The following is a 115,343-nucleotide window of genomic DNA, read 5'->3' as shown; positions in this document are numbered from 1 at the left end:
TCGCTTTACCACACTGGGCGCGCGGCATCTCACGTGTGCCACAACTCACCTTTGGTACGGTCCCGGACCTGGGAAGACCTTCCCCGCACCCCCCGCCGGGGAGGTAAAGGCAGCGTAATGGCCATGTTGATCATATTGACATGTGATCTTTCCGTGACACTTCAGTTGCGGAACCTCCACTGAATTCGCAGTTCTGGTTGAGCAGGAACCACGGGTGCACTAATCTCCGTGCTCGATGTCAGAGACGTAAAAGCCTGACCCGCCGAATCCCTCACCACGGGGAACCGGGGACCCACCACGTCCTTGGGGGTGAATCCGAGTGCCACCGGCGCACTCGGTAGGGCTGCCTCCGGCCCGAACCCGTCAGCTAACCCGGTAGGCGGCCGAGGAGAGGAGCCCGTTGGTGAAGCGCGAGCGCGACCGCGGAGGAAAGAACGCGGGCGACGACGCCCGCCGTCGAGAACGCGCGCCGCGCGGGCTGCGCCGCCGCATGGCGGTGATCGGCCTGGCATTCGCCACCCTCACTCTCGGCACACCGACGGTCGCGGCCACCGCCGACCCCGAACCCAGCCTCCAGCAGCTGGCCAAGCAGGCCGAGAAACTGCACGAGGAGATCGGCGTCCTCGCCGAGCGGTACAACGGCGAGCGGGTCAAGCTCAGGCAGGCCCAGCGGGCCGCGGAGAGCGCCGAGAAGATCCTCGCGTCGAGCGAGTCGGAGCTGGCCTCCCGTCGCACCAAGGCCACCCTCCTGGCGCAGAGCACCTACATGTCGGGCGGCCTGAACTCCGGACTCGCCTTCACACAGGCGACGGACCCCGACACCTTCCTCGATCAGGCCACCACCAACTACGCGCTCCAGCAGCAGCAGAGCGAGGAGGTCGCCCAGGTCGCCCGGGCGATCGAGGCCGCCGAGCGGGCGAAGGCCGGCGCCAAGGCGAGGACGTCGGAGGTCAAGAAGCTCCTGGCGGAGATCGACGGCAACCGGACCAAGATCGAGCGTCTGGTCGCGCGGGTCGAGAGCGACCTGTTCAGCGAGGTGCGTGCCAGGGCCGTCGGCAACAGGGGCGCCCGGGTGAAGACCAACGTGCCCATCGTGGGCAGCGGCAAGGCCGCGGAGGCGACCCGCTGGGCGCTCACCCAGCAGCTCAAGCCGTACGTCTGGGGCGCCGAGGGTCCCAACTCCTTCGACTGCTCCGGGCTGGTCATGTGGGCCTACCAGAAGGTCGGCATCAGCCTGCCGCACTACACCGGCGACCAGTGGACCGCCGGCACCCACGTCTCCAGGAAAGAGCTACGCCCCGGAGACCTGGTCTTCTTCTACAGCGACCTGCACCATGTCGGGATCTACATCGGCGCGGGCCTGATGGTCCACGCGCCCCGGACGGGTGACGTCGTCCACATCACCACGATCGACAACCGGCCCTTTGTCGGAGGCGTCCGCATCGCCGCCTGAGCGTGCCCCACCCCGCCCCCCTGCCCTGTCCGCACGCGTGCCCGGCCCGACCTGCCGGGCACGCGTGCGGTGCCGTGTCAGATCAGGCGACGGCGTGCGGCCCAGGCGACGGCCTCGATCGCCGTGGCGACACCGATGCGGTCGCAGATGCCTCTCAGCCTGCGCCTGACGGTCCGCCCGCTGATGTCGAGGCGACGCCCCACCCGATCGACCGTGACACCCTTGGCGAGCTCAGCCAGCAGCACGAGATCGTCATCGCTGAGACCGATATCGCTCATGCCCAGGGGGCTGTCGCCATGGCGTGAATCCACTTCTGGATATGCCATCAAGAGTCACTCCCCCCACTCTGGAAACCGGGTGCGAGACGCCGGAAATGAATACCGTCCGCCAGGAACGGTAAACGCCTTGTTCAAAGGTCGTCAAGTTCCGCTCTTCATAGCGCGCGTCCAGTATTGACATAGTAGGCGCTACATGAAGTACTCATGATATGTCAGTGCCTTTGCGGCTATGTCATGACCCATCCCGAGCACGAGCCGGCAGGTACCCCTGGCTGCGGTGATCGAAGTCCTGGCAGAACAAGGTTTCGCGGGAGCCCTCGCCCCGCCGGGCGCGCCGGAGCGGGTCCTCCGGAGATCCGGACTGCCCGCATTTCTCGGTAAAAACCGATCTCTTCCCGATAGTCTTCGGCGGCCATCACCATCCGCCACCTTGACGACACGCCGCGAAAAAGACGGAAATATAGGGGTCGAGGAAGCGGCTTCGCGGCATTCGTGAAGTATCACGCGGTGACGATGGGACGCGAAAGCGATATTGGACGTGCTGGAAATGGATTTCTGATCCGCACGGAAAGGCGTCCGGCATTATGGGGGACCATGGGCGCGACGACCGTTTCCAGCCCTCAGCTCTCGTCCCGTCCGTCCCGTCCGTCTCGTCGACGGCCCCGCGGCACTCACGGCGGTCTCACCGCGCCACCACATGAAAACGGCGCCGGCCCCGGGCGGTGCCCGGGGCCGACGCCACCGCAAGATCCCTGCGTGCCGCCCTTCGCCGTGCTCAGGCGGTCGGCTTGACCAGCGGGAACAGGATGGTCTCGCGAATGTTCTTGCCGGTGAAGGCCATGATGAGACGGTCGATCCCGAGCCCCATGCCACCGGTGGGCGGCATCGCATATTCCAGGGCGGTGAGGAAATCCTCGTCAAGCTGCATGGCCTCCGCGTCGCCGCCCGCGGCGAGCAGGGACTGCTCGGTGAGGCGGCGGCGCTGCTCGACCGGGTCGTTCAGCTCCGAGTAACCGGTGCCCAGCTCGGTACCGAAGCCGATCAGGTCCCACTTCTCGGTGAGGAGGGGGTTGTCCCGGTGGTTGCGTGCCAGCGGGGAGGTCTCCAGCGGATAGTCCATGACGAACGTGGGCTGGATGAGCGTGTGCTCGACGAGGGCCTCGAAGATCTCCTGGACCAGCTTGCCCTGACCCCACTTGGCGTCCCAGTGGATCTCCCGCGCGTCCGCGAGCTTGCGGACGTGCTCCAGGGGCGTCTCGGTGGTGACCTCCTCGCCCAGCGCCTCGGAGACCGATCCGTACAGGGTGATCCGCGGCCACTTCGCCAGCCCGAGATCGACCTCCTGGCCCTGGTGGACGACGACGGAGTGGCCGAGGGCCGCCATCACGGCCTTCTGGATCATCCGCTGGGTCAGGTCGGCGATGTCGTTGTAGTCGAGATACGTGCCGTACGCCTCCAGCATCGTGAACTCGGGGTTGTGGGTGGAGTCGGCGCCCTCGTTGCGGAAGTTGCGGTTGATCTCGAAGACCTTCTCCAGGCCGCCGACCACCAGCCGCTTGAGGTAGAGCTCGATCGCGATCCGGAGGTAGAGCTCCATGTCGTACGCGTTGATGTGGGTCCTGAAGGGCCTGGCCGTGGCTCCGCCGTGGATCGGCTGAAGCATCGGCGTCTCGACCTCCAGGTAGCCCTCCTCGTGCCAGAAGTCGCGGACGGCCCGGACCACGGCGCTGCGGGTGTGGGCCATCTTCCTGGCCTCGTCGTTGACGATGAGGTCGACGTAGCGCTGACGGACCCGCGCCTCGGGGTCGGTGAGCCCGGCGTGCTTCTCCGGCATCGGGCGCAGGCACTTCGAGGTGATCGCCCAGCGGTCGGCGAGGATGGACAGCTCGCCCCTGCGGGAGGTGATGACCTCGCCCTCGATGCCCACGTGGTCACCGAGGTCGACGTCGCGCTTCCACGCGGCGAGGGACTCCTCGCCCACCCTGTCCAGGGAGACCATGATCTGGAGATCGCCTGAGCCGTCGCGGATGGTGGCGAAGCAGAGCTTGCCTCCGGTCCTGGACAGCATCACGCGGCCGGTGACACCCACTTTGTCGCCCGTCGCGGTGTCAGCGGAGAGATCGGCGTATTTCTGGCGGATCTCGGCGTTGGTCGCGGTGCGCGGGAAGTTCACCGGATAGGGGTCGACGTCCTCGGAACGGAGGCGGTCGAGCTTCTCCCGGCGTACGCGCATCTGCTCGGGCAGATCCTCGGCGGGGGTGGTCACGTCATCGGTCACAGTTCCAAAGGGTACCGATGCGGCGAACCCCGTGAGTTCCCCCCGTCCGGCACCGGGAGGGACTCTCCCGGTGCCCCGGCGTCCTCAGGGCGTGTTGCGGTGGTAGATCAGGCGCAGGCCGATCAGCGTGAGCCAGGGCTCGTGCATGTCGATCGAGCGGGCCTCGCTCACCACGAGCGGCGCCGCGCCGCCGGTGGCGACCACGGTGACGTCGTCGGGGTCGTCGGCGAGCTCCGCCGCCATCCGCTCGACGATCCCGTCGACCTGACCGGCGAAGCCGTAGATGATGCCGGCCTGAAGCGCCTCGACGGTGTTCTTCGCGATCACGGAGCGAGGACGGATCAGCTCCACCTTGTGGAGTTGCGCCCCCGCCGTGGCGAGCGCGTCCACCGAGATCTCGATGCCGGGGGCGGTCACCGCGCCGACGTACTCCCCCTTGGCGGAGACGGCGTCGAAGGAGGTCGCGGTGCCGAAGTCGACGATGACGCACGGCCCGCCGTACAGCTGGATCGCCGCCAGCGCGTTGACGATGCGGTCGCTGCCGACCTCCTTCGGGTTGTCCATCCGCACCGGCACCCCGGTGCGGACGCCCGGCTCGACGATCACCGCGTTCACGTCGCCGTAGTAGCGGCGGCACATCTCACGCATCTCGTTGAGCACCGAGGGGACGGTGGAACAGATCACGATGCCGTTGACGTCGGCGCCCTTGAGCAGCGGCGACTGCCCGAGCAGCCCCTGGAGCACGACGGCGATCTCGTCAGCCGTCCGCCGGGCGTCCGTGGCGATCCGCCAGTGCTCGATGACGTCCTCACCCTCGAAGAGTCCGAGAACGGTGTGAGTGTTGCCGACGTCGATGGCAAGCAGCATCAATTCCCCCGAAGGTCCAAGGCGATGTCCAGCGCCGGCGCCGAATGCGTGAGCGCGCCCACGGCAAGGTAGTCAACACCCGTTTCCGCCACGGCACGAGCGGCCTGGAGGGTCAGTCCCCCGCTGGACTCCAGCCGCGCCCTGCCGTCCACCAGCCGTACGGCCCGCGCCAGCTCCTCGACGGTGAAATTGTCCAACAGGATCTCCTCCGCTCCCTCGGCCAGCACCGGCTCGATCTGGTCGATCCGATCGACCTCGACCTCGATCGGCAGGCCGGGAAAGGCGTCACGGACCGCCCGGAACGCCTCGGCGACCCCACCCGAGGCCACCACGTGATTGTCCTTGATCAGCGCGGCGTCCGAAAGTGACATGCGGTGATTGGTTCCGCCGCCGCACCGGACGGCGTACTTCTCCAGGGCCCGCAGTCCCGGCAGCGTCTTGCGGCTGTCCCTGATCCTGGCCCCGGTCCCCTCGACGGCCCGGACCCAGCGGCCGGTCAGGGTCGCGATGCCGGACAGGTGGGTGAGCAGGTTGAGCGCGGTGCGCTCGGCGGTCAGCAGGTCCCTGGTGGGACCGGTGACGGTCATCAGCACGTCGCCGACGGCGACGCGCTCGCCGTCCTTGACCCTGCGCTCGGTCACCAGGCGGCCCTGGCTGAGGTGGGAGAACGCGCCCTCGGCGACGGCCAGCCCCGCGACCACGCCGTCGGCGCGGGCCACCACGTCGGCGGTGGCGGTCTGGTCGGCGGGGATGGTGGCGACACTGGTGACGTCGCCCCCCTCCTGCAGGTCCTCGGCCGCGGCGGCCTCCAGGACCGCGGTCACCGCCCTCGGGTCCAGGCCCGCCTCGACCAGGTCGTTCTCCACCTGGGGCGGCAGCGCGCTCGCGCGCTGCCCGTGCGGTGCGTATGTCATGGCCAGCCCCTCCGCTGTCAGGGTGATGTCGAGGTGGCCCAGCCACCGGTCGTCGTTCCGCTCGGGAAAGTCCTCACGCCAGTGTGACCCCCGGGTCTCCTCGCGTTCGCGGGCGGCCGCCACGAGCGCGGAGGCGACCGTCAGCAGGTTGGTGGTCTCCCAGGACTCGGTGCACGGCTCGACCACCACCGGGGTCCACCTGAGGTTCAGCAGGGCCCTGGCGACCTCTCCCAGGGACTCCTGGCCGCGCAGCACGCTCGCTCCCCGGCTCATGTGCCCCTGGATCCTGCTCCGGGCCCTGGGGTCGATCAGGCCGGTGGGCCGGTCATCGGCGACCGGCCCACCCGTCACCGACTCGCCCACGACCGACCCACTCGCGGCCGGCTCGTCTTCGACCGGCCGCGTCGCGCTCCCGGCGCTCCCGGCGCTCCCGGCGCTCCCGGCGAGGACGGTACGCGCCTCGTGGATGTCGGCGGCGATGCGCCCGGCGAAGACCAGACCTTCCAGCAGGGAGTTGGAGGCGAGCCGGTTGGCGCCGTGCACACCGGTGCACGCGACCTCGCCGCACGCGTACAGGCCGGGCACACTGGTACGGCCGCGCAGGTCGGCGCGGACACCACCGCTGGCGTAGTGGGCGGCGGGCGCGACGGGGATCAGCTGGGTGACCGGGTCGATGCCGTGTTCCAGGCAGACCGCGTGGATCGTCGGGAAGCGGGTGCGCCACTTCTCCTCGCCGAAGTGGCGGGCGTCGAGATAGACGTGGTCGGCGCCGGTGGCGCGCATCCGCCGCATGATCGCCTTCGCCACGACGTCGCGGGGGGCGAGGTCCGCGAGCTCGTGAACGTCGCGCATGAAGCGGGTGCCGTCCGCGTCGACCAGTACGGCCCCCTCGCCCCTCACCGCCTCGGAGATCAGCGGCTGCTGGCCGGTGGAGTGCTCGCCGAGCCAGAGGACGGTCGGGTGGAACTGGACGAACTCCAGGTCCCTGACGACGGCGCCCGCGCGCAGCGCGAGCGCCACTCCGTCGCCGGTGGAGACGAGGGGGTTGGTGGTGGCCGAGTAGACCTGCCCCATGCCTCCCGTGGCCAGCACCACGGCCCCCGCCGTGACCGCGCCCACCCCGTCGCGCTCACCCTCGCCCATGACGTGCAGGGTCACCCCCGCGGTGCGGCCCTCGGCGTCTTTGAGGAGGTCGAGGACGAGCGCGTGCTCGATCACCTCGATCCCCGACTCCCTCACGGCCTGGACGAGCGCCCTCTGCACCTCGGCCCCGGTGGCGTCGCCTCCCGCGTGCACGATGCGGTCGCGCCGGTGGCCGCCCTCCCTGGTGAGCTGGAGTGCCCCCGAGGCGTCGGTGTCGAACCGGGCGCCCATCGCGATCAGGCCGCGCAGCGCGTCGGGTCCCTCGGTCACCAGGGTGCGGACGGCCTCCTCGTCGCAGAGGCCCACTCCGGCGACGAGCGTGTCGGAGAGGTGTTCCTCGGGGGTGTCCCGCGGGTCGAGCACGGCGGCGATGCCGCCCTGTGCCCAGCGGGTCGATCCCGAGGACAGGACGTCCTTGGTGACGACGAGGACCTTCGCCCCGGGGTCGAGGGCGGCGGACCGCAGTGCCAGGGTGAGGCCGGCGATGCCGGAGCCCACCACGACCACGTCCGCCCGTACCGTCCAGCCCGGAGCGGGAGCGGTCAACCTCTGGGGAATGGCCGGGATGCTCATAGCCGCCTCCTCGCGGGGCTCGTTAGAGGCCGTTCATTTCGTCAGTGTGACGATAACGCCCCCCGCGAATCGGCTGTTCCCCGGGGTAGGACATTTCGCCCGAACGCCGAAATCATGGCAGCTCGGGACCGTACACCCCGACGGAGGTCGAAACGGGAGCCCTCCTCCGCGACTCACGGGCCCCACCGCCGAACGGCCGCGGATCAGCGAATGTCGAGCGTGACGTTGTCGATCAACCTGGTGGACCCCACCCTCGCGGCCACCGCGAGGATCGCCTCACCCGTGTGGTCGTCGCCGACCTCCGCGAAGGTCGCCGGGTCGACCAGGACGAGGTAGTCGACCGCGAGCGACGGCTCGGCCTCCAGGACGGCGAGCGCGGCCCGGCGGATCTCCGCGGGCGCGCGCCGCCCGGCTCCCACCCCAAGGGTGCGGGTCGCGCCGTCACCGCGGTCGAGAGCCTGCCCGGCCCCGGCCTCAAGGGCGCGGGACAGGGCGAGGGCCGCCACCCGGTCGTCCCGCGACAGGTAGCGGTTGCGGCTGGACAGCGCCAGACCGTCCGGCTCGCGGACCGTGGGCCCCCCGACGATCGAGACCGGCAGGTTCAGGTCGGCGACCATCCTGCGGATCATCGCGAGCTGCTGGGCGTCCTTCTGCCCGAACACCGCCACGTCCGGCTGGACCAGGTTGAACAGCTTCAGCACCACGGTCAGCACGCCGTCGAGGTGGCCCGGCCTGAACTCCCCCTCGACGACCGAGCCCATCTCGCCCGCGGACACGCCGACCTGCCTGTCCGGCAGGTACATGTCCTCGGCCGAGGGGGCGAACACCACGCCCACCCCCTCGGCCGCGCAGGCTTCGAGGTCGGCGTCGAACGTACGGGGATAGCGGGAGTAGTCCTCGGTGGGCCCGAACTGGAGCGGGTTCACGAAGATGCTCACCGCCACGTGCGCGGCTCTCTCGCGGGCCAGCCGGATGAGCGAGCGGTGTCCCTCGTGCAGCGCGCCCATCGTCGGTACGAGTGCCAGCGCGCTTCCCCCGGGAAAGGCGCCCGCGCCGATCCCCAGGGTCTCGCGGGCCTTGAGCAGCCCCGCACGGTCGTCCGCCACGATCATTGGAACCTCCCGGGGGTTCAGGTCCATTTGTTGCCGCCGAGGGCGTCCAGAAGGCGCTCGGCGGCCTCGGGCTTGAGCAACCCGGCCGCCAGCGCCCGGTCGGCGGTGAGTCTGGCCAGCGCCACGTAGGCGTCCGCCGCCTCGGGGGCGGCGAGGATGAGCGCGTCCACGTGTCTGCGGACGGTCCCCGCGTCGCCGCGCACCACCGGGCCGGTCAGCCCCGCGATGCCGAGCCGCAGCACGTTCTCCAGGGCCGCGCCGAGCAGCGGGCCGAGCATCCTGCCCGGCTGCTCCACACCGATCCTCTCCAGCAGTTCCGAGGACTCCGCGACGAGCGTCACCATGTGGTTGGCCGCCCCCGCCAGGGCCGCGTGGTAGAGCGGCCGGTCCTCGTCGGCGATCCAGACCGGCTCGCCCTCCATCTCGATGACGAGGGCCTCGGCCACCGGGCGAAGCGCGTCGGGAGCGGTCACCCCGTACGAGATCCCGGTGAGGCGGCGCAGGTCGTCGTCGCGGCCGGTGAAGGTCATCACGGGGTGCAGCGCGAGCGGTAGCGCCCCGGCCTTGATCGCCGGGTTCAGCACGGCGAGGCCGTACGCGCCGCTGGTGTGCGCCACCAGCTTGCCGCGCAGGTCGGCGCCGGTCTCCACCAGGCCGGAGACCAGGTCCGGCAGTACGTCGTCGGGGACGGTGAGCAGGACGAGATCCGCGCCCGCCACCACGTCCTCGGGTCTCGCGGGGACGAGCCCGAGCCGCTCGACCGCCCGCTCCCTGGAGGCGTCGGAGACGCCGCTCGTCGCGACCACCCGGTGCCCCGCCCTGACGAGCGCGGCGCCGAGCGCCGAACCGACCTTGCCCGCTCCAACCACTCCGACGGCCAGCCGTGCCGGGCGATCGACTGCGTCCATGACGTCCCGTCCTTCGACCATGTGGGTTCCGTGCCCGATTGACCAGAGTAACGGGCCGTGCTGTCGCGACCGCGTCAAGACGCGTGTTCGGCAACGGAGGCGAGGTCTCCTCCCGGTATGCCCGGATCGGGCACACCGGGAGCGTACGTGACCCACGAAAGAGCCCGGAAACCCGGCCCATACGGTGATTCGGACGGCGACGCGCCGACGTGGCGTCAACAACGATCGTGCAAACCGATGACAGAATGCGGTCATGCACTCACTCGAAGCGTCGGCGCGCGTCGATCTCGTTCCCTCGCCCCGGCGGGTAGCGTCTGAGAGCGTGTGGCTCACCTGGCGTGCCGCGATGGAGCACGCCCTCTACGGCGAGAGCGGCTTCTATCTCCGGGAGCGTCCCTCCAGCCATTTCCGGACCTCGGTCGGCGCCTCCCCCGTCTTCGCCGAGGCCGTGCTGCGCGAGCTGGCCGCGATCGACGAGGCTCTGGGCGGCCCCGAGGTGCTCGACCTGGTCGACATCGGCGCCGGTGAGGGCAGGCTGGCGGCCGGTGTGCTCGCCGCGGCGCCGTCCGCGCTCCGGTCGAGACTGCGGGTCACCGCGGTCGACCTGGCGCCCCGGCCTTCGGCGCTGCCCGAGGAGATCGTCTGGGCGAAGGCCGCGCCGGACGGGATCCACGGGCTGGTGATCGCCAACGAGTGGCTCGACAACGTCCCCGTCGACATCGTGGAGCAGACGGCCGACGGCCCCCGGCTGGTCCTGGTCAACATCACGAACGGTGAGGAGCGGCTCGGTGACAGCCCCTCCGAGGCGGATCTCGCGTGGCTGGCCCGCTGGTGGCGGATGCGGGCCCCCGGCGAGCGTGCCGAGATCGGCAGGCCCCGCGACAGGGCGTGGGCCTCGGTGATCGTACGGCTGGCGCGCGGCCGGGCGATCGCGATCGACTACTCCCACGCTCTGGACGACCGGCCGCCGTACGGCACGCTCGCCGGATACCGGGACGGAGCGACGGTCGCGCCCGTGCCCGACGGGTCGTGCGACATCACCGCCCACGTGGCGCTCGACGCCTGCGCGGCCTCCGGCGAGAGCGCCGGAGCCGTCACGACGGCGCTGACCACGCAGCGCGAGGCGTTGCGCGCCCTGGGCGTCACCGGGAGCCGTCCGCCGGTCGAGCAGGCGGGAAACGACCCGCGCGGCTACCTGCGGGCCCTCACCAGGGCCTCCGAGGAGGCCGAGCTCATCGCCCCCGGCGGCCTCGGCGGCTTCGGCTGGCTCTCTCAGAGCCGCCACTGAGAGCGCCGCTCCGGACCGGTTCAGACCCGCACATCGAGGGCGGTGAGGCCCCGGATGACGTAGCCGGGACCCCAGGTGGGTTCGGTGACGAGTTCCATCTTCGGCGCCTTGCGCAGGAGGGCGCCGAAGGATTCGATCAGCTCCACCCTGGCCAGCGGTGCCCCGAGGCAGAAGTGGATGCCGGCGCCGAAGGAGATGTGCGGGTTGTCGGCCCGGCCCACGTCCAGGCGGGCGGGGTCGGCGAAGACCTCGGGATCGCGGTTGGCCGAGCCGAACAGCAGCGCCACCTCGGAGCCGCGCGGGATGTCGATCCCGCCCACCGAGACGTCCTCCAGCACCCAGCGTTCGAACATCTGCAGCGGGGTGTCCCAGCGCATCAGCTCCTCGATCGCCGTGGGCAGCAGGGTGTGATCGGCGCGGAGCCGGTCGAGTTCCGCCTGGTTGCGGAAGAGCGACCACCAGCCGTTGCCGGTGACGTTCACGGTGGCCTCGTGTCCGGCGTTGAGCAGCAGCACGCAGGTGCCGACCAGCTCCTCCTCGGTGAGCCGGTCGCCCTCGTCGGCCACCAGGGCGAGCGCGCTGATCAGGTCGTCACCGGGGTCGGCCCTGCGGGCGCGGGCCAGCTCGACGAGATAGGCGGAGAACTCCTCGGCCGCCCGTACGGCGGTGTGCTGGGCCTCGACCGACGGCTGGAGCTCGTACATGCCGCAGATGTCGGCCGACCAGGGGCGCAGCAGGTGCCGGTCGGCCTCGGGGATGCCGAGCATCTCGGCGATCACGGTGACCGGGAGCGGCTCGGCGACCTCGGCGATCAGGTCGCCTCCGCCGCGCTCGACGAAGACGTCCACGAGCTCCTCGGCCATGCGGGCGATCTTGGGGCGGAGGGCCTGGACCATGCGGGGGGTGAACGCCTTCGAGACCAGCCGCCGGAGCCTGGTGTGCACCGGCGGCTCGACGTCGAGCATCCCTGCCCTGATCACCCGCCAGAACGGGTCCTGGAACTCGGGGTCGTCCGGCCTGCCGAACTCCTGGTGCGAGGCCACGTGCAGGTAGGACCGGCCGAGCCTGCGGTCTCGCAGCAGCGCGTTGACGTCGGCGTGCCTCGCCACCAGCCATTGGCCGGTCGGCTCGAAGAAGCCGACCGGCCGCTCCCGCCTCAGCTCGTCGTAGACGTCGTAGGGGTGGGCGACGAATTCCGGATTCCAGGGATCAAAGCGCACGTAAACATCGTAATCCTGGTCAGGAGTCGGGCCGCTTGTCCGAATTTCCCTTTTCGGGTGATTCATCCACTTCGCCCGCAGGACCGGTCCGGCTCGCCGGAACCCCCTGAGGCACCGCGGCCGCCGACGCCTCCGAACCGGCCCGATGCGTAGGATCCACCGAGTCCTTCGGGTCCTTCCGGTCCGTGCCGTCCATGCCGTCCGTGCCGTCCGTGCCGTCCGTGCCGTCCACCGAGTCCGTACGACCCGACTGGTCCTCGGCACCGTAGCGAGAACGCAGCTCGACCGGCTTACGCCTGCCCGCCTTGCCGCGCATCCGGATGTTCAGCAGCTCCACCAGCAGCGAGAACGCCATCGCGAAGTAGATGTAGCCCTTGGGGATGTGCTGCTCGAACCCCTCGGCGATGAGCACGACGCCGATCAGCACCAGGAAGGACAGGGCGAGCATCTTGATGCTCGGGTGCCGGTCCACGAAGCGGCTGATCGGCCCGGAGGCGATCAGCATCACGATGACCGAGACGATGACGGCCGCGATCATGACGCCCAGCTCGTCGACCATGCCGACCGCGGTGATCACCGAGTCGAGCGAGAAGACGACGTCGAGGATCATGATCTGGATGATCACCGAGGTGAAGGACGCCGACACCTTGCCCTCGGAGTGGTGGGAGTCCCCCTCCAGGCTGCTGTGCATCTCGTGGACGCTCTTGCCCAGCAGGAACAGGCCTCCGAGTATCAGGATCAGGTCGCGCCCCGATATCCCCTGCCCGAAGACCTCGAACATCGGCGTCGTGAGCCTCACCACCCACGACAGCGCGAACAACAGGAGCAGACGGCTGAGCAGGGCGACGGAAATACCGATCTTGCGTGCCCTGTCACGCTGCGCGGGCGGGAGCTTGCCCACCAGGATCGAGATGAAGATGATGTTGTCGATCCCCAGGACGATCTCCAGGGCGACAAGGGTGAAAAAACCTATCCATATCTCGGGGTTGGTCACCCAATCCATGGCCTTCTCCTTCTTCGGCCGATTTCTTCGGCCAACGCTCGAACGCGCGATCATCCAGCCGGCTGAACCTTCTTCGGCTGACTCCAGGACGACCGGGAAAGGCCCCGAGTTCCTTCCTTTCATCACAACTCGCCGTCAATTCGCCGGACGCGCCCAGGCGCCCGCTCCTGCCCCGGATACCGGGACGATCACCTTTCGGACTTGCGGGCCACCGCGGGACGTCGGTTATAGTGCCTCCGTAGGTCATGAGTGCCAGTGACAAGCCCCGGCTCGCTGGCCGGCAACCCTCGCGTCCGCGGCGGGGTGCCCCGGGTGAGGACCTGGTCCGGCACGAGGTGTGCCGGGCAAGCGCGGGCTCCAGGCACCTATGCCATGGGTTGGGGTCCGATGACCTCGAAGGAGCCATGGCGTGTCCACCCTCACGATCAGCACCCCCGCCACCCCCGCCACCCCGGCCACCACCGCCGTCCCCGAGACCCGCGCGTCCGGTGACCGGCCGATCCCGGCCGTGCTCGGCTCGGACCTGGAGGTCCCGGTCAGGGGCGGCAGGCTCGTCCGCTACGCCAACCTCGACTACGCCGCGAGCGCCCCCTGTCTGGAGCCGGTGAGCGCCGCCGTCGCCGCCGCGCTCCCGGCCTACTCCAGCGTCCACCGCGGCGCCGGGTACGCGTCCCAGCTGACCACGGCCCGCTACGAGCAGGCCAGGCACACGGTGCGGGCCTTCGTCGGCGCCCGCCCCGACGACTCGGTGATCTTCACCCGCAACACCACGGACGCGACCAACCTGCTGGCCCGTAGCCTGCCCGAGGGCACCACCACCGTGGTCTTCGACACCGAGCACCACGCCTCGCTGCTCCCCTGGGAGCGGGTCGTGCGGCTCGCGGCCCCCGCCTTCCCCGGCGAGGCCGTCCGCGCCGTCGACGACGCCCTCGCCTCGATCGACGGCCCCAAGCTGCTCGTCGTGACCGCCGCCTCCAACGTCACCGGGGAGCTGTGGCCGATCGCGGCGCTCGCCCACATCGCCCACCGCCACGGTGCCCGCGTCCTCGTCGACGCCGCGCAGCTCGTCCCGCACCGCCGCCTCAACCTGACGGCCCTCGATCTGGACTACGTGGTCTTCTCCGGCCACAAGCTCTACGCGCCGTTCGGCACGGGCGCGCTGATCGGCCGTTCCGACTGGCTCGCCGACGCCGAGCCGTACCTGCGGGGCGGCGGGGCGGTGAAGGCCGTGAACGACGACGACACCGAGTGGCACGACGACCCCGAGGCGCGGCACGAGGCCGGAACCCCGAACGTGCTGGGCGCCATCGCGCTCGCCGCGGCCTGCGACGCGCTGTCCGCCACCGGCTGGACCCCACTGGTCCGCGAGGAGGAGCACCTCCTCCGGCGCCTGAGGGCGGGCCTCGCAGGTATCCCCGGCGTCCACGAGCTGTCCCTGTGGGGCCCGGACCACCCGCGCGTCGGCATCGTCTCCTTCGTGGTGGACGGCTTCACCGCCCGCGAGGTCGCCGAGGCCCTGTCCGGCGACTACGGCATCGGGGTCCGCGACGGCAAGTTCTGCGCCCACCCCTTCGTACGGCACCTGCTGGGCGCCAAGGACGGCGGCTGCGACGACGTCACCGCCTCCGCCGTCCGCGCTTCCATCGGCATCGGGACCACCTCCGAGCACGTCGACCGACTGATCGGCGCCCTGCGGGATCTTGCCTCGCGCGGCTGACGTGACAGCATGGCCCTATGACTGAAGGCGCGCGCCGTGAGCTGAGCGTGGGGATGGGGGCTGGAGCCGAGGCCGTACGGGGGGCGGACGGCAAGGACCTCGCGACCGAGGACATGGTCCTCAACATCGGGCCGCAGCACCCGTCCACGCACGGTGTGCTGCGGCTGCGGCTCACGCTGGACGGGGAGCGGATCAGCTCCGCCGAGCCGATCGTGGGCTACATGCACCGGGGCGCCGAGAAGCTCTTCGAGGTGCGCGACTACCGGCAGATCATCGTGCTGGCGAACCGGCACGACTGGCTGTCGGCGTTCGCCAACGAGCTGGGCGTCGTGCTCGCGGTGGAGCGGATGCTCGGCATGGAGGTGCCGGCGAGGGCGGTCTGGACGCGCACGCTGATGGCCGAGCTCAACCGGGTGCTCAGCCACCTGATGTTCCTCGGCTCCTACCCGCTGGAGCTCGGCGCGATCACCCCGGTCTTCTACGCGTTCCGGGAGCGCGAGACCCTCCAGGCCGTGATGGAGGAGATCTCCGGCGGGCGCATGCACTACATGTTCAACCGGGTCGGCGGCCTCAAGGAGGAGATCCCCGCGGGGTGGACGGGCCGGGTCGCCCAGGCCGTGGCCGACGTGCGGCGGCGACTGCCCGACATCGAGAACCTCATCGCCGACAACGAGATCTTCCTCGCCCGCACGCGCGGGGTGGGCGTCCTCGACCGCGAGACGATCATGCAGTACGGCGTGAGCGGCCCGATCGCCCGCGCCTCCGGCGTCGACCTCGACCTGCGCAGGGACGAGCCGTACCTCGCCTACGGCGAGGTGCCGGTGAAGGTCGTCACCCGGTCGGCGGGAGACTGCCACGCCCGGTTCGAGGTGCTGCTCGAACAGGTGAAGGTCTCCCTCGACCTGGCCGACGCCTGCGTGGAGCGGCTCGTCGACCTGCCCCCGGGGCCGGTCAACCAGCGTCTGCCCAAGGTGTTGAAGGTGCCCGAGGGCCACACCTACGCCTGGACGGAGAGCCCGCTGGGCCTCAACGGCTACTACCTGGTCTCGCGCGGGGAGAAGACGCCGTGGCGGATGAAGCTCCGCTCGGCCTCCTTCAACAACGTCCAGGTGCTGCGCGAGATGCTCCCCGGCCACCTGGTCTCGGACATGGTCGCCATTTTGGGCTCGATGTTCTTCGTCGTCGGCGACATCGACAAGTAAGGCACGGTTGCAACCGCATGATCGAATCCGGCGGAGACCAGGAGAGGGCGACCCCTGTACCCTCCACACCTCTTCCCGCGCCCTCCGCCCCGAAATCCCGGGAAACCCCCGGAACACCAGGGACACCAGGAACCTCTGGGACTTCGGAAACCACCGAGAGCCGCTCCGGAAGCACCGCGACCTCGGATTCCGTACCGGCCGAGGTGCCTCCCGCCACGGACGGGCCGCGGCGGGACCGCTACGTCGACTGGCTGCGCGCGCTCAGCCTGATCGTCGTGGTCGTCTGGCACTGGGCGTTCACGATCCTGCAGTGGGGGCCCGACGGCCCCTCGCCGACGAGCCCGCTGGGCTTCACCTCGGGGCTGTGGATCCTCACCTGGCTGCTGCAGGTGCTGCCGCTCTTCTTCTACGTGGGCGGATACGTCCACCTCCTGTCGTGGAACCGGGCCTGCGAGCGCGGGGTCGGCATCGGCACCTTCGTGTGGCGGCGCATCCGGAGTCTCGCGATCCCCGCGCTCGCGCTCGCCGGGACCTGGATCGTGTTCGGTGTGATCGTGACGTGGGCGTTCGGGATCGAGTGGATGGGCCGCGTGGTCCTGCTCGTCATCAGCCCGCTCTGGTTCATCGGCGTCTACCTCGTGCTGATCGCCCTGCTGCCGATCTCGCTCTGGCTGCACCGGCACTACGACGTGCTCGCCCTGATCTGGCTGGCGGGGGCGGCGCTCGTCGTCGACGTGCTGCGGCTGCGCTACGGGTACGAGGCCGTGGGCTGGCTCAACATGATCATCGTCTGGGGGCTCGCCCACCAGGCCGGATTCTTCTACGACCGGGTGGTGGCGCTTCCCCGCCGCTTCGACGTCGCCATCCTGTGGACCGGGCTGTTCGCCCTCTTCGGCCTGGTCTACTCGGGCATCTACCCCGGGTCGATGGTGGGCGTTCCCGGCGACAAGCTGTCCAACATGGCGCCGCCCACCTTCGTCATCGTGGCCCTGCTGATCTTCCAGATCGGCCTGGTGGAGGTGCTGAGGCCGTCCATGGAACGCCTGCTCGTACGGCCCAGGTGGCAGCGCGTGAACGAGACGGTGAACCGGTTCGCGCTCCCGCTGTTCCTGTTCCACACGACCGGCATGGCGATCTGGGTGGCGCTCACCTGGTGGCTGGTGGGCAGCGGACCCGGCGAGAGGGTACGGCTGGACCTGTTCTGGTGGCTGGAGCGTCCCCTCGCCATCGCCGGAGCGCTGATCTGCACGCTTCCGGTCATCATGCTCTTCGGACGCCAGTGGACGGCGAGGCGCCGCTAGCGGCGTCTCAGCACGCGGGGTCTCAGCGCTCGTCGCCCGCGGAGTCCTTGGGAACCCGGCAGCAGTGCTCCAGGTACAGGGCCGCGCAGACCAGCAGCACGCACGCCAGCAGCGACCCGCCGGTGATGAAGAAGTCCCTGCGGGGGACCTCCTGCTCCAGCATCTCCACCGTGTAGACGGTGAACCCGGCGAAGATCCCGCCGAAGACCGCGCCACCGAACGCGGAGGCCTTGGCGAGGGCGGCCAGACGGGCCACGGCGAGGGGCTCGACCGGCTCGGTGTCGGGCTTGCGCTCGATCCTGGCCTTCGTCATCCACCCGGTGTAGAACTCGCCGATCGCGAGCAGCAGCACCGTCGGGATCGCCGTCCACGGCACGGTCGGCAGGGACGAGTAGAGCGGCCTGAGCAGCGCCCAGGTGAGGATCGCGAACACGATGAGAAGCCCGACGAGAACGCCGGGGCGGGTCGGCCTCACGCGGGCCCCCGCAGGATCAGGTCGGGACGCGGCCGTACGTAACCCTGGTCGAGACCGGCGAGCAGGTCGGCCACCCGGCGCCCGGACAGGACCGCCCCGGGATCGGCCCGCACCCAGGGGACCAGCACGAACGCGCGCTCGTGCGCTCTGGGGTGCGGCAGGGTGAGGTCGGGATCGTCCATCACGACGTCCCCCACGGTGATCAGGTCGATGTCCAGCGTGCGCGCTCCCCAGCGCTCCACCCGGACCCTGCCGAAGGTGTTCTCCACACTGTGAGCACGATCGAGGAGCGCCCGAGGTTCCAGCGCGCTCTCGGCGATCACCACCGCGTTGAGATAGGCGCCCTGCTCGGGACCGCCGACCGGGTCGGTCTCGTAGACCGGTGACACCGCGACGAACGTGAGATCCGGCTTCTCGAAGAGGGCGTCGAGCGCGCCCCTCAGGGTCTCGAACCGGTCGCCCAGGTTGCCGCCGAGCGCCAGGACCACCCTCATGCCCGGCCCCGGGTGATCGTCACGATCACGTCGTCGAACGGCAGCGGGATCGGCGCGGCGGGTTTGTGCACGCTCACCTCCGCCACCTGGACGAGCTCGCGGGCGAGACAGACGTCGGCGAGGCGCTGGGCGAGGGTCTCGATCAGGTCGACCGGCTCGCCCCGCACGACCTCCGCGAGGTCCTCGGCGAGCTCGCCGTAGTGGACGGTCCTGGTCAGATCGTCCCCGGCCGCCGCCGGCGCCGTGTCGAGGAAGAGGGTGACGTCGACGACGAACTCCTGGCCGAGCTCCCGCTCCGCGGCCAGCACGCCGTGCCGGCCGCGCACCCGCAGCCCCTTCAGGCTGATCCGGTCGGCCGCACCCGGCGGCAGGCCGTGCGCCGAGTCCCCGTACGCGCCGGGGGCCGGACCTTCCAGCGGGTCTCGAAGCGAACCCTCGGCCGGGCCGCCGACCGGCTCGTCGGCCGGATCCCCGATCAGGTCGCTGACGGCGTCGTCGATCCGCAGGGGCGTCTCGGGGGACGAGGGGGTCTCGGCGTCGATCACGCGGCCTCCTCGTCCTCGTCCTCGTCGTCCCCCTGCAGCACGGGCGAGCCGTGGTGCAGCCAGAGCCGCCACCCCGCCGACGTCCGCACGAAGGTGTTGCTCGCGACCACCTTGCCCGCCGCGAAGCTGGCGTCACCTTCGTCGCCGGCGGTGAGGATGTTCTCCTCGCAGGTGAGGATGGCGACGTCGCCCAGGACCATGACCCGGACGTCGGTCAGCACGAACTGGATGTAGGGCGTGTTGGCCATGATGAGCGCCCACGAGCGCAGCACCTCCTGCCGGCCGTTCACGATCGGCCAGCCGGGGTGGACGCAGCTCACCTGCTCACCCTCGATGTCCTCGGCCCAGATCTCGGTCATCCTGTCGAGGTCGGCGTCCTCGATGGCGGTGTAGAACGCCTGGTTGACCGTTTCGACGGCGGTGGTGTCGACGCTCATGATCTCGCTCCCTGAACTGCGGCAGCCACACGGACGGCGTCCGCGTTCGGGCGGACGTCGTGCACGCGTACACACCAGGCCCCCGCCTGCGCGGCGAGCGCGGTCACGGCGAGCGTGGCATCGTCACTACGACTGAAAGGGCGCGGCGCGCCGTCCCGGTCGGCCAGGAGGCGACCCAGGAAGCGTTTCCGCGAGGCTCCGATGATCAGCGGGTATCCCAGCTCTCCGAGCCTGTCGATGCCCGCGATCAGAGCCCAGTTGTGTTCGGGGTTCTTGGAGAAGCCCAGCCCCGGATCGAGCACGATCTGCTCCTCGGCCACGCCTTCGGCCAGCACGGAGGCGACCCGCTTGGCGAGCTCCTCGCGCACCTCGGTCACCACGTCGCCGTACACGGCCCTGCGGTCCATGGCGTGGCTGTGCCCCCGCCAGTGCATCACCACGTACGGCACGCCCGAGGCGGCCACGACCCTCGGCATCGCCGGGTCGGCGAGCCCTCCGCTCACGTCGTTGACCAGTTTCGCCCCGGCCTCCACGGCCATCTGGGCGACCTCGGCCCGCATGGTGTCGACGCTCACGGTGACGCCCTCGCGGCTCAGTTCCCTGATCACCGGCTCGACCCTGGCCAGCTCCTCCTCCAGGGGCACCCGCGCGGCGCCGGGCCTGGTGGACTCGCCGCCCACATCGACGATGTCGGCGCCCTGCTCGACCAGCTCCAGGCCGTGACGCACGGCCACCGCCGGGTCGAACCACCTGCCGCCGTCGGAGAAGGAGTCGGGAGTGACGTTGACCACGCCCATAACGAGGCACCGGCCCGCGTCCGGCAGCCCGGGCACACTCCACGTCGTCATGGCGACCAGCCTAGGCGTTGCGCACCATACGCCCGTCTCGTGGGTCCGGCTTGTGCCATAACGAATCCGCACACCCGTCACAGGGCGGACGGTCCTCGGGGACGTCTGGCCGGCATGCGTTCTCCTCCAGCTCCTGTGGACGCGGGCGGCGTACGCCCGGCGGCGTCCGACGCGAGCAACGTACCAGGCACCGGTCGGCCGTGGCGGAGAATCAGGGCTTCCGGCCACAACCCTCCACAACGCGGAAACCCCGCCGGGGCCGCCGATCGGCGGTCCTGACGGGGTGTGTCTCGAATGCACGCGTGAAGGTGATCAGCGGATGATGAGGGCCATCGCCTCGGCGCGGGTCTTGTCACTGTCGCGGAAGCTTCCGCGTACGGCCGAGGTGATCGTCTTGGCACCGGGCTTGCGCACGCCCCGCATGGTCATGCAGAGGTGCTCACACTCGATCACCACGATCACCCCCCGCGGCTCCAGCACGTTCATGAGCGCGTCGGCGATCTGGGAGGTCATCCTCTCCTGCACCTGGGGACGCCTGGCGTACACGTCGACGAGGCGGGCGAGCTTGGACAGGCCGGTGACCTGCCCTTTCTCGTTGGGGATGTAGCCGACGTGGGCGACGCCGTGGAACGGCACGAGGTGGTGCTCGCAGGTCGAGTAGACCTCGATGTCGCGGACGAGCACCATCTCGTCGTGGTCGACGTCGAAGACCGTGGTCAGGACGTCTTCCGGGGTCTGCCCCAGCCCGGCGAACTGCTCGGCGTAGGCGCGGGCGACCCTGGCGGGGGTCGCCTGGAGCCCGTCGCGGTCGGGATCCTCACCGATGGCGATGAGGATCTCACGAACGGCGTTTTCCAGCCGGACCGTGTCGACCTGGAGCGGCCTGGCACCCGCCACGCTCAGTTCACGTCCTTGGGCGCGGTGTCGGGGTGGCCCGTCCCCGCCGGAAGGGCGCCGTTGCCGTCGGCCTGCTCGCCCGGGGGGAGCGTGCCGTTGCCCGACTGCTCCTTGCGGGAGAGGATCGGCGGACGGTTGGAGGGCAGCCGCTTGCCGTAACCGGAGTAGGAGGGCCTCTTCTCCCTGACGACGACCGGGGCGAAGATCTGCAGGACCTGGTCGCGGGAGAGGGTCTCCTTCTCCATCAGCTCAAGCACCAGGTTGTCGAGCACGTCGCGGTATTCGACGAGGATCTCCCATGCCTGGTCGTGGCCGGACTCGATGAGGCGGCGGACCTCCTCGTCGATCGTGGAGGCGATCTTCTCGGAGTAGTCGCGCTCGTGACCCATCTCGCGGCCGAGGAAGACCTCGCCGTTGCCGCTGCCGAACTTACGGGCGCCGAGCTGCTCGCTCATGCCGTACTCGGTGACCATGCGGCGGGCGATGGAGGTGGCCTTCTCGATGTCGTTGGAGGCGCCGGTGGTGGGCTCGTGGAAGACGAGCTCTTCGGCCGTACGGCCACCGAGGAGCATCGCGAGCTGGTCCAGCATCTCCGAGCGGGTCGCGAGGAACTTGTCCTCCATCGGCAGCGTCATCGTGTAGCCGAGGGCGCGTCCGCGGGACAGGATCGTGATCTTGTGGACCGGGTCGGAGTTGGGCAGCGCGTGCGCGACCAGGGCGTGTCCGCCCTCGTGGTACGCGATGATCTTCTTTTCCTGGTCCGACATGAGGCGCGACTTGCGCTCGGGACCGGCCATCACCCGATCGATGGACTCCTCGAGCAGCTCCATCGTGATCAGCTTCTGGTCGGCCCGCGCGGTGAGCAGCGCGGCCTCGTTGATCACGTTGGCCAGGTCGGCACCGGTGAAACCGGGCGTCCTGCGGGCGATGATGTCGAGGTCGACGCCCTCGGCGAAGGGCTTGCCGCGGCCGTGCACCTTGAGGATGCCCTTACGGCCCTCCAGGTCGGGGCGGTCGACGGTGACCTGGCGGTCGAAACGACCGGGGCGCAGCAGCGCCGGGTCGAGGATGTCGGGGCGGTTCGTCGCGGCGATCAGGATCACGCCGCCCTTGACGTCGAAGCCGTCCATCTCGACGAGGAGCTGGTTCAGCGTCTGCTCGCGCTCGTCGTGGCCGCCGCCGAGACCGGCACCGCGGTGGCGGCCCACCGCGTCGATCTCGTCGATGAAGATGATCGCCGGAGCGTTCGCCTTCGCCTGCTCGAACAGGTCGCGGACCCGGGAGGCGCCGACGCCGACGAACATCTCGACGAAGTCGGAACCGGAGATGGAGTAGAACGGCACCCCGGCCTCACCGGCGACGGCCCTGGCGAGCAGGGTCTTACCGGTTCCCGGCGGGCCGTAGAGCAGGACGCCCTTGGGGATCTTGGCGCCGATCGCCTGGAACTTCGTCGGGGCCTGCAGGAACTCCTTGATCTCCTGGAGCTCCTCGATCGCCTCGTCGGCACCCGCGACGTCGGCGAAGGTGGTCTTGGGGGTGTCCTTGGTGATGAGTTTCGCCTTCGACTTGCCGAAGTTCATCACCCGCGAGCCGCCGCCCTGCATCTGGTTCATGATGAACAGGAAGATCAGCACGATGATGACGATCGGCAGGAAGCTCACCAGGAGCCCGAGAAGGAAGTTCTCCCTGGGCACCTCGACGTTGTATCCACCGGGCAGCTTGTTGGCCGACTCCGCCGCCTGCAGCTTGTCGGCGAGCTGTATGCCCTGGCCGGTCACCCACATGGAGTAGTAGCGCTTCTTGTCGGTCAGAGTGACCTCGATGCGCTGGTCCTTGTCGATGATCTTGGCGTTGGAGACCTTGCCCTCGTCGATCCAGCTGACGATCTGTGAGGTGTCTCGCCTCTCGAAGTCGCCCTCACCGCCCCACATCGTGGTGACGAGAAGGAGCAGAACGACGATGCCCAGGATCCACAGCAGTGGCCCACGTGTAAATCGCTTGAGATCCATCCGATGCGGAACCCCGGCGGGCCCGTCCCTTCCTGACCAGAGCCTGGCAACCCCGGGCGAACCCGGGGCTCGCGGTATCCCTAACCGCTCCAACTGACTACCCAGAGACGGCGGGAGGCCACCTCTTCGGTTGTCCGAAGGTACACCGGCATGGCGTGCGGGGTCACCGCGCGGACAGACCGGCTTTGCCCTACCAACGTACGTCAGGTAGGTCCGTGTTCCCCGCCGCTATGGGCAATGTCGCGTTTGTGAATGACACACTTCGCGCAGGGCGTACTTTTCAGCCCGCTCCGTATACGTGAGGGGCGAGAGTTCCGATGAAGGGAAGGTTGCGATAGCGCTCGGCGTAGTCGAGGCCGTAACCGATCACGAACTCGTTGGGAATGTCGAAACCGATGTACTTCACGTCGATCGGCACCTTGATCGCGTCGGGCTTGCGCAGCGCGGCGCAGATCTCCACCGAGGCGGGGTTGCGCGACTTCAGGTTGTGGACCAGCCACGACAGGGTGAGACCGGAGTCGATGATGTCCTCGACGACCAGCACGTGGCGTCCCGCGATGTCGGTGTCGAGGTCCTTGAGCACCCGCACGACACCCGACGACCTGGTGCCCGCCCCGTAGGACGAGACGGCCATCCAGTCCATCTGCACGGGCAGGCGCAAGGCCCTGGCCAGGTCCGCCATCACCATGACCGCGCCCTTGAGCACGCCCACGATCAGCAGGTCCTGCCCCGCGTAGTCCTCGTCTATCCGGCTCGCGAGCTCCTTGATCTTGGCCTGGAGCTCATCCTCGGGAATGAGGACCTTCGAGAGGTCCCGGCCCATGTCAGCTGCGTCCACCTGGGATTTTCCTTACGAAACGGGGCTGGCTGGCTGTCTGGCGAGTATCAGGGTGTCATACCGGCGAACCACCCTCACCCCCCCGGGCACCTCCACGCACCGCTGCCCCCGCCACGCGGTGATCAGACGGTCGACCTGGAGGACGTGCGAGGCGGCGAGCGTGCCCGGTGGCGCTCCCGCGTCGATCGCCGCCCTGCGCAACACCCTCCGCCGCACCGCGACGGGAAGATCCTCCAGGTCCCGTACGGCCACCGTCACCGTCGCGATATCGCTAAGAGCGCAATCTTTCACGGCGACGCGGGCGTAGGACTCCCCGGCCCAGGCGTCGAGCGCGTCGGCGTCGTCGCGGCACAGGGACGCGGTCCTGGCGAGCGCCTCGGCGACACCGGGGCCGAGCTCGTCCTCCAGGGCGGGCAGCAACCGCTCCCGGACCCGGACCCGGGTGTAGCGCGGGTCGAGGTTGTGCGGGTCTCCCCACGGGGACAGGCCGAGCGCCGCGCAGGCCGCGACGGTGGTCGCGCGGCCGAGTTCCAGCAGCGGACGCCGATAGATCCCGGTCCGCGCGGGCATCCCGGCCAGCGACCGGGTGCCGCTCCCCCTGGCCAGCCCGAGCAGTACGGTCTCCGCCTGGTCGTCCCTGGTGTGCCCGAGCAGCACGGCCGCCGCCCCGAGGCGTTCCGCGGCCTCGGAAAGGGCCGCGTACCTCGCCTGCCTCGCCGCCGCCTCGGGTCCGCCCGAGGTGCCGACGGAGACGGGAAGCGCCTCGGCGAGATCGAGTCCCAGCCCTGGCGCGAGCCGCACGACGTCGCCCGCACGCTCGCCCGAGCCCTCCTGCAGGCCGTGGTCGACGCTGAGCAGACCGGCACGGAGCCCCGCGCGGGGCGCGACGAAGCCCAGCGCGGCGGCCAGGGCGAGGGAGTCGGCGCCGCCGCTGCACGCGGCCAGTACGAGAGCACCGGGCTCCAGATCGTCCAGTGCGAGCCGTACGGCGCGTCGGACGTCGGCGACGGCGGGATGCGGACCCATGCCCGCCATTGTCCGCCCTGCCGGTCAGCCGACCGCACCCCCGGCGGGGATGGCCGGAGTGCCGTTCACCCTGGCGATCCAGCGCGCGGGATTGGAGATCTCGTCCTGGGTGGGGAGCGTCTCCGGCGAGGTCCAGACCTTGTTGAAGCCGTCGATGCCCACCTGTCCCGCGACCGTGCGGACGAAGGCGGAGCCCTCGGCGTACTGCTTCATCTTGAGGTCGAGGCCGAGCAGCCTTCGGACCGTGCGGTCGAGACGGGACCCGCCCTCGCGACGGTGGTGGAACTTGGCGCGGATGTCGGCGACCGAGGGCACCACCGAGGGGCCGACCGCGTCCATCACGTAGTCGCCGTGCCCCTCGACCAGGGTCATCACCGCGGTGAGCCGGTCGAGGATCACCTTCTGCTCGGGCGTCTGGATCGCGTCGATCAGGTTGCCCTCACCGCCCCTGACGACGTCCGTGAACGTGCCGGCGGCCGAACGCAGCCGCTCGAGCAGCGCGGGCAGGTCGATGTCGGAGGCGAGCAGGAAGTCGGTCGTCTGCGATCTGACGTACTCACGCAGCCAGGGGACACCGGTGAACTGCACCCGATGGGTCTCCTCGTGCAGGCAGACCCAGAGGCGGAAGTCACGCGGGTTGACGTTGAGTTCCTGCTCGGCGTGGACGATGTTGGGCGCGACCAGCGTGAGACGTCCCGTGGGCGCCTGGCCCGTCGGGTCGGGCGGCAGGAACAGCTCGTACTGCCCCAGGACGCGGGAGGCGAGGAAGGCCAGCACCGCGCCCACCTCGACCCCGGTGATGCGTGAACCCACGGCGCCCACGATCGCCGGCGTCTGGCTCCCCCTCGCCGCCATCCGCTCGGTGAGCGGCTCCAGCACCACCCGGAACCCGTCGATGTTGGCCTTGATCCAACCCGGCCTGTCGACGACGGTCGCGGTCTGCGGCGCGGTCTCGGTGTCGATTCGGGTGAACTCGCGGACATGCCCCTCGGCCTCGCGCGAGAGCCGCCGTAAGTCGGCGACGGCCTGCCGGGCCTCCTCTCGGCTCACTTGCGGCCCGGGGCGCACCAGGCGCGTTCCGGTCGCTACGGCAAGATCCCAGTCGATCACCTGCATACCGTCCACCGTACGTGCTCTCCCCCCGAGTCGCGCACCCGGAACCCGTGATCAACCGGCGGCGACCGCGGCGGCGAGCCTGTCGAGGGCCGCCTCCGCCTTGCCCCAGCCGGGCGGGACCTTGTCCGCCATGAAAGCGAAGGTCACCATACGTCCGCTCCGCGTGGTGGTCATGCCCGCCAGCGTGTTGACCCCGTCGAGGGTGCCCGTCTTGGCGCGGATCAGCCCGTAGGCGGAGTGGAGCTTGTCGAACCGGTGCCCAAGGGTGCCGCTGAAGCCGGCGACCGGCATACCGCTGATGATCGGGTGCAGGCCGGGATTGGCCGGGGAGGCCGCCGCCGCGACCAGCCGGGCGAGCGCCTCCGGGGCGATGCGGTTCTTCGGCGACAGCCCGCTGCCGTCGAACACCAGCACCCCCTTCGCCGCGCCGAGCCTGGCCAGCACCTTGCCGACGGCCGCGGCGCCGCCGTCGAACGAGGCCGGCTCCCCCTCCTTGATCGCCACATGCCTGGCCAGCGCCTCCGACAGGTCGTTGTCGCTGAGCGTGAGTGCCCGCTCGACCAGGGCGTAGACCGGCGCGGAGTCGACCCTCGCGATCTCCTGCGCGCCCGCCGGGGCCTTGGACCGCCTGGCGGACTTGGAGACCGTGATCCCGTACTTCGACAGCAGCGACACGAACGCGCCGTGCGCCGTACGGGAGGGGTCGGAGACCCGCCGGTCACTTCCCCGCGCGGCCCTGCCCTCGTCGACCATGAGCGCCGTGACGGGGGCGACGCTCCCCTCGGGCACGTAGCCGGGCTTCCACGTGGCGGCGGTGCGCGGCCCCGTGTAGAGGAAGTCGTCGTAGGCGACCGTCACCTTGGACACCCCGGCCTGCTTGAGCGCCCTGGCGGTGCGTGCGGCGAGGACGGCGAGCGAGGCGGGCCGGGGATAGACCGGGCTCGCCGCCGTTCTGGGACTCGCCAGGGTGGGGTCGCCGCCCCCGACGAGGATGATCGAGCCCGGCGAGGCCCCCCGCACCACGCGGGTGCTCAGCCTGGCGTCGGGTCCCAGTGAGGCCATCGACGCGACCGCGGTGACGACCTTGGTGGTGGAGGCGGGGGTGATGCCCGTGGCGGCCCCGCTGTCGAAGAGCAGGGCGCCCGTCTCCGCGTCGAGAACCGCGGCGCCGACACTTCGTCCCAGCGCGGGGTCACCCAGCGCCTCGGTCAGCCGCCCCGCCAAAGTACCCTTGGCGGGGAGAGGGCCGCTCCCCCCCGCAGCCAGCACCGGACCCGCGGTGATGACCGGGATGGGAGGCGGCTCGGCCGACACGACGACCGTCTCAGGCTCACCCGCGACCAGCACACCGCTGGCGAGCAGGTGCGCCCCGGCCGCGACGACGAAAACCTGCAGCAGGACGAGAGTGACCAAGGCCACCCACCGCTCACGCCGCATTACCGTCGCCGTCCTCTCATCATCCGTATCCAAAAGGCATAAAACGCCTACGAGACATTAACGCCCAACCGGGGGTGCCCGGGGGGTTGAGTGGAGGAAACGCGGTGGAGTTCGACGTTCTCGTTGAGATTCCCAAGGGGCAACGGAACAAGTACGAGGTGGACCACGAGTCAGGCCGCATCAGGCTCGACCGCATGCTCTTCACCTCCACGCAGTATCCCGCCGACTACGGCTTCATCGAAGACACCCTCGGCGAGGACGGTGATCCTCTCGACGCCCTGGTGCTGCTCCAGGAGCCGACCTTTCCCGGCTGCCTGATCAAGTGCCGGGCGGTCGGCATGTTCCGGATGACCGACGAGAAGGGCGGCGACGACAAGGTCCTGTGCGTCCCCGCCACCGACCCCCGGATGGAACACATTCGCGACATCCACCACGTTCCCGAGTTCGACCGCCTGGAGATCCAGCACTTCTTCGAGGTCTACAAGGACCTGGAGCCCGGCAAGTCGGTCGAGGGCGCCAACTGGGTCGGCAGGGTGGAGGCGGAAGAGGAGATCGTCCGCTCCATCAAGCGCGCCAAGGACGACACCCACGGAAAGCACTGATCCTTGACCGGATTATTACCCGGTCCTCAGCCCGCTCCCCAACCGTTCGCCCCCTGACCGATCATCCTCTGACCGACTCACACTCCCCGACGGTTCGCCCCCCGAACAGTCACTCCCCGACCGGTCGCCCTCCGACCGGTCACCGCTCAGCCGGTCGTCCTCTGGCCGGTCGTCACGTGGGACGGGTCGCGCCGACAAGATCGCTACGCCACATCGGCGCGACCCTCACCACGTCCCCCGTCTGCGGGGCGTGCACCATCAGCCCTCGGCCGACGTAGATCCCCACATGGTGGATGTCTCCGGGATCGCCGGTGATCTGCCCGTAGAAGAGCAGATCACCTCGCTGGAGCTCACTGAGCCGCACGTGCGGGCCCGCGGTCCACTGGGTGCCGGTCCAGTGGTCCAGGGCGACCCCCACCCGCTCCCAGGCCCGCATGGTCAGCCCCGAGCAGTCGTAGGCGGACGGCCCGGCCGCCGCCCACACGTACGGCTTGTCGAGCTGGGTGAGCGCCCAGTCGGCGGCGATGTCGCCCCTGGCGGAACCGGCCGTCACATTGAGCGCCCAGCGCGAAGCGGCCTCTCCAGAGGCCACCGCCATCCGCGCCGCCTCCCGGCGCACCGCGGCGGCCTGTTGTCGAGCGCGCTCGGCGCTCTCCCTCGCGATCCTGGCCTGCTCCAGGGCCGCCTCGCGCCTCCTGGCGAGCAGGTCGGCGGCGTCGCGCGCCTCGTCGGCCAGCTTCTCCAGCCGAGCCTGCTCCTCCTTGATCCGCCGGGTCTCCTCGACCTGCTCGGCGACGGCCTCCTCGGCGGCGAGCTTCGCCTCCTCCGCCCTCGCCTGCGCCTCCTGTCGCTCGGTGTAGGCGTCGTCCGCCTGCGCCTTCAGGATCGCGAAGACCTCCTGGGCGTCCCGCAGCTGCTTGAGCGTCTCCGCCTGCCCTCCGCCCATGTGGGCCAGGATGCTGGCCCGGCGCAGATAGCCGTCGTCCATGGGGCCGCCGCTGTCGGTCATCATCGCCATCATCGGCTGGGTGATGTCCAGACCGCCGTAGCTCTGAGCGGTGATCGCGGCCACCGCCTCACGGGCCTCCCCGACCTCCACGCCCGCCGTCCTCGCCCGCTCCGCCGCCTGCTCCGCGAGCTCCTTGGCGCGAGCCGTCTTGACCAGCTCCCCGTTGTACGACTCGACGAGGCGCTCCGCCTCGGCGACCAGCTCCTCCAGCCTGGCCTGCGCCTCGGCGACCTGGACCGTGGTCGCGCCGAGCCTCTCACCGCGCTCGCGGGCGACGGCCCACGCTTCGGCGACCTCACCCGCCGACGGAGCCGGTACGCCGCCCCGTACGGCGTCGTCGGCCGGTCCCGGCCGGCCGGGAACAGCGCCGGCGGGGAGCCCCGGCCCGGCGATCAGGCAACAGGCGAGGCCCGCCACCGCGGCGGCATGACGGCGCCGTCTGACTGAATGCATGCGTCTCCCCCCGGAGTCCCCCTTGTCACCGCCTCTTCGCGGTCCGGCCACGCGTCGCGGTCTTGTCCGCGCGACGCGGCACGACGCGACGCGACGCGTCACCGCGCGCCAGGCGGCCTACCTCAGCATTCCCGTTCGTCACTCTGCACACACATGTCACTTACTCACCGTAGTCATCGCCCGCCACACTATCCTCGCCGACAGGGGTCTGCCCGCGATCCGCGCTGGTCGCGATCCGTTCCGGACCCGCCCCCTCCCCGGTCCGTCCAGGACCGGTGGACGCGGGCCGGAAATCGTCAGAGGCCTGCCCCCGGCCGGACGTCAGGTGGTCGGGGTTGGCACGCGAACGTCGCGGGTGGGTGAACGTGGCTCGCGAAGGTCCGGGCTCGGCACGCGGAGGTCTCGCGTCGGCTCGCGGGGGCCTCAAGTCGGTCCGCCGAGGTGTCGGGGCCATGCGCGGAGGCCGGTGCTCTCCCCTCGGGCCTGTCACGTCGCCCGGTGGCCTTGGATTCGCCCGCGGAGGTGCCGAGTCCTCCCGAGGAGAGCCTGGTGCCGTCCACGGGGGCGCCGGGGTCGCCGGCCGATGAGGAGTCCGGCAGCGGCGGGAGGAGTGTCCATGGTGATCACGGGATGGGTGGTGCCTGTCCGGCGCGCCGATCCCGGGGGCCCCCGGCGGCACCGGCGACGGGGGCGGCACCAGGCTCTCCTCGGGAGCGGCCGGACGGTCGGCCGCTCCATCACCCGGCGACCCGTCATCGGATGCCCCTTCGTCGGCAGGCCCTTCGCCGGACGACCCGTCACCGACCGGACCGGGTGGCCCTTCGCCCGGAGGTTCGTCACCCGGCTGCCGAGACCGGCTCTCCCCCCGGTGACCGACCGGGCCCGGCACTCCCGGCCGCCGGTCGCTCCGCAGGTCGGGTCCGGTGGCACTGACCGGCTCCGTCACCCCGAGCGAACCGATCCGCTCGACGGTCGCCCCCTCCCCGACGGGTTCCGACGTCACGGGCGCGCCCTCTCGCCGGGATTCTCCTGGTCTCCAGGAGTCCGAAGGCTCCACCACCGCCGGGAACGCGTCCGAGGCGGCATCGGAACCCGTGCCCTGCGACCCGATCCCCGCCTGGACCAGGACCAGGGCCAGCGCCGTCACCGCGGCGACCGCGGCCGCCGCGCCGGCGAGCGCGTAGGGCCTGCGACGGCTCCCGCGAATCCTGCCGACGGGGAACCCGGCACCGTCGAGAGGACCGGCTCGATCGGCGACGTCGCGCCGGTAGGAGACCCGCTCGGGGTCGGTGAAGTGACTCATCACCCACGCGCGCAGCGTGGGCGGCAACGCGGCGAGGGGGAGCAGGTCGTAGACCTTCGCCGCGGAGACCTGCCTGACCCGGTGCGGGGCGCAGGTGTCGCAGCGGTTCACGTGGCGGATGACCCGCTCACGCGCCTCCGGTGTGAGCTCGCCGCCGAGGCCGGTCAGCATGCGGGCCCGGCTCGCGCAGTCGTAGGGCCCCTTTCGGACGAGGACCTCCGTGGTGACGACGTCGCGCAGGCGCTCCCTCGCCGACTCGTACAGCGCGCCCGCGGCCTTGGGGGTGACGCCCAGCACCGCGGCGAGGTCGATGGGGCCGAAGCCGTGGCGGCAGCTCAGGTCGAGGATCTCCCGGTCGTCGGGCGACAGGCTCCGCGTGGCGTTCCAGGCCATCACCCGCAGGTCCGCGTCGTCTCCGGCGGCGACCGCCGGAGCGGGGTCCTGCGGGCCGTTCCCCTCGTCGGGATCACGCCGTACGCACTCCCCCCGAGCGAGTGCGTACAGCCACGCCTCCAGCCGACGGGCGTCGGTGAGCGCGTGAATATGGGCCTCGGCGGCGATGAGGGTGTCGAGGAGCGCCGACTCGGCGGCGCCGGAGGTGGCGAGCATCGAACGGCAGTATCGGTAGATGCTTTCCGCGTATGAGTCGTAGAGATCGGCGAGGGCTCCGGGACTCCTCGCGCACAGCGCTGCGACCAGGGCACCGTCAGTCATGTAATCGAAGGTAAGCGCTGAGTAACCACGAGTGCAGCACTTCACGGACGGCAACTTCGATTGTCTTTGAAATGTCATCGAATCAAGTAAGAATCTGACGTGAATGACAATTATAAATACCAGAGAATGACCATATAGCCCGAATTGAGCGTGCATATCGGAGCACTGTGGAAGGTCTCCCGACCGCGGGCGTCCGGCCCCGCGGCCAAGGACGGACGACCACGGGCGGACGGCCGGAACGTCCAACGATCACGGGCGAACGATGACCAATCTCCCGCGACCACGGACGGACGACCACGGGCGGACGGTGCCGAACACCCGGCTGATCACGGACGAGCGACCACGGGCCGTCAGGGCGTTCGGCGATCACTCACGGGTGGCCGGCACCCGCGAGGGGCGCCTGCCTGCCCCGGTCCTTGGCGAACGGGGGCATCTTCGGCTTGACCGTGTTCAGCGGCAGGGAACCGCCGAGGGCGAGCTGCTCGAAGGGACGGCTGCTCGATCCCCAGGTGCGTGCGCTCACCTCGGCGGAGGCGATGTCGCGAGTGTTCTGGACACTCTTGATCTGCATGATGAACCGGCGCTTCTGCCCCGCCTGGACGTTGTCCACGAACGTGCTCCCGCCGCCGAGCAGCTTGCCCCGCTTGTCGCGCAGGAGCGCGGTGACGGCCAGGCTGCGGGCCGGTATCACGTACGGGGTGCCGACGTAGCCGGTGACGAGGTAGTCGCCGTCGGCGGTGCGGTCGGTCAGCACCTCGCGGATCGGGAAGGGCTGGAACGCCGAGACGATCCGGCCCGCCTGGTGCCAGTGCGCCGGACGGTACGTGATGCTCACGGTGGCCGGTTTGTCCTGGGTCACCGCCTGGCCGGTGAAGGGGAGCGTCCCCGCGGGGGGTACGGCGTCCAGCGGCTGTTCGAGCCGGACGACCTCCTTGCCCTGGGAGTTCTTGGCCACCACGGTGGCCACGACGTGCTCGCCGAAGTGCCACGGGTTGGTGTTGGCCAGCACTCCTGCCCAATTCACCACATACCCATCGTCACCCTTGACGATGGAGGAGGCCTGCTCCCTGACCGCGAGCGGTTGGAGCGCGGCGGCCTGCTTCGTCTGCTCGTCTTCGGTGCATCCGGCGCATCCGATGAGGAGGAGGGCGAGGGCGCCGACGATTCGGGTGCTGTGCGTCACCTAGCCGTGATAACCGGCCCGCGGTCCCCGGCCCACCTGGACACGCCGGAAACGGCCGGAGTCTTTACCTCTGCCGGACCACTCTGGCCTCGTCCCATACCGGTTCGGATGATTCGTAGACCTTTCCGTCGGCGCCGAAGACCAGGTACCGGTCGAAGTCATCGGCGAACCAGCGGTCGTGGGTGACGGCGACCACGGTCCCGTCGAAGGCGTCCAGCCCTTCCTGAAGAGCCTCGGCGCTGGCCAGATCGAGGTTGTCGGTCGGCTCGTCCAGCAGCAGCAGGGTGGTGCCCGACAGTTCGAGCAGCAGGATCTGCAGCCTCGCCTGCTGGCCGCCGGAGAGCGTCTCGAAGCGCTGCTCGGCGATGGTCCCGGCCAGCTCGTAACGGGACAGCACCTTCATCGCCTCGTTCTTGAGCCGGGCGTGCTCGGTCATGACGATCTCGCAGGGCGTCCGGCCGATGAGCTCGGGGCGTGCGTGCGTCTGGGCGAAATGGCCGGGGACGACCCGTGCGCCGAGCCTGGCCACACCGGTGTGCCTGACCTCCTCCCCGGCGATCAGACGCAGGAAGTGCGACTTGCCCGAGCCGTTGGAACCCAGCACCGCGACCCGCTCGCCGTACCAGATCTCCAGGTCGAACGGCTTCATCAGGCCGGTGAGCTCCAGCTTCTCGCAGATCACCGCCCGCTTCGCGGTCCGGCCGCCCTTGAGCCGCATGCTGATGAACTGCTCCTTGGGCGCCGCCTCCGGCGGCCCGGCCTCCTCGAACCTGCGCAGCCTCGTCTGGGCCGAGTGGTACGCGGCGGCCATGGTGTCCATGTACTTGGCCTTCTGCTTCAGCATGAGGACCAGACGCTTGATCTTGGCGTGCTCCTCGTCCCAGCGCTTCTTCAGCTCGTCGAGGCGCTCGTTGCGCTCCCTGCGCGCCTGGGCGTACGTGCGAAACCCTCCGCCGTGCACCCAGATGTTGCCGGACTCGACGGTGATGATCCGGTCGGCCGCGTTGGCCAGGAGCTCCCTGTCGTGGCTGACCAGCAACACCGTCTTGGCCGTCTCGCGCAGCGCCCGCTCCAGCCAGAGCTTGCCCGGCACGTCCAGGTAGTTGTCCGGCTCGTCGAGCAGCAGCGTCTGGTCGGGTCCTCGCAGCAGCGCCTCCAGCACCAGCCGCTTCTGCTCACCGCCCGACAGCGTGTTGACCTCGCGATACTTGCAGTCGTCGTACGGCATGCCGAGGGCGGCCATCGTGCAGGTGTCCCAGAGCACCTCGATGTCGTAGCCGCCCGCGTCGGTGTAGTCGGTGATGGCCTGCGCGTAGCGCATCTGCGCCTTCTCGTCCTCGCGCTCCATCATCACGAGCTCGGCGGCCTCAAGCTGCTCGGCCGCCTGCCGCACCCGCTGCGGGGCGACGCTGACCAGCAGGTCGTGCACGGACCTGCCGTCGCGGATGCTGCCGATGAACTGCCGCATGATGCCCAGGCCACCGGAACTGGCGACGCTCCCGTCGACCGGCTGCAGGTCGCCCGCGATCAGCCGCATCAGCGTCGTCTTGCCCGCCCCGTTGGGTCCGACGAGCGCCGCCTTGACCCCCTCGCCGACCCGGAAGGACACGTCGTCCAGCAACGGCCGCCCATCCGGCAGAACGTATGTCAGATGACCAACCTCTACGTGTGCCACCAGCGATTCCCTTCCTCGGTCCTCGCGCAGGGTACCCGCCCGCCCATCTTTTGGACATTTCGTTTTCCGTGTCGCGACGCCGTACGTGCATATCGGAGCGGAGTCCGTGGCCGGGGAGGCGCCGACTTCACGATCTGTTCGGCCCGCCCTCGATCACCGACCTCCGCCCGCGGGGGATAAGGGGCGGACGGAAGCCGTGGGCGACCTCGTGCGGACAACGCGTTCTCTCCCGTCATGGGGGTTGAGGTGCGGCGAGGTGAACGCCACCGTGTCCGTTCAAGGGATCGCCGCCCAACCCCGTGATGACCAAAATCGAATGACCCATAGGACAGAGTGACATTCTGGTGCCGTTTTTTCTGGAAACTCGCCCGCTTCAATGCACCATGAGGTAATTGAGAAGTAACAGGCGGCGATATCCGGGGGCAAGAAAAGCAGAGAGGTGGGAGGCGGATGCTGAACGAGGCGTTGGCGGCACTGGCGGCCGCTGCCGGCACAGGCCTGGTGACGGCGATGACCACCGACGCGTGGACCGAGGTGAAGACGCGCTTCGGCAAGCTGCTGGGCAGGGGGGACGCCGAGCGGGAGGCCCGGCAGGAGCTCCGGCTGGAGCGCAGTCGCCAAGAGCTGACCTCGGCCGCCGCCGATCAGATGGAGCAAGCAAAGGCCGCCCAGGAAGCGGCATGGCGGACCCGATTCGCCGACCTCCTGGAGGAAGAACCGGAACGCGAGGCACAGTTTCGGGAGGTGCTGGACTTTCTCGCCGAGAAGGTGCCCGTGGCGGCCTCCGGCGCGGTGCAGGTCAACGCCCAGGCGTTCGATCACGCCCAGCAGGCGGTGCAGGGCCAGGGGGTGCAGACCAACACCTTCGGCTCCCCCCGGTGACCGCCACCCCATCGCCCGAGCCGGACCCGCCGGCGAAGCCGGACGCGGAGCCGTCGGTCCACGCCCGCGCCCGCGCCTACGACCGCTCGCAGATGCCCGTCCAGGGCAGCGGCGTGCAGTACAACAATTTCTACGACCGGCAGGCCTCGGCTGCGGCGATCTCGCTGGAGCCTCCCGCAGGACGCCGCGACACCCGGTTTCCGCTGCGGGGCCGCCATAAGGTCCTGCTCGCCTTGGAGCAAGCCCTGGCCGACCCGGCCGCGCACGGATCGGTGCACGTCCTGCATGGGCTGGGCGGGTGCGGCAAGAGCAGCATCGCCCTGGAGACCGCCATGCAGGCTAGGGCGCAGGGCGTCGAGGTCTGGTGGGTGAGCGCCAACGACACGGCCCGGCTGACCGCGGCCATGCACGCTCTCGCCCGCCGCCTCGGGGTGCCCGCCGAGGCCATCGCCGCCGGAGACGGAGCCGACCTGCTGTGGACGCGCCTGGCCCGGCGGGACCGGCCGTGGCTGCTGGTCGTCGACAACGCCGACGAGCACGGCGTGCTCGACATCGACCGGCACACCGTCGCCGAGGGCACGGGCTGGGTCAGGCCGGTCACCGAAACGCCCGGCCTGACAGTGATCACCAGCCGCGACGGTCATCCCCGCCGATGGGGGCCCTCAGCCCGGCTGCATGCGGTCCCCCGGCTGACGGTCGAGGACGCGGCGCAGGTTCTGCGCGACTACGCCGGAGCCGAGGCCGGCAGTTCCCAGGACGCGGCGGAACTGGTGCGCCTGCTGGGGTGCCTGCCCTTGGGGCTGCGCCTGGTGGGCGCCTATCTGGCCGCCGTCCGTATGGTGCCGGAGGCCTTCTTGGACAGCGACGAGGACGATGTCCTGCCGCCGCGTTCCTTCACCGACTACCACCGGGCGCTCATAACGCACCGGCCCCGCCTGTGGAAGGTCACGGCAGGACATCTGACCCAGGACGACGCCCGCACGATCATCGAATGGCCGTGGGAGCACACTCTCAACCAGCTGACCCAGACTGGGCGCCACCACGCTCGCCCGCTGCTGCGGCTGCTGGCGCACCTGGCCGACGCCCCCGTTCCCTATGAACTTCTGCTCTCCCCCGCCGAGCTGAACACCTCACCGCTCCTGGAGGGCATTACCGGAGGGGAACTCTGGGAGACCCTGAACGATCTGGCCCGCTTCGGCCTCGTCGACCTCGACCAACAGGCGCGCCCGCCCACAGTGACCCTGCATCCACTGGTGCGTGACACCGGCCTGCACAACCTCTCCAACCACGGCCACGGCCCCGCAGGTTCCGACTTCTACACCCTGGCCACTCGACTGCTCAAGGCGGCGGCCGACAGCGAACAGACCGACCTTCCCGAAAATCCCTCAGCATGGCCGCTCTGGCAGGCCCTCACCCCACACGCCGTACACCTTTTCCAGGTGACCGGCACCGACGCTCACACTCCAACAGATGTCCTCACCTCCAGCGCGTACACCACCTACATGGTGATGCGATCCATAGCCGCCCAGGGCCGGTATGTCGAGGCCGAGCAGGCCTACTGCGAGGTACTGGCCCTCTATGAGCGGGTGCTGGGCACCGAACACCCCTCCACATTGACCACCCGGTACGCGATAGCGCAGACGGCCGGGAATCAGGGCCGGTATGCCGAGGCCGAACAGGCCTACCGCGAGATCCTCACGATCGAGGAGCGGGTGCTGGGCACCGAACACCCCTCCACATTGACCACCCGAAGGCAGCTAGAGAATGTGCTCCAAAATATGGACAAAACGGAGAGGGTGACAGCTTCGATCAGAGCTGACGAGAACCTGAGACCGTGACCGACGATCGCTTACTTCGGTACTCGCCATGCATGTCCAGGACGATCGACTGCCGCGGCCCTCAAAGTGGGGGATGGATGGTCGGCGACAACCTCGTCACCGAGATCGGCGGGGGCAGACGGCCGAGCTGCGTACGACATGGATCGACCAAGGCACTTGGGACGGCCACGGTCACAACGCGGATCACGTCACCACCGACGTACTTCAGGCCAAGGTCAGCCAAGAGAAGCAGCGGCTACTCAGAAGGCAGGACAAGTTCGTGCGAGTCCGCGCCAACACCCTGAGCACCGCCGAGTACGCCAACCGCCGGCGTCAGCGCGAGGAGGCCGAGGACGAGGAGGCGGCCTCCTGGGAAAGCGCTCACGACCTGGAGAGGTTCAACTCCGAGAACTGGTAATCAAACTCTCGAATTCATGGGGGTCATAGGTTGCATGTGGGCTGCCCGACCTCAACGTGCCCCACGACGATTTCCTTTCAAAAGGCCCTCGCGCAGGGTACCCGCCGGTTTCGCCTATGGGCATCTGGATTCCGCTGGTACGACACGGCATCGCGATCGGTGCCACTACGGGGCAGTCCTCCACTTCCAAAAACAGGAGTGATTTGAAATCAAACGGCTACCCAGAGTAGCAAGTATGCTATAGATGCATAGTACTATTCATCTATGAGGGACATTCCGCCGTTGCTGCTTCCCGTGTTCCGGTCCAACGCCGTGGGCGAACTGCTCGCCTGGCTGTACCTTCACCCGGAGAAGGAGTACTCGACGACCGATCTCGCCAAACGGACAGGCGTATCCCAGCCGACCGTAAGCCGCGAGATGGACCGCTTCGCCGCCGCCGGGCTGACCCGGGAGAGACGGTACGGCAACCTCCGCCTCATCCGCGCCGACACCGACACGATCGTCGCCAGGCCGCTCACCGACCTGCTGGCGGTGACCTTCGGCCCGGCAGCCGTCCTGCCGCGCCTCCTCCGGCCGATCCAGAACATCGACGAGGCGTACATCTACGGCTCCTGGGCCGCCCGGCACGCGAACCAGGCCGGGCCGCCCCCGCGTGACATCGACGTCCTCGTGGTGGGCTCCCCGGACGAGGACGAACTGTACGACGCGGCACGAGCGGCGGAACACCTCCTCGGCCGCGAGGTGAACATCAGCCGGATCTCCCCGGCGTCGTGGAACGCCGACCAGGGCGATCCGTTCGTGACGTCCCTGCGGAGCAAGCCCCTCCACCCCCTGATTCGGAACCGGAGAACATCGTGAGATGGATGCAAGGACGCGACCGAATCGACGCGATGCTGTCCGCCGGCCAGTTGGAGCGGGTGCCACCGAGTCGAGAGCACGCCGATGCCATGCTCACCCAGGCCGAACGGCACATCGCTCTCGCCCGTAGCGGTGTCAGGACGGACCCTACCGGAGCCTACCAACTCGTCTACGACGCCTCACGGAAAGCTCTCGCGTCGATCCTGGAGAATCAGGGCTTGCGTGCCACGAGCCGGGGCGGGCACCTCACGGTGCTGGACGCGGTGACGGCTCAACTGGATCCCCCGCTCGGGCAGGCACTCCGCTCCTTCGACCGGATGCGCCGCCGTCGCAACAGCGCCGAATATCCGCGTCCGGACACACCGGAGATCACTCCCGACGACGTCATGCGGGACGTGGAGAAAGCCGAGCAGTTCATAGCCCTCGCCGCCAAAGTGTTGGACCAGATGAACCCGTACTGAGACACCCCAAAGGGGTCATGGCTTGTAAGTGGGCTGCCCGACCTCAACGTGCCCCACGACGATTTCCTTTCAAAAGGTCCTCGCGCAGGGTACCCGCGAACCGGTCCGGTGGACATTCCGATTTCCACCGGACCGGCATCGCCCGTTCGTACCGAGCCGCACAGACGATGAGGTGCGGGAAACTCCCGACGGTTCTCTCGCTTCGGCTCCTGGCGGCCATGATCGGCCTCGATGACCACGGACGAGGTCAGACCTCTCTCATACCTTTGAGCAGTTCGGTCTTCACCACGCCCTCGACCGCGTGACAGAGCTTGGCGTCCGTCGTGAGCAGAGGGACTCCACGATCAAGCGCCAGCTGAGCGAAGACGGCGTCGTACATGCGCAGTGTCAGCCGTACGGCTAGGCCGGCAGCCCGTTCCAGGTGGTCGGCACCGATCGGGTGCACCATCACACCGAGATCGTCGATGACACGCACGGCCGCTGCGAACTCCTCCGCCGTCAGGCGACCCGCCAGAAGTCCCTTCTTCCGCAGCACTCCGGCCACCTCGATCCGGGCGAAGTCCGCTGTCTCCAGTCCGACGAGATCGTCCAGGAATGCCTCCTGGACTTCGCGGGCGTGCTCGAATCCTGGCTGATCGACGAACCAGCGAAGGAAGACACCGGTGTCGACGATGTAGGCATCAGCCACGCGGCTCGTCCCGGAGCCGGTCCAACTCCTCGTCCACCCCGGTCACCCCGCGCATCCGGTCACGGATGGCTTCCAGAGCCACCGCGGCCTTCTCCCTCCGACGGGAGGACGACACGTTCTCCCTGACGAGCGCGAGCACCGGCAACACCCGGTTCTCCGGCAACTCGTCCACCAGCAGGTGGAGTTCCTCACGCATCGCGCTCATAACCGCAGTGTACGGCCCTGTTCTGGCCGAACACAGGATTACCGGCAGCTCTATGTCTTCCAGCAGGGGTCATAACGTACAGGTGGGCTCCCCGGACGAGGACGGGCTGTACGACGCGGCACGAGCGGCGGAACACCTTCTCGGCCGCGAGGTGAACATCAGCCGGATCTCCCCGGCGTCGTGGAACGCCGACCAGGGCGATCCGTTCGTGACGTCCCTGCGGAGCAAGCCCCTCCACCCCCTGATTCAGAGCCGGAGAACATCGTGAGATGGATGCAAGGACGCGACCGGATCGACGCGATGCCGGCCGGTTGCCGGTCCGTCGACTCCGTCATATGGTACAAAATTCACAAATCATCCTTTTTCTTGACATGAGTAATTAAATCCATTTAAGGTGCTTTGTCGGGATTTTTGTCAGAAAAAGATGATCAACCGAAACCGTTATCGGTATTGCACTTTCGGTTACGGCCCCTCCGATACCAGGGCAAGACTGCACGTTTATTCATAAGTCTGAAAATGTTTGCAATGAGGTATTTGTTTCGTCCGTGGCGCTGATTACTCTCCCGATCATGGGTTCTCAACGGGAGGGGCACCTTTGTCACTGAAACTGCGTCGCATCATGTCGGCGATCGCCGCGGGGGGACTCGTCGTTCTGACAATGGCGAGTCCGGTGGCCGCATTCGCACCGCCGTACATCAACGAACCCACCGGTCCGTACACACTGCCGGTGGATGCCAACGTGCCCAAGCGTGGCTGCACCACAACGCTGTCCGACCCCAAGGACGCGAGCGGGAGCACCCCGGCCATCCAGGTGATCTACGCCTGGCACGACGGCGGAGGGAACAACTACGAGACCCACGTCGAGCAGATCGCCAAGCTGGTCGACCGGATGGACCTGGAACTGGACGAGTCCACCGACTACGACCAGCACCTGAAACTGAGCTGCCGCACCGGCTACGACACCAGCACCTACTCCGGTTACGCCCGCGCGCTGGTGATACCGGAGAAGATCGAGGCCGGCGTGATCGGCGGCGAGACCTCGGTGGACAAGATCACCGATGATCTCGGCGCGGCGGGATACGACAACGCCAACCGCAAGTACGTGGTGTTCGAGGACTTCAACGGGACCGCGACCGCCTGGTGCACGACGACGTGCGCGGCGACCGCCGACGAATGGTCCAGCGCCACCATGCTGCACGAACTGATCCACCTCGGCGCGGACAGTTTCTACGTGGACCATCCCAAGGTCACCGAGACCATCGACTACCTCAGCTATCCCGACGTCATGTCCAGCCAGGTCTACGACTGGCAGCTGGACCATGACTTCAACAACTACTACGACCCGAGCGAGACCACGGCGACCTTCTACACCGGCAACGAGGCCGGTGACACCCGCAAGGTGAACGTCGCGGCCTGGCCCTACTTCACCACCCCCACCTGCTGCGACATCGGCTACAGCAACGACCTGCTGACCGCGCAGGAACGCACCGTCGAAGCCGACGCGCCGTACTCCACCCCGACCGGGTTCAGCGTCTCGGGCGGCGGCTGGATCCAGGTGACCCCGCCCGGCCCGACGTCACAGATCTCGGCCAAGCACTACGACGGCCGCCGGTCGCTCACCATGAACGTGCAGTCGCACGCCGACGGCGTCGTATCGGTCACCCGCAAACCCGCGGTGACCGCCGGCCAGACCTACAAGTTCTTCGCCAAGATGACCACCGCCACCTCCGGCAACGTGAAACTGCGCCTGTCGTGGTACAACTCGTCCAACACCCTGATCTCCAGCAGTGACGGTCCGAGCACCGCGCTGACCAGCACCTGGACGGAATACCGGCACAGGGCGACCGCCCCGACCGGAGCGGCCAGCGTCCAGATCTCGGTGGTCAGCCCCGCCGGCCAGACCTTCGCCTACCAGCTCGACGCCCTCCAGCTCAACCACTGCAACAACGGCAAGACCACCGACGGCTGCCGCCTGGACAGCTGGCAGTGACCTCCGGGTGACGAATCGACCCAGCGCCTCCCGGCGGTGACCCGGTACACCGGAGCCCGCCGGGAGGCGCTGGGTCGCCCCTTGTCGCGGCCAACGAAATTTCTCCGTCACCCGGTTCTCAGCCGCCCCCTCCAGGTGGGTCCGCGTGGTTCGCGATCATGGGTTGGGACGGGCCGTCGCTACCAGGCCGCCGACATCTCCTGCGGGGCCCCGAGGGAGTCCAGGGGCTCCTGACGAACGAGGACGGTCACCTGTCCGTTCTCGTCCAGCCTGCTCAGCGGGTAGAAGTTTCCCGTGAAGAGCAGGTGGCGTCCGGTGGCGTCGTACTGGAACAGCTTCCACCGGGGAATGCTCCTGCCGGCGTGTTCCGCGCCGAACAGCGTGCGGATCTTCCGGCCGTCCACGACGGAGTACTCCTCGATCGTGTAGCGGTGCGGTCCCCGGCCGTCGGACAGATGCCTGCGGCCGACCAGCATCCTGTGACCGTCCGGGCTGATCGTCGCGGCATCCGGGGCGTCCACCCCCTGAAACACCGTCCGACCGGCTTTGAGCGTGTCACCGGCGGCGGCCGTGTCAAGGACCCGGGCCTGCGACATGGTCACGAAGCCCAGCGTGCGGCGGTCGGCCGCCCACGACAGGCTCCAAAGGTCGCCGGTGGCGTTCGTCGTCCAGGTACGTGTCTTCCCGGTGGGCAGATCGACGACCGTGAGCCGTGCTCCGGGGCAGAAGCGCAGCGTCGCGTCCTTGCCGCACACCTCACCGTCGACGCTGTAGGCCAGTCGGGTGCCGTCGTCGGTGACAGCGAGAGAGGACGCGGCCGTACCGGTCACCGGGGAGATCACGTCGCGTGCCAACTCCGTGACCTTTCCCCGCTCGTCGATCCGTATCCGGTGGAACCACGTGGTGCCCACCGCCGTCTGACGGGACAGCACACTCTGGGCGACGTAGAACGTTCTGCCCTCTCCGGTTCCGGCGAGCAGATATCCGCCGCGCACACCCCGGGTGCTCCCTTCCGGGGATCGAGGCATCACAACCCGGTCGGTGACCTTACCGCTGTGGGCGTCGCGGACCGTCAACCCGTCGTTCCCCGCGACCAGGAGGAAGGCGGGGCCGGGCGGAGCTTCCGTCACGGGTTGTACCGCCCCCGAACCGCGCAACCCGGCCCCGACGGCGACGCTCACCACCACGACCGCCAGTGCGGCCAGCAGCGGAGCCATACGGAGGGAACCACGAAGGCGACGAGCGGCCCTCGGTCGTAGCACCTGGTCGGCGGGTCGCAGAGTCTCGGCGCCCACCAGTTCGGCACCGGCGGCGAAGGCGTCACGGAGCCGGTCTTCGGTCTGCGGGGTCATCGGTCCTCCTCCAGTTTCGCGGCGAGCGTCCTGAGGGCTCGGGACGTGGACGACTTCACCGTTCCGCGGCTGACCCCCATCACCTCGGCGATCTCCCCCTCCGACAGGTCGAGGTAGTAGCGCAGCACCACCGCCTCACGCTGACGGCGCGGCAGTGCTCGAACGGCGAGGAACACCTCTCGCCTGGTCTCCCCGAGCAACACCTCGGCCTCCGCGGACCAGAACGGCGCTTTCCGGTCACCACCAAAACGCCGAGTGATCACTCGGCGCCGGTGGACCATGCGGCACCCGTTGAGCACCGCCGTCCGCAGATAGGGGAGCATCTGGTCGTGGTCGGTCAACCGGCTCCACCGGCGGTGAATCGCCGCGAAGGCGTCCTGCACGACATCCTCGGCCGTCTCCCGGTCCCCCACCAGCAGAAAGGCGAAGCGGACGAGGCCGAGACGGTGGGTCATGAACAAATCGGTGACGACGGCGTCGGCCGGAGCGGTCGCCGCGTGAGGCTCCGGCGGCGGTTTCTCCACGACACTCCTGATCTCAGACTGCATGCCTGCTCCATGCGTATCCCGTCGATCAGGTTGCCTCGGGACGGCGGATTGGTCCCCTTCTCAGTGAAGTGAGGTGGATGTGCGCCTCTCCCCGCAGCATGGCGTGGGGGCCCAACCGACATGTGACGAGAACAAAAACCGACAGTTCGCGAGTCGATCACCGACATTCGACGGGAAGAAAAACCGGCACACCGCGGATCCGCAACCGACATTCGAGAAGACACTCGGCCCCTTCCCGCGCCGTCGCGCGGTCAGCGCGGTCAGCGCGGTCAGCGCGGTCAGCGCGGTCAGCCTTCCCTGTGGCGTCGGCCCAGTTCCGCGACGAAGGCCGTGAGCAGGCGGGCGAACTCCTTCCTTTCCCACTCGGACCAGTCACGCATCGCCGCGTCGAAGATCTCGCGGCGGAAGCGATGGACCCGCTCGGCGTGCCCGACACCCAGTTCGGTGAGTTCCAACGTGCTGCGGCGGCCGTCGGCCGGGTCGGCCACCCTGCGAACCAGCCCCGCCTCGACGGCCCTGGCCACCAGGCGGCTGGCACGGGGCTGGTCGACGCCCATCCGGCCCGCGACGGAGGTCACCGTCGCGGCCTCCGTTTCCTCCTCCACGACGTCGATCACCCCGAAGAGCGCGGGGTCGAGCTCGACGTCACCCGCGAGGCGCTGGAGGGCTCGGCGGGTCTGGCTGCGCCGGATCGCCACCATCGCCCGTTCGACGGCGACCACCTGAGGGTCTTCCATCTCTCGATGATACATGCATTAATACATATTATTGTCAAAGAACATGTATTTACCGAAGATCGATAAGCAGGGAAGGCGGCACCGTGAACACCTCCCGGATCACCGGCCAGAGGCGTCCCATCGGCTACTGGATCAAGCACCTCCACGGCCTCGTCGAGAGTTCTCTCGACGACCTCCTCGCCGACCAGGGGCTGACCCGCCGCCACTGGCAGGTGCTGAACGTCGTCGCCGTCGACTCCCCCACCCTCGCCGGTCTCGACACCGCCCTCGCCCCCTTCCTCGACGACCGGTTCCCCTCCCTGCGCCCGTTCGTGGACGATCTGTGCGAGCGGGGCTGGCTGGAAGGAGCGGAGCGGCTCTCCCTCACCGCCGCCGGGATCCGGGCGCACGAGGAGTTGCGACGGCGGGTGGACACCGACCGCGCCCGCCTCACCGAGGGAATCAGCGCCGAGGAGTATCTGGCCACGATCGACGTCCTGACGCGGATGTCGGCCAACCTGACCAAGCCCGGCGAGACCCGCGACCGACCTTCAGGCCCCGCCTGACCTGGCCCCAGAGGACCCGGCCGGGACCCGGTCGGCGGGCCGCCACCCGCGACATGCGGGGGCGAGAAAATGCGTGGGAAAGTGTCGGCGCCCGGTGATAGAAAGCAAGTTCGACTTTCATCCTCAACGTGCTCGGGGGCGAGCTGTGACCACCAGTAGTTCGGAGTTCTCCGTCTCCGGCCGCCCGCATGACAGGCGGGGGCCGGTGCGCTGGCTCTGGTCCCATGTTCGCCGTCACCCGCTCCAGCTGGTCGGATTCCTCGGCGCATCACTGATCATGGTCGTGCTCAACGCCATGGTCCCCGGGTTCACCGGCGAGGCCTTCGACGCCGTCCTGAGCGAGGACGGCGGCGGGGCGCGGGCACTGGGCATGATCTCGCTGGCGCTGCTGGCGATCGTGCTCGCCCGCGGCCTCTTCGACGTCGTCGCGCGCCTGGCCAGCGAGGTCCTCGCCAAGCGACTGGAGCGGGACGCGAGGGACGAGCTCTACGTCAGCCTGCTCGGCAAGAGCCAGACCTTCCACAACAGGCAGCGGGTCGGCGACCTGATGGCACGGGCGGCCAACGACATCCGGCAGCTCTCCACCATGATCAGTCCTGGCATCGACCTGATCGTCGACTCCGGTCTGACCGGCCTCGTGCCCCTGGTCTTCATCGCCGCGATCGATCCTCGCCTGCTGCTGGTGCCCGGCGTCTTCGCGGTCGTCTTCGTCTTCGCGCTCCGGCACTACATGAGACGGCTCAACCCCGTGGCGACCCGCATGCGAGAGCAGTTCGGCGATCTCAACGCCGGGCTGAACGAGGCGGTCAGAGGCATCGAGGTCATCAAGGTGACCGCGCAGGAGGGCCAGGAGCGGCGGCGGTTCCAGACACGCGCGCGGCGTTACCGCGACTCCTTCGTCCACAACGGCCTGGTCCAGGCCCGCTACCTGCCGACCCTGCTCTTCGCCTTCGCGATGGCCGGCTCGCTCTGGCACGGCCTCCACCTGCACACGGCGGGCGCCATCACGATCGGCGACCTGGTCGCCTTCATGGGTCTGGTGGCCATGCTGGGCTTCCCGACCAATATGTCGATCTTCACCTTCTCGCTGGTCCAGATCGGCATCGTGTCCTCCCGCCGGATCCTGAGCATCATGAACACCGAGACCGAGCTCCGGCAACCCGACGACGGCCACACCGCGCCGATCAGCGGATCGATCGTCTTCGAGAACGTGACGTTCGGCTACGGGGACGACGATCCCGTGCTGCGCGACGTGACGTTCACCGTGAGGCCGGGCGAGACCGTGGCGATCGTCGGCGAGACCGGCTCCGGCAAGAGCACCCTGACCAAGCTGGTCCCCCGGATCTACGACGTCACCGCGGGCCGGATCCTGGTGGACGGCGTGGACGTACGCGAGTGGGACCTCGACTCGCTGCGCTCCCAGATCTCCACCATCGAGCAGGACATCGTGCTCTTCTCCCGGTCGGTCGCCGAGAACATCGCCTTCGGGCTGGGCCAGCGAGTGGAGCGGGACGCCGTCGTCCGGGCGGCGGAGGAGGCTCAGGCCGCCGAGTTCATCGGCGAGCTCGACGACGGCTACGACACCGTCATCGGTGAGCGCGGCATCACCCTCTCCGGCGGCCAGCGCCAGCGCCTCGCCATCGCACGGGCGCTGCTGACGGATCCGGCGATCCTCGTGCTCGACGACTCGACCAGTGCGATCGACTCCGCCACGGAAGACAGGATCCAGCGGGCCATCGGCCGCCTTCTCGACGGGCGCACCACCCTGCTGATCACCCACAGGCTCTCCCAGATCCGGTGGGCGGACAAGGTCCTGCTGCTCCGCCGAGGCGAGCTGGTCGACTACGGCACGCACGACGAGCTGCTCTCCAGGAGCCGCCTCTACCGGCGGATCTTCTCCCACTACGACGAGGCCGACGTGACCGGCGACACCATCGATCCGGCCGTGGTCCTCGCGGGCGAGCAGGGAGGGCAGGGCTGATGGGCTTCCTCATGGACGGCCTCGACGCCGAGGACTACGACCGCAGCTACAGCGATCGTGAGCTCCTTCGCCGGATCCTGTCCTATTTCCGGCCGAAGCTCGGATCGATGATCCTGGTCGCGGTCATGATCGTACTGTTCTCGCTGAGCCAGGCGGCGATGCCGTTGCTGGTCAGCTGGGGTGTGGACGGGATCGAGGACGGCACGATCGCCGACGTGGGCCCACAGCTCACCGCGGGTCTGCTGATCGCCGGCGTGCTCGGCTGGCTGTTCAACTTCGTTCGCCAGTGGCACAGCGCGAAGGTCACCGGCGACGTCGTCCTGCGCCTGCGCGAGGACGCGTTCGACGCCGTGCTCAAGCGTGACCTGTCGTTCTACGACGAGACCCCGTCAGGCAAGATCGTCAGTCGGGTCACCTCCGACACCGACGACTTCGCCACCGTCTCCACCCTGACGATGGACCTGATCAGCCAGGTGCTGATGGTCGGCTTCGTCACGGTCATGCTCTTCCTGCGCAGCGTCGAGCTCGCCCTGCTGACCCTTCTCGTGGCGCCGATCGTGATGGGCATCGCCCTGCTGTTCCGGCGGGTCGCCCGTAGCAGCACCCGCCAGGCGCAACGCTCGCTGAGCCGGGTGAACGCCACCCTGCAGGAGACCATGGGCGGGATCACCGTCGCCAAGAACTTCCGCCAGGAGCAGCGGGTCTACGACGAGTTCCGCCCCATCAACCGGCAGAGTTACCAGGTCACGCTCAAACAGGGTTTCGTCTTCTCCGGCATCTTCCCCGTTCTCTTCGTCGTCGCCGGGCTCGCCACGGTCGCGCTCGTCCAGCTGGGCGGCACCGCCGTCCTCGGCGGCGCTCTGTCCGGCGGCGACTGGTTCCTCTTCCTCCAGGGCGTCGCGCTCTTCTGGTTCCCGCTCACCTCCATCGCCGCGTTCTGGTCGCAGTTCCAGCAGGGCCTGTCCGCCTCGGAGCGGGTGTTCGCCCTGATCGACGCGCCACCCCGGGTGGTGCAGACCGATCCCCAGCCGGTCGGCAGGCTCGCGGGCCGCATCGAGTTCCGAGACGTCAGGTTCGGCTACGAAGCGGAAAGCACCGTCCTTCGGGACTTCAACCTCACGATCGAGGCGGGCGAGAGCGTCGCGCTGGTCGGCCACACCGGGGCGGGCAAGTCGACGCTCAGCAAGCTCATCACCCGGTTCTACGAGTTCCAGGACGGCCTGTTGACGATCGACGATCGCGACGTCCGCACGCTCGACCTGGCCGGATACCGGCGGCAGATCGGCGCGGTGCCACAGGTTCCGTTCCTGTTCAGCGGCACCGTCGCCGACAACATCCGCTATCCGAGGCCGGAGGCGAGCGACGAGGAGGTGCTCGCCGCCGCCACGGCGGTCGGCGGGGGCGACTGGATCGACGCCCTGCCGGACGGCCTGCGGACCGATGTGGGCGAGCACGGCCGCGCCCTGTCCATGGGCCAGCGCCAGCTCGTCGCGCTGGCTCGCCTGCTCATCCAGGATCCGGCGATCGTGGTTCTGGACGAGGCCACCGCCAGCGTCGACCCGCTGACCGAGGCCCAGATCCAGGAGGGCCTGGACCGGGTGCTGGCCGAGCGCACCTCCATCGTCATCGCCCACCGGCTCTCCACGATCGAGCACGTCGACCGCATCATCGTGCTGGATCACGGCCGGATCGTCGAGGAGGGCGACCACACCACGCTGCTGGCCCGCGGCGGCCACTACTGCCAGGTCTACAACACCTACTTCAGGCACCAGTCCCCCGACTACCGGCCGGGTTCCGGCTTCGTCTCCGTCACCGGTTCCGCGTGATCGAGGCCGCTCGGATCGGGATCCCGGTTCGAGCGGCCTCGATCACATCTCGCCAGAGTGGCCACCGCGGGCCGGCGGCCTGGTGAGGGCGCGGGGGTGCCAGTATGTTCTGACTCATGACGGTGCGGTCGTTGGGGTTTCGGAGCGATCTGATGTTGCTCAGGCTGCAGGGCGGCACCGTCGACCGGCGCGAGGGTTACCTGGTTGTCAGGACGCCCGCCAATCCGACCTATCACTGGGGAAACTTCATCCTGCTGGACGCCCCGCCGGCCCCTGGAACGGTGTTCTCGTGGGTGGAAACCTTCCGCCGCGAGTTTCCCGACACCGGCCACGTCGCCATCGGCGTCGACGGCGTCACCGGCGACGCGGGCGAGCCGGAGGAGCTCGCCGCGGCGAACCTCGATGCCGAGCGAAGCACCGTGATGACGGCCGGTGCGGTGCACCCGCCGCCGCGACCGAACCGTGAGGCTCACTTCCGCGTCCTGGACGGCGACGAGGACTGGGCCGCCGCGCTGGCACTGCAGGAGGCCACCAATCCGGGCACCGACGTCGAGGGATACCGGGTGTTCGCACGGCGCAATCTGGCGGCGATGCGCCGACTGCAGGAACGCGGATGCGGCGCGTGGTTCGGAGCCTTCGTGGACGACCGCATGGTCTCCGGGCTCGGCCTGTTCACCGACGGCTCGGGCCTCGCGCGTTACCAGGCCGTCGACACCCACCCCGCGCATCGGAACCGCGGCCTTTCCGGAACCCTCGTGTACACGGCGGGCCGACACGCCCTGGAACATCTGAACGCGCACACGCTCGTCATGGTGGCCGACCCGGCCTACGTCGCGATCCGCGTGTACCGCTCGGTGGGCTTCACCGACTCCGAGACCCAGGTCCAGTTGGAGCCGTCGGCGAGTGCTCCGGCGTCACCGTGACCTTCGCGGGCGCTCCGGCATCACCGTGACCTTCGCGGGCGCGAGGGCCGGTGCGCGCCCGCCAGGAATGTTCACTATATTTAGCAAATGGTGAATCTAACCTCGGTGCTCTCACTGCACGGTTGCGCTCTCCGCTATGCCGACAGCGGTGGTGACGGTGTGCCACTGGTGTTCTCGCACGGCGCGGGGGCCGATCATGTGATGTTCGAAGCCCAGCGCGAACACCTGCGTGCCCGGGGATACCGGGTGATCACCTGGGACATGCGCGGCCACGGCCGCTCTCGCCCGGCCGGGGCTCCGTTCACCGCCGAGCGGGCGATCGCGGACCTGTGCGCGCTCGTCGAGCACCTCGCGCTCGACCGTCCCGTGCTCGTGGGACAGTCCCTCGGCGGCAACCTCGGCCAGGCCGTCGTCAGGCGGCATCCGGGCCTCGCCCGAGCGTTGATCGTCATCGGCTCGACGTGGAACACCGCGCCACTGTCGTGGAATGAGCGTCTGCTGCTGAAGGCGGCCGCGCCGAGTCTCTCGATGATCTCCGCCAAACGCCTTCCCGGCATGATGGCCGACGCCTCGGCGGCGACGGAGGAGGCGCGGGCGGACGCGCGGCGGGCGTTCTCCCAGCTGTCGAAGCAGGAGTTCGTCCAGGTGTGGCGGGCGACCGTCGAACTCCTCGACCCGGATCCCGGCTATCGCACGCCCGTACCTCTGTGCCTGATCCGCGGCGAACGGGACCGTACCGGCAACATCGCCTCGGCGATGCCCAGGTGGGCCAGGGCCGAGGGCGTCGAGGAGGTCGTCATCCCCGGCGCGGGCCATATCGCCAACCAGGACACCCCTCGTGCGGTGAACGTGGCGATCGAGGCGTTCTTGCGTAGGATCTCGGTATGAGGCGGGCACGGCGGTGAGCGCGACCAGGCGTCGCGCGTTCATCACCTCGGTGGGTGACCTGCTGGCCTCGTGGAACCTCCCGCACGCGACCGGCCGCGTCTACGGACTACTGCTGGTGACCGAGGAGGCGATCTCCCTCGACGCGATCGCCGCCGAGCTCGAACTGAGCAAGGGAGCGGTGAGCACCGCGGTACGGCAGCTGGACTCCTGGGGGCTCGCGAAGGTGATCCCGCAGCCCGGCAGCCGCAGGCTCCTGGTCGAGGCCACGGGAGGGATCGAGTCGCTGCTGGAGGCGAGCCATTCGCGGGCCAGGACCCTGATCGCCGCGCTGCGCGACGGCGAGGCCCTGGTGAGTCCCGGTCCCGCGCAGGATCGGCTCAGGGATGTGATCGGGCTGTTCTCCGGCTATGTCGACGTCGGGAGCGAGCTGCTCGACAGATATCGCCGGTAGCACCGCTGGATCGGGTGCTCGGCTCACCGCGGAACGTCCGCCCTGGCCTGGACCGGGGGTCACCGAAGAACATCTGGATTCGGACTCGCCGACGGACGTCCCCATCGTCGAGGATCAGCCCGGCGACGAACATCCCTTTCGCCGGAGACCGATCCGGCGGCGGACGCCCGCACTCATCGGGGACGGATCCGGTCACGGACGCCCGCACTCATCGGGGACGGATCCGGTCACGGACGCCCGCACTCATCGGGGAGGAATCCGGTGACGGACGTCTGCCCTCACCGCGGGAAAGACCGGGAGTAGCACACCAAACCCATAAATATCACCTGATCTTGCATTAAAAACGACTAAATACTCTTTATTGGCTCAGACAGCAGAAAGGAGCCTTTCCCGATCGCCAGCCCCGCCGATGCGCGCTCACGCTGCGGATTCACACATCACGAAATCGAGCTACTTCTTACGACAGAAGTATATTTGTCACCTTATTAGTGATGACTGCCGCCTTTCTCAACCTGTATGACGAGCGATGAAGTTGCGATGAGTGGCGGTGAAAGATGATGAACGGCGATGGAAACAACGGCCGGGTACGACGACGACCGCTCCCGATCACCCGCTCACAGGTCCCTCCCGGACCGCTGCGTGATCTCAGAGACCTGCTGTACGAGCTGTACATGGAAGCGGGGGCCCCCGCACTCGACGACATCGCCGGGGAGATCTCCCACGAACTCCCCGGCCCGGGTGCTCCCGAACGCGACACCGTCCGCCGGATGCTGGCCTCGGCGGAGATCCCCTCCGACCAGGCCGGCCTGACGGCCGTCATCACCGTGCTGGCCCGTCTGGCCGGGCGGGACCCCGCCGTCGCCGCCGATCGGGGCCGCGAGCTGTGGAGGAGCGCCCGCCTGGCCTCGGCGGCCGGGTCGCCGGGTCACCGAAGATCGTCGGCCGACCCGTTCTCGCTGGGGGTGCACCGGGCGATCGACGCGGGCGCGGAGGCCGTGGGAATGGGCGTCCTGCCCGTCTACGTGCCGCGCCCCCACGACGACCACCTCGCCGCCGTCGTACGACAGGCGGTGGCCGGGCGCAGTGCGGTCGCGATGCTGGTCGGCGACTCGTCGACCGGCAAAACCCGGGCCTGCCTGGAGGCGGTGCGGCTCCTGCCCGGTGGGTGGCGGCTGTGGCACCCGGCCGATCCCGTCCATCCGGAGGCGATCGCCGTGGCCCTGGCCTCCCTCCCGCCGCGGACCGTCGTATGGCTCGACGAGTCGCAGTCCTACCTGCTCACCCCGGCGGGTGACCTGGGCGAGCGCGTCGCCGCCGGGCTGCGTGCCCTGGTGGACGACCCGGAGCGCGGCCCGGTGCTGGTCCTGGGCACCCTGTGGCCCGAATACTGGGCCGCCCTCACCGAGGTCCCCACCACGGGTGGCGCCGATCCCCGTGCCCAGGCACGGGCGCTGGTGACCGGCGCCGCCATCCACGTCCCCGACCGTTTCACCGGCTCCCACCTGGAGGCGGTGCACGGCGCGGCGCACGGCGATCCGCGTCTGGAGCGCGCGTACGTCGGGGCCCGCGACGGCCGGATCACCCAGTACCTGACGGGCGTGCCCGGCATGGTCGAGCGCTACCGCAACGCGCCCGCCCCGGCCAGAGCCGTGATCGAGACCGCGATGGACGCCAGGCGGGTGGGAGCCGGCCCCGCCCTCTCCCACGCCCTCCTGAAGACCGCCGCGTTCGACTGCCTGACCGGCTACGAGTACGGCGCCCTGCCCCGGGACTGGTTCGAACGGGCCCTCGCCTACGCCTGTGGTGTCCACGGCCCCCTCACCCGCGTCGGCCCCCACCACGACGAGCCGTCCGCCTCCCGCCGCTACCGGCTCGCGAACCACCTGGAACAACTCGGTCGCGCCGAGCGCCGTACGCGTCCCGTCCCCGCCGCCCTGTGGGACGCGCTCGCCTTCCACGCCGCCCCCGAGGACCTGCCCCACCTCGCGGCCCAGGCTCGGACTCGCGGCCTCTACCATCACGCCCTCCTGCTGTACGGTGCCGCCGCCGCGGCCGGGGACCTCGACGCCCCACGACAGGCGATCGCCCTGCTCGGAGAGACGGGACGCACCGAGGAGGCGCTCACCTGGCTGAGGTTCCACGGCGAGCAGGACGACGCGTGGGCACTCGGCCGGAGCGCCGCCGTCCTCGACGGGGCCGGTCACCGCGAGAGGGCGATCACCGCCTACCTGCGCGCCGCGGAAGCGGGAGACCCCGATGCCCCGAGGAGGGCGATCACCCTGCTCGTGGACGAGGGAAGGACCGGGGAGGCGATCGCCTGGCCGCGAGCCCACGGCTGGTTCGGCGACGTCGGCCTCCCCGTCTGGACGGCTGCCCTCCTCGACAGGGCGGGATATTACGAGGAGGCTCTCATCGCCTACCGGTACGCCGCGAAGCTGGGGAACGCCGACGCCCCGGAGTGGCTGGCGTCCCTGCTGTACAGGACGGGCCACGGACAGCAGGCGCTCGTCGCCTGCCGCCGCGCCGTGCGAACCGGTGACGGCCACGCCCTCAGGCAGGCCGTCGCCCTGCTGCGGGAGATGGGACGGACCGAGGAGGCGATCACCTGGTTGCGGACCCGCGCAGAGGACGGCAACGCCGACGCCCTCTGGGAGGCGGTCGAACTGCTGCGGGAGTCGGGACGGATTGAGGAGGCGATCGCCTGGCTGTACGCCCGCGCGGAGTCGGGCGACCGTCGCGCGATCTCCAAGACGGTCGATCTGCTCCAGGAGGCGGGCCGAGTCGAGGAGGCCCTCACCTGGCTGAACGCCCGCGCCGAGAACGGCGACACCTACTCCTACCGGCGATCGATCGGCCTCCTGCGGCGGACGGGACGGATCGAGGAGGCGATCGCCTGGCTGCGGACCCATGCCGAGCACGGCGACCGCCTCGCCCTCGAAGAGGCCGTCGACCTGCTGCGGGAGTCCGACCAGGCCGGGGAGGCGATCGCCTGGCTGAACGCCCGCGCGCAGGCCGGTGACCGCTTCGCGCTCGACCCGCTCTCCCGCCTGCTGGAGAAGGTGGGCAGGACCGAGGAGGCGATCGCCGCCTATCGGCGCGCCGTCGAGGCGGGAAACGACGGTTCACACTGGCCGATGGCCGTCCTGCTGCACCGGGAGGGCCGCCTGGAGGAGGCGCTGGCCGCGTACCGGCGCGCCACCGAGACCGGGCACCCCGGCGACGGCTGGGGAATGGTCGAACTCCTTGAGGAGACGGGCCGTACCGAGGAGGCACTGGCCGCGTACCGGAACGCCGCCGAGGCGGGGAACCCCGACGCCGTCTGGCGGCTGGTCGAGTTGCTCCAGGAGAGTGGCCGTACCGAGGAGGCGATCACCTGGCTGCGGACCCGCGCCGAGCACGGCGACACCGACGCCCTGTGGAAGGCGGTCGAACTGCTCCAGGAGGCGGGCCGGGCCGAGGAGGCGATCACCTGGCTGCGATCCCGCGCCGAGCACGGCGACACCGACGCCCTCGGCCGGTTCACCGCCCTGCTGTACCAGATGAACCGTTCCGAGGAGGCGATCGCCTGGCTCAGGACCCGCGCCGAGGACGGCGACCCTCGCGCTCTGGACCACGCGGTCGACCTGATGTACGAGTCGGGCCGGGCCGAGGAGGCGCTCACCTGGCTGAACGCCCGCGTCGAGGCGGGTGACGCCGGTGCGCTGACCTGGATCGCCGTCCTGCTGCGCGAGACCGGCCGGCCGGAGAGAGCGGTCCTCGCCCACCTGCGCGCCGCCGAACTGGGCCTGCCCGGCGCCCTGCGCGCGGCGATCGACCTGCTGAGACGGCTGGGCCGCGTCGGCGAGGCCGAACGGCTCCGGAGGTACGGGATCACCCCCGGCAGGACGTGACCCCCTGGAGAGAACACCGTCATTGAGCGCCGACTGAGAAACGTGCTCCGGACACCACTTCTCAGTTGGTCTCAGTGACGGACCCGGCTTCTCAGTTGGTCTCAGCGACGGGCCCGGCGAGACCGCCGTGGCGGCGTTGACCGGTTCAGCCGTGACGCGACGGTTTCGAGGTCAGGAAGTCGCGGATCCGGTCGGCGACGGCGGGGTAGTCGTCGGCGAAGCAGATGAAGTGGCTGCCTGCCCGGCTCTCGACGAACTCGGCGCCGGTCTTCCGCACACGACGTTAACCCTGCCTTGCATCATGGGCATACTATTTTGCCCGTGATGCAAGAAATCGGAGATCTGGACAGCCTTGTCCGCAAACGCATCCGCGCCCTGCGCGTCGCACAGGGCTGGTCCCTGGAAGAGCTGGCCGGCCGCGCCAACCTCAGCCAGTCCTCACTGAGCCGCATCGAGAACGGGCAGCGACGCCTCGCCCTGGACCAGCTCGTCACCCTCGCCCGCGCCTTGGACACCACCCTCGACCAGCTCGTCGAGAACGCGACCGACGACGTCGTGATCAGCCCGATCGTCGACGGCGCCCACGGCCGGCTGCGCTGGCCGGTGAAGAGCGACCCCGACATGAGCGTCATACGCCAGCGCATGACCGAGCCACCGCCCGACAACCCCTCGCGCATGCGCGCCCACCCCGGCCGGGAATGGCTGGTCGTCCTCTCCGGCACCGCGATCCTCATGCTGGGCCACCGGCGCTTCCGCCTTGAGACCAACCAGGCCGCCGAGTTCCCGACGATGTTGCCGCACGCCATCGGTGCCGAAGGCGGGCCGTGTGAACTTCTGGGTATCTTCGACCGCGACGCCCGCCGAGGACACCAGCGCGACAACGACGGCGACTCCCCCGAACTCCGCCGATGACGGCGACGCGCACCCTCCGTGTACGGATGCGCCTTGCGCATGGGGCACCGTCTCGCATCGATAACTTGCGCGTTCCGGGAGCCATCATGCTTTTGCAGCAAATCCGTCTTACGGTGACGGCATGACCCAAGCACACTCGCATGCCTCCCACGGTGCGCAGCACGACCACCACCGACACGACCACCACACGCAAGACGACCGTCACCGGCAGGACGACGCCGACCAGGCGGAGATCCTCGACCTGGACGCGGAAGTCCTCGCCGAGCACATCGCGTCCATCACCGCATGGCTGCCGCTGAAGACCGGCCCGCGCCACATCGTGGACCTGGGCTGCGGCACGGGAACGGGCACCTTCGCCCTCCTCGACCGTTTCCCCGAAGCGCACGTCATCGCCGTCGACGCCTCACCCGAACACCTGCAGCGCCTGCGCAAGAAGGCATGTGCCCGGGACATGGACGACCGCGTACGCACCGTGCAGGCCGACCTCGACGCCGCCGACTGGCCCGACCTCGGTACGCCGGACCTGGTCTGGGCCTCGGCCTCGATGCATCACATGGCCGACCCCGGCCATGCCCTGCGCAACGTCCACGACATGCTCCCGTCCGGCGGTCTGTTCGCCGTCGTCGAGCTGGCCGGCTTTCCCCGGTTCCTGCCGGAAGACGCCCCCGAAGAGCGGCCCGGCCTGGAGGACCGCTGCCACGCCGCGACCGACCGCTTCCACGCCGAACACATGCCTCATCGGGGCGCCGACTGGGGACCGATGCTCACCGCCGCCGGGTTCACCCTCGACGGCGAGCGCACCGTCATCGTGAACATCGACGGCACCCACAACGAAGCCGTCGGCCGTTACGCGCTGAGCACCCTTCGGCGCGTCCGCGGCGCCGTCGCGGACACGCTCTCCGCCGAAGACCTCGCCGCACTCGACCGGCTGCTCGACACGAGCGGTCCCGACAGCATCCTGCGCCGCGACGACCTCTCGGTACGTACCGAACGCACCGTCTGGGCCGCACGCCGCACCTGACCCTCACCCCACCCGGATCGCCCGCCGAGCGGGGAGGGGATGTGGTCCGCGGGCGATGACACGGCGATCCGGACCCTGTCGCGCCGGACTCAGTCGATGATCGCGGTGGCCTCGACCTCGACCAGAAGGTCGGGTACGGCCAGCGCCGCGACACCCAGCAGCGTGGCCGGAGCGACCGGGGTGACCCCCAGCTTCGCGGCCGCCCGAGCGACCCCCTCCAGGAACAGCGGCATCTTGTCGGGGGTCCAGTCGACGACGTAGGCGGTCAGTTTCGCCACGTCCTCGAAGGAGGCGCCGACCTCGGCCAGGGCCGTGCCGATGTTGAGGTAACACCGCTCGACCTGAGCCGCGAGGTCGTCTTCGCCGACCGTGACCCCGCCGGCGTCCCAGGCGACCTGTCCGGCGACGAAGACCAGCTTCGTCCCGGTCGCGATCGACACCTGCCGGTAGACATCGATCTCCGGCAGTCCGGCGGGGTTCACCAGGGTGATGGCCATGCTGCCCACTCCCTCCTCAGGAGAGTCCTCGGGCCCGCTTCCGGCGACCCCGAACACTCTCGGTCTCTTGTGGTTACTTGGGAACCATAGGAGAGTGTGCACTGACATGGAAGAACGCACTTTTCAGTGACTGGGGAACCTTATGGTGACCAAGCAGTTCAGCGGCTCGGCCCAGGACGCGGACCTGACCCGCGCGGACTCCCTGGCGCGGGAGATCTTCTCGGACATCGCCAACAAGTGGGCACTCCTGATCATCGAGACCCTGGGGGACCGCACCCTGCGCTTCGGCGAGTTGCGGAACGAGATCGACGGCATCAGCCACAAGATGCTCACCCAGAACCTGCGCATGCTGGAGCGCAACGGCCTGGTCGAGCGGGAGGTGCACCCCACCGTGCCGCCACGGGTCGAGTACACCCTCATGGAGTCGGGCCAGGCGCTACGCAAGACGGTTGACGGCATGTGCGACTGGACCAGCCGATATCTCGGCCACATCGAGGACTCCCGCCGCCGCTTCGACGCGTAGCCCGAACCGGACACGGCCCCACCCCGTCACGTACCGCGCTTCACCGCACGCGGTACGTCTTCACCGGCACGACGACCCCGTCTTCCCCGGCCCTGGGAAGGGACGGGGAAGACGGGGTCGTTCGTCAGAAGTGACCGATGGTGACCGAGGTGGAGGTCAGCGCCCAGCGATGCAACACGGTCGTCTCGGCCTCGCGCATCTGCGCCTTCAGTCCTTCGACCGTACGGTCACAGATGATCAGCGGTTCGGGGGTGGGCCAGGTGGCGATGGCGTGGAAGAGGCGGCTGCCCGTGCCGTACAGGACGGACCAGCCGGGCCGGGTGATCTCCAGCATCGCGGCCTCGGCACGCGCCTCGTGGCCCCAGGTGTGGTGGGGTACGGGCAGGGCGGCCTGGCCGTCGCGGTGGCGTCCGCGAGAGCGGACGGGCCGTCGCCGGATCATGAGATCACCTGCCCGACGGCACTCTCCGCTTTCAAGCCACACCGGAACGGTTGCCAGCGGGCGGTGTAGGGGTTCCCCCAGGTGTCCTCGCCGGAGCAGCTCATCTTGCGTGCCTTGCTGCGCCAAGGCTTCTTTGAACAGTCTGCTGAGAGCAAACCTGGGCGGACGCATCGATCGCAGGCGACCAAACCGCCGCCACCGAGTACTTCCTCCAGGTCGCCCTCCTCGACCCAACGGGTGCCCCGGACGCCGGAACATAGCCCTGCCTGTGGCGATGTGCCTTCGGAGAACACCTCTCGGGCAACAGACCGTGACGCTATCTTGTCCGCGTGGGGTAGTGCTTCGTTTACCAGATTGGTTAATACTCGGGAGAGGGCCGACGCAGTTGGAGGTGTTCTATGCGGACCGTCGTCTCCAACTCGTCTGCGAGTCTGACAGGGAGATGCGCAAGGTCTACGGCGCCGAAGGAGCTCGGAAGCTCAGGCAGCGTCTGCAGGCCCTCCGCGTCGCGGACACTCTGGACGATCTCTTTCACCTGCCGGGACGCTGCCACCCGCTGCGCGGCGACTACGCGGGTTGCCACGCGATGGATCTTCATCAGGGCTGGCGCCTCGTGTTCCGGCTCATGACCTCCGAAGAGAAGACAGGCCAGGAACTGGAAGAAAAGGAGGCCGCACTGGTCATAGAGATCGTCGACTATCACGGATGACCACGAAGCACGAAAGGAGCGTAGAAGCCGATGTCGACACCTGAATTCCATCCTTCCGGCGCCCCCGACTACGCCGTGCCACCTGGGGAGACCATCCGGGAGCATCTCGACGAGCTTGGGATGACCCAGCGTGAACTCGCCACCAGACTGGGCCTCAGCGCGAAGCATGTTAATAGGTTGGTTCAGGGGCTTGTGCCACTAAGTCACGAGATCGCGCAACGCCTGGAACTGGTCACCGGCATGCCCGCGAAGCTCTGGAACCGTCTGGAGGCCGACTACCAGTCCGCCCAGCAGCGCCTGCGCATGGAGCACGAGATGTTGGACGCGGTCTCCTGGCTGGATGAGATGCCGGTTCGCGAGCTTGTCAAACGAGGCGCTCTTCCAGAGGAACCGAAAGACAAGATCTCACGGGTTCAACAGTTATTCGCCTTCTTTGGTGTCGCGCATTTGACGACATGGCGCGATCTTTACGAGAGGCCCGCCGCCGATTTCCGTCAGACAAAGTCCTTCGAGGCCGACCCCGGCGCGGTTGCCTCTTGGCTACGTCTGGGCGAGCTCGCCGCACGCGATATCGAATGCAAGCCATTCGACAGCCTGGGCCTTCGTCGTGCGCTTCCTCGGCTGCTACAGCTGACCTCTCAGCCTCCCGAACTCATGGTTCCGATAATGCGGGACATCTGCGCGCAGCACGGAGTGGCAGTGGTCTTTGTCAGGGAGATCACCGGCGCGCGCGCAAGCGGGGCCACCAGGTGGATATCCAGCGAAAAGGCCATGCTCCTACTCAGCCTCCGATACAAGACCGACGACCATCTCTGGTTCACCTTCTTCCACGAGATGGGTCATATTTTATTGCACGGGAAGAGCGACACCTGGATCGAGAACAGCATCTCCGATGATGACCCAAAAGAAGAGGAGGCCGATCAGTTTTCCTGTGACCTACTGATTCCAAAGAAGCATCTTACAAAGCTTCGCTCTTTGAAGTCCCTGGGTTCGGTTCGCGCATTCGCCGGTGACATAGGCGTGTCCCCGGGAATTGTTGTCGGCCGTCTACAACATGACGGCATCTGGCCTGCCAGGCAGGGAAACGGCCTCAAGCGGAAAGTCGAGTTGGCGAGCGATTTTTAAGTCACACTCCTGGACGCTTTCCGTCCAGCAGGGCAGAACGTCTGACGAGTCCGGTGAAGACGACGCCACCGAACCGTGAGATCCACAGGGCGGGCTCAGGCCAGGTCGACGGGTCGTACCCGTAGCTTTGCGGCGATGCGGGCGAGCGCCCGCTGGTCGGCGGCGGTGAGCGGGTCGAGCACGTACTTCCGCACCGAACGAACATGTATGGGCGCGGCGGCGACGACCACTTCGTAGCCGACGTCGGTGAGAGCGGCGAGGGTGTATCTGCCGTCATCGGGATCGGGCGAACGCTCCACCCAGCCCCGCTGCTCGAACCGCTTGATGACGTTGGACAGGCGTGAGAGGGAGCCGTTGGCCAGGTAGGCCAGCTCGCTCATCCGCAGGCGGCGCTCCGGGGCCTCCGAGATGTGGCTGAGAGTCAGGTATTCGAAGAGGGTCAGACCGGCCTCGCGCTGCAGCGGTGACTCCAGCCGTCCCGGGAGCAGCAGCACCAGCGAGACCAGCCCGGTCCAGCCGTCCTTCTCGTCCGCGGTGAGCCACAGCCGCTCGTCAGCGGTGTCCTCGCCGGGGTCCGGGGTCGTGGTGGTGGCCATGGAGACACCCTACCGGGCGGCCATGACTTCACGCGTGAAGTAAAATTCTGATACGTTGACTTCACGCGTGAAGTCAATCGAGAGGATCGCCATGAGCACGCCGGAGTTTTTCGCCCCTCCGGGGTACGGCACGAAGCAACTGGCCAACATGCACTACAACCAGGCGGTACGCATCGGCGACCGCGTCGAGACCTCGGGTCAGGGAGGGCTGGACGACGACTGGAACTTCCCCGAGGCCCTCGAGGACGAAATCGTGCTGGCCTTCGAGAACGTCGAGCGAACCCTCGCCCAGGCGGGCGCCACCTGGCGTGACGTCATCGCCGTGAACTCGTACCACGTCCCCGAATCCCCCGGCTTCATCGGGGAGACCCACAACCGCGTCATGGTGGAGCAGTTCCGCGAGCGCATGGGGGATCGCGCCCCCATCTGGACCGAGATCGGGGTTCCGGCTCTCGGCGCCCCGGGGATGCGCGTCGAGATCCGCGTCACCGCCGTCGTCGACTCCGGTCGTCGGCAGGAGGTCAGCGAATCTCCTTGATGGGCGCGCACGGTTTCACGGGGCTGCCCGCCTTGGCCAGCCACATGCCGAGGTGCCAGGGCACCTGTGCGTTCAGGTTGTCGCGGAACTCCATGACGAGCGTCTCGCCCGGTCTGATGTGCTCAGGGGCGATCCGGATCGTCCGTACGGAGGTCACCGTGGCGGCCTGGGGCGAACGCGCCGCCTTCGTGGCCGAACGCAGTTCCCCCGGTCCGTCGGCGGGCGGTCCGCCGTAGGTCGCGTCCACACCGGTGAACCGGGGAGGCGCGCACAGCATGCCAGGCGTCAGGAACGTCACATCCGCCTTGACGCCGGCAGCGGCCAGCTTCGCCTCCAGCCCGTCGGGGTCGTGGAGTTCGTTGACGGTCACCGTCAACGTGCCGTCCGGGCTCTCGGCCACCGCGTAGGCGGGGGCGCCGCTCCCGAGGACCAGTGCCGTCGCGACGGCCGTCGCCGCGGCACCGGCCGTGACCAGCAGCCGGGGGGTGGTGACAAGGCGCCGCCGGGAGTGAATACCGCTGAGCAGTCGCCGCCGCGCTCCGGCGAGTTCGCTCTCGGTGGCCGCGGGAACGGTCTCCCACATGGTCTTCAGTGCGTCCATCGTCATTCTCCTCGTTCTTCCTGGTTCAGGGCCTGACGGATCTGCAGGCGGGCTCGGTTGAGTCGCGAGGCCACGGTTCCCACCGGGATGGCGAGCGCGTCGGCGACCTCCCGGTAGTTCAGTTCGGCCCAGGCGACGAGCAGCAGCACGTCGCGATCGGCCCGTTTGAGTTTCAGCAGGGCCTGTGCCAACGGCCGGTTGACGGCCAGTGTGTTGATCCCGTCCTCTACCTGGACACCGGGGATCTCCGCCGGATGTACGCCGCTGCGGATGTAGGCGCGGTAGAGGTTCTTCTCGGTGCGTCGCCGTTTGCCGATCACATTGGAGGCGATGCCGTACAGCCACGGGCGGGCGTCGGAGCGGCCCCTGTCGTAATCGCTCCGGCGCTGGAAGGCGGCGAGAAAGGTGTCCGCCACGACGTCTTCCGCCTCGCTGGGGCCCAGCCGCCTGGTCACATAGCGGTGCAGGAGTGGTGCGTGCCGGTCGAACAGGATGGCGAAGACGTCGGGCTCGTTCAGCGACCTCTCGATGAGGGCCGCGTCATCGACCTCGACGTCTTCGCGGAAGGTTGTCATACATATTGGCCTTTCCTGGCGTATGCGGTCACCTGTACTTACCGCGCCGGGCCTGAAACCTTCATCGGGCGCTCTCCACGCCCCGGGCACGCGCCTCTCCCACATCCGAGACTTTTGGGCGCGTGGGCGATCCGCGCCCCGCGCACAGCGGCCCTCCCGCCAGAAAACAGCACTTCACCAGGCGAAACGTTCCTCGCGACGTAACCGGACGGGGAACCGGTCAGCGGGCTCGGACAGTGTCCCCGACGAGTGTGCGGGGAACGTCGTCCGGGCCGTGTGTGCGTATCACGACGGCCCGATGGGCCGCGGGGGCCGTTCGGTTCTTCTCACGGCCGGGACGTCGCCCTCCCAGGATCCGGGACAGGCCCTCACGGCACGGAGAGGTGCCGGTTGTCCGGTGACTCCGACGCGCTGGGGGCGCGGAAGAACCGCGCGGAGCGGGCGTGCAGGGTCCGGGTGAGCAACCAGTAGACCGAGGCGCCGTCCGGCCACTGGGTGACCACCCGGCCGCTCGCCGAGCGGAAGTAGTTCGGTGCCTGGGCGAACGAGCTGGCGTCCAGACGACGCTTCAGCCAGCGGTTCAGCCGTCTGACCGCCTCCGGCCTGACCTCGACCGCGCTGGCACCGCGGCGGCGCATCTCCCGCAGGGAGCGCACCACGAACTTCGCCTGCTGCTCGAAGTTGAACACCGGGGCGTAGTAGTTGGTGTTGGGGCCGTACATCATGAAGAGGTTCGGCATCTCGTCCACCATGATGCCGAGGAACGCCATGGGGTCGTCGCCCCACTTCTCCTTCAGGTCGCGGCCCGCGCGCCCGTGGACCTCCAGGCCGCAGAGGAACTCGGCCGCGCGGAATCCCGTCGCGGTGATCACGACGTCGAGTTCGTGCTCCCGGCCGGTGGCGTCGACCACGCCGGTCTCGGTCACTCGTTCCACGGCGTGCGGAACGAGGGTGACGTCGTCACGCAGCAGGGTCGGATAGAAGGTGGAGCTGTGGATCGCCCGTTTGCCCAGGTAGGCCGAGGTCGGTGTCAGAGCCGCCCTGAGGTCGGGGTGGTCGGCGAAGACCTCTGCGAGGTAGTCCTGGCAGATCTTGACCGCCCGGGTGTCGACGGTCCCGCCGGGCCGGATGATCCTGCCGCCGAGCCACTTGCGTTCCAGCTGCAGGAACAACCGCCACCGGATGAGTCGCCGCGTCACCGGGTGACGCCGTCGAGCGCGTTCCTTCTCGGTGAACGGGAGCGAGACCTTCGGGTCCACCCATGCGGGCTGACGCTGGAACACCGTCAGATGCTTGGCTCGGCCGCCGAGCTCCGCGACGATCTGGGCGGACGTCGAACCGGTGCCGACGACTCCCACCCGGCGTCCGTCGAGCGTCACGTCGGAGCGCCACCGCGCCGTGTGGAAGATGTCGCCGGTGAACAGCTCGCGGCCCGGCCAGGCGGGCTCGTTCGGGACGTTCAGGAGCCCGACGGCGGTCACCACGGCCGTGAAACGCAGCACCTCACCGGTGTCGAGGTGCACGGCCCAGCGCTGGCCGTCCTCCTCCCAGACCAGCCGCCGGACGGTGGTGCCGAACCGGAAGTGGGCCCTGAGCCCGAACCGGTCGGCCACGTGCTCAAGGTAGGACTGCAGTTCCGTCTGGCCGGGGTAGGAGCGTGACCAGTCGTACGGGGCGAACGAGAACGAGTACATCGGGGCCGGAGTGTCGACCTCGGCACCGGGGAAACGATTGACGCGCCAGGTGCCGCCCGGCCCGTCCTCGGTCTCGAACACGGTGAACGAGTACCCGTTCCGCTTCAGTTGGTGGGCCGCCGCGAGTCCGGCGAACCCGCCACCGATCACGGCCACAGAGGGCATGGCTCCGCCCGTCGATGGCATGACTGCCTCTCTCTGTCGAGCTCGTGCCTGGGCACGATGATGTCTGTCGGGCTCGTGCCGGGGCACGATGATGCTGTCGAGCTCGTGCCTGCGCACGACGATGTGCGGCGCCCACGGGCGCCGGGGCTAGAGGACCTTGCTGAGGAAGTCGCGGGTGCTCGGATGCTCGGCCTCGCCGGACAGCCGGCTGGACGGGCCTTCCTCGACGATGCGGCCGTCCTCCATGAACACGAACCGGTCGCAGACCTCGCGGGCGAACCCGATCTCGTGGGTGACGATGATGGTGGTCATCCCGTCGAGCACGAGTTCGCGGATGACCTGCAGCACCTCGTTGACCATCTCTGGATCGAGCGCCGAGGTCGGCTCGTCGAAGAGCAGCACCTGCGGCTTCATCGCGAGGGCACGGGCGATCGCGACGCGTTGCTGCTGGCCACCGGAGAGCTGGGCCGGATAGGCGTCGGCCTTCTCGGCCAGGCCGACCCTGGCGAGCAGTTCGCGCGCCTGGCGGCGCGCGTCCGCACCCGGGCGTCGTAGCACCCGGGTGGGCGCTTCGATGACGTTCTCCAACACGGTCTTGTGCGAGAACAGGTTGAACTGCTGGAACACCATGCCGAGGCGTCGGCGCTGCCTCGCCTCCCGTCGCGCCGACAGCCGGTGGATCTTGCCGCCGCGTTCCTCGTAGCCGAGCAGCTCACCGTCGAGCATGATCACCCCCGAGTCGGTGCGTTCGAGCAGGTTGAGACAGCGCAGAAAGGTGCTCTTGCCGCTGCCGGAGCGGCCGAGCAGGCAGACCGTCTCCCCCTGGTGGACGTCCAGCGACACGTCGTGCAGGACCGTGTGCCGGCCGAAGGACTTGCGGACGTTCAGTGCGCTGATCAGCGGTGTCGTCATGACCTGGCTCTCACTCATCCCGGTTCACCCGGTGCGGCGCGTCGTGGCGGTGCTGCGGCCGAGCGTGCGCTCCAGGTGGTACTGGGCGACCGACAGCAGGCTGACGAGGATCATGTACCAGATGGTCGCCACCATGAGCAGCGGGACGACCTCGAACGTACGGTTGTAGATCTGCTGGACGCTGTAGAGCAGGTCCGAGACCGAGATGAAGGCGACGAGGGAGGTGGCCTTCAGCAGGTTGATGAGGTCGTTGCTCACCGGCGGCACCGCGATCTTCATCGCCTGGGGGAAGACGATGCGACGGAACGTGTCCAGCGGCGTCATGCCCAGGGCGAGCGCCGCCTCGCGCTGCCCCTGGGGAACCGCGAGCAGTGACGATCGGATGATCTCCGAGGTGTAGGCGGCCTGCTGAAGGCCGAAGGCCAGCACGGCCGACCAGTAGGCGGTCATGAGGTTGCGCGTGTCCAGCGCGAACAGGTCTCCGCCGAAGGGATTGGGGAGGCTGAACGTCGGATAGATCAACGAGACGTTGAACCACAGGATGAGCAGGACCAGCAGCGGGATGGACCGGAAGAACCAGACGTACGTCCCGCTGACGGCGCGCAGGACGGGGTTCGCCGAGAGCCGCATGTTCGCGATGACCACCGACACCACGAGGGCGAGCCCCATCGACAGGGCGGTCAGCGTGATGGTGTTGACCAGGCCGTTCATGACCTGCTCGGAGAAGAAGTAGTCGGCCACCGTGCCCCACTCGAAGGCGGGGTTACGGGCGACGCTGATCGCGAGGCCGGCGACGGCGGCCACCATCAGTACCGCGAAGGTCAGCCGACCGAGGTGGAGCGGACGTCCGTGGGGAAGCCGTGAGATCGATTCCATCCGCCGGCGCCAGTCCTCCGGCGTCCCGTCCTTTCCCGCCTGTTCCGAGGGGGACCCGGCCGTGCTGACCTCACTCATGCGTGCGGCTCTGGGTTGATCACGGAAGCCTTGATCGACATGTTCTCGGTACCGTACTTGGCGAGGATCTTGGCGTAGGTACCGTTCTTGATCAGCGCTTCGGTGGCCTGTTGCAGCTTGGCCGCCATGCCGTCGCCCTTCATCGAGGCGAACCCGATGTCGATCGCCTGGTAGATCGGTCCGGTGATCTTCCACACGCCGGGCTCGGTGCGCGTCTGGTAGCCCAGGCCGCTGGAGGTCGCCGTGGAGGCGTCGGTCCTGCCGCTCTTCACGGCGAGGTCGGCGGTCGCCTGGTCGGCGAAGGTCTGCACGTCGACGGGCTTCTTCCCGGCGGCCTCGCACTTCTTGGACTGGTCTTCGAGTGTCGACACCGGGCTCGAACCCGCGGTCACCGCGACGGAGACGCCGCACAGGTCGTCGAGTGAGTCGCCGATGGTGATGCCGTCGGCCTTGACACGGAAGCCGTAGCTCTCGACGAGGGTGGTGGCGAAGTCGAACTTCTTCAGCCGTTCCGCCGTGACGTCGGCGCCGGGCACCCAGGCGTAGGCGCCGCGCTGCAGGCCCAGGAGCGAGTTCTCGAACGACGCCTGCTCGTTCTTGACGGTCACCCCCATCTCCTCGCCGAGCGCGGTGGACAGGTCGGGCAGCAGCCCGGCGAGTTTGCCGCCGTCGTCGAGGAAGCTGTACGGCGGGACACCGACCTGCTGAGGGATGACGTAGACCTGCGACTCGGCGGCACCGGAGGCAGGGGCGGAGGCGGACACGGATTCCGTCGAGGAACCGCCGCACGCCGAGAGGACGGTGGTGCCGAGCACGCCTACGGCGACAACGCCGAGGGCGCGTCGGATGCGAACCAACGCCATGTTGGTCCTCCTGGTTTCTGGGGGTTTCGGTTGGTCGACCGTTGGGGGTGCTGTCACCCTAAAACGCCGAACTGTTCACAAGCTTTGTGGGGATGTATATATTTTTGTCCTGTTTGATAGATAGTTGGCCAAGTAGATAACACCCATGTCACAGAGTGCGGGGTCCTGTGAAATCTGCGTATCCGCGCTGGTCATCCACCCTGGCCGAGCTCCTCGACGTCGTACGCGACCCCTTCGTGTCGGTGGTCCACGCCCCCGGCGGCCTGGACGTCCCCATCGGCGGCTGCGTCACCCTCGACGTGTCCGACGGCACGACCCCGCCCGACGACCACGAGATGGACGGTGCCGTCGTCCTGCTCCTCGGCGTCCGCGGCCGTGACGCGGTCGAGGCCGCCGTCGATCTCGCCCGCCACCGGCCCGCCGCGCTCGTCGTGAAGCTCAGGGACGCCGACCCGCGGTCGCTGCGCGAACTCCCGGTCTCGATCATCGGGATCACCGACCGGACGCCGTGGTGGCGCCTGGTCACCGTGGTCGAACGCTTCGTCCGGGAATCCGATGGATACGAGCGACTGGCGCGGAGGACCGGTCCCGCGCTCGGCGAGCACAACGACCTCTTCGGACTGGCCAAGGCGCTCGGCATGATGACCGGCACGCTGATCTCCATCGAGGACGTGCAGGGACGGGTGCTCGCCTTCTCCCCCTACAGCGACCAGGCCGACGACATCCGGCGTCTCACCATCCTCGGGCGCGAACCCCCGGCGGAACACATGGCGGAACTGCAGGCCATGCGGGTCTACGACCGGCTACGGCGTCCTCGTGCCACGGTGGCGCTGGACGAGAAGGACGGGTTCCGGCGCAGGCTCGGGGTCGGCATGCACGATCCGCGGTCCGGCGAGTACCTCGGCACCATCTGGATGCAGGAGACGAACCGGCCCTTCTCCCAACAGACCGAGGAGCACCTCGTCGCGGCCTCGATCTTCGCCGCGCGACTCGTCGGCCAGAGCCGTCTCATCCACACCATGGGCACCGAGTTCGTCCAGCGCATGCTCGCCCCCGGCTCCCAACGCGACGAGACCGGATTCGTGCGGCAGTTGAGCCTCGACGCCCCCCGGGAGTTCGCCGTGGTCGCCTTCGAGGCGGTCGGTGACGCCGACGCGCGCCAGTGGCTGTCCTCCACCGAGGCGGTGACGATGCTGACGGTGCACGCCCACTCCGTCCGTGACGAGTCGATGGTCGCCCCGGTCGGACTCCGCCTGTACGCCGTCCTCCCCGGCCAGGTCGAGGTGGACCGCTACCTGAAGTGGGCCCGCCGCACTCTGGTGGCGTTCGAGCGGCACCGGGGAGCCACCTTCCGTGCGGCGATCGCCTCGTCCCTGTCGGTGCCGACCGTGGCCGCGGCCCGCGCGGAGGCCGACCGCGTGTGCGAGACCGTCGCCCACACACCCGACCGGCCGGTGATCAGTCTCGACGGCCAGCGCACGGCGGTGTTGCTGTCGGAGGCGCTCACGACACTGGGGGAGACGGATCTGCTGGCCGACGACCGGTTCCTTCGCCTGGTCAAATACGACCGGAGCCACGGCAGCAGTCTCATCGACACCGTCGCCGCCTACCTCGGCGCGCTCGGCGACGTGGGCGCCACGGCGCGTTCACTGCTCGTGCACCCCAACACCGTTCGCTATCGCGTGGCACGGCTGGAGCAGGTGGGCGGTTACCGCCTCGACGACCCCGACGACAGGGTGGTGCTCGACCTGCAACTGCGTCTGTGGCGCCGTGAAGGGCCCGGCACCGCCTGATCGACGCGCTCCCGGGCGGGTCTGGGACGAAGGGCCCGGCACTACGCTCGAGCGGGGCCGGGACGAGGAGCCCGGCACCGTCTGATCGACGCGCTCCGAGCGGGGTCGGGACGGCCGCCCCGACCCCGCTCGGCCGTCGGCCGTTACTCGCCCTGGCCGATGGGAACCTGCGCCTCATCGCCGCCGCCACCGTCGGGACCGTCGGCGTTGTTGTCGGGGCCGTCGTTGTTCGACGGGGGCGGCGCGGGCTGGCAGCTCTGGCCACATCCGCCGAACCGCTCCGTGTTGAGCGGGGTGAAGGACGTCGGCTCGACGTTCTTCAGCGCCGCCAGCATCGTCTCCTTCCAGATCGGGCCCGAGATGCTGGCGCCGACGACCGAGCCGTAGTAGCGGCCACCGATCGTGACGCCGTTCAGCTTGTACTTCTGCGAGCCGCGCGGGTCACCGATGCTGACCGCGCCGGCCAGGTCGGGGGTGAACCCGGCGAACCACGCGGTGGCGTAACTGTCGGTGGTGCCGGTCTTGCCCGCCGCGTCGCGGCCGATGCCGCCGACGCCCCGCATCGTGCCCTTGGTGAACACGCCGGACAGCACGTGGGCCGCCGCGTCGGCGACCTCGGGGTCGAGGGCCTGGCGGCACTTGGGCTTGTAGTCGGTGACCTTGCCGTTCCTGTCGGTGATCCGGGTGATCGCCATCGGCGCGCAGTACTTGCCGCGCGCGCCGATCGCGGCGTACGCGTTGGCCACGGTCACCGGGTCCATCTCGTTGGTGCCGAGCGTGAACGTCGAGTACTCAAGGAGCTTGAGGCCGTCGGAGCGGTGGATGCCCAGCGACTTCGCGGTCTTGATCGTCTCGCAGAGCCCGACGCGCTGCTCCAACTCCATGAAGAACGTGTTCACCGAGCCCCAGGTGCCGGTCTGCAGGGTCTTCCAGCCGGGGGCGCCCTCGTCGTTGGTGACGGTGTGGCTCGGGTCGCCGATGTTCTCGCCCTTGCAGTTCTTGAACGCCGAGTAGCCGGAGGCGCGGAAACCTGCACCCGCGCTGAAGCCGTCGTTCACCTTCATGCCCTGCTTCAGCGCGGTGAGCAGCGTGAACGTCTTGAAGGTCGAGCCCGCCTGGAAGCCGACGCCGCCACCGTGCGCGGCGTCCGCGACGAGGTTGTAGGACATCTCGTTCTTGGCCTTGCTCCGGCCGTACTTCCTGCTGGCCGCCATGGCCTTGATCGCCCCGGTGCCCGGCTGGACCAGCGCCTCGGCCGCCACCGGGTTGTCGGAGGGGAAGACCAACTTCCTGATCGCCTTGTCCGCCGCCGCCTGCATGGACGGGTCGAGCGTGGTCCTGATCGTCAGGCCGCCGCGGTTGAGGAACTGCCCCCTGGCCTTGGCCGTCTTGCCGAAGTCGGGATTGTTCAGGACCTCGTTGCGCGCGTAGATGCAGAAGTACGGGTAGTCGCTGGACTCGCAGCCACCGGGAAGCTTCGTCCCCTTGTAGCCGAGCTTCGCCTTCTTCGCCTTCTGCGCCTCTTCCGGGGTGATCTTGCCCAGCTCGGCCATCCGGTCGAGCACGACGTTGCGCCGGTGCAGCAACCGCTCGCGATACTGCTTGCCCCGGTTGGGGTCGGTGGCGTTGGGATCCTGCACGGCGCCGGCCAGCGTCGCCGCCTGCGGCAGGGTGAGCTTCTCGGCCTTGACGCCGAAGAACCGCTTCGCCGCCGCCTCCACGCCGTAGGCGCTCGCGCCGAAGTAGGCGATGTTCAGATACTTCTCCAGGATCTCGTCCTTGGAGTACTTCTCCTCCACCGCCATCGCGTAGCGCAGCTCGTTGAGCTTGCGCGCGTAGCTGGCCTCCAGCGCCTTGTTCTTCTCCTCGTCGGTGGCCGCGGAGTTGAGCAGGACCTGCTTGACGTACTGCTGGGTGATGCTGGAGCCGCCCTGGCTCACCCCGCCCGCGTGCAGGTTCTTGGCGAACGCGCGGATCGTGCCCTCAAGGTCGATCGCCCCGTGCTGGTAGAAGCGGTAGTCCTCGATCGAGATGATCGCGGTCTTCATGATCTCGGCGACCTGGTCGAGCTTGACGACCTCGCGATACTCCTCGTAGAACCGCGCGATCTCGTTGCCCTTGGCGTCCTGCACGATCGAGACCTCCGCCGGCGGAGGTTCCTTGAGATCCTCGGGCCTGAGGTTCAGCTCGTTGGTCGCCGAGACGATGCCGAGGCCCGCGCCTCCCACCGCCGGTAGTGCGATCCCCGCGACCAGCAGACCCGCCGCCGCCGCGATGGCGGCGAGACGCCCGACACTGGACGCGACCCCTGACTGTCCTTCACCCCGTTCAGACATAAGCCATAGATTATGGGATTTTCCAGGTGCTCCTCGCCGTGATCCGCGATATCCGACCACTCTCGCGGGAGTGATTCCCGGTCACCGTGGCGGGATATACCCGCCCGCCACGGCACGGTTTTCCGCCGGGTTCGCACCACGACCGCAGTGCCGAGGTGCGCGAGGTGCTGTTTCGCACATCAGGATGAGCTGTACACGGATGGTGGTAAATGCCATGATCACGCCTCATGGACACCGACGCCCTCCGAGAGACGAGCGGGGCTGTCGAACCTGAAGACCGGCCACCAGGTGAAGCCAGGAAGCGGGGTGGCCGTTGATGGAGTTCCAGGTGCTGGGACCGCTTCAGGTGACCCGCGACGGTCAGGAGGTCTTCGTCGGTGCCGCGTACAAGCCCCGGCTCGTGCTCGCCGTCCTCCTCGCCCGCGGAGCCGGGCGGACGGTCTCGGTCGACCAGCTCGTCACCACCGTCTGGAACGACGGCCCCCCGGCCTCCGCGCGGCGCAACATCCAGCTGTACGTGCACCGGCTGCGGAGCGTGCTCGGCAACGACCGCATCGTCCGGCAGCCGGGCGGATACACGATCGTCACCGGCGACGGACTGGACTCCACCCGCTTCCGTGAACTCGCCGCGGAGGGGAGCCGGACGCTCGACGGCGACCCCGCGCGGGCCGGCCGCATCCTGCGCGACGCCATCGACCTGTGGCGAGGTCCGGCGTTCGCCGAGTTCGGCGACTGCGAGCCGATCGCCGAGGAGGCGGCGCAGCTGGAACAACTCCGGCTCGTCACCCACGAACGGTGGGCGGAGGCGGAGCTCGCCCTGGGCAGGCACGGCGAACTGATCGGCGAACTGACCAGGCTCGCGCTCGCGCACCCGTACCACGAAGGGTTGCGCGCCCACCTCATGGTCGCGCTGAACCGCAGCGGTCGCCAGGCCGAGGCACTGGAGGTCTTCCAGCAGACGCGCGCCCTGCTCCACGAGCAGCTCGGGGTGGAACCGGGCCCCGCGCTCCAGCGGCTGCACCAGGACATCCTCCGCGGCGACGACCGGCCCCCCGCACCCGAGCGCGCCGCGCCCGCGACGACGGTCACGGCGTCGGACGCCGCCCGTACGACACCGCCGGTGCCCAGAGAGCTGCCCACGAACATTCCCGGCTTCATCGGGCGTCAGGACGCGTTCGAGGCCCTGGACAGGATGCTGCCCGGCGGAGCCACCGACCCGATCACCATCTCCGCCATCACCGGGATGGGAGGCGTCGGCAAGACCGCACTCGCGGTGCGGTGGGCACACCGGGTGGCCGACAGGTTCCCCGACGGGCAGCTCTACCTCAACCTGCGGGGGTATTCGCCCGGAGCGCCGGTACACCCCGCGGACGCGCTCGCCGGTTTCCTCCGGGCGCTGGGCGTCTCGCCGGGACAGGTGCCCGTCGAGGCGACGGAGGCCGCCGCGCGCTACCGCTCGCTCATGGCGGGACGGCGGATCCTCATCCTGCTGGACAACGCGAGCTCGGCGGAACAGGTCCGGCCCCTGGTGCCGGGCAACGCCGGCTGCGCGGTGCTCGTCACCAGCCGCGACCGGCTCACCGGGCTGGTCGTCCGCGAGGGCGCCCAGCGCATCACCCTCGACACACTCGTGCCCGCCGAGACCGAAGCCCTGTTCGGCCACCTTCTCGGCGCGGACCGCGTACGGGCCGAGCCCGAGGCCGTCGCCAGGCTGGGAGAGGTGTGCGCCCACCTGCCCCTCGCGCTGCGCATAGCGGCGGCGCGCCTGCTGGACCGCCCGAACTTCCCGATCGGGGACTACGTCACCGAGCTGAGCACCGGCAGCCCGGTGAACGCGCTCACGATCGAGGGCGACGAGGAGACCGCCGTCCGCGCCACCTTCGACCTGTCGTACCGGCTCCTGCCCGAGCACGTACGGCGGATCTTCCGGCGGCTCGGGCCGGTCGCGGTCCCCGACTTCACCCCGGCCGCGGCGGCGGCCCTCGCGGACGTCTCCGAGCAGGAGGCGGCGGCGGCACTGGAGCGGCTCACCGGCGTCCACCTGGTCGACCAGCACGGCCCCGACCGCTTCACCGTGCACGACCTGCTCCGCCGGTACGCCGACGACCTCTCGTCCGCCGAGGACGGCGCGGAGGAACGGGCGAAGGCGACGGGCAGGCTGTTCGAGTGGTACCTGTCAATGGCCGGCGACGCCGCGAAGGTGCTCTACCCGGACATGCTCCAGCTGCCCGCGCCCGACGAGATCGTGGCACGGACCGCGACCATCGGCACCCCCGCCACCACGCGAACCGTGACCGTCGACGACCCGGCCGCGGCACAGGCGGCCATCGACGACCCGGCCGCCCCACGAACGGCGACCGTCGACACCACCGCCGCCGCGCGAACGCCGGTCATCGACAACACCGCCGCCGCCATGGCGTGGTTGAGCGCCGAACACCACAACGTGGTCGCGGCGATCGGTCACGCGGTCCGGTACGGTCCCAGACCCATGGCCTGGCTCCTGGCCGACCGGCTCCGCGGCTATCACAACTTCTCCAGACGCATGGTCGACTGGCTCGCCACCGGTCGCGCCGCACTCGCCGCGGCCCACGCGGAACGGGACCGGCGGGCGATGGCGTCCGCGTTCCTGAACCTCGCCCACGCCTACCACTGCCTCGCCCGCTACAACCGTTCGATCACCTACCTGAACAGGGCGATCGCCCTCAGCCACGAGACGGGATGGACGCAGGGCGAGGCGAGCGCCCTGAGCAATCTGAGCACCACCTTCATGTTCGTCGGGCTCCCCGACGAGGCCACCCGCCCCCTGTCCAGGGCGCTCGAACTCCACGGCCGTCTCGGCTCCGAGCAGATACGCGCCAAGATCCTGAACAATCTCGCGAACGCCTGCAGAGAGTCCGGCCGGCTCCGCGAGGGGCTCGACCACGCCGTCCAGGCGTTGACGCTGATCCGCGAGACCTCGGCGCCGAGAGCCGAAGCGGTCGCGATGACCACCATCGGCGAACTCCACCACCAGCTCGGCCACCTCGCCGCCTCCGCCGACCACCTCACCGCCGCCCTGGTCCGTCACCGGGAACTCGGTGACCGATATCTGGAGGCCGACACGCTGGCGTGGCTCGCCCTGGTACGCCGCGACTCCGGCCGGCTGGAGCAGGCCCACGACACCGCCGAGGCCGCGCTGGGGATAGCGGTGGACATCGGCGACCGATTCACCGAGGTCCAGGCGATGAACACGCTCGCCTCCATCCGTGACCACTCCGGGAACCCCGAGGAGGCCCTGCGTCTCCACCGGACCGCGCTGGGCATCGCCAGGGAGATCAACGCCCGCCACCTCGTGGGCGAGGCGCTTCTCGCGCTGGGCATCACCCACCACCGCGCGGGCGACCACACCGCCGCCGCCGACCTCGCCGAACAGGCGCTGGAACTCGTCGGCGAACCCCATTTCCGCGTCGTCGAAGGACGGGCGCTCACCGTACTCGCCTACGCCTGCCACCGGCGAGGACTCCTGACGGAAGCCGAGAAGTACGGCCGTCGCGCCCTCGACAACCACCGGGCGACCGGGCACCGGATGGGCGAGGCCCAGACCTGGGTCGTACTCTCCGCGATCTCGCGTGACAACGGCGACACGCCCACCGCGGAAACCCAGGAACGCCTCGCCACGGAGTTGTACGCGGAGATCGGGGCCCCCTTCTCGCGGGAGCTGACCGGCTGATCCCGGCGTTCCCGCGCCTCGGGCTTTTCCCGTACTCCGGACCGTCTCCGTACCCTGGGCCTTTCCCGTGCCCTGGGCCGTTTCCGCACCCTGGAGCGGAGAGTGCGCGTCCTCGACGTCGGCGAACGCGGCGAAACCGCGCAGCCGACGCCCTTCCCCGGAGGACGGCAGGCTCTCCACTGGTTCGGATCAGGGACAGATGCCGTAGAGGTAGCAGTCGTCGAAGACCGGACCGGACCGGTTCTCGGCGATGACGGGCCTGAACCAGTCGTACGGGTCGGGATACTCGAGGGGAGGAATCTCGGCGACCGCGCTGTGAGCGGACAAACCGACAACCGCGGTGGACAGCGACGTGGTCAATACGGTCAGCATCGCGAGCGTCGCCCAGCGCTTACGCAACATGATGAGTGTCTCCTTGCTCGACGCGCCGCCAGGCCCCGCCAGCGAAACGCTGCGCCAGAGTACGGAGCATGTGTATATCGGCGGTATATCACCTGCTCAGCGAGGGTTTTCTGGGTAGCGGAACCTTGGCGCGACCTCCCCACACCCGTTTTTCCCGACAAACCCGGCTTTCCCGACGGCGCCCCGGTCCCGTTTTCCGGCCGGGACCTCGAAGCCGGAACCCGGAGCCGGAAACAGTCCGGCGGACACGGCTCCGACCTGCGGGTCCACGACGGGGACGCGCGATGCACGGCTGTTATACCGCCGCTATACCGGGTCACCGCAGAATCCTTCACAGCACCACGGCGTCGGCTCGGATCTCCCGCAGGACTCGGACCGGCGTCCTGGTGCCGGTCCGGTTCCACTGCGGGACCCGGACCGGCCACCGTCGTGCCGGCTCGGATCTCCCGCAGGACCCGGGCCGGCATCGGAGAGACAGTCTGGTTTGCAACGGGGCCGCGAACCAGCTGCGATCCACCGCGTACCTTCGGGTTCGAACGGGAAAGCGGTGGATCGGCTGAGCGGACAAAGAAATGGACGGCTCGGACTCTTGAAGAAGTCCCTGGTCCCGTCGTTCCGGCGGGACCAGGGACTTCTCTCCGTGTGGCGAGAGCCGATCGGGCGGTTCGGCGCGCGGCTTGGAGCACATCGGGCCGACTGTCGCTTGACTCAAGGTCGGCACGGCGGGTGTCGGGCGGCCGGGGTCAGCGCCGGTGCCGGACCACCCGGGGAACCTCGCAGGTAGTCGGCGAGGCACCCGCTCCAGGAGGGGCGGCCGGCAAACAGAAATATATTTATGCGTTTATCGCAAGGGAACATATCCTCGCACTTTTGCCCGGAAACCAAGGTATCTACCTTACTGTGCGGGCAAGTTGACGGAAGCGAGATGGATTGCGTTCCATTCACGCGTTAAGTTGCGGATACATCCGACTCTGAGGCTGTTTTCCCAGGTGACGGCGACAGAACGGGATGCACGACCGAAGAGGACAGGTTCGAAGTCGCTCGAAGGGCGCACGTTATGACGGTATATGCCTATCGGTGCCCTCACTGCTCCGAAATCGAGGTCGCTTTTCCGATCGGAACCGCATCCGCCGCGGTGCGGTGTCCAGACTGCGGCGCGGTCTCGGCTCGGATGTTCTCGGCGCCGATGCTGGCGCGCTCCCCGGACGCCGTGTCCACCCTGTTGCAGCACGCGGAGCGCAGCGCCCACGAGCCCGAAGTCGTCACGTCCCTGCCGCGGCGCCGCACCGGACGCGCGGTGACCGCCCATCCCGCTACCAGCCGCCTGCCGCGGCCGTGACCGTCTCTGTCTCACAGCGCCGAAAGGAATCCGAACCGTGCCGGAGCTGATTTTCCCGCTCGACTCATCCAGAAGGTTCACCGACCAGGCCAAGATCGGTCACAACCGCTGGCACCCCGAGATCCCGCCCGTGGCATGGGTAAAGCCCGGCGACAGCTTCCGGGTCCACTGTCGGGAGTGGTTCGACGGTGCGATCCACAACGACGACTCCGCCGAGGACATCCGCGACGCCCCGTTGACGACGGTGCATGCGCTCAGTGGCCCGTTCGCGGTCGAGGGGGCCGAGCCGGGCGACCTGCTGGTCGTGGACATCCTCGACCTGGGGCCCATCCCCCAGGAGGACAGCGGCCCGCTGGCCGGTCAAGGCTGGGGTTACACCGGGATCTTCCCCACCAAGAACGGCGGCGGGTTCCTCACCGAGCAGTTCCCCGACGCCTACAAGGCGATCTGGGACTTCTCCGGTCAGATCGCCACATCACGCCATATCCCAGCAGTGTCGTTCACCGGCATCACCCACCCCGGACTCATGGGCACCGCGCCGTCAGCGGCGCTGCTGTCGAAGTGGAACGCGCGAGAGTCGGCGCTGAGAGCCACAGACCCGGAGAGAGTGCCGCCGCTGGCCCTGCCTCCCGAGCCTCGGGACGCCGTCCTCGGCTCCGTCTCCTCCTCCGAATTCGACCGAATCGCAGCCGAGGCGGCCCGCACCGCGCCACCGCGAGAAAACGGCGGCAACCAGGACATCAAAAACCTCACCCAGGGCTCCCGCGTGTTCTATCCGGTGTACGTATCCGGCGCGAACCTGTCGGTCGGCGACCTGCACTTCTCGCAGGGCGACGGCGAGATCACCTTTTGCGGTGCCATCGAGATGGGCGGCTTCATCGATCTGCGGGTCGACGTCATCAAGGAGGGCATGCGGACGTACCGTGTCGACGAGAACGCCATCTTCATGCCGGGCCGCACCGCCCCCCAGTACAGCGAGTGGCTCGCCTTCTCCGGGGTGTCCGTCACCCTGGACGGCGAGCAGCGCTATCTCGACTCGCAGCTGGCCTACCAGCGGGCCTGCCTGCACGCGATCGACTACCTGACGGCGTTCGGCTACAGCCCCGAACAGGCATACCTGTTGCTCGGCGCCGCGCCGATCGAGGGCCGGCTGTCGGGGGTGGTGGACATTCCCAACTCCTGCGCCACCGTCTACCTGCCAACCGCGATCTTCGACTTCGACATCCGTCCCGGCGCGTCCGGCCCATTCCGCGTACCCCAGGGCACCAGCACACCACACGCCGCCTTCGGCTGACCTCTCTCTGAGAGCATTTGGCTGATAAGTAGGGTGTTTTGTGCTGTTCCTGCGAGCAGCGGAAAGCACAGGGAATGAAACGTCCGGGGAAGCCGGTACCCATAGTGACATCTGGTGTGGGTGCGACAGTGATTTACGGCTTTTCTCCCATCTGGCTCAAAGGTGGTCTGTTGTGGGTTTTTGTGGCTGGCGGTGGTGCCGTAGTTCGCTGTCGTGACCTGCAAGTTTCTGGGCTCGACGATCTGGTGGGCGATAGACCACTGCCGTGGCTGGACCTCCCCCTTATTCCAGCCCTCTGTCAGACTTCTGCGATACGCGGACATATAACTCCTTTTAATGTGGAGCAGGGCGAGACGGGACGATCGAGACAGCGACGATGACCTTCGCTGACCAGGCCGCCATGACGCCGAATCCGGCTGCGACCTCGGCGAACGTCTCCCCTTTGCGCGAGTGGACCAGGACCGGCATGGCCCGCTGTCCGGTGTTGAGCCGGCGCCAGGGCGACCCGATCGCTTTGCGCCGCCGGCGTATCAGCCCAGCCCACGTAATTCAGCGTTGAACGCGACAACCCACGGCGGCGCGCTGGAAAAGCACTCGAAGCTCCTGGTTCCGACGGCCTGGTTGTGGTGATCAACCCGTCTACCAGGAGCTTTCCACATTCGTCAGGCGAACACCGAGTCCGCGGCCACTCCGCGATCAGCAGATCGTCGCAGGGGGATGAAAATCGTTCAATGCGCGGCTGAAGAGCCGGCGGATACTACGGAAGTCACGCTGCCGCCCCAAAGAGCAGGCCGGCCGATCAAGTAATTCACGTCCCGCAGATCCATGATGCAGGCTGAAAAGCGCTCGGCACGCGACCCAAAACCCCTACGAAACATCGAGGCCAGTGTGCCGGGTCTACCTGCCGGTAACAACTTTCTTATGCGCCGGGCTTCCCAGGGGCGCCCTCAACCGATGATCGCCACTTTTCCGCCATGTCCAAAAGCGGACAACTAATGACATGTGCTATTGGCTGGAATTATGACGGCCTGTAAATATATATCCGCAGGTCAAGTCACTGTTAGCGTTATCACTTCCCCGTGGACACAAAGCCGGAAAACCGGCATGCGGACGACGCTTTACCAGTCCAAATAACAAGAGTCAAGTCATTGATTAACTACTTAATTCATGGAATACCGGATGCATCCGATCAAGCCTCCCATAGAGGAGTATTCCGGTGGAAATCCCCCCAACTGCCGCAAGACCCCCACGATCCTTCCGTCGTCTGGCAGTGGCGCTTGGCACCACCCTCGTCCTTGTCGGGATGAGCGTCGGGCAGGCCGTCGCGGCCCCCGCCCCCGCCCCCGTCAAGGACACCACCACCCGGCCCATCGAGCCGGCCGGCGCGGTCCCGGGCGGTTTCGCCTCCTGGAAGGACCTGCTGGCCACCCAGGAGAAACTGGTCAAGGCCGCCGACCGCGTCACCGCTGCGGTCAAGGCTCAGGGCGGCGCCGGGTTCGCCGGCATCGTGGCCGCGCCGGAGAACCATGAGCTGCGCGTTTACTGGAAGGGGAGCACTCCCAGGTCCGTCCGCGACCTGTTGGGCCAGGTGCGCCAAGAGGTGCCCGTCAGCGTCCTGTCCGCCGCCTACTCGGCCCGCGAGCTGGAGCGGGAAATGAACCGCCTGATCCGCACGTCCGGCGACGTGATCACGGCGATCGCGCCGAACGTCGACGGCTCGGGCCTCACGGTATCGGGCGCCGACTTCGGCCTCACCCGCTCGAAGGTCGCCGACTCGGCGGTTCCGGTCACCGTGGAAGCCGGTGTCAAGCCGACGCTGGCCACCCGCTGGGACGACTCCCCGCCCTGGTGGGGCGGCGCGGCCTGGCGTAACGCCAGTACCGGCGGTGGCTGCTCGACGGGCTTCGCCGTCACCTACGGCGGGACGAGCAGGATGCTGTCCGCGGGCCACTGCGGCGATGCCGGTCAGACGGCCACCGACCCGACCGGCCAGGTGATCGGCTCGATCTCACCGGACAACAACGGCCTTGACGTGCTGCTGATCAACGGCACCTCCGCGGGCCGGGTCTTCAACAACAATGTCGGCTCCACCTCGCCGGAATTCAGCACCTCGGTCATCGGCACCACCAGTTCCTACGTGGGTCTGTGGGTGTGCACCTCCGGCGCGTACTCGGGCACCAACTGCACCATTCAGGTGCAGCAGGTCGGTGTCACGATCAATGTGGGCTACCTGATCACGGGCACGGTGCGGGCCGAGCAGTCGGCGCGCCTCAACGCGGTCGGCCAGGGCGACAGCGGCGGCCCGGTGGAGGTCGTCAATTCGGCCAACACCAGCCAGGTGTACGCGGCGGGCGTCAACACCGCGATCGACGGCGGCACCGCGGTGCCCTGCACCGGCTACGTGACCACCGGCCGCATCTGCGCCTGGCGGATGTACTACTCGCCGTGGAGCAACGCGACCGCCGCGTTCCCCGGCATCGCCATCACCCTCGGATGATCGACGAGATCTGATTCGAGCGATCAGGGACCGGCGCGCGGGCGCCGGTCCCTGATCATCGCCCGCACGCGGCCGGCCAGACCCCGGCCGACGTGGACGAAGTACTGATCGGCCGTCGCTTGCCGGAAGTGCCGAGGTCGTCGCTTAGGAGAATCCAAAGTGCGCACCCCCCTGAGAACCCGCAGGTCAACTCGATTCCGTTACCTGGCCACGGCGGTCGTCGTCATGATCGCCGCCGCCGGGATGGGCACCGCCCAGGCCGCCGGCGCACCGGACCCGGCCAAGCCCCGGACCACGGGATCCGTGGAGCACACCGGACCGGTGCCGGGTGGCTACGCCTCGTGGAAGGACCTGCTGCTCGATCAGCAGAAGATGGTCAAGGCCGCCGACCAGATCACCGCCGCGCTGGCGGACGACGGCGACGGCTACGCGGGCGTCATCGCGGCGCCGGAGAACCGCGAACTGCGCGTGTACTGGAAGGGCAAGCCTGCCAAGGCGATCAACGACCTCGTGGGCCGGTTGCGGCGCGACGTGGCGATCAGCGTCCTGCCGGCGCGGTACTCGGCACGTGAGCTGGAGGGCGAGGCGAATCGCCTCATCCGGGCAAACCGCGATCTGATCACCTCCATCGAGCCCCTTCAGGACGGCTCGGGCCTGAAGGCCACCACTGCCTCGGTCGGCGCGACCCGCACGGCGATCTCCGACGCGGCGGTGCCGGTCACCCTTGAGCACGGTGTGCAACCCAAGGTCGCCAGCCGCTGGAACGACAGCCCGCCGTGGTGGGGTGGTTCGGTGTGGGGCACTCCGTCACCCGCCTGCACGACCGGTTTCGCGGTGACCTACCAGGGCGTCCCCAAGATGCTGACCTCGGCGCACTGCGCGTCGGTCGGCCAGACCGCGGTGGACCCCACCGGCCAGGTCATCGGCACCGTCACGCACAGCAACTCCTCCCGTGACGTGCTCCTTGTCGACACCAACGCCGGGGGCCGAGTCTTCAACAACCCCGTCGGCAGCGTCGCCACGGAGTTCAGCAGCAGCGTGGTCGGCACCACCAGTTCGATCGTCGGCCAGTTCGTCTGCACCTCCGGCGGCTTCTCCGGTACCAACTGCACCATCAAGATCATTGCGGTCAACGTCACGATCAACGTGGGCTGGCTGATCCAGGGCACCGTCCGCGCCGAGCAGCAGGCGTTCACCAACGCGGCCGGCGGCGGTGACAGCGGCGGCCCGGTCGAGGTCACCAACCCGGCCAACACCAACCAGGTTTACGCCGCCGGCACCATCGCCGCCACCGACTACGGCACCCAGGTCCCCTGCACCGGCTACCGGCCCACCGGCCGCGTCTGCACCTGGCGCATCTACTACTCCCCGTGGAGCAACGCGACCACGGCGTTCCCCGGCATCGCCATCATCCCCGGATGACCGACCTGACACCTTTCTGAGTCGAGTGATCGGGACCGGGGCCAAGGCTCCGGTCCCCTTTGTCGTTTCCCCCGAACGCTTTCGTTTCATCGACTCCCGCAGGGAGGACCTCAATCCGGCCGCAACATATTCACCGAATACAGCAACCCGATGACCGGTACTCAGAATTTCCACGTCGGCCTTCTCGTCTGCCCCCTCCAGCGCCTATTCCGAGACCAACTGCAACATCCGGGTCATCACGGTGGGTGTGACCCTCAATATTCCGAGCGTCCCTGGAGGATTTCTCCTCGGCATGGTCCGGGCCGAGCAGCGGGCGTTCACCAGCGCGATCAGCGAGGGCGAAAGTGGCGGTCCGGTCGAGGTCGTGAACCCCAGCGGCAACACCCAGGTGTACGCCGCCGGTGTGGCCTCCGCCCACGACAACGGCACCTCCGTACCGTGCACCGGTCGTGTGAACGCCGGCCGTACCTGCGCCTGGCGCATGTATCACTCCTCGTGGAGCAACGTGATCGCGGCCTTCCCTGGAATGACCATCGTCACCGGATGATCGGCGAGATTGGGTGTGACATGCGATGACCGAAAGGGGTCGGCGCTCAGCGCCGACCCGTTTTTCGCGCCATGAGCCGATCGTTCCCCGGAACGGCGGGTCATCTTTTCAATCCCGGTTCGAACGCATCCCGTCCACTTTTCGTTCTAACTGTTTGTCGGACAATATGATCGGAGGCGTCCTCATGAATGCGAGGAATCACATCCGCACCACGGCCACCGTCCTGGGCGCGGCCCTCTGCCTGGCCACCACCACGGCGGCATGCGCGGCTCCCGGCGGCGACACGGCCGCGCCCCCCGAAGGCCCCACGCCCTCCGTTCCCCACCTCACCGCCGCGAGTTCCACACCCACGGGCCAGGCCGAGGCGCCCTTCCTGGCCGACCGCGTCAGCGAGTACCTACGCCAGACCTACCCCGACCAGTATGCCGGGATAACCGTCGACGGCTCCAAGCTGATCGTCTACCGCGTCCCGTCCTCCACCCTGGACAGCGCTCTGCGTAGCAGGTTCCCCGCCGCCCCCGTCGAACTTCGTGACGCTGCCCACTCCGCTCGCCGCCTGGAGGCCCTGGCTCAGCGCATCACCGACGACATCGACTACTGGACCCGCAAGGGGGTCCCCATCACCACGGTGGCCGCCCGCTTCGACGGCGCCGCCGTAGAGATAGGCACCACCGACCTCCAAAAGGCAACCGCCGAACTCCCCGAACGCTACGGCCCCGTCCCCCTGCGATTCACCGAAGCCTCCCCCACCCTCCTTCTCCCCACGACGACCCCAACCTAGCCTCGGGCTTTCACCTGGAAAGTTTGCGTAAGTCGATTCAACGTTGACTTCGAGACCGTTTACTGGGCGTCCCGCAGCTTTGGTACTGCCACCCTCGCGGCCCGCTTGCTGAGGCCGGGATCGAACGTCGCAAAAAAACCGTCGCTCACCAGCAGCGTGACGGTGTTCTTGACTCTGATGAGCACAACGTCCATCGCATGGACCGGACTGATTTTCGCCTCGGGGACCGTCTCGCTGTACCTGATCCCATACACCCAGTCCCCGAGTTTGCCGATGGAGAGCTTGGTGATCCTCTCCCTGACACCATCGGCACTCGTGTTGCCCCTGGTGCAGTCACGAACCATGACCTTGCCCACCGTCTGCCAACGAGCCATCTGGGCGGGAGTGCCGCTTATGGCGAACTGCTTGACGCCCGACGGCTTGCCCTCCTCGTCGATGAAGACCGCCGCCTTACTTCCGAGGAGGGGTTTCAGCGCCTTGATAACCTTCACGCACTTTTTTGTGCGGGCCGTTTTGGAGTCCAGCGCCTCGCGGTTGCGCTTCGAGTTGGGGGTGTAATCATCGCCCAGGTCCTCAGGAGTGATGAGGGCGGCGCGCAACTGGGCCGAAGTCAGAGGCTTGACGGGGGCTGCGGCCATGGCGGGAGCGGTGGAAGCCAGCAGAAGAGCGGCGGCGAGGCCGCCTAAGATCGCGGGGGGCATGGAACGGCATCCTAGAGTTTCTCGACCCAAACGATCAATGAGCGCCATGAGGCGGCGCAGGTTGCCGATATTTCCCACGCGCACAATCGGGACGCGACACGACAGAGGCCCTCCCGGACGAACCGGAAGGGCCTCTGACTTGGGAGCCGCCTTGGGGAATCGAACCCCAGACCCCTTCATTACGAGGGAAACCAGGAGGGGGCGGGACCTTGGCTTATACCCGCCCCCACCTGCGCATACGGTCTACGGTGATCCACCGGCGTCCGTGGTTGTCCGGGGTCGTTGTCACGCAGTTGGTCACTCAGCAATTCCCTTTGCCTGGCCTCGTCAGAACCACTTCCGCGTCGGACGGCATGATCCTTGTCGGTGACGGTTGGCATCATGCCCCCTGTCTGATCTAGGGAGTCATGGTGACAGACCCATACGCGGGATTCCGCTGGCTCGATGGGCTGTGGGCGGGTGATATCTACTGCGCGTCCTTCGTGCGAGATCTCTCTCCGCGTGAGGCACTTACCCGGTTCGGGACCGACGCGAGCACGATCGAAGAAGTGACCTACGAAAAGGTATGCGAACGTGCGGTAGCAGGCTGGGAAGCCTCCCCGAGGGCTCTTCCCGGTTACCTCGGTGCCGTAGAAGTCGGCAGTTGGACGCTCATCGTCGAGCCGTTCGGATGGGGAGCCGCAGGTCCGGATGTGCGGGCACGAGTCTCCCGTGGAACAGAGATCGTGGTGATCACTCGGCACGAGTACTCCACGCAGGAGTTCATCCACGAGATCGATGGCGAAACGATCACCTATTTCGATCTCATTGCCCCTGAGCGGCGCTGGGGCAGCGATCCAAACCGTTGGGTGGACGCCATGCGCGAAGTGGGGCTGGATCCCGACCAGGACGACTCCATGGGGCCGCACCCGGATTTCGGGTTCGCGAACGTGTTCGCCCTGGCTAGCAAGATCACCAAGATCCACCTTTCGGAGGACGTGCTTGGCAAGCCCTTCCTCGGCGCGGAGACTAACGAGAAATGATCACCTTGTCTGGTCTTCGACGTGGCCAGCAGTTGCAAGAGCTTCCTGCAAGGTGGTCACCTGATATGACTTCCTCTGCCTGAGAAGAGCTGTGACGTCGATCAGCTCCTTACGGGCGTGCCGGTTCAGCGCGACGGCGTCAGCCACGATGGGCAGGCTCACCTGGACTGCCGCCGCCGCGTCTCCTGCCTCGGCGTGGGCTCTGGCCAGACATGAGCCGTACCAAGCCCGGTCGCGTTTGTAGCTCTCTGGCAGGCCGGACAGTCCATCCGTCAGCAGATCGATCGCCTTCGACCAGTTGGCAAGGTACAGCTCGGTCATGCCGCGCTGGAGGCGGAACCACGTCTCGTCGTAGAAGTACATCCACACCGGCTCGTCGTCGGCGTGCTCGGCCGCCTGGCGGATCAGCGCCTCGGCCTCGTCCAGCAGCGTGCGGGCGGGCCTGGCGTCACCGGCGAGCGCGTGACCTCGGGCGGCCATCTGCGCGGCCATCCCCCGCACGCCCGGTGTCACCTGGCCGTCGTGCCAGCGGGCCGCGTCGGCGAGTCGAACACACCTGCGGGCATTGCCCGCGCTCCATGCTTGGTGGGCCTTCATGCTGAGCGTGGTGGTGGCCATGTTGACGTCACCGATCTCCAACGCCCAGTCGTGCGCGCGGTCGTACCAGGCCAGCGCGGCGGCCTGGTCGTCGACGTCCAGGGACATCCACGCGACGAACTGGGCGTACTGCGCGGCCAGGTCAACCACCGTGTCGGCCAGCGAACCGCGGGCGCCCTGGGCCAGCTCGACCACCACACCAAGCTGTTGCCGCACAATCCCGAGTAGGGGGCGGGAGCCGATAGTGTCCTCGACCTTGCGGTGTTCTGCCAAACAGGTCTCCAACCACTCCACAGTGCGCTGATCCACACGGCTCGGCTGCTGAAGGGTACGGGTGATCCGTTCGAACATGTCCGCGTCGGGCGCGATAGTCGGCAATGGCAACGCGGGGATCGGAACGCTCAGAACCTCGACGGACGTACGGTCCCGAACCGTCTGCCGATCGCCGAACAACTCGGCCTCGTCGATACCGAACGCACGGCAGTACAGGACGCGATAGGGGTCTTTGGGCTGGTGCCTGCCCGCCTCCCAGTCCTTGATCATGCGAACCAAGGACTCCCGTTCGGGGAAGCGCTCACGCGTGCGGGCGTCAGCAGCTTCGGTGAGCTGCTTGGCCATGTCTCGCTGTGTCCACAGCCGTTGCCGTCGTTCGGCGCGTAGCCGTACGGCCCAGCCCGGAAGATCGCGCATCGCGTACTCCTCAGGGGAGAGTCGGGGATCCGCTCGTCTCCCCCAGTCTCTCCTAGTCGCACTGTCAGCGGGCGTGTCTGCGGCGATGTGATGGAGAGACCGCGCAAATGGCGGGACCCGCAGGCGATCTCAGCGCCGTACGGGTCCCTTGATCGCACACTGGAGGTGCGACCCATGGACAACTGTAGAGCCGTCCCAACCGCCGTTGACGAGGCGACGGTGGAGATCCACGACAAGGCGCTGGCCCTCGTCCAACGGCTTCTCATCGAGCGGGGAATCCGCGCCCACCGTCACCACACGATCAGTCTCGGACTGTTCGCCAACAGTGCGGCGGCCTGGCCCGATCAGCCGCCGTTGCGGTCGTGGATGGAGCGCTACCCGCCGGAGCTGACCGTGAAGGGTCGGCAGGGCTGGTGTGTGGCCACGGTGACCATGGGACCGCGCTCGGGCAGCTACCTGGTCTCTCTTCGCGACGGCGCGGACCTTCAGGCGGTACGGAGCGAGCATCCGGAAAAGGTGGTCGCCCTGATCGTGGCTGCTCGGGGGAGGTGACCGTGCACGGCTGGATCATCGTGGGCGATGCGGCCACCAAGCGAGTCAACGGCAAAGAGGTCATCGTCACGGCTGGTAAGTCGGGCGACATCAGGTCGGTCATCAGGGCGTGGGAGGACGCTGAGCGTCACCGGATGCTGTACGAACTGGGCAACCTCGGCCGCCTGGTCGATGCGGCGCTGGCCCGCCTCCAGTCCCACCGCACTCCGGGCAGTCGCGGAAGACACGCGCTGCAAACCGACGACACCAGATGATCACCGATCGGGTGCGGCGACAGACCTCCCGTGGTCGCGTTGCCGTGCTCGACCGGTAATGCCCGTGACTCGGTAACCGTGTCATCCGGTGGCAACCTGACCCGGAGCACAGGGCCGCCAGGCCCGCGCACCGGAAGCAGGGCGGCAGAGTTCTTGATCATCACCGATGGAGGCATTCTGTTGATCACGGAGTGGAGACGGCCGGCGCAATGCCGCAGGCACCCCGAAGGGGCCGCGAAGCGGTTGGGGCCGGTGGTCGGAGCGGCAGGCGGCAGCGCGTACCAGGGACGGCGGGTGCGTTCGGTGCGGCGGGTGCTCGGTGCGGTGGGCGGCGGGGTCCGGCCGTTCGCGCGGCGCGGGCGCGGGACGGGACCGGCGCCCACGCCGCATGCCCGGTCCCGATGTCCGGGCGGCGCGGGCGGGCACGCCCCGCCGTGCGGCGGCGCGGAGCGCTGCCGTCTTGAACCAGTAAAGAAACTCTGAGCCATCCCTCGATCAGCACGGTGGTCTTTCGGGGAGGCTGAGTACGGAAATCAGCGGTAGACGGTGGCTCAGTAGGTGTGGTTGGGCCAGTGAGGGTCCTCCCAGCGGGCGGGGTCAGCGAGGCCGAGCAGCCGTACCCGGTGGAGCAGTTCTTCGGGAGCATTCTGGGCGCGGAGCCGGGCAGGGGCGTGACGGATCAGCCAGGCCGTCAACTCGGTACGCGTCGCTTCCTCGTCCTTCCAGTTCCAGGCTTCCCAAGGGAGCCGGTCTCCCAGTAGGTCGTACTCCCAGTGCGCCACCGCTTCGGCTAGGTGCCGGTCGGCCACGGCGTGCGTCTGTGCTTCCCAGGTGTGCAGCCATGGGCTGAGCGTGGTGGAGGCTTCTGCGCACAGGGCGAGGACCTCGTGAGCAGGCACAGCGGGATCCGGGTCGGTGAGAGTGTGGGCCCACCAGGCGTGCAGGAATTCCCGTACCGCTGCGGCCTGCTCGGCAGGCCACTGCTGCCACTGGCCCAAAGCAAGTGAATACCCGACCTCCTCTATGCCGAACAAGGACTCGACGAGGCCGCTGACGAGGGCCGTGGAGAGCTGGGGAAGAATGCGGCGCAGCACGGATGCGTGGTCATCCCAGTCCTTGGCCTGCCAGGCGGCACGCAGAAGGTCAAGACTCAACTCCACATCCGGCACCTTCAACCGGGCGAGGTCTTCTGCGCTGCCCCAGTGGCACTCGCAGTTCTGCTCGTCGGGGTGGGCGGTCATGCCGCGGAAAGTGACGGCCACTCGGTCCAGCGCGGTGTCGAGACGAAGGCGTGCGGGCGTCCGGTCAAGGTTCGTCATGCGTGTTCGCCTTCAAGGACTCCGGGAGCCTGAGCCAGCCGAAGATCGCTACCTTACCGGACCCATGGTCGCCTGGTGCATCGGCATCTGATGGGACTGGACACTCGATCAGCACCTGTACTGATCTTCGAAGGGCTCTAGATCATGAGGGCGATGCCGTTGTCGGCGAGTTCTTCGGTGGTGAATACCGCGCTGGTGTCGTCGGCGAGTTCGGCGCTATAGCCGATTTCGTAGCGGTTGGCGGGGGCTTTGACCTCGGTGACCTCGATGGGGTGGCCGTTGCTGCAAGGGATACCCGTCCCGGAGCACGATCGCGAGCATCCGCCGCATTCTTCGCTCGGCTCTCAGCAACGCCATCCACGAGGAGTTGATCTCCAAGAACGTCGCCGCGCTGACCGTCCTGCCCAACGCGAGCAAGACCAAGAAGGCCAAGAACCACGGCGTGTGGAACGTCGACGAGGCGCGGAAGTTCCTTGAACACCTGCGGTCGGTGGACGAACCGCTCTATGCCGCGTACGTGCTGATTCTGATTCTCGGCCTGCGGCGGGGCGAGGTTCTCGGGCTCGCATGGGACTGCGTCGACCTCGACGGGGAACAGCTCTGGATCTCCCGCCAGCTCAACCGAGTCCGCGGTGAGCTCCTCCACCGGGAGACGACCAAGACGGAGGACTCGGCGACCTCTCTGCCTCTGCATAGCGGCGCTCCGGGATCGCCAGCGGATTCAGGAAAAGGCCCGCCAGGACGCCGGGAAGAGGTGGAAGCACTCCGACCTCGTGTTCACCACGAAGAACGGGACCCCGATCGAGCCGCGCAACTTCTACCGGTCCTTTGAGCGCTACTGCGAGAGGGCCGGTGTCCCCCGCATCCGCGTCCACGACACTCGGCACACCTGCGCCTCGCTCCTGGCTGCGCTCGACGTTCATCCTCGGGTCGCGATGCGCATCCTCCGGCACTCGCAGATCTCGGTGACCATGAACGTCTACACACAGGTCCCTTCCCCCGAGACCCGCAAGGCTCTCGGTCGGCTCAATCAGAGCCTCGACGGCTGACGGTTCCCAACACACCCTGTGCGATAAGCCCTCCCAATCAGCCGGGAGGGCTTTTAGCCGTTGAACCAGGTTCTCGCAGAAGGAAGCGACAGCAGGAAGAGCACGACAACCGGCATGATCAAAGTGAGGCCGATCGGAGCATAGTCGTAGAGATCGGACCCAAAAGTGACCATCACGAAACGGCCAAGGATCGTCAGTCCCTCAAGCGAGATCACAGCAACCTGGACTCGTCTACTTCGAGAGTGCCACTTCGTGGCCAGCCAACCGATCAGCAGTGCGGTCACGGTGATGAAGCAGAGTACGCGGACCTCCGCCGGTCTGGAATCGCCCAGTACACCCGCCAGGAGAGCGAGCAGCAGCCCTGCCCCCAGCAGCCCCGCCGCCCCCTGGAGCGTCATGACGAACTGAGCACTTCTCACCGTGGACGGCATGTATTTGATCTTGACAGGCTCAGCCATGGCACCTCTTGGAGACGAAGAAAGGCAGGGCTTATCCCCGGCCAACTGAACAGAGCCCACCGAAGTTCCGCAACTGTCGACTGTGAGAGCCCGTTGCTGTATTTCGCTGCTGTACGGCATGCAAAAGGCCCTCCCGGATCATCCGGGAGGGCCTCTGAGCTGGAGCCGCCTTGGGGAATCGAACCCCAGACCCCTTCATTACGAGTGAAGTGCTCTGGCCGACTGAGCTAAGGCGGCGTGCCGTGTTCACCACGGCCTACGGCAGTCTACAGGCTCCCAGAGCCTTCTCGCGCCTTGGAATCACCCGATCTTGGGGCAGCGGGTCCCGTTCTTGGGGACGGCCAGATCGATCAGGTAGTCGTCCACCAGGCGGTCCACGCACGTCGAACCGGTCAGGTACGCGGTGTGCCCGTCGCCGTCGAAACCGACGAGGACACCGGAGGAGAGCTGGGAGGCGAGGGCCTCGGACCACTGATAGGGGGTGGCCGGGTCGCGCAGGGTGCCGACGACCATGATGGGCGGGGCTCCGGGGGCGTCGATCTTCTCCCGTGGGCCTCCCTTGACCGGCCAGTACGCGCAGGGCAGCGAGCTCCACATCACGTACGCGCCGAAGAGAGGGGCCTCCTTGGCCGCCTCGCGGGCCGCCGCGGCGTAGGCGGCCGAGTCGGCGGGGTAGGGGGCGTCGACGCAGTTGACGGCGAGGTTGGACTCAGTCTGGTTGGTGTACTCGCCGCTCGCCTCGCGGTCGATCAACAGGTCGGCCATGCGGAGCAGGGTGGTGCCGTCGCCCTTCAGCGCCCGGTCGAGCGCCTGCCTGAGCACCGGCCAGGCCTGCCGGTCGTAGAGCGGGGTGATCAGGCCGAGGGTGGTCCAGGCCTCGGTCACCGTACGGCCGTCGCCCGTCCCGTTGCTCAGGGGGGTCGTGTCCGCGCGGCGGAGCAGGGCGGCGATCTCCTCGCGGGCGGAGGCGACGGAGCCGCGGAAGGGGCAGTCGGTGGCCGCGAGGCAGTCTTCGAGGAACGCGTCGAGGGCGACCTCGAAACCGCGTGCCTGCGCGGTGTTCATCTCCAGCGGGCCGAGCGAGGGGTCCACGGCGCCGTCCAGGACGAGGGCGCGGACGCGGTCGGGGAAGAGGTCCGCGTAGGCCGCACCCAGTTGGGTGCCGTACGACTTGCCGAGGTAGGTGAGGCGGTCGTCGCCGACGGCGGCGCGGAGCAGGTCCATGTCCCTGGCGGCGTTGGCCGTGCCGACGTACGGCAGGAGTTTGCCCGAGCGGGCCTGGCAGCCGGAGGCGAACCGCCGCGAGCCCTCCTCCAGCATGGTGACCTCGCCCGGCGAGTCGGGCGAGCTGTCGAGGCCGACGTAGGTGTCCAGCTCGCTCGACGACAGGCACCGGACGGGCGAGGAGTCGCCGACCCCGCGCGGGTCGAAGCCCACGACGTCGAAGCGGTCTCGTACGGCCTTGCTCACCGCCGTGCGGGCACTTCGGGCGTACTGGACCCCGGAGGCGCCGGGGCCGCCGGGGTTGATGAGAATCGAGCCGATCCGGTCACCGGAGGCGGGAAGCCGGATCACGCTGATCTCGATCTTCTCGCCGTCCGGCTTGCTGTGGTCGAGGGGAACGGGGAGTTTCGCGCACTCGAATCCGTCCCCGCAGTCTTTCCAGGCGAGCGACGACCCCCCTACCTCGCCACCGCCCGTACCGCTGCCCCCATCGCCGCTGCCGGCGTTGGCGCCGGTTCCGGTGCACGCGCTCGCCAGCAGGGCCACCGCCGCCAGTACGGCGGCCACATGGGATCTCACGCCTTGTCCGCTCCGTAGTCCGTGGGTCGGGATCGCACGCGGGTCCGGCGGGGGGAGCCGACGCGCGCGGAGAGGCTGACCGCTCGCATCCTACGCCCGCGCGGGCTCAGTCGGCCGTCGAACCCGAGCGCCACACGGGCTCAGCGGTCATCGAAACGCGAACCCTCGCGCGGGCTCAAGCAGCCGTCGACCACACAGGCTCAGCGGGCGTTGAAACCGAGCCCTCGCGCGGGCTCAAGCGGTCGGCGACCGCGCGGGCTCGGGCGGCCGCTGAAACCCGGGCGCCCGCGCGGCCTCCGGTCATCCCTCAGGGCCGCCGTCGGCGACCTTCACCGCGTCCCCGTACGCCGCGTCGTGCTGCTTGCGCGGGGAGCACACCGACGCGGACGGGCACGCGCAGCGGCGGCCGCCCTCCTCAAGGCGGACCACGACGGAGTCGGAGGGTACGTTGCGACCCACGACGGTTCCCGCCCCTTCGGGGGTGTCGACCTTCAGCCCGAGGCGGGGCATCCTGCTGTGCGCGTCGAGGTAGAGGGGGTGCTCGTACTTCAGGCAGCACATCAGCCGTCCACACGCCCCCGCGATGCGCAGCGGGTTCACCGGCAGGTCCTGGTCCTTGGCCATCCGGACGGAGACCGGCTCGAAGTCCTTGAGGAAGGTGGCGCAGCACAGGTCGCGGCCGCAGGGGCCGATGCCGCCCTGGAGGCGGGCCTCGTCGCGGGGGCCGATCTGGCGCAGCTCCACCCGGGCGCGCAGGTTACGGGCCAGGTCGCGGACGAGGGCGCGGAAGTCGACCCGCTGTGGGGCGGAGAAATAGACCGTGTAGACGTTCTCGGCGTCGGTGTAGTCGACGCCGACGACCTTCATGGGCAGCGTGTGCCGCTTGATCAGACGCTTGGAGACGCTGCGGGCCTCGGCGCGGCGTCGCTTGTTGCCCTCGTCACGGGTGAGGTGCTCCTCGGTCGCGATGCCCTCGCACACCGGCAGCCCGCCGACCTCCTCGCTCGTCCACTGTGGCGCCCAGACGCACTCGGCCACCTCGGGGCCCGCGTCGGTGGGAACCAGCACCTTGTCTCCGACCTTGGGAGTGTGCTCACCGGGATCGAGGTAGTACAACCTGCCGTAGCGGGTGAAACTCACCGCCATGATCATGCCCATATGGCTCCAAACCTGGGGGTACGGCTCGTGCTCACCTTATGCGTCATGCCCTCGGATGTGGGGTGCCATCCGAGGGCGATCATGGACAAGCCATCCGACAATGCCGGACGAGCCTGACGGTGCCGCACACCAGGCTCGTCCGGCCCCGGTCGTGGGTCGTGCCCCATCCGTGCCCCCGTCGTCGGCTCAGCCCGGCTCCGGCACCTCGAACGCCGGGAACGAGCACTGCTCCGGCTCCGACCACGGAAGGACGTACTCGACGAGCGACCACAGCGACGCGTTTCTCAGCATGCAGGGCGTATCGATCGCGTTGGACACCCCCGGCAGTTCGCCCATGGCGCGGGCGACAGCCTTGGAGTCCGCCTCCGGCCTGAGCCAGGCTCGGAAGGACTCCGGCATGTCCTCGACGGCTATCGCCTTCAGCAACGTGGAGTTGTCCGCGTTGTAGCTCCGGAATTTCTCCAACGCCTGCCGGCGATCCTCGAAAAGGACCCTTTCCACCTCGGGCCGGGCCTCCAGTGTCCGTCGGATCTCCGCCTTCTCGTCCTCGGTTATCGCATGGTCGCACGTGGGGAAGGCGTCGTCCTGTTTGCAGAGGAAGACCGCCACATCGGCGTCGCCGGGCTGCTCGACGCCGCTCATCGCCATGGCGACGATGTTCTCCCTCGACAGCGAGGAGACCTCTTTAAGCCGTACGACTCCGAAGGCCGTCACCGCGACGGCGAGGGCCACGGCGGCGACCCTGAAGGGAGTCCTGGAGCGGCGGCGGGCAGGGACGGTGAGCGGGCGGACGTTCTCGGCGGTCGCGGCGGCGGTGGAGAGGGCGTCGCGGAGGCGGTTCTCGATGTCGGTCATGACTCCTCCTTGAGCATCCGGGCGAGGGCGGCGAGCCCGCGCGCGAGGGTGGAACGGGCGGTGCCGGCGGCGATGCCCATGGTCTCGGCGATCTCCTGGTCGGACAGGTCCAGGTAGTAACGGAGGGTCAGCGCCTCCCGCTGCCTCCTGGGCAGCGCGCGCAGGGCCACGAGCACCTCGCGGCGTTCCTCGCCGAGCAGCGCGGCGTGCTCGGCGGACCAGACCGGCGGTTCGTACGGCGCGGCCCACCGGAAGGCGACCGCGCGGCGGCGCAGCACCGACCGCGACCCGTTGAGTACCGCCGAACGGATGTAGGTCAGCGCCCTGTCCGGGTCGCGCAGACGGCGCCGTCCCGCGTGGGTACGGGTGAACGCCTCCTGTACGACGTCCTCGGCGGTGGCCTGGTCGCCCACCATGAGCAGCGCCAGCCGTACCAGCCCGAGGTGATGTTCGGCGAAGAGCGTCGCGATGTCGACGCGGTCCCTGGCGAGGGGCTCTCCGTGGGAGAGCAGTTCGACTTCCACATCACAGAGACGCCATGCCGGGCCTTCTGCTGCTTCGCCCGGCCCACGGGTTCCGCCCCGTCCGCGCTCTCCCCGCCTGCGGCCCCCTTCCGGCCCACGTGTCCCGCCCGGCGCGCGGGCTCGGCTCAGCGGCCGAGTTCGGCGAAGGACTTCTCCCAGCGGTCGGCGATCATGGAGATGTCGTAGCTCCTGGCCGTCTGGAGGGCGTTCTCGGCCATCCGGCGGCGCCCCTCCTCGTCGTCGATCATCTGGATCAGTCCGGCGGCCAGGGCGTCCACGTCGTCCGCGGGAACGAGCAGCCCGTCGATCCCGGGCGTGATGATCTCGCGAGGTCCACGGGGACAGTCGAAACTGACCACCGGCACCCCGGAGGCGAACGCCTCGATGATGGTCATGCCGAAGCCCTCGAAACGAGAGCTGACCACGTGGATCGAGGCCTTGGCGAGCTCGCCCTCGATGTCTCCCGTGGGCCCCATGAACGTGACGTTGTTGTGCAGGCGCAGCTTGACGGACTGCTTGATCAGCTTGTCGCCGACCCGGCCCTCGCCGTAGATGCGCAGCTTCCAGTCCGGGCGCTCCCTGGCCACCCGGGCGAACGCCTTCAGCAGGCGGTCGTACCCCTTGACCGGCACCAGCCTGCCCGCGGCCAGCACGATCCGGTTCTCCTGCCGGGAGCGCGGACGCGGGCCGCCGGGCAGCCCGTTGCCGATGGTGAACACCTGGGTGGGCGCCCCGTCGAGCATCTTCCGGTAGTCGTGCTCGTCGGCCTCGGTGAGGGTCACCACGGCGTCGAGCTTCGGATACCACGTCCGGATCTCCTCGAAGATCCCGGGCTGGTGTGCCTCGAAGTGCAGGTGCTCCTGGGCGATCGTGATGACCCGTTTGCGCGCGTACCTCGCGGCCATGATGTTGAGCCCCGCGCGGGTGGTGATCAGCACGTCGCTGCGGAGCCTGCGCAGCTCGCGAACGAGAACCTCGTCGCTCCAGGCGCTGAAGGAGGCGTACGCGCGCTCCTCGGGGTGGATCAGCGCGCTCTCCCGCGCGCTCAGCCGCTCGGCCTTCTTCGTGTACGGCCAGCGGACCCTGGCCCCCTCCCGCAGGTCCACCAGTGACCGCAGGCGAACCTGGGAGCCCAACGGCAGGAAGGGGACGTCGGCGTGCTGGAAGACGCTGACGATCTCGACCTCGTGCCGCTCGGACATCGCCGTGGCCAGGTCGAAGGTGGCGCGGATGGTTCCGCCCATGCCGTAGGCGTTGAGGATGAGAAAGGAGATCTTCACGTGCTCTCCTCCTCGACGCTGAGCGCGACGGCGAGGCTGTCGGTATCGGTGTAGTACGGCCGGACCCTCACCTGTCCCACGCGCTGGGCCGGGAACCGAATTTTGGTCTTCTTATCCGTTATGTCATCAAGGCGAGTCGCGAGCGGCAGACGGGTTCCGGAGAACTCCGCGTAGAGATCCCAGAAGACCCGGCGCCGTACCTGCGTCTCGGCCATCGGCGCGATCTCGATCCCGCCGTCGAACCACCGCCCCTGGAAGTTCGCGGGCCCGCTCACGGGCTCGGGTCCCCGGCGCGCCACCGCCACGAGTTTCGCCGCGCCCCGGATCGGCTCGCCGTACGCGACGGCGCCCTCGACCTCGATCACCCCGTCCTCCGCGGTCACGCGGATCACCTCGACGTACGGCTCGACCTCGCGGACCCGCAGGCCCAGCGTCCCGACAGAGGTGCGAAACGCCCTGATCTCTCGGTTTCTGGGGGTCTCCGCGTAGGCCCACAGGCCGTCGAGCGAGAATCCCGGGTCGTCGGTGGCGATGGGCTCACCGCCTCGCGACGCCGTCCAGATGCCGGCGGAGAGTGCCTTCAGGTTCGCGGCCTCGCACTCCTCGCCGGTCTCCACGTGCCGCAGAACGATCCCGGGATCGTTCCCGTCGGCCCCATGGACCGGCTGCGGCCACTCGATTCTCAGCGTGTCGTCGTCGCCCACACGGCTCGTGACGGCCCGCTCCTTCGCGGGCGGAATCCCGCCGTAACGTGCCCCAATGCTCACCAAGAGTCCCCCGGTCCTCGCTGCTCATCCCCATAGAGCAGGACACTGTCCACCGATTTATAACGAAATAACCTATTTTGCCGTTTAATCTTAACGACCCGTACTCGTACTTTGAGGTGACTTAGCGATGAATGGTTCCACCTAATCGGAAACAGACGGATAGCGACTACTTGATGAGGGTTACCAACTACCCTCCCACCAGCAGATATTCAGCCACCGACCAGGAAAACTGGAAAATGTCCGATGTCGGCCAGAGCCTTCCCCGAACGGCCCCGGCCCGGGTGTCGCGACGAACGAGCGGGCATCGCGCCGTCGATCCGCGCCCCGGGGACGGCGGGCGGTAATCGGGCCCTCGCGGCGTGGAACCGGCCCCCTGGACGGCACTCCCTGAAAGCGGCACCCCGAGCCCCGCGTGATCTCACAGCCGAGTCCGGCGGCCCCGTACGACCGGATAAGACCGGTCCGGAATCGGCCTGGTAAGGCGGCCAGGGCCGGTTCACAGCTGGTTCAGGCTGGTTTAATCGGGTTCAGGACGGTTTAAGCCCATTCAAGGTCGGCGAACCCCGCCCAGTCCGATCCGGGGACGGCCGCGGCTCAAAGCACAGGCCTGTGCAGCGAGATGGTCATCGACTCGACCGCCATCTGCGGACTGACGTTGGACGCCAGTCGCCTCCGGCAGCGCATGATCGCGTCGATCCTGCGCAGGGTGTCTTCCGGTGTGGAGGCACGGGCCAGTTCGTCCAGGTCGGCGCGGCGGTCCTCACTCGCCAGCTCCACGTGCGCGCCGAACTGCACCGCCAGCACATCGCGGTAGAACGCCACCAGGTCGAGCAGGGAGGCGTCGATGACGTCGCGCTTGGTGCGGGTCGCCCTGGACTTCTGACGGTCCTCGAGATCCTTGAGCGCCCCGGCGCCGCCGCGGATCAGGCCCCTGTTGAGCCCCTTGCCCGTGGAGCCCTCGCCGTAGGCCTGCCGCAGCTCGGTGATCTCCGACTCGTTCAGCACCGCGGTGACCGCGGCGGCCTCGTCCTCGGCGGTCTTCACCAGCCGCTCGGCGGCCATCACGCACTCCCCCACACCGGTCAGCGACCGGGGGATGGACAGCACCGCCTCGCGGCGCGCACGCGCGTCCCCGTCCAGGGCGAGCCTGCGGGCACGGTCGATATGCCCCTGGGCGGCCCTGGCCGCGAACTCCGCCATCGCCGGCGGCACGTTCTCTCGGGTGGCCAGCACGTGGGCGACCGCCGCGGCGGGCGGGGTGACGAGCGTGACGATCCGGCATCGGGACCTGATGGTGATCATCATGTCGTCCGGGGAGGGCGCGCAGAGCAGCCACACCGTCCTCGGCGGCGGCTCCTCGATGGCCTTGAGCAGCGCGTTGGACGCCCCCTCGGTCGCCCGGTCGGCGTCCTCGAACAGCACGACCCGCCAGCGGCCCAGCGTCGGCGCCCCGGCCGCGCGCAGGATGAGCCGCCGGGTGTCCTTGATGCCGTACGAGAGCCCCTGCGGGCGGACGATCTCCAGGTCGGGGTGGGAGCCGACCGCCACCTGGTGGCACATGTCGCAGTGGCCGCACCCCTGGTCCGGGCAGAACAGCGCGGCGGTGAACGCCCGCGCGGCCTCCTCACGACCGGATCCGGGCGGCCCGGTGAACAACCACGCGTGGGTCATCCCGGCGCCGCGCCCCCCGGCCAGCAGATCGGCCCCGGCCGCCGCCGCCCGGCGGAGCGTCGCGGCGGCCCGCTCCTGCCCCACAAGATCGTCAAAGACTCCCACGCCCCCAACCTACCGCCGGGGACGCGGGCTCAGTCGCGGATCGCGGGCATCGTCCCGGTGACGTCCTCCGACTCCTGCGGCACCGGGTCGGGCAGGATCTCGCGGATCCGGTCGTGGACGATCGAGGAGATCTGGTTCTGTGGCAGGGTCCCGTCGACGACCAGGTAGCGGTCGGGCTCGGCGGCGGCCAGTGCCCGGAACTCACGACGGACGCGCTCGTGAAACTCCAGAGGCTCCGACTCGATGCGGTCGGCGGCCCCGCCCAGCCGGGCCAGTCCCACCGAAGGCGGGGTGTCGATGAGCACGGTGAGATCGGGAACAAGCCCCCCGGTGGCCCAATTGTTGATCATCGTGACGTCCTCGGTGTCCAGGGCACGGCCCGCGCCCTGGTAGGCGAGCGACGAGTCGACGTAGCGATCGGAGATCACCATCGAACCCCGGTACAGCGCCGGACGGATGACCTTCTCCACGTGCTCGGCCCGGTCCGCCGCGTACAGCAGCGCCTCGGACCTCGCCGACAGTCCCTGGTGCACGGCGTCGAGCAGGATCGCCCGCAGCCGCATCCCCACCTTGGTCGAGCCGGGCTCACGGGTCTGCACGACGTCGAAGCCCTGGTCGCGCAGCCAGATCGCGAGCAACCTGGACTGGGTGGTCTTCCCCGACCCCTCACCCCCCTCGAACGCGATGAACATCCCGCGCCCCTGCTCGGCGCTCTCGGGGGCGAAGCGCTCCCCGCGCACCGCGGCGAACAGGTCGGCGACGATCGAGACGCCCCTGCGGTCGTCCATCTGCCGCAGCGCGACGATCCCGACGATCACCGCGAGCAGCCCGCCGACCAGCAGGACCAGGTTCGAGCCGTCGAACCGGTAGACCGGCTCCAGGCCGACCCTGATCTGGCGCTCGCCGAACAGGCCCGCCAGGGTCGGCGCGACCGCGACGACCAGCAGCAGGGTCACCCGGGCCAGCGACTGCAGGAAGGAGAACGTGCGGCCCCGCAGGCTGTCGTCCACCTCCAGCCCGATCATGGTGTAGCCGATGATCCAGGCGATTCCCGCGCACGCGCCGAGCAGCACAGTCAGCAGGACGACGATCACCAGGTTGTGGACGAGGGCGACCGCGACGAGGACGAGCCCCGCCACCACGATCGACAGGCCGAACAGCCTCCGCCGCGACAGCTCCCTCAGCAGCCTGGGCCCGAAGAACATACCGGAGGCCATACCGACGAAGACCGCGCCGAAGACCACACCGTACGCCGCGTCACCGCCGCCCAGCGCCTCCACGTAAATCTTGGCCACCCCGACCACCGCGCCACCGGCGGCGAACGCGCCCAGCATGCCGATGATCAGACCGCGGATCAGCCGGTTGCCGCCGACGAACCGCCAGCCCTCGAAGATCTGCCGCAGCACCGACGGCGTGGAGGTGGCCCGCGCTCCGCTCTTCGGGATGTCCTTGAGCGAGAAGATGATGACGGCGGAGACCAGGTAGGCGAGCGCGTTGATGAACAGCGCCAGGTAGGTCTCGCGCTGGGCGAGGAACGGCACCAGCCTGCCCAGGACGTCGTCGGCGACGGAAAGCAGCGCGAACAGCAGCGCGGCGACGGGCGCTGTGCCGTACGTGACCAGGAGGTTGAGCTGGTTGGCCTCCTCCAGCCGCTCCTTGGGCACCAGGTTGGGCACCGTGGCGTCCTTGGCCGGAACCCAGAAGAGGTTGACGCACTCGACCAGGAACGTAGCGATGATCACCCACTGGTAGCTGCCGACCAGCGGGATCGACAGCACCAGCGCGAAGCGCAGGAGATCGCAGAAGAACATCGTCAGCCGCCGGTCGAACCGGTCGGCGAACGCCCCCGCGAGCGGCCCCAGCAGGATGGCCGGAAGCATCTTCGCCACGAAGACGCCGCCGATGGCCAGGCTCTGAACCTGGTAGCCCGACGCCGCGGTGAGATTGCCCGCCAGGGCGGTCAGCGCGAGGAGGTTGAGCCAGTCTCCCAGGCTGCATACCGACATCGCCGTCCACAGCTTGCGGAACGGGGCGTTGGCCAGCACGTGGGGGGTCTTGCGTCGCGCGGTGCTCCGGCCAGGGGTGGTCATAGTGTCAGCGTATCCAGATGCTCGCTGGGCTTGGGAAAACACGAGCCAGGCGGAGATACCCGGCTACCCGTCGCACGAGGGTAATACGCCGGCACCGCCCCCCGCAGGTCACACCCGCGAAAAGAGGCGCTCGGTACGACTGTTTCCAGAGGTGCTGCCGTTGGGGCCCCAAAAGTGCCTCCGGTGGAATTTCCAGAGGTGCTCGCCACGGACTCCGGGAAGGTGTGCCCAAGACCGGGTGTCCGGGGTCACTCGTTCCGGACTTCCAGAAGAGTGATCTCGGGCGGTGCGCCCACCCGGACCGGCGGCCCCCAGAAGCCCGCGCCCCGCGTCACGTAGACCTGGGTGCCGTCCACCTCGCCGAGGCCGGAGACGACCGGTTGCTGCATCGGGATGACCAGGTTGAACGGGACCATCTGGCCTCCGTGCGTGTGCCCGGACAGCTGGAGGTCCACGCCGTACGTCGCCGCCTGGACGGCCTGGACCGGCTGGTGGGCGAGCAGGACGGTGGACCGGGAACGGTCACGACCGCCCAGCGCCCGCTCGAAGTCGGGGCCGTCACCCGAGACGACACCGCCGAGATCGTTGACCCCGGCGAGGTCGAGAACGGCTCCCCGGTGGGCGATCTCGACGCGCTCGTTGCCGAGAGGGCGGATGCCGAGCCCGCGCAACTCCTCGATCCACTCCTGCGGACCGTTGGCGGTGTAGTACTCGTGGTTGCCGGTGACGAAGTAGGCGCCGTAGCGGGATTCGAGGTCCTTCAGCGGCACGGCCAGCGAGCCGAGTTCGGCCACCGTACCGTCGACCAGGTCACCGACGACGGCGACCACGTCGGCCTCCAGTGAGTTGATCATGCGGACGAGGCGACGGGCGTGTTCCGTGCCGGTGAGCGGGCCCAGGTGGATGTCGCTCACCACCGCGAACCGCAGGCCGCTCAGGCGCGGATCCAGTCTGGGCAGGACGACCTTGACCGGTTCGATCACCGGGTCGCCGAGAGCCGTCCTCACCCCGAACCCGACCGTGCCCAGCGCCCCCGCCCCGGCGGCGACCGCCGCCGTACGGGCGATGAACAGCCTCCTGCTCATCCCTGCCGGGCCGTACGGTCCTCCTGGGAACCCTCCGTCGCGCCGCGCGTCCCCGGCACCCGGGACGACGATCACGCCACCGATCTCGGTCCCCGGCTTCGAACTCGCCTCGGCCCTCCTCCCGGCCCCCGCCTCGAACCCGGACCGACCGTCGACATCGGACCGGTCGGCGACATCGGGCCGAACGGCGGGCACCGGCTGGGCGGCCATGAACGCGGTCCGCTTCCCCCGAGCGTCGGCCGCGTCAGGTGAAACCGGGCGGCCCTCCGCGCGCCGCTCCGTCCATCTCAGGACCAGCAGGGCCACGCCCCTGGGAATCTCCAGGATCACCAGGAACACGAAGAGGTAGAACATCACCGCGATCCAGAAGAACCCCGGCCAGGCCAGGAAATGGCCCCACTCGCTGCGGGAGGCGACCAACGTCACCGGGGCGAGCACGGCCAGGGCGACGAGAGCCCACGTCAGCACCCGGCGGGTCCGGCCGGGCCTCGTGGTCGAGCCGATCAGGCGACGCCACAGGTAGAAGTGGACCAGCGTGATCGCGCAGATGACCAGCGACACGAAACCCACAACCGTCACTCGCCCCTCCCGCGCCCACCGGCCGTTCCCGGTGCGCTCCGAAGAACGCCCGGGCCGACGAATGCGTTCCCGGAAGCCGGAAGTTCAGAAACCCGGAAGGGTTCCGGTGCCCGGAAGCTCAAAAGCCAGGAAGCCCCTGAAAGCCCGCGAGCCCCCGAAACCCGGGAGCCCGCAGGCTCCCAAAAGCCCGGGAATCCAGAAGTCCGGATTCTCCCGAGGCTCAGGAGCCCCGAAGCTCCCGAGAACCCGGAAGCTCAGGTGCCTGAGGGCTCCAACGACCCGAAGCTTCCAGGTGCCTGGAAGCTCCCGAAACCCTGGAAACGGGACGTCATGCCTTCGCCTTGGCCCTGGTGGTGCGGGGACGCTTGGGCGCCGGGCCGCGGGCGCGACGGTCGGCGAGGAGCTCGGCGGCGCGCTCGGTCGTGATCTGCTCGACCTCGTCACCCTTGCGCAGGGAGGCGTTGGTCTCACCGTCGGTGACGTACGGCCCGAACCGCCCCTCCTTTACCACGATCGGCTTCTTGGAGACCGGATCCTCGCCCAGCTCGCGCAGCGGGGGCGCCGCCGCGGCCTGCCTTCCCCTCGCCTTGGGCTGGGCGAACAACTCCTTGGCCCGCTCAAGGGTGATCGTGAACATCTCCTCCTCGGACGCCAGCGAGCGCGAGTCGGTGCCCTTCTTGACGTACGGCCCGAATCTGCCGTTCTGGGCGGTGACCTCCTGGTCGTCGATGACCCCGAGCACGCGGGGCAGCGAGAGGAGCTTCAGGGCGTCTTCCAGGGTGACGGTGTCCAGGGACATCGACTTGAGCAGCGAGCCGGTGCGCGGCTTGACGGCGTCGGCCTTCTTGGTCTTCTTCTTCGCGCCCTCGGCCGGCGGCGCCTCCTCGGGAAGGATCTCGGTGACGTACGGGCCGTAACGGCCGTCCTTGGCCACGATCACGTGCCCGGTCACCGGGTCCTTGCCCAGCTCCCTGTCGCCCGTCGGGCGGGAGAACAGCTCCTCGGCCATCTCGGCGGTGAGCTCGTCGGGCGCGAGGTCCTCCGGCACGTTCACCCGGGCGCCGTCGCGGTCCAGGTACGGGCCGTAGCGACCCACCCGGATCATGATGTCGGTGCCCCTGATGGGGAACGAGCTGATCTCCTTGGCGTCGATCTCGCCGAGGTCGGTGACCAGCTCCTTCAGGCCCTCGTCGCCCTCCGCGCCGAAGTAGAACCGGCGCAGCTCGGGCACCCGCTCCGCCCGGTCGTTCGCGATGTCGTCGAGGACCTTCTCCATGTCGGCGGTGAAGTCGTAGTCGACGAGGTTTCCGAAGTGCCGCTCCAGGAGGTTCACCACCGCGAACGCCAGGAAGGACGGCACCAGGGCCGTGCCCTTCTTGAAGACGTAGCCGCGGTCCAGGATCGTCCCGATGATCGACGCGTACGTCGACGGGCGGCCGATCTCCCGGTCCTCCAGCTCCTTGATCAGCGACGCCTCGGTGTATCGCGCGGGCGGCTTGGTCGCGTGTGCCAGCACGTTGAGCGCGGAAGCGGTGAGCGGGTCGTTCTCGGTGAGGTTCGGCAGGCGCTTCTCGGAGTCGTCCCGGTCGGTGGACGGGTCGTCCGCGCCCTCGACGTAGGCCTTCAGGAAGCCGTGGAAGGTGATCGTCCGGCCGGAGGCGGTGAACTCGGCCAGCTCGCCCGAGCTCGACGTGCCGTTCACCTTGACGGTGACCGACTCGCCGACCGCGTCCTTCATCTGGGAGGCCACGGTCCGCTGCCAGATCAGCTCGTACAGGCGGAACATGTCACCGCTCAGCCCGGTCTCGCCCGGCGTGCGGAACTCCTCGCCCGAGGGACGGATCGCCTCGTGCGCCTCCTGCGCGTTCTTGACCTTGCTCGCGTACACGCGCGGCTTGTCGGGCACGTACGCCGCGCCGTACAGCTTGATCGCCTGGCTGCGGGCCGCCGCGACGGCGGTCTCCGACAGCGTGATGCTGTCGGTTCGCATGTAGGTGATGAAGCCGTTCTCGTACAGACGCTGGGCGACCTGCATGGTCGACTTCGCGGAGAAGCCCAGCTTGCGGCTCGCCTCCTGCTGCAGCGTGGTCGTCCTGAACGGCGCGTACGGCTTGCGGGTGTACGGCTTGCGCTCGACGGACTTGACCTTGTACGAGACGCCGGCGAGGCGCCCGGCCAGGGCACGGGCCGCCTGCTCGTCCAGGTGGAGCACGTCGGCGTTCTTGAGGGTGCCGTTGCTCGCGAAGTCACGGCCCTGGGCGACGCGCTTGCCGTCCACGCCGGTCAGCATGGCGGTGAACTCGTGCGGGATCTCGTCGCGGCCGGTGTCGAGCAGTGCCTGCAGGTCCCAGTAACTCGCGCTGGTGAACGCGAGGCGCTCGCGCTCGCGCTCCACGACGAGCCTGGTCGCCACGGACTGCACCCGCCCGGCGGACAGGCGGGGCTTGACCTTCTTCCACAGGACCGGGCTGACCTCGTAGCCGTAGAGGCGGTCGAGGATGCGCCGGGTCTCCTGGGCGTCGACCAGCCTCAGGTTCAGGGCGCGGGGGTTGGCCACCGCCTCCTGGATCGCCCGGGGAGTGATCTCGTGGAACACCATGCGGTGGACCGGCACCTTGGGATTGAGCACCTCACGAAGGTGCCAGGCGATCGCCTCGCCCTCGCGGTCCTCGTCGGTGGCGAGATAGAGTTCGTCGGCGTCCTTGAGCAGCTGCTTGAGCTTGCTCACCTGCGCCTTCTTGTCGTGGTTGACGACATAGAGCGGCTCGAACTCGTGATCCACGTTGACACCGAGGCGTGCCCAGGACTCCCCCTTGTACTTCTCGGGGATGTCGTCGGCCTTCTCAGGGAGATCGCGAATATGTCCGATGCTGGACTCCACGACGTAGCCGCGGCCGAGGTACCCGGCGATGGTCTTCGCCTTGGAAGGCGACTCGACGATCACCAGGCGGGTTCCACCGGCGTTGCCGTTCTTGGCTGGCACGCTGCTTCCTACCTCGCTGTTCGCATTCGTTCCCCGTTTTCTTCCCCTCGGGTTACCCGGTCTCGGCCGGGAACACTCCCAAGGGAAGCCGCAAGGACGCAGAATAAAGCCCTATGAGTGTCGACGTCCCCCAGCTCACCCTCGGAGACTAATCGCTGTGCTCGACTACTCCTACTTGGTCCTCCACCTTCCGCGTGGCACATCCCGGGACGCAGCCCGGCGGATACTGACCGAACATGCAGAATACGGCGACTGGGAGCTCGACCGCCTGCGACTGTATCCCGACGGCCGCCGAGACGTTCGACTGCGCCGAAAGATAATACGTGTGACCAGGACGATGTGACTCCGGGTGACTCCGGACATGGCTTTGCCCGCTCCGGGCCGCGCCCCCGGAACGGGCAAAGCTTCGGTGCCTCGCAGGCCGAGCGGACGCCACGCCACGAGGGCGCGGTCGTCCTGTCTCGCCGCCTTCGAGGCGTTTAGGCGCCTTCCTCAGCGGCTCTGGGAAAGCATGTCCAATGGGTTACTAATGTCTTACTTCTCGCCTTGCTTCCCGTTCCGCTACTTCTTGCCGAAACGGATCCGGCGGGTGGTGCCGAAGACCGTCGCGGCACCCGCGGCCAGCGCACCGACCAGGAGGGTGACCAGAGAACCGACGTTCATCCCGGTCACGCCGACGGGCTGGGCCGCGCTCATCAGGCCCAGGTCACCGACCGGCAGGGCTCCGGCCGGGGCCGAGGAGGTCAGGTCGGCGACGGGAGCCGACAGCGAGCCCTTTCCGGCCTTCGCGGCCCGGTCGCCCACCTCGCTCGCGGGCGCCGCGGGAACGGCGGGGGCGGCGGGGAACTCGGGCAGCCTCTCGGCGGCAGGGAAGCGCGACCGGTCCGCGGTCGTCGACGACATGCCGGAGGCGGACGCCTGTCCCGCGGCGCCGCCGAGAGCCGGGACGGCCGGGAAGGCGGACAGCAGACCGCTCGTCCTGTGCTTGCCGGGCTTGGAGTCCCAGTCACCGTGACCCTTGCCGTAACCGCCGTGCCCACCGTGCCCACCAGGGCCGCCGTGGCCACCGGGGCCGCCCCAGTGACCACCGCCGGGGCCACCCCACTGGCCGCCGCCCGGACGCCCGGACGGGCCACCGGCGCGGGAGCCTCCGAGGCAGCCGGCGGCGGCGTCGCCCAGGACCGCCACGGCGTTGCCGCAGATGTTGATCGGCGCGGTGATCGGCGCGACGACCTGGTTACCGCCCAGCACCGAACCCCGGCCGGACGTGACATTGCCGCCCGCGCCCGTACCCGCGCCCGCACCGCCCGAGACCGAGGCGCCGCCCCTGCACCCGGCCGCGGCCTGGCCGAGCACGCCGACGGCGTTGCCGCAGACGTTGATCGGCGCGGTGATCGGGGCGACCACCTGGTTGCCACCGAGCACCGAACCCCGGCCGGACGTGACGTTGCCGCCCGCGCCGGCGCCACCGCCGCCGCCCACGACGGACGCGCCACCCTGGCAACCGGCGAACGCTCCGCCCAGGACGGCCACCGCGTTGCCGCAGACGTTGATCGGCGCGGTGATCGGCGCCACCACCTGGTTACCGCCCAGCACCGAACCCCGGCCGGACGTGACATTGCCACCGGCGCCACCCGCACCGCCACCCCGGCCCGTCCCGGCCGACGCCCCTCCCGGGCAGCCCGCCGGGCCGTTGCCGACGCTGTTGCCGCAGACCTCGGCGGGGGCGGTGATGGGCGCGACCACCTGGTTGCCGCTACCGGCGCCGAAGCGCCCGTCGGTGTCGTTCCCCGGCCGGCCGTAGCCCCCGGGACCGCCGGGACGGGGACCGCGCTCCCAGTCGTCGCCGTGGCCGCCCGGACGCGGGCCGTGGTCCCAGCCGCCACCGGGACGCGGCCCCTTCCCGTGGTCGCCGTGGCCGGGTCCGCCGTGACCGTCAGGCTTACCCGGCCACCCCGGACCGCCGGGGTGCCCCGGACCGCCCGGGTGCCCAGGCCCACCGGGGCGACCGGGACCCCCCGGGTGGCCAGGACCGCCAGGGTGCCTCGGGCCACCCGGCCCTTCGGGCGTGCCGCCGCCGACCTCGGCGCCGCCCTCGCAGCCGGAGAAGGCCTCTCCGACGACGGCGACCGAGTTGCCGCAGATGTTGATCGGCGCGGTGATCGGGGCGACGACCTGGTTGCCGCCCAGCACCGAACCCCGGCCGGACGTGCGGTTGCCGCCGGCTCCACCGGCACCGCCCTGGCCGCTCACCGAGGCACCGCCCCGGCAACCGGCGGTCGCCCCGCCGAAGATCGCGAAGGAGTTGCCGCAGGCGTTGATCGGCGCGGTGATCGGCGCGACCACCTGGTTGCCACCGCCGATGCTGTGGTCACCGTTCGTACGGTTGCCGCCGGCCCCGCCGCCGCTCCCGCCCTCGCTTCGCACCGAGGAGCCGCCACGGCAGCCCGCCTCGGAGCGGCCGAAGACCGACACCGCGTTGCCACAGGCGTTGACGGGTGCGGTGATCGGGGCGACGACCTGGTTGCCGCCCAGCACCGAACCCCGGCCGGACGTGCGGTTGCCGCCGGCGCCCGCACCGCCGCCGTCGCTCTCGACGGCGGCGCCGCCCTCCGAGGAGGCGGACGACTCCCCGGCCACGGCGGCGGAGTTGCCGCTGATGTCGATCGGCAGGGTGATCGGGAGGTTGACCTGGTTGCCGCCGCCGATCGAATGGTCACCGTCGGTGTCGGCGAAGGCCGTACCGCCGCCCATCGCCATGACGCCCAGTGCGAGCAGTGCCGCGGGGGCCGTACCCGTAACCCACGTACGCATGATTGAAGCTCCTAGCATTTCGGGGGGGACCTGACCCTCGTGAGGGCGTGCGAGGCCATGGGAGGGCCGGAAAGGCCCGCACAGCGGAGGCCCCGAGGGCCGTCACGAGGAATGGCAATTGCCTTTTCTTCGGCCTGCTGATCGCTCACCGAACGGAGCGGTTCTCCTGGGGACGGAGGATGAAGGCAGGCTCCGCGACCGGCGGATCACCAGAAAGGGGATGGGCCGGTCCGCGAGACGCGATCAGTCAGGAGAGAAAGAAGGGTCGTCCGCCGCTGTGCGGACGGCAGGGGGAAGCACGAACGCAGGCGGGACATGCTGCGTCGTCGGCCGCGGGTCGTAGGCGAACCACGCGACATCCCCCGGACCCGGCCCTGGGGTGCCGGATCCACTACCGCTCTGGGGCACGAATCCATTCGCGCCAGAGCCGTGCTCGACGGGGGCGGGCGCCGGGAACTCCGGCTGGGACTGGCTGGTGAGCCCGTCCACACCTCGCCCCGCCATGGCCTCGGCGTTTTCCGTCGCCGAAGGCCCGCCGCCGACCGTGGGGAAGACACCGGCCCCGAGGGCCGGTCCGGAGGCGGCGGTGTGAGCTGTGTGAGGGGTCTGGGAGCGGGCCTCCCCTGCCGTCGCGGTGGCGTCCGCGACCGCGGGAGCGGCGCCGAGGAGCCCGAAGACGACCGCGAGCAGCCATGCGACGGCCAGAAGACCGCCGATGGCGAGGGCTCGCATGAAACCCCACCGAGTGCCGGCCGCGAACCGCGCCATCCGGTCAGCCCGGCCGGGGATCGTGTCGTCGACGGGAAGCGTCACGGGCGCGCGTCGAGCAGCGGGCGATGACGCCCTCCACTGCTCGTGCGGCACGCGTGCCACGTGACCTCCCCAAACTCCTGGACGGGCCCGCTTGGACGCGGACCATCCCTCAACGGAGAGTTACGGTAGCACCACATCGAGTCAACACAACGGGTTTCCCGGTAAAGGCTCAGCAGCCGTCCAGGAAACGGTCAAGGACTCGGACCCCGAACCGGAGCGAATCCACCGGAACCCGCTCGTCGATGCCATGGAACATCCCGGAGAAGTCCAGGTCGGCGGGGAGCCGCAGCGGTGCGAAGCCGAATCCCCGGATGCCCAGCCTGCTGAACGCCTTGAGGTCCGTGCCCCCCGACAGCGTGTAGGGCACGGCCAGCGCGCCCGGGTCCTCGGCGAGGAGCGCGTCGGCCATCGCGCGCACCAGCGGCCCGTCGAAGCCGGTCTCGATGGCGATGTCGTGGTAGACGAACTCCCTGGTCACGTTGGGGCCGAGCAGCTCGTCGAGCGTCTCGAAGAACTCGTCCTCGTATCCCGGCAGGAAGCGGCCGTCCACGTGCGCGGTCGCGGTCTGCGGGATCACGTTGGCCTTGTAGCCCGCCTCCAGCATCGTGGGATTGGCGGTGTTGCGCAGCGTGGCGCCGATCATCCGGGCGAGCGGCCCCAGCTTGGCGACGGTCTTCTCCGCGTCGTCCAGGTCGAGTTCCAGCTCCAGGACCCGGGAGGTCTCCTCAAGGAACGTCCGCACCGTCCGCGTCATCCGGACCGGCCACTCGTACCGGCCGATGCGGCCCACCGCCTCGGCCAGCTCGGTGACCGCGTTCTCGGCGTTGAGCATCGAGCCGTGCCCGGCCCTGCCGGTGGCGGTCAGGCGCATCCAGGCGATGCCCTTCTCGGCGGCCTCGATCAGATAGAGCCTGCGCGCCTCGTCGATGGAGACGCTGAACCCGCCCACCTCGCCGATCGCCTCCGAGCACCCGTCGAACAGGCCCTTGTGCTCGTCGGCGAGCCACTGGGCGCCGTACTTGCCTCCCGCCTCCTCGTCGGCGGTGAAGGCCAGCACCACGTCCCTCGGCGGCCTGCGGCCCTCGGCGAGCCGCTGCCGCACGACGGCGAGGATCATCGCGTCCATGTCCTTCATGTCGACCGCCCCGCGTCCCCAGACGCACCCGTCGGCGATCTCGCCGCTGAGCGGGTGCTGGGTCCAGTCGTCGGCGTTGAAGGGGACGACGTCCAGGTGGCCGTGGAGCAGCAGGGCGTCCCGGGAGGGGTCCTCTCCCGCGATGCGGGCGACCACGTTCGCCCTGCGGCTGTCCGACTCCAGGATCTTCGGCTCCAGCCCGACCTCCGCCAGTTTCTCGGCCACGTACTCGGCGGCGGCCCGCTCACCGGGCCCCGAGTTGTCGCCCGCGTTGGTCGAGTCGATCCTGATCAGGTCGCGGCACAGCCCGACGACCTCGTCCTCAGCGTTGATCGCCGTCATGGTGGACTCCTTGGGGTTTCGGTACGGCTTCCACCTCCCATCCTGCCGCCGGGCGCCCCTTCCCGGCACCCCGCCCGCAGCCGCCCTCTTACCGATATGACGGCGGCTCAAGAGTTTGCTAACCTAAGTCCGCCGACGCGGGATGACGGTCCCACGTGCAGGCACCACGTCCGGGTGGCGGAATAGGCAGACGCGCTAGCTTGAGGTGCTAGTGCCCTTTGCGGGGCATGGGGGTTCAAGTCCCCCCTCGGACACGTTCGATTCGCCCATGAGGTCCTGGTCAGACGTAGAGCTGACCAGGATTCTTCTTTTTCCGGGGTGATAGGTCCGCCGAACGCCGAGCCCGGCGTACAGCCGGGCCTTCCTGACCGGCTCAGCCTTTCCCAGAAGAGGTTTCTGCAGGTCGCCATCACCTGGGGCAGGCTGCGGGTGCGGATTGGGCCGACGTTCTCACTCGCGGATGTGGTGCAGGGCCTCCCCCCGGTGTCGGCGGACGTAGGTGCTCAGATGGGCGGGTCCAAATCCCGTGCTTCCCTGAGCGCTGCGACGCGCCGTTCGCACCCCTGGCTCGGGGGATAGCCATTCACGACCGTGAACCCTGCGATCGCCGCCCGTATCCCGCTGGTCTGCCGACCCAAACCCCCCGGGCTTCCACTGGACAAGCGCATTGCGGAGCTCACCGCGCTGACCGCCGAAACACCCGGCGCGGACCACTCCAAGCGGGTGGCCCGCGCCTGCGGTGTCCTCAACTTCTCCGCGCTCATCGCCTCCGACAGCGGCATGCCCGACCTGGCAGCCGAACTGTGCCGGCGGCAGCACAAGGTCTTCGCCGAAGCCGAGAGCCTGAACCAGGACATCGCCGTGATGTCGCTGGTGAACATCGCCCGCGGCTGGGCGCGCGATTCCGCAGTACCGTTCAAGAAGCAGGCCGCTCGGCCCGCGCCATCCTGCTTGCCTCATCCGAAGGACCGGGGTCAGGGGTGTGTGCCCGGGTGAAGGGCTCGGGCGCACAGCGTGAGCGCTTCCGTGAGTGTCGTGCGGTCCGGGTCGTAGATCTCGGCGAGCATGACGGCTTCGATGCTGTCGAGGGAGCGGTCGCATCGCCGGAGGGTGCTCAAACCTTTCGGGGTAAGGCGGGTGCGCAGAGCGCGGCCGCCACAGGGATGCGGATCGCGGCGGATCAGGCCGCGTTGTTCGAGATCGCGGATGACCAGGTTCATCGCCTGCGGAGTGACGAAGGCGATACGGGCCAGGTCGGCCGAGGACGGGGCGTCGCGCAGGCGCAGCTCGCTGAGCGCCATGTATCCGGTGGTCGTCATGCCGTGCCGGGCGAGCGCTTCATCCAGGCAGGCGCGGATGCGGCGTTCCAGCCGGAGCACCAGGTAGCTCACACAGGGCGGCGGTGCGTCCGGCGCAGCGGCCGCCGGGACACCCGGATCGGTCACCAGAAGACGATATCGCGCCCCGTCAGAACGGGCTCCAATGTAAGTTTCTCACACCGTTATCAAGGATGTTGATAACAAGTTACTTGATAACCAGGGAAAACGGCTCACTGCCAGGCGAACTGGCGGGCATGCGCACCGAGCGGGCATTGACGGCAAATCGTGGCCCTTCTATTTTCCAGCGACCGACGTCAATACGCGGCGGACCGATCCGCGGCGCGCCGCGGACATGCAGAGGAGGAGCACGAATGAGACGCTTGACCACGGTGCTGGCTAGTGCCTGCGCCGCGGCGCTCTTTGCCGTCATGACCGTGGTACTCGGATCGCCGGCCGTCGCCGCCACCCTGGTGGAGGTGACCAGCTTCGGCAACAACCCGGGCAACATGCGGATGCACGTCTATGTGCCGGACTCGCGCCCGGCCTCGCCTGCGATCGTGGTTGCGATGCATGGCTGCGGCGGGTCCGGTCCCGGCTTCTACCAGGGCAGTGAGTTCGCTTCGCTGGCGAATCAATATGGCTTCATCGTCATCTACCCGACCGCCACCCAGTCGGCAGGGTTCGGCAACTGCTTCGACACCTGGTCAAACGCGGCCAAGCAGCGCGGCGGCGGCAGCGATCCGGTCTCGATCATCTCGATGATCGACTATGTCAAGCAGAATTATCAGGGAGACCCGAACCGGGTCTACGCCACTGGAAGCTCGTCCGGCGGCATGATGACCCAGCACATGCTCGCCGTCCACCCGGACGTGTTCAAGGCAGGGGCCTCCTTCATGGGTGTGCCCTTCAACTGCTTCGCCGGCGCCTCCGACTACCCGCCCGGAAGCAGCAGGTGCACCGGCGGGAGCATGGACCGAACACCCCAGCAGTGGGGCGATGCGGTCCGCCAGGCGTACCCGGGATTCTCCGGCACTCGCCCGCGCATGCAACTGTGGCACGGCACCGCCGACACCCTCGTGCCCTACTCGCTGCTGCGAGAGTCGATCGAGCAGTGGACGAACGTATTCGGGCTGAGCCAGACTCCGACCAGCACCGACACCCCGCAGGCGAACTGGAACCGCAGCCGGTACGCCAATCCGTCCGGCACCGTGCAGGTGGAGGCGTACAGCATCCAGGGCGCCGGGCATGCTCTTCCGCAGAGCGGTATGGCCCGCTACGCCATCGAGTTCTTCGGCTTGACCACCAGTCCGACCGACACCACGCCGCCGACCACGCCAGGCACGCCGGTCGCGTCCAACGTGACCGCCACCAGTGCCACGCTGACCTGGACCGCGTCCACCGACCAGGGCGGCTCCGGCTTGGCCGGCTACAACGTCTACCGAGAGCAGGGCACCACCGACCCGCAGCTTGGCCAGTCCACCACCACCTCGATCACCCTGACCGGGCTGAGTGCCAACACCCAATACCAGGTGTACGTACGGGCGCGTGACGGCGCGGGCAACCTGTCGGGCAACTCCGCGCCGGCCACCTTCACCACGGCCGCCACCGGAGGCGACACCACGCCACCGACCGCCCCTGCCGGACTCACCGCCTCGGGCACCACCACAACCGGCACCAGCCTGACCTGGACGGCCTCCACTGACGACACCGGTGTGACCGGCTATGAGATCCTGCGCGCTCCCGGCGCGACGGGCGGCACGTTCACCCAGGTCGGCACCTCGGCCACGACCTCGTTCACCGACACGGGCCTGTCTGCGGACACCACCTACCGCTACCAGGTCCGGGCGCGCGATGCCGCCGGTAACGTCTCGCCGGTCTCCAACACCGTCCAGATCACCACTCAGGGAGGTACGACCGGCGCCTGCTCGGCCACCCCGACCGTGCAGTCCCAGTGGGGGAGCGGGTATGTGATCCAGCCGCTGACCATCACCAACACCAGCACCTCGACGATCACCAGCTGGACCGTCACCTTCACCCTGCCGGCCGGGCACACCCTGACCGGCTCGTGGAACGCCACCGTCACCACCAGCGGCCAGACCGTCACGGTCAGAAGCGTCAGCCACAACGGCACGCTCGCGCCGGGAGCCAGCACCACCAGCTTCGGCTTCCAAGCGAGCAGGCCCAACGGCAACACCGCCCTGCCGTCCGGCTACACCTGCGCCTGACCATCAGCCTCACGCGGTATGGAGACATCGCGAGCAATGATCGAAACCCGTGGATCTGCCGGGGAGGGGGGTACCTTCCCGGATCATCCGATGATGGTTTCGGGATAAGGCCGATGTTGGCGCGTCGGCCGGGAAGGCACACCCGTGCCGCTTACCGCAGCGCCCGAGTTTCCCGCTGACGACCTCGACGCTACGGCGGGCGCCGCCTCCCTGCACACCTAGTCCGGACATGAAAGGTCCAGACACGGAGCGTCGAAGCTACTCAGGAGATGGGCGAACGGTTCAAGTCCCCCCTCGGACACGTTCGGTTCGCCCATGAGGTCCTGGTCAGACGTAGAGCTGACCAGGATTTTTCATTTGTTGGGGTGAATGGGTCAGCCGAACGCCGAGCCCGGCGAGCAACTCTTGGACGACCTCGAAGCCCTCTGCGGTCACGATCGGCGGTTGCGTGATCCCGTCGGACCACACCCACTCCTCGCGCGTGTTCCAGCGGAGCTTGGTGGCGTGGCCGAGGCCGACGTCGTCAACGTCGATGAGGACCTCGTCCTTTCGCTGCCGGTTCCAGACCTGGCGGCCGGTGTAGCGAGGATTGGTGATGATGGCCCGCCTCGACGCTCGGTAAGGGTCGGTGGTCAGTGCGCTGGACTTCTGTGGGGCGGGCTCTGCGAGGTTATACCGTGGCCGCCGTGACGAATGTGGCGCAGATGGTGGCTTTCGCCGGTGTGATGACACTCGGGGCGATGTCTCCCGGGCCTGACTTCGCTGTGGTCGTCCGGCGTTCCGCCGTGTCCGGCCGCGCGTACGGCATGGCCGCTGCGGCCGGGGTCTCGGCCGGCGTATTCGTATGGGTGCTGGCCACGGCGAGCGGCATCGCGGCTCTGCTGGCGACCTCAGCCGTGGCGTTCACCGTGGTCAAAGTCGTCGGGGCCGGCTACCTGCTGTATCTCGGGGTCAAGGCCTGGCGTGCGGCTTTGCGTAAGGGCGGCGACCTGCGGCTGGATCTACCCGACCCGGGAAAGCGCGGCCCGCTGGCGGCGTTCACCGAAGGGCTGCTGACGAACATGCTTAATCCCAAGGTGGCACTGTTCCTCATCGCGCTGGTGCCCCAGTTCGTCTCCGGCGATGCCGGACTGGGTGACGCGCTGGTGCTGTCGTTGATCGCGGTGGCGGGGACCGGAGTGTGGTTCTTCCTGGTGGTCAACATCGTGGGGGCACTGCGCCGACTGTTCGCCAAGTCGGCCGTACGCAAGACCGTGGACGGGCTCACCGGAACCGCGTTGATCGCCCTCGGCATCAAGCTGGCCGTCGCCGGTCGCTCGTAGAAGGGGTGCCGTTAACGGCACCCCAAGTACTGCTCCGACGCCTGCCGGTGGGCTTTCGGCCGCACGCGCGCCAGACGCCGGCGCCCCCTTACCCAGCGCCACCAACGCCAGGACGACACCCGCAAGCAGCGCCGTCACATCCGCGACCAGGCCGAACGCCTCGCACAGGCAGCCGGGAAGCTTGCCCTGGACCTGCACGCCGAAGACCTCGCCCCGCCCACTCAGCAGACCGGCTGGAAGCCTGGGCCCATCGCCGGCTACACCGCCGCCGCCCTGCCCCTGCTCGCCCAGGCCCGCACCGTCCTGGCCGCCGCCGCCCGAGCGACCGGCGCCACCTGGGACGAGATCGCTGCCGTTCTGGATGTCAGCCCCGACACCGCCGCCCGCCGCTACCGAGCCTGGCCGCACCCCCGTGAACGCAACCGACGACAGCTGCGGCACCTGGACGTTCATCACCCACCACGCCCGCGTGCTGATCGCGATCGCTCGCGCTCCAGAGGCACGGATCCGCGACATCGCTGTCACGCTGGGCATCACTGGCTATGTACGTGAGTTGCGGAGGCGTTTGTTGCTGGGGCGGGGAAGGCGACTTCGTGTGGTGAGGGGTGATGTCGCCGAGTTTTGACGGCAGTGGGGTTCTTGCGGTGGGAGAGTCGGTGTGCTTCTCCCGTTTGGGGGCCCACGCGCATATCGGCGACCAAGGTCGAGCTGTATACGGCGATTCGCAACGTTTGCCCTGTCCGCTACCGGCACCTCGGGGCGATGTCCCCCGTCGATATGTCCGCGCGTTCGGGGGCACGGCCAGC

101 protein-coding genes, 2 tRNA genes, 1 pseudogene and 2 riboswitches are annotated in these 115,343 nt (G+C 68.7%); of the genes and pseudogenes, 43 read left to right on the top strand and 61 right to left on the bottom strand.

What is annotated here, in order from left to right; all coding sequences use genetic code 11:
* Positions 1–250: 250 nt before the first annotated feature.
* A riboswitch (cyclic di-AMP (ydaO/yuaA leader) is annotated at positions 251–398 on the top strand.
* Positions 399–403: 5 nt separating this feature from the next.
* Entirely contained in the window at positions 404–1,453 is a 1,050-nt protein-coding gene (locus tag ACFY3V_RS28290; RefSeq protein WP_362897978.1) for an NlpC/P60 family protein, read from the top strand.
* Between the two features lie 77 nt (positions 1,454–1,530).
* Here the strand turns inward: ACFY3V_RS28290 and ACFY3V_RS28285 are convergent, their stop codons facing one another.
* The 6 genes from ACFY3V_RS28285 to ACFY3V_RS28260 all read right to left on the bottom strand — a co-directional run bounded on the left by ACFY3V_RS28285 (position 1,531) and on the right by ACFY3V_RS28260 (position 9,526).
* The gene (locus ACFY3V_RS28285; protein ID WP_030905642.1) at positions 1,531–1,731 is read right to left on the bottom strand and encodes a LuxR C-terminal-related transcriptional regulator; all 201 of its coding nucleotides are present in this window, start codon (positions 1,729–1,731) and stop codon (positions 1,531–1,533) included.
* A 775-nt stretch (positions 1,732–2,506) separates the two neighbouring features.
* Positions 2,507–4,009 (bottom strand): bifunctional lysylphosphatidylglycerol synthetase/lysine--tRNA ligase LysX, encoded by a 1,503-nt coding sequence (gene lysX, locus ACFY3V_RS28280; RefSeq protein ID WP_350941529.1) that lies wholly within the window; start codon positions 4,007–4,009, stop codon positions 2,507–2,509.
* A gap of 84 nt (positions 4,010–4,093) precedes the next feature.
* Positions 4,094–4,876 (bottom strand): type III pantothenate kinase, encoded by a 783-nt coding sequence (locus ACFY3V_RS28275; RefSeq protein WP_350941530.1) that lies wholly within the window; start codon positions 4,874–4,876, stop codon positions 4,094–4,096.
* Positions 4,876–7,506, bottom strand: coding sequence for an L-aspartate oxidase (locus tag ACFY3V_RS28270; RefSeq protein ID WP_389777749.1), 2,631 nt, complete (start codon positions 7,504–7,506; stop codon positions 4,876–4,878). The genes ACFY3V_RS28275 and ACFY3V_RS28270 overlap by 1 nt, the downstream gene beginning before the upstream one ends.
* A 203-nt stretch (positions 7,507–7,709) precedes the next feature.
* Positions 7,710–8,513, bottom strand: a complete 804-nt coding sequence (gene panC, locus ACFY3V_RS28265) for a pantoate--beta-alanine ligase (protein WP_389777916.1) — start codon at positions 8,511–8,513, stop codon at positions 7,710–7,712.
* A gap of 122 nt (positions 8,514–8,635) precedes the next feature.
* A complete protein-coding gene (locus ACFY3V_RS28260; protein ID WP_350941534.1) occupies positions 8,636–9,526 on the bottom strand; it encodes a DUF2520 domain-containing protein in 891 nt (296 codons plus the stop codon).
* 322 nt (positions 9,527–9,848) lie between these two features.
* Here ACFY3V_RS28260 and ACFY3V_RS28255 point away from each other — a divergent pair, with 322 nt between their 5' ends.
* Positions 9,849–10,814 (top strand): SAM-dependent methyltransferase, encoded by a 966-nt coding sequence (locus tag ACFY3V_RS28255; RefSeq protein ID WP_389777747.1) that lies wholly within the window; start codon positions 9,849–9,851, stop codon positions 10,812–10,814.
* A 20-nt stretch (positions 10,815–10,834) separates the two neighbouring features.
* Here the strand turns inward: ACFY3V_RS28255 and ACFY3V_RS28250 are convergent, their stop codons facing one another.
* Positions 10,835–12,034 carry a cytochrome P450 gene (locus tag ACFY3V_RS28250; RefSeq protein ID WP_389777745.1) on the bottom strand — a complete coding sequence of 400 codons (1,200 nt, stop codon included), beginning with the start codon at positions 12,032–12,034 and terminating at the stop codon, positions 10,835–10,837.
* A 19-nt stretch (positions 12,035–12,053) separates the two neighbouring features.
* Positions 12,054–13,037 carry a TerC family protein gene (locus ACFY3V_RS28245; RefSeq protein WP_389777743.1) on the bottom strand — a complete coding sequence of 328 codons (984 nt, stop codon included), beginning with the start codon at positions 13,035–13,037 and terminating at the stop codon, positions 12,054–12,056.
* Positions 13,038–13,278: 241 nt separating this feature from the next.
* A riboswitch (SAM riboswitch) is annotated at positions 13,279–13,394 on the top strand.
* Positions 13,395–13,446: 52 nt separating this feature from the next.
* Between ACFY3V_RS28245 and ACFY3V_RS28240 the strand changes: the two genes are divergently transcribed.
* The 3 genes from ACFY3V_RS28240 (at position 13,447) to ACFY3V_RS28230 (ending at position 17,257) form a co-directional block, all read left to right on the top strand.
* On the top strand, positions 13,447–14,754 hold the full coding sequence (locus tag ACFY3V_RS28240) for an aminotransferase class V-fold PLP-dependent enzyme (RefSeq protein WP_389777741.1): 1,308 nt from the start codon (positions 13,447–13,449) through the stop codon (positions 14,752–14,754).
* 17 nt (positions 14,755–14,771) lie between these two features.
* On the top strand, positions 14,772–15,956 hold the full coding sequence (locus ACFY3V_RS28235; protein ID WP_389777739.1) for an NADH-quinone oxidoreductase subunit D: 1,185 nt from the start codon (positions 14,772–14,774) through the stop codon (positions 15,954–15,956).
* Positions 15,957–16,159: 203 nt separating this feature from the next.
* Positions 16,160–17,257 carry an acyltransferase gene (locus tag ACFY3V_RS28230; protein WP_362897993.1) on the top strand — a complete coding sequence of 366 codons (1,098 nt, stop codon included), beginning with the start codon at positions 16,160–16,162 and terminating at the stop codon, positions 17,255–17,257.
* Between the two features lie 22 nt (positions 17,258–17,279).
* Here the strand turns inward: ACFY3V_RS28230 and ACFY3V_RS28225 are convergent, their stop codons facing one another.
* The 11 genes from ACFY3V_RS28225 to dacB all read right to left on the bottom strand — a co-directional run bounded on the left by ACFY3V_RS28225 (position 17,280) and on the right by dacB (position 27,361).
* A complete protein-coding gene (locus tag ACFY3V_RS28225) occupies positions 17,280–17,732 on the bottom strand; it encodes a DUF3180 domain-containing protein (RefSeq protein ID WP_362897995.1) in 453 nt (150 codons plus the stop codon).
* A complete protein-coding gene (gene folK / locus ACFY3V_RS28220; protein WP_350941546.1) occupies positions 17,729–18,226 on the bottom strand; it encodes a 2-amino-4-hydroxy-6-hydroxymethyldihydropteridine diphosphokinase in 498 nt (165 codons plus the stop codon). The genes ACFY3V_RS28225 and folK overlap by 4 nt, the downstream gene beginning before the upstream one ends.
* Entirely contained in the window at positions 18,223–18,597 is a 375-nt protein-coding gene (gene folB, locus ACFY3V_RS28215; RefSeq protein ID WP_350943518.1) for a dihydroneopterin aldolase, read from the bottom strand. The genes folK and folB overlap by 4 nt, the downstream gene beginning before the upstream one ends.
* A 170-nt stretch (positions 18,598–18,767) precedes the next feature.
* Complete coding sequence (locus ACFY3V_RS28210) at positions 18,768–19,208, bottom strand: nuclear transport factor 2 family protein (protein WP_350941547.1); 441 nt, start codon at positions 19,206–19,208, stop codon at positions 18,768–18,770.
* The gene (folP, locus tag ACFY3V_RS28205) at positions 19,205–20,056 is read right to left on the bottom strand and encodes a dihydropteroate synthase (protein WP_362897998.1); all 852 of its coding nucleotides are present in this window, start codon (positions 20,054–20,056) and stop codon (positions 19,205–19,207) included. The genes ACFY3V_RS28210 and folP overlap by 4 nt, the downstream gene beginning before the upstream one ends.
* Before the next feature lie 312 nt (positions 20,057–20,368).
* Positions 20,369–20,953, bottom strand: coding sequence for a GTP cyclohydrolase I FolE (folE, locus tag ACFY3V_RS28200; RefSeq protein ID WP_362898000.1), 585 nt, complete (start codon positions 20,951–20,953; stop codon positions 20,369–20,371).
* A 2-nt stretch (positions 20,954–20,955) separates the two neighbouring features.
* Positions 20,956–22,962: an ATP-dependent zinc metalloprotease FtsH gene (gene ftsH, locus ACFY3V_RS28195; protein WP_350941550.1), complete on the bottom strand. Its 2,007-nt coding sequence runs from the start codon at positions 22,960–22,962 to the stop codon at positions 20,956–20,958.
* Between the two features lie 280 nt (positions 22,963–23,242).
* Positions 23,243–23,800: a hypoxanthine phosphoribosyltransferase gene (gene hpt / locus ACFY3V_RS28190; protein WP_350941551.1), complete on the bottom strand. Its 558-nt coding sequence runs from the start codon at positions 23,798–23,800 to the stop codon at positions 23,243–23,245.
* Between the two features lie 12 nt (positions 23,801–23,812).
* Positions 23,813–24,826, bottom strand: coding sequence for a tRNA lysidine(34) synthetase TilS (gene tilS, locus ACFY3V_RS28185; RefSeq protein ID WP_350941552.1), 1,014 nt, complete (start codon positions 24,824–24,826; stop codon positions 23,813–23,815).
* A 24-nt stretch (positions 24,827–24,850) separates the two neighbouring features.
* Positions 24,851–25,942 carry a zinc-dependent metalloprotease gene (locus ACFY3V_RS28180; RefSeq protein WP_362898004.1) on the bottom strand — a complete coding sequence of 364 codons (1,092 nt, stop codon included), beginning with the start codon at positions 25,940–25,942 and terminating at the stop codon, positions 24,851–24,853.
* Positions 25,943–25,993: 51 nt separating this feature from the next.
* Positions 25,994–27,361 carry a D-alanyl-D-alanine carboxypeptidase/D-alanyl-D-alanine-endopeptidase gene (gene dacB, locus ACFY3V_RS28175; protein WP_389777733.1) on the bottom strand — a complete coding sequence of 456 codons (1,368 nt, stop codon included), beginning with the start codon at positions 27,359–27,361 and terminating at the stop codon, positions 25,994–25,996.
* 122 nt (positions 27,362–27,483) lie between these two features.
* Here dacB and ACFY3V_RS28170 point away from each other — a divergent pair, with 122 nt between their 5' ends.
* A complete protein-coding gene (locus tag ACFY3V_RS28170; RefSeq protein ID WP_350941556.1) occupies positions 27,484–27,981 on the top strand; it encodes an inorganic diphosphatase in 498 nt (165 codons plus the stop codon).
* A gap of 172 nt (positions 27,982–28,153) precedes the next feature.
* Here ACFY3V_RS28170 and ACFY3V_RS28165 read toward each other — a convergent pair whose 3' ends face one another.
* The 4 genes from ACFY3V_RS28165 to ACFY3V_RS28150 form a co-directional block, all read right to left on the bottom strand.
* Positions 28,154–29,443, bottom strand: coding sequence for an NlpC/P60 family protein (locus ACFY3V_RS28165; RefSeq protein WP_389777730.1), 1,290 nt, complete (start codon positions 29,441–29,443; stop codon positions 28,154–28,156).
* Between the two features lie 160 nt (positions 29,444–29,603).
* The gene (locus ACFY3V_RS28160; protein ID WP_389777728.1) at positions 29,604–31,460 is read right to left on the bottom strand and encodes an RNA polymerase sigma factor; all 1,857 of its coding nucleotides are present in this window, start codon (positions 31,458–31,460) and stop codon (positions 29,604–29,606) included.
* Between the two features lie 370 nt (positions 31,461–31,830).
* The gene (locus tag ACFY3V_RS28155) at positions 31,831–32,643 is read right to left on the bottom strand and encodes a hypothetical protein (RefSeq protein WP_362898012.1); all 813 of its coding nucleotides are present in this window, start codon (positions 32,641–32,643) and stop codon (positions 31,831–31,833) included.
* Positions 32,644–32,707: 64 nt separating this feature from the next.
* Positions 32,708–34,318 carry an ABC-F family ATP-binding cassette domain-containing protein gene (locus ACFY3V_RS28150; RefSeq protein ID WP_389777726.1) on the bottom strand — a complete coding sequence of 537 codons (1,611 nt, stop codon included), beginning with the start codon at positions 34,316–34,318 and terminating at the stop codon, positions 32,708–32,710.
* 450 nt (positions 34,319–34,768) lie between these two features.
* Between ACFY3V_RS28150 and ACFY3V_RS28145 the strand changes: the two genes are divergently transcribed.
* From ACFY3V_RS28145 to ACFY3V_RS28125, 5 genes are all read left to right on the top strand, one after another.
* Positions 34,769–35,200 (top strand): hypothetical protein, encoded by a 432-nt coding sequence (locus ACFY3V_RS28145; RefSeq protein ID WP_389777724.1) that lies wholly within the window; start codon positions 34,769–34,771, stop codon positions 35,198–35,200.
* Entirely contained in the window at positions 35,197–37,038 is a 1,842-nt protein-coding gene (locus tag ACFY3V_RS28140; protein WP_389777722.1) for a tetratricopeptide repeat protein, read from the top strand. Before ACFY3V_RS28145 ends, ACFY3V_RS28140 begins: the two co-directional genes overlap by 4 nt.
* Before the next feature lie 259 nt (positions 37,039–37,297).
* On the top strand, positions 37,298–37,435 hold the full coding sequence (locus ACFY3V_RS28135) for a hypothetical protein (RefSeq protein ID WP_389777720.1): 138 nt from the start codon (positions 37,298–37,300) through the stop codon (positions 37,433–37,435).
* 264 nt (positions 37,436–37,699) lie between these two features.
* Entirely contained in the window at positions 37,700–38,293 is a 594-nt protein-coding gene (locus tag ACFY3V_RS28130; RefSeq protein ID WP_389777718.1) for a MarR family transcriptional regulator, read from the top strand.
* Positions 38,294–38,298: 5 nt separating this feature from the next.
* Complete coding sequence (locus ACFY3V_RS28125; protein ID WP_389777716.1) at positions 38,299–38,754, top strand: hypothetical protein; 456 nt, start codon at positions 38,299–38,301, stop codon at positions 38,752–38,754.
* 247 nt (positions 38,755–39,001) lie between these two features.
* Here the strand turns inward: ACFY3V_RS28125 and ACFY3V_RS28120 are convergent, their stop codons facing one another.
* Positions 39,002–39,442, bottom strand: coding sequence for a type II toxin-antitoxin system VapC family toxin (locus tag ACFY3V_RS28120; protein WP_362898015.1), 441 nt, complete (start codon positions 39,440–39,442; stop codon positions 39,002–39,004).
* Positions 39,435–39,647: a hypothetical protein gene (locus ACFY3V_RS28115; protein ID WP_362898017.1), complete on the bottom strand. Its 213-nt coding sequence runs from the start codon at positions 39,645–39,647 to the stop codon at positions 39,435–39,437. Before ACFY3V_RS28115 ends, ACFY3V_RS28120 begins: the two co-directional genes overlap by 8 nt.
* Before the next feature lie 670 nt (positions 39,648–40,317).
* Between ACFY3V_RS28115 and ACFY3V_RS28110 the strand changes: the two genes are divergently transcribed.
* Positions 40,318–41,637 carry a hypothetical protein gene (locus ACFY3V_RS28110; RefSeq protein ID WP_389777713.1) on the top strand — a complete coding sequence of 440 codons (1,320 nt, stop codon included), beginning with the start codon at positions 40,318–40,320 and terminating at the stop codon, positions 41,635–41,637.
* A 179-nt stretch (positions 41,638–41,816) separates the two neighbouring features.
* Here the strand turns inward: ACFY3V_RS28110 and ACFY3V_RS28105 are convergent, their stop codons facing one another.
* The 3 genes from ACFY3V_RS28105 to ACFY3V_RS28095 form a co-directional block, all read right to left on the bottom strand.
* Positions 41,817–42,989 (bottom strand): hypothetical protein, encoded by a 1,173-nt coding sequence (locus ACFY3V_RS28105; protein WP_362898021.1) that lies wholly within the window; start codon positions 42,987–42,989, stop codon positions 41,817–41,819.
* A complete protein-coding gene (locus ACFY3V_RS28100; RefSeq protein WP_362898023.1) occupies positions 42,986–43,537 on the bottom strand; it encodes a SigE family RNA polymerase sigma factor in 552 nt (183 codons plus the stop codon). Before ACFY3V_RS28100 ends, ACFY3V_RS28105 begins: the two co-directional genes overlap by 4 nt.
* A gap of 287 nt (positions 43,538–43,824) precedes the next feature.
* Positions 43,825–44,274 (bottom strand): MarR family transcriptional regulator, encoded by a 450-nt coding sequence (locus tag ACFY3V_RS28095; protein WP_362898025.1) that lies wholly within the window; start codon positions 44,272–44,274, stop codon positions 43,825–43,827.
* An 83-nt stretch (positions 44,275–44,357) separates the two neighbouring features.
* Between ACFY3V_RS28095 and ACFY3V_RS28090 the strand changes: the two genes are divergently transcribed.
* From ACFY3V_RS28090 to ACFY3V_RS28060, 7 genes are all read left to right on the top strand, one after another.
* Positions 44,358–44,819 carry a MarR family transcriptional regulator gene (locus ACFY3V_RS28090; RefSeq protein WP_362898027.1) on the top strand — a complete coding sequence of 154 codons (462 nt, stop codon included), beginning with the start codon at positions 44,358–44,360 and terminating at the stop codon, positions 44,817–44,819.
* 145 nt (positions 44,820–44,964) lie between these two features.
* On the top strand, positions 44,965–46,800 hold the full coding sequence (locus ACFY3V_RS28085; protein ID WP_362898029.1) for an ABC transporter ATP-binding protein: 1,836 nt from the start codon (positions 44,965–44,967) through the stop codon (positions 46,798–46,800).
* A complete protein-coding gene (locus ACFY3V_RS28080) occupies positions 46,800–48,626 on the top strand; it encodes an ABC transporter ATP-binding protein (RefSeq protein WP_362898031.1) in 1,827 nt (608 codons plus the stop codon). The genes ACFY3V_RS28085 and ACFY3V_RS28080 overlap by 1 nt, the downstream gene beginning before the upstream one ends.
* 152 nt (positions 48,627–48,778) lie before the next feature.
* The gene (locus tag ACFY3V_RS28075) at positions 48,779–49,549 is read left to right on the top strand and encodes a GNAT family N-acetyltransferase (RefSeq protein ID WP_350941576.1); all 771 of its coding nucleotides are present in this window, start codon (positions 48,779–48,781) and stop codon (positions 49,547–49,549) included.
* 87 nt (positions 49,550–49,636) lie between these two features.
* Complete coding sequence (locus ACFY3V_RS28070) at positions 49,637–50,437, top strand: alpha/beta fold hydrolase (RefSeq protein ID WP_389777708.1); 801 nt, start codon at positions 49,637–49,639, stop codon at positions 50,435–50,437.
* A 13-nt stretch (positions 50,438–50,450) separates the two neighbouring features.
* Entirely contained in the window at positions 50,451–50,888 is a 438-nt protein-coding gene (locus ACFY3V_RS28065; protein WP_350941579.1) for a transcriptional regulator, read from the top strand.
* 557 nt (positions 50,889–51,445) lie between these two features.
* Complete coding sequence (locus tag ACFY3V_RS28060) at positions 51,446–54,778, top strand: tetratricopeptide repeat protein (RefSeq protein ID WP_389777705.1); 3,333 nt, start codon at positions 51,446–51,448, stop codon at positions 54,776–54,778.
* 145 nt (positions 54,779–54,923) lie between these two features.
* Here ACFY3V_RS28060 and ACFY3V_RS28055 read toward each other — a convergent pair whose 3' ends face one another.
* Positions 54,924–55,055: a hypothetical protein gene (locus ACFY3V_RS28055; RefSeq protein ID WP_389777703.1), complete on the bottom strand. Its 132-nt coding sequence runs from the start codon at positions 55,053–55,055 to the stop codon at positions 54,924–54,926.
* A 47-nt stretch (positions 55,056–55,102) separates the two neighbouring features.
* On the opposite strand from ACFY3V_RS28055, the gene ACFY3V_RS28050 reads away from it, so the two are divergent.
* Together ACFY3V_RS28050 and ACFY3V_RS28045 are read left to right on the top strand one after the other, a co-directional pair.
* Complete coding sequence (locus tag ACFY3V_RS28050) at positions 55,103–55,690, top strand: XRE family transcriptional regulator (RefSeq protein ID WP_362898297.1); 588 nt, start codon at positions 55,103–55,105, stop codon at positions 55,688–55,690.
* Between the two features lie 121 nt (positions 55,691–55,811).
* Positions 55,812–56,711 (top strand): methyltransferase domain-containing protein, encoded by a 900-nt coding sequence (locus ACFY3V_RS28045; protein ID WP_362898039.1) that lies wholly within the window; start codon positions 55,812–55,814, stop codon positions 56,709–56,711.
* Positions 56,712–56,800: 89 nt separating this feature from the next.
* Here the strand turns inward: ACFY3V_RS28045 and ACFY3V_RS28040 are convergent, their stop codons facing one another.
* Positions 56,801–57,208 carry a RidA family protein gene (locus tag ACFY3V_RS28040; protein ID WP_350941584.1) on the bottom strand — a complete coding sequence of 136 codons (408 nt, stop codon included), beginning with the start codon at positions 57,206–57,208 and terminating at the stop codon, positions 56,801–56,803.
* Between the two features lie 142 nt (positions 57,209–57,350).
* Here ACFY3V_RS28040 and ACFY3V_RS28035 point away from each other — a divergent pair, with 142 nt between their 5' ends.
* Positions 57,351–57,731, top strand: coding sequence for a helix-turn-helix domain-containing protein (locus tag ACFY3V_RS28035; RefSeq protein WP_350941585.1), 381 nt, complete (start codon positions 57,351–57,353; stop codon positions 57,729–57,731).
* A gap of 124 nt (positions 57,732–57,855) precedes the next feature.
* Here ACFY3V_RS28035 and ACFY3V_RS28030 read toward each other — a convergent pair whose 3' ends face one another.
* A complete protein-coding gene (locus ACFY3V_RS28030; protein WP_389777699.1) occupies positions 57,856–58,173 on the bottom strand; it encodes a hypothetical protein in 318 nt (105 codons plus the stop codon).
* A 442-nt stretch (positions 58,174–58,615) separates the two neighbouring features.
* Between ACFY3V_RS28030 and ACFY3V_RS28025 the strand changes: the two genes are divergently transcribed.
* Positions 58,616–58,882: a type II toxin-antitoxin system RelE/ParE family toxin gene (locus ACFY3V_RS28025; RefSeq protein ID WP_389777697.1), complete on the top strand. Its 267-nt coding sequence runs from the start codon at positions 58,616–58,618 to the stop codon at positions 58,880–58,882.
* Positions 58,883–58,912: 30 nt separating this feature from the next.
* Entirely contained in the window at positions 58,913–60,007 is a 1,095-nt protein-coding gene (locus ACFY3V_RS28020) for an ImmA/IrrE family metallo-endopeptidase (protein WP_389777695.1), read from the top strand.
* 95 nt (positions 60,008–60,102) lie between these two features.
* Here the strand turns inward: ACFY3V_RS28020 and ACFY3V_RS28015 are convergent, their stop codons facing one another.
* Positions 60,103–60,603 (bottom strand): MarR family transcriptional regulator, encoded by a 501-nt coding sequence (locus ACFY3V_RS28015; RefSeq protein WP_362898054.1) that lies wholly within the window; start codon positions 60,601–60,603, stop codon positions 60,103–60,105.
* Between the two features lie 67 nt (positions 60,604–60,670).
* Here ACFY3V_RS28015 and ACFY3V_RS28010 point away from each other — a divergent pair, with 67 nt between their 5' ends.
* Positions 60,671–61,141, top strand: a complete 471-nt coding sequence (locus tag ACFY3V_RS28010; RefSeq protein ID WP_362898056.1) for a Rid family hydrolase — start codon at positions 60,671–60,673, stop codon at positions 61,139–61,141.
* On the opposite strand, the gene ACFY3V_RS28005 is transcribed toward ACFY3V_RS28010, so the two are convergent.
* The 6 genes from ACFY3V_RS28005 to ACFY3V_RS27980 form a co-directional block, all read right to left on the bottom strand.
* On the bottom strand, positions 61,125–61,742 hold the full coding sequence (locus ACFY3V_RS28005; RefSeq protein WP_389777692.1) for a hypothetical protein: 618 nt from the start codon (positions 61,740–61,742) through the stop codon (positions 61,125–61,127). The genes ACFY3V_RS28010 and ACFY3V_RS28005 overlap by 17 nt on opposite strands.
* A 2-nt stretch (positions 61,743–61,744) precedes the next feature.
* Positions 61,745–62,317 (bottom strand): RNA polymerase sigma factor, encoded by a 573-nt coding sequence (locus ACFY3V_RS28000; RefSeq protein WP_362898060.1) that lies wholly within the window; start codon positions 62,315–62,317, stop codon positions 61,745–61,747.
* A 368-nt stretch (positions 62,318–62,685) separates the two neighbouring features.
* Positions 62,686–64,176, bottom strand: a complete 1,491-nt coding sequence (locus tag ACFY3V_RS27995; protein WP_389777690.1) for a flavin-containing monooxygenase — start codon at positions 64,174–64,176, stop codon at positions 62,686–62,688.
* Positions 64,177–64,323: 147 nt separating this feature from the next.
* Positions 64,324–65,106, bottom strand: a complete 783-nt coding sequence (locus ACFY3V_RS27990; protein WP_350941593.1) for an amino acid ABC transporter ATP-binding protein — start codon at positions 65,104–65,106, stop codon at positions 64,324–64,326.
* Positions 65,107–65,112: 6 nt separating this feature from the next.
* Positions 65,113–66,042: an amino acid ABC transporter permease gene (locus tag ACFY3V_RS27985; RefSeq protein WP_362898064.1), complete on the bottom strand. Its 930-nt coding sequence runs from the start codon at positions 66,040–66,042 to the stop codon at positions 65,113–65,115.
* Positions 66,039–66,905, bottom strand: a complete 867-nt coding sequence (locus ACFY3V_RS27980; RefSeq protein WP_362898066.1) for a transporter substrate-binding domain-containing protein — start codon at positions 66,903–66,905, stop codon at positions 66,039–66,041. The genes ACFY3V_RS27985 and ACFY3V_RS27980 overlap by 4 nt, the downstream gene beginning before the upstream one ends.
* Before the next feature lie 167 nt (positions 66,906–67,072).
* Between ACFY3V_RS27980 and ACFY3V_RS27975 the strand changes: the two genes are divergently transcribed.
* Positions 67,073–68,698: a PucR family transcriptional regulator gene (locus tag ACFY3V_RS27975; RefSeq protein ID WP_389777686.1), complete on the top strand. Its 1,626-nt coding sequence runs from the start codon at positions 67,073–67,075 to the stop codon at positions 68,696–68,698.
* 143 nt (positions 68,699–68,841) lie between these two features.
* Here the strand turns inward: ACFY3V_RS27975 and ACFY3V_RS27970 are convergent, their stop codons facing one another.
* Positions 68,842–71,034: a transglycosylase domain-containing protein gene (locus tag ACFY3V_RS27970; protein ID WP_362898070.1), complete on the bottom strand. Its 2,193-nt coding sequence runs from the start codon at positions 71,032–71,034 to the stop codon at positions 68,842–68,844.
* A gap of 316 nt (positions 71,035–71,350) precedes the next feature.
* On the opposite strand from ACFY3V_RS27970, the gene ACFY3V_RS27965 reads away from it, so the two are divergent.
* Positions 71,351–74,743 (top strand): BTAD domain-containing putative transcriptional regulator, encoded by a 3,393-nt coding sequence (locus ACFY3V_RS27965; protein ID WP_389777684.1) that lies wholly within the window; start codon positions 71,351–71,353, stop codon positions 74,741–74,743.
* A 189-nt stretch (positions 74,744–74,932) separates the two neighbouring features.
* Here the strand turns inward: ACFY3V_RS27965 and ACFY3V_RS27960 are convergent, their stop codons facing one another.
* A complete protein-coding gene (locus tag ACFY3V_RS27960) occupies positions 74,933–75,145 on the bottom strand; it encodes a hypothetical protein (protein ID WP_350941601.1) in 213 nt (70 codons plus the stop codon).
* Between the two features lie 1,057 nt (positions 75,146–76,202).
* Here ACFY3V_RS27960 and ACFY3V_RS27955 point away from each other — a divergent pair.
* Complete coding sequence (locus ACFY3V_RS27955) at positions 76,203–76,484, top strand: FmdB family zinc ribbon protein (RefSeq protein WP_389777681.1); 282 nt, start codon at positions 76,203–76,205, stop codon at positions 76,482–76,484.
* Positions 76,485–76,521: 37 nt separating this feature from the next.
* Positions 76,522–77,778, top strand: a complete 1,257-nt coding sequence (fmdA, locus tag ACFY3V_RS27950; protein ID WP_362898077.1) for a formamidase — start codon at positions 76,522–76,524, stop codon at positions 77,776–77,778.
* Between the two features lie 402 nt (positions 77,779–78,180).
* Here the strand turns inward: fmdA and ACFY3V_RS27945 are convergent.
* Positions 78,181–78,372, bottom strand: a pseudogene (locus tag ACFY3V_RS27945) (IS5/IS1182 family transposase); the annotation flags it as partial.
* Positions 78,373–79,048: 676 nt separating this feature from the next.
* Between ACFY3V_RS27945 and ACFY3V_RS27940 the strand changes: the two are divergent.
* From ACFY3V_RS27940 to ACFY3V_RS27925, 4 genes are all read left to right on the top strand, one after another.
* Positions 79,049–80,275, top strand: coding sequence for a hypothetical protein (locus tag ACFY3V_RS27940; protein WP_389777678.1), 1,227 nt, complete (start codon positions 79,049–79,051; stop codon positions 80,273–80,275).
* A gap of 159 nt (positions 80,276–80,434) precedes the next feature.
* Positions 80,435–81,697 (top strand): hypothetical protein, encoded by a 1,263-nt coding sequence (locus ACFY3V_RS27935; RefSeq protein WP_389777676.1) that lies wholly within the window; start codon positions 80,435–80,437, stop codon positions 81,695–81,697.
* A 292-nt stretch (positions 81,698–81,989) separates the two neighbouring features.
* Positions 81,990–82,244: a hypothetical protein gene (locus ACFY3V_RS27930; RefSeq protein WP_389777674.1), complete on the top strand. Its 255-nt coding sequence runs from the start codon at positions 81,990–81,992 to the stop codon at positions 82,242–82,244.
* Positions 82,245–82,428: 184 nt separating this feature from the next.
* Complete coding sequence (locus ACFY3V_RS27925; protein WP_389777672.1) at positions 82,429–83,025, top strand: hypothetical protein; 597 nt, start codon at positions 82,429–82,431, stop codon at positions 83,023–83,025.
* A 59-nt stretch (positions 83,026–83,084) separates the two neighbouring features.
* On the opposite strand, the gene ACFY3V_RS27920 is transcribed toward ACFY3V_RS27925, so the two are convergent.
* Positions 83,085–83,726: a hypothetical protein gene (locus ACFY3V_RS27920; RefSeq protein ID WP_362898087.1), complete on the bottom strand. Its 642-nt coding sequence runs from the start codon at positions 83,724–83,726 to the stop codon at positions 83,085–83,087.
* 410 nt (positions 83,727–84,136) lie between these two features.
* On the opposite strand from ACFY3V_RS27920, the gene ACFY3V_RS27915 reads away from it, so the two are divergent.
* Positions 84,137–84,748, top strand: a complete 612-nt coding sequence (locus ACFY3V_RS27915) for a DUF6461 domain-containing protein (RefSeq protein ID WP_389777670.1) — start codon at positions 84,137–84,139, stop codon at positions 84,746–84,748.
* On the opposite strand, the gene ACFY3V_RS27910 is transcribed toward ACFY3V_RS27915, so the two are convergent.
* Positions 84,749–85,963 (bottom strand): XRE family transcriptional regulator, encoded by a 1,215-nt coding sequence (locus tag ACFY3V_RS27910; protein ID WP_389777668.1) that lies wholly within the window; start codon positions 85,961–85,963, stop codon positions 84,749–84,751.
* 246 nt (positions 85,964–86,209) lie between these two features.
* Here ACFY3V_RS27910 and ACFY3V_RS27905 point away from each other — a divergent pair, with 246 nt between their 5' ends.
* Both ACFY3V_RS27905 and ACFY3V_RS27900 read left to right on the top strand, forming a co-directional pair.
* Positions 86,210–86,587, top strand: coding sequence for a hypothetical protein (locus ACFY3V_RS27905; RefSeq protein ID WP_389777666.1), 378 nt, complete (start codon positions 86,210–86,212; stop codon positions 86,585–86,587).
* 2 nt (positions 86,588–86,589) lie between these two features.
* Positions 86,590–86,841: a hypothetical protein gene (locus tag ACFY3V_RS27900; protein WP_389777665.1), complete on the top strand. Its 252-nt coding sequence runs from the start codon at positions 86,590–86,592 to the stop codon at positions 86,839–86,841.
* 551 nt (positions 86,842–87,392) lie between these two features.
* On the opposite strand, the gene ACFY3V_RS27895 is transcribed toward ACFY3V_RS27900, so the two are convergent.
* On the bottom strand, positions 87,393–88,160 hold the full coding sequence (locus ACFY3V_RS27895; protein WP_389777663.1) for a hypothetical protein: 768 nt from the start codon (positions 88,158–88,160) through the stop codon (positions 87,393–87,395).
* Between the two features lie 632 nt (positions 88,161–88,792).
* On the opposite strand from ACFY3V_RS27895, the gene ACFY3V_RS27890 reads away from it, so the two are divergent.
* Positions 88,793–89,209 carry a tyrosine-type recombinase/integrase gene (locus tag ACFY3V_RS27890; RefSeq protein WP_389777661.1) on the top strand — a complete coding sequence of 139 codons (417 nt, stop codon included), beginning with the start codon at positions 88,793–88,795 and terminating at the stop codon, positions 89,207–89,209.
* 53 nt (positions 89,210–89,262) lie between these two features.
* Here ACFY3V_RS27890 and ACFY3V_RS27885 read toward each other — a convergent pair whose 3' ends face one another.
* From ACFY3V_RS27885 to topA, 12 genes are all read right to left on the bottom strand, one after another.
* Positions 89,263–89,667: a hypothetical protein gene (locus ACFY3V_RS27885; protein WP_389777659.1), complete on the bottom strand. Its 405-nt coding sequence runs from the start codon at positions 89,665–89,667 to the stop codon at positions 89,263–89,265.
* Between the two features lie 160 nt (positions 89,668–89,827).
* Positions 89,828–89,904: transfer RNA gene (locus ACFY3V_RS27880), tRNA-Thr, on the bottom strand.
* A gap of 63 nt (positions 89,905–89,967) precedes the next feature.
* The gene (locus ACFY3V_RS27875; protein ID WP_389777657.1) at positions 89,968–91,470 is read right to left on the bottom strand and encodes an alpha/beta hydrolase; all 1,503 of its coding nucleotides are present in this window, start codon (positions 91,468–91,470) and stop codon (positions 89,968–89,970) included.
* Positions 91,471–91,770: 300 nt separating this feature from the next.
* Positions 91,771–92,628, bottom strand: a complete 858-nt coding sequence (locus ACFY3V_RS27870; RefSeq protein ID WP_389777655.1) for a stage 0 sporulation family protein — start codon at positions 92,626–92,628, stop codon at positions 91,771–91,773.
* A 186-nt stretch (positions 92,629–92,814) separates the two neighbouring features.
* Positions 92,815–93,483 carry a permease-like cell division protein FtsX gene (locus ACFY3V_RS27865; protein ID WP_389777653.1) on the bottom strand — a complete coding sequence of 223 codons (669 nt, stop codon included), beginning with the start codon at positions 93,481–93,483 and terminating at the stop codon, positions 92,815–92,817.
* Positions 93,480–94,007 carry a SigE family RNA polymerase sigma factor gene (locus ACFY3V_RS27860; protein WP_389777651.1) on the bottom strand — a complete coding sequence of 176 codons (528 nt, stop codon included), beginning with the start codon at positions 94,005–94,007 and terminating at the stop codon, positions 93,480–93,482. The genes ACFY3V_RS27865 and ACFY3V_RS27860 overlap by 4 nt, the downstream gene beginning before the upstream one ends.
* Positions 94,008–94,132: 125 nt before the next feature.
* A complete protein-coding gene (locus ACFY3V_RS27855; RefSeq protein ID WP_350941614.1) occupies positions 94,133–95,287 on the bottom strand; it encodes a glycosyltransferase family 4 protein in 1,155 nt (384 codons plus the stop codon).
* On the bottom strand, positions 95,284–96,054 hold the full coding sequence (locus ACFY3V_RS27850) for a hypothetical protein (RefSeq protein ID WP_389777648.1): 771 nt from the start codon (positions 96,052–96,054) through the stop codon (positions 95,284–95,286). The genes ACFY3V_RS27855 and ACFY3V_RS27850 overlap by 4 nt, the downstream gene beginning before the upstream one ends.
* A gap of 594 nt (positions 96,055–96,648) precedes the next feature.
* The gene (locus tag ACFY3V_RS27845; RefSeq protein ID WP_362898098.1) at positions 96,649–97,830 is read right to left on the bottom strand and encodes a DNA polymerase III subunit delta'; all 1,182 of its coding nucleotides are present in this window, start codon (positions 97,828–97,830) and stop codon (positions 96,649–96,651) included.
* Positions 97,831–97,859: 29 nt separating this feature from the next.
* Positions 97,860–99,920 (bottom strand): dTMP kinase, encoded by a 2,061-nt coding sequence (tmk, locus tag ACFY3V_RS27840; protein WP_362898100.1) that lies wholly within the window; start codon positions 99,918–99,920, stop codon positions 97,860–97,862.
* A 248-nt stretch (positions 99,921–100,168) separates the two neighbouring features.
* Positions 100,169–101,584, bottom strand: a complete 1,416-nt coding sequence (locus tag ACFY3V_RS27835) for a metallophosphoesterase (RefSeq protein WP_389777643.1) — start codon at positions 101,582–101,584, stop codon at positions 100,169–100,171.
* Between the two features lie 328 nt (positions 101,585–101,912).
* Positions 101,913–104,567 (bottom strand): type I DNA topoisomerase, encoded by a 2,655-nt coding sequence (topA, locus tag ACFY3V_RS27830; protein ID WP_389777640.1) that lies wholly within the window; start codon positions 104,565–104,567, stop codon positions 101,913–101,915.
* Between the two features lie 157 nt (positions 104,568–104,724).
* Here topA and ACFY3V_RS27825 point away from each other — a divergent pair, with 157 nt between their 5' ends.
* Positions 104,725–104,910, top strand: coding sequence for a DUF5703 family protein (locus tag ACFY3V_RS27825; protein WP_084195129.1), 186 nt, complete (start codon positions 104,725–104,727; stop codon positions 104,908–104,910).
* Positions 104,911–105,128: 218 nt separating this feature from the next.
* On the opposite strand, the gene ACFY3V_RS27820 is transcribed toward ACFY3V_RS27825, so the two are convergent.
* From ACFY3V_RS27820 to ACFY3V_RS27810, 3 genes are all read right to left on the bottom strand, one after another.
* Positions 105,129–107,381 carry a chaplin family protein gene (locus tag ACFY3V_RS27820; RefSeq protein ID WP_389777636.1) on the bottom strand — a complete coding sequence of 751 codons (2,253 nt, stop codon included), beginning with the start codon at positions 107,379–107,381 and terminating at the stop codon, positions 105,129–105,131.
* Positions 107,382–107,624: 243 nt separating this feature from the next.
* On the bottom strand, positions 107,625–108,254 hold the full coding sequence (locus ACFY3V_RS27815) for a hypothetical protein (RefSeq protein ID WP_389777633.1): 630 nt from the start codon (positions 108,252–108,254) through the stop codon (positions 107,625–107,627).
* A gap of 109 nt (positions 108,255–108,363) precedes the next feature.
* A complete protein-coding gene (locus ACFY3V_RS27810) occupies positions 108,364–109,671 on the bottom strand; it encodes a M20/M25/M40 family metallo-hydrolase (protein WP_362898110.1) in 1,308 nt (435 codons plus the stop codon).
* A gap of 168 nt (positions 109,672–109,839) precedes the next feature.
* Here ACFY3V_RS27810 and ACFY3V_RS27805 point away from each other — a divergent pair.
* Positions 109,840–109,925 (top strand) — tRNA-Leu (locus ACFY3V_RS27805).
* Between the two features lie 337 nt (positions 109,926–110,262).
* Positions 110,263–110,667 carry a hypothetical protein gene (locus ACFY3V_RS27800; protein WP_389777629.1) on the top strand — a complete coding sequence of 135 codons (405 nt, stop codon included), beginning with the start codon at positions 110,263–110,265 and terminating at the stop codon, positions 110,665–110,667.
* Here ACFY3V_RS27800 and ACFY3V_RS27795 read toward each other — a convergent pair.
* Positions 110,646–111,116 carry a MarR family transcriptional regulator gene (locus tag ACFY3V_RS27795; protein WP_362923234.1) on the bottom strand — a complete coding sequence of 157 codons (471 nt, stop codon included), beginning with the start codon at positions 111,114–111,116 and terminating at the stop codon, positions 110,646–110,648. The two genes, ACFY3V_RS27800 and ACFY3V_RS27795, sit on opposite strands and share 22 nt — an antisense overlap.
* Before the next feature lie 245 nt (positions 111,117–111,361).
* Between ACFY3V_RS27795 and ACFY3V_RS27790 the strand changes: the two genes are divergently transcribed.
* On the top strand, positions 111,362–113,215 hold the full coding sequence (locus ACFY3V_RS27790) for a PHB depolymerase family esterase (RefSeq protein ID WP_389777625.1): 1,854 nt from the start codon (positions 111,362–111,364) through the stop codon (positions 113,213–113,215).
* 327 nt (positions 113,216–113,542) lie between these two features.
* Here ACFY3V_RS27790 and ACFY3V_RS27785 read toward each other — a convergent pair whose 3' ends face one another.
* The gene (locus tag ACFY3V_RS27785) at positions 113,543–113,947 is read right to left on the bottom strand and encodes a recombinase family protein (protein ID WP_389777622.1); all 405 of its coding nucleotides are present in this window, start codon (positions 113,945–113,947) and stop codon (positions 113,543–113,545) included.
* Between ACFY3V_RS27785 and ACFY3V_RS27780 the strand changes: the two genes are divergently transcribed.
* Together ACFY3V_RS27780 and ACFY3V_RS27775 are read left to right on the top strand one after the other, a co-directional pair.
* Positions 113,902–114,537, top strand: a complete 636-nt coding sequence (locus ACFY3V_RS27780) for a LysE family translocator (RefSeq protein ID WP_389777619.1) — start codon at positions 113,902–113,904, stop codon at positions 114,535–114,537. The genes ACFY3V_RS27785 and ACFY3V_RS27780 overlap by 46 nt on opposite strands.
* Positions 114,538–114,949: 412 nt before the next feature.
* Positions 114,950–115,162 (top strand): hypothetical protein, encoded by a 213-nt coding sequence (locus ACFY3V_RS27775; RefSeq protein ID WP_389777617.1) that lies wholly within the window; start codon positions 114,950–114,952, stop codon positions 115,160–115,162.
* Positions 115,163–115,343: the final 181 nt, after the last annotated feature.

The sequence above is a fragment of the Streptosporangium sp. NPDC000095 genome, from assembly GCF_042899335.1.
GTDB lineage: Bacteria > Actinomycetota > Actinomycetes > Streptosporangiales > Streptosporangiaceae > Streptosporangium.
This window is presented reverse-complemented; position numbering and strand designations above follow the sequence as displayed.

Coding starts and splice junctions, on each gene's coding strand:
- ACFY3V_RS28285 (WP_030905642.1), bottom strand. CDS start 1,731: ATGAGCGATATCGGTCTCAGCGATGACGATCTCGTGCTGCTGGCTGAG.
- ACFY3V_RS28275 (WP_350941530.1), bottom strand. CDS start 4,876: ATGCTGCTTGCCATCGACGTCGGCAACACTCACACCGTTCTCGGACTC.
- ACFY3V_RS28270 (WP_389777749.1), bottom strand. CDS start 7,506: ATGAGCATCCCGGCCATTCCCCAGAGGTTGACCGCTCCCGCTCCGGGC.
- panC (WP_389777916.1), bottom strand. CDS start 8,513: ATGGGCGCGCTGCACGAGGGACACCGCTCGCTCATCCGGCTGGCCCGC.
- ACFY3V_RS28260 (WP_350941534.1), bottom strand. CDS start 9,526: ATGGACGCAGTCGATCGCCCGGCACGGCTGGCCGTCGGAGTGGTTGGA.
- ACFY3V_RS28245 (WP_389777743.1), bottom strand. CDS start 13,037: ATGGATTGGGTGACCAACCCCGAGATATGGATAGGTTTTTTCACCCTT.
- ACFY3V_RS28235 (WP_389777739.1), top strand. CDS start 14,772: ATGACTGAAGGCGCGCGCCGTGAGCTGAGCGTGGGGATGGGGGCTGGA.
- folK (WP_350941546.1), bottom strand. CDS start 18,226: ATGAGGGTGGTCCTGGCGCTCGGCGGCAACCTGGGCGACCGGTTCGAG.
- ACFY3V_RS28210 (WP_350941547.1), bottom strand. CDS start 19,208: ATGAGCGTCGACACCACCGCCGTCGAAACGGTCAACCAGGCGTTCTAC.
- folP (WP_362897998.1), bottom strand. CDS start 20,056: ATGACGACGTGGAGTGTGCCCGGGCTGCCGGACGCGGGCCGGTGCCTC.
- ftsH (WP_350941550.1), bottom strand. CDS start 22,962: ATGGATCTCAAGCGATTTACACGTGGGCCACTGCTGTGGATCCTGGGC.
- tilS (WP_350941552.1), bottom strand. CDS start 24,826: ATGGGTCCGCATCCCGCCGTCGCCGACGTCCGACGCGCCGTACGGCTC.
- ACFY3V_RS28180 (WP_362898004.1), bottom strand. CDS start 25,942: ATGCAGGTGATCGACTGGGATCTTGCCGTAGCGACCGGAACGCGCCTG.
- ACFY3V_RS28165 (WP_389777730.1), bottom strand. CDS start 29,443: ATGCATTCAGTCAGACGGCGCCGTCATGCCGCCGCGGTGGCGGGCCTC.
- ACFY3V_RS28160 (WP_389777728.1), bottom strand. CDS start 31,460: ATGACTGACGGTGCCCTGGTCGCAGCGCTGTGCGCGAGGAGTCCCGGA.
- ACFY3V_RS28145 (WP_389777724.1), top strand. CDS start 34,769: ATGCTGAACGAGGCGTTGGCGGCACTGGCGGCCGCTGCCGGCACAGGC.
- ACFY3V_RS28130 (WP_389777718.1), top strand. CDS start 37,700: ATGAGGGACATTCCGCCGTTGCTGCTTCCCGTGTTCCGGTCCAACGCC.
- ACFY3V_RS28125 (WP_389777716.1), top strand. CDS start 38,299: ATGCAAGGACGCGACCGAATCGACGCGATGCTGTCCGCCGGCCAGTTG.
- ACFY3V_RS28115 (WP_362898017.1), bottom strand. CDS start 39,647: ATGAGCGCGATGCGTGAGGAACTCCACCTGCTGGTGGACGAGTTGCCG.
- ACFY3V_RS28105 (WP_362898021.1), bottom strand. CDS start 42,989: ATGACCCCGCAGACCGAAGACCGGCTCCGTGACGCCTTCGCCGCCGGT.
- ACFY3V_RS28100 (WP_362898023.1), bottom strand. CDS start 43,537: ATGCAGTCTGAGATCAGGAGTGTCGTGGAGAAACCGCCGCCGGAGCCT.
- ACFY3V_RS28095 (WP_362898025.1), bottom strand. CDS start 44,274: ATGGAAGACCCTCAGGTGGTCGCCGTCGAACGGGCGATGGTGGCGATC.
- ACFY3V_RS28080 (WP_362898031.1), top strand. CDS start 46,800: ATGGGCTTCCTCATGGACGGCCTCGACGCCGAGGACTACGACCGCAGC.
- ACFY3V_RS28075 (WP_350941576.1), top strand. CDS start 48,779: ATGTTGCTCAGGCTGCAGGGCGGCACCGTCGACCGGCGCGAGGGTTAC.
- ACFY3V_RS28070 (WP_389777708.1), top strand. CDS start 49,637: ATGGTGAATCTAACCTCGGTGCTCTCACTGCACGGTTGCGCTCTCCGC.
- ACFY3V_RS28060 (WP_389777705.1), top strand. CDS start 51,446: ATGAACGGCGATGGAAACAACGGCCGGGTACGACGACGACCGCTCCCG.
- ACFY3V_RS28050 (WP_362898297.1), top strand. CDS start 55,103: ATGCAAGAAATCGGAGATCTGGACAGCCTTGTCCGCAAACGCATCCGC.
- ACFY3V_RS28045 (WP_362898039.1), top strand. CDS start 55,812: ATGACCCAAGCACACTCGCATGCCTCCCACGGTGCGCAGCACGACCAC.
- ACFY3V_RS28040 (WP_350941584.1), bottom strand. CDS start 57,208: ATGGCCATCACCCTGGTGAACCCCGCCGGACTGCCGGAGATCGATGTC.
- ACFY3V_RS28035 (WP_350941585.1), top strand. CDS start 57,351: ATGGTGACCAAGCAGTTCAGCGGCTCGGCCCAGGACGCGGACCTGACC.
- ACFY3V_RS28030 (WP_389777699.1), bottom strand. CDS start 58,173: ATGATCCGGCGACGGCCCGTCCGCTCTCGCGGACGCCACCGCGACGGC.
- ACFY3V_RS28025 (WP_389777697.1), top strand. CDS start 58,616: ATGCGCAAGGTCTACGGCGCCGAAGGAGCTCGGAAGCTCAGGCAGCGT.
- ACFY3V_RS28020 (WP_389777695.1), top strand. CDS start 58,913: ATGTCGACACCTGAATTCCATCCTTCCGGCGCCCCCGACTACGCCGTG.
- ACFY3V_RS28015 (WP_362898054.1), bottom strand. CDS start 60,603: ATGGCCACCACCACGACCCCGGACCCCGGCGAGGACACCGCTGACGAG.
- ACFY3V_RS28005 (WP_389777692.1), bottom strand. CDS start 61,742: ATGGACGCACTGAAGACCATGTGGGAGACCGTTCCCGCGGCCACCGAG.
- ACFY3V_RS28000 (WP_362898060.1), bottom strand. CDS start 62,317: ATGACAACCTTCCGCGAAGACGTCGAGGTCGATGACGCGGCCCTCATC.
- ACFY3V_RS27995 (WP_389777690.1), bottom strand. CDS start 64,176: ATGCCCTCTGTGGCCGTGATCGGTGGCGGGTTCGCCGGACTCGCGGCG.
- ACFY3V_RS27990 (WP_350941593.1), bottom strand. CDS start 65,106: ATGAGTGAGAGCCAGGTCATGACGACACCGCTGATCAGCGCACTGAAC.
- ACFY3V_RS27985 (WP_362898064.1), bottom strand. CDS start 66,042: ATGAGTGAGGTCAGCACGGCCGGGTCCCCCTCGGAACAGGCGGGAAAG.
- ACFY3V_RS27980 (WP_362898066.1), bottom strand. CDS start 66,905: ATGGCGTTGGTTCGCATCCGACGCGCCCTCGGCGTTGTCGCCGTAGGC.
- ACFY3V_RS27970 (WP_362898070.1), bottom strand. CDS start 71,034: ATGTCTGAACGGGGTGAAGGACAGTCAGGGGTCGCGTCCAGTGTCGGG.
- ACFY3V_RS27965 (WP_389777684.1), top strand. CDS start 71,351: ATGGAGTTCCAGGTGCTGGGACCGCTTCAGGTGACCCGCGACGGTCAG.
- ACFY3V_RS27960 (WP_350941601.1), bottom strand. CDS start 75,145: ATGTTGCGTAAGCGCTGGGCGACGCTCGCGATGCTGACCGTATTGACC.
- ACFY3V_RS27955 (WP_389777681.1), top strand. CDS start 76,203: ATGACGGTATATGCCTATCGGTGCCCTCACTGCTCCGAAATCGAGGTC.
- ACFY3V_RS27930 (WP_389777674.1), top strand. CDS start 81,990: ATGGTCCGGGCCGAGCAGCGGGCGTTCACCAGCGCGATCAGCGAGGGC.
- ACFY3V_RS27925 (WP_389777672.1), top strand. CDS start 82,429: ATGAATGCGAGGAATCACATCCGCACCACGGCCACCGTCCTGGGCGCG.
- ACFY3V_RS27920 (WP_362898087.1), bottom strand. CDS start 83,726: ATGCCCCCCGCGATCTTAGGCGGCCTCGCCGCCGCTCTTCTGCTGGCT.
- ACFY3V_RS27910 (WP_389777668.1), bottom strand. CDS start 85,963: ATGGCCAAGCAGCTCACCGAAGCTGCTGACGCCCGCACGCGTGAGCGC.
- ACFY3V_RS27905 (WP_389777666.1), top strand. CDS start 86,210: ATGGACAACTGTAGAGCCGTCCCAACCGCCGTTGACGAGGCGACGGTG.
- ACFY3V_RS27895 (WP_389777663.1), bottom strand. CDS start 88,160: ATGACGAACCTTGACCGGACGCCCGCACGCCTTCGTCTCGACACCGCG.
- ACFY3V_RS27885 (WP_389777659.1), bottom strand. CDS start 89,667: ATGGCTGAGCCTGTCAAGATCAAATACATGCCGTCCACGGTGAGAAGT.
- ACFY3V_RS27870 (WP_389777655.1), bottom strand. CDS start 92,628: ATGGGCATGATCATGGCGGTGAGTTTCACCCGCTACGGCAGGTTGTAC.
- ACFY3V_RS27865 (WP_389777653.1), bottom strand. CDS start 93,483: ATGACCGACATCGAGAACCGCCTCCGCGACGCCCTCTCCACCGCCGCC.
- tmk (WP_362898100.1), bottom strand. CDS start 99,920: ATGACCACCCCTGGCCGGAGCACCGCGCGACGCAAGACCCCCCACGTG.
- ACFY3V_RS27820 (WP_389777636.1), bottom strand. CDS start 107,381: ATGCGTACGTGGGTTACGGGTACGGCCCCCGCGGCACTGCTCGCACTG.
- ACFY3V_RS27810 (WP_362898110.1), bottom strand. CDS start 109,671: ATGACGGCGATCAACGCTGAGGACGAGGTCGTCGGGCTGTGCCGCGAC.
- ACFY3V_RS27790 (WP_389777625.1), top strand. CDS start 111,362: ATGAGACGCTTGACCACGGTGCTGGCTAGTGCCTGCGCCGCGGCGCTC.